The following is a 112545-nucleotide window of genomic DNA, read 5'->3' as shown; positions in this document are numbered from 1 at the left end:
GCACGACGACCGTCATGACCGTCTCGGTCTGGATGTAGGCGGCCCGGACGGTGTAGCACCCCGGCGGGATGTCTATCCGAAGGTGCTCCTCGGTGGCGAGGTCGTCGTGCCCGACCACGGAGTCGAAGAGGATCACCGGCCCGTCAATGTCCCAGGTGAGCTCCTCGTCCCATCGAGCCGAACCGACCGCCTCGGTGGCGACATCGAGGACCTCGGCCTCGGAACTCGCGGCGATCCAGCGGACGAAGAGGTCGGACGCGGGCAGGAACGTGGTGATGGCGGGCTGGTCACCGAGCACGAGCGCCTTCGCCGGCCCCACGTCGACGAGCCCGATGTAACCGTCCACGTCACAGGCCCTGCGGTAATCGCCCTCGTCATCGTGGTGCTTCATCAGCCATCCGCCGTTCCAGTGACGGCACGCCGATTCCGGAACGACGATGAGGGGCCCGCCGAGCGTCGACACCCATGGCAGATCCGCACCGCATGTCCTCCTGCGACTGTTCACCTGCTCACGGGACCCATGAAGCGAGCGAATTCGTCCGTGCTCATGGTTCGCATCGGCTTGACGACGGTGAATCCGGCTTCGATCGAATCCGGCCATTGCACATCCACCGGAAAGGAGGCTCCGGAGATCCGCTCCAGCATGGTGACGCACGCTTTCGGATGCTGGGCGAGGATGATCCGCCCCGGCCGCGGATTCCGTCCGCCGACAATCCCGTCGACCGTGACAGAGCCGAAGTCCAGGTCGTGCAGGTAGTCGTCGACCGCGCCGGGGTTCCAGCCGCAGCGGACAGAAGGGTCGGTCCGGTCGAATTCGCAAGGGTCGAACCCCGCGTCCAGCCGACCGTCGACCGCGTAGGCGAAGTAGGCCAGCGCGGCGGCCGCCTCGAACCAGGGGACCATGTCGCCGCCGGACTTGCTCCACGGGAGACACCCGAGCCCCCATGTCACGCACACGGCCAGGTGTCCACCGTTCGACAGAGCGCCCAGGACCTCCTGACGGGAGCATTCGTAGCCGAAGTAGGGATGGCTGATCAAAATGCCGTCACCCCAGCGGACGATGGTGGTGGTGCTCTGCGTCATGGCTTCCGGGGCCACCCGGTAGTCCACCGTCAACGGGACGGCGCCGATCAGCGACGCGACGACCTCGATGTCGCTATGCGTGGTGTACGTGATGCAGAGATCCTCTACATGGGAAAGGCTCGATGTCACGCGTCCTTCCCATCTCGTCGCACGTCGGGCTCGAGATCAGCTTCACTGGCGAACACGCCACCAAGGTACCGAGCCGACCGGAACGGTGGACCGGCGAGCGAGGCGTCCCGAACGCCGAGGTCGCCGTATCCCATGTCGATACGGCTAGCGGCGATGGGCTGGATTCCACTCACGAGGGTGTCGACGAACGGTCATGATCGGGCTGCCTCGGCCGGGTGAGGACTTCGCGGGCCGTTGCTCAGCCGTAGGTGGGGCCGAGGTCGCGGACCGTCTCGGCGAGTGCCCGGACCAGGTCGGATTCGGCCTCGGTCTGCCAGATCAGGGCGTAGGTCAGATGGGGCATGTCCGGCATCGGCAACCACCGCAGGTCTCCCATCGCCCAGTATCGGGTCACGTGAGCAGGGAAGCTGTGAACGATCTCCCCCGTGCTGACCAGGTTGATCAACTCGTCGGGGCTGGTGATGAGTTCGGCCCGTTCGATCGGCTGGCCGCGCGGGGTCTGGAAGGGCAGGTAGCTGTTCTCCCAGTAGTCCGGCATGCGGGGTGCGGCCGCGTGCCGGAAGCCGCCGAGCGCTTCCAGGCCCACGGAGGACCGCCCGGCCAGTTCGTGCTCGGCTGAGACGGCGAGCACGCGCGGGTCGATGAACAGGGTCGGGCCCACGGTGAGATCGGGTTCTTCCACGGGTAGCCAGGCGACCAGCACGTCCATCTCGCCGTTACGGAGCCCGGCGAACGTGTCGACGAAGGAGGCGCGGCGCACCTGCAGTTCCCACTGCGGGTGCCGGGCGCGGAAGGCCCGCCAGTAGGGATGCAGGTCGTGGACGTTGAAGGGCAACATGCCTACCCGCAGCCGCGCCATGATGCCACGGGAGGCCATCCGGGCGCGTTCGAGGCTTTCGTGCAGGCCCGCGTACACCGGGAGCAGGTCGTCGCGCAGTTGCCGGCCGACCGGGGTGAGGCTGACCTGGCGGCGGTTGGCGCGGTCGAACAGCGGGGTTCCGATGCGGCGTTCCTGCTGGCTGATCGCCTGGCTGACGCGCGCCTGGGACACGTGGAGCCGGGTGGCGGTCCGGCCGAAGTGCAGTTCCTCGGCCAGGGTCAGAAAGATCTCGATGTCCCTGAGTTCCATGGTGTCCCTAGTCGCGTTATAAGCGCCAAGTTATCGGATCGCCCGGAATCTCACGTTGATGCCGGTAGGCCGCCGCTCCACAGTTGAGGACGTCCACGACCACCGTTTCTCATACAGGAGCAGGACATGAAGGCACACGTCAGCTCGATCCTTCTTGGCGTCCGGGACATGGATCGGGCCAAGGAGTTCTACACCGAGGGGCTCGGCTGGAAGATCCAGAACGACTTCGGGATCTCGGTGTTCTTCGAATCCGACGGCGCCTCGCCCGTCGGCTTCTACGGCCGTGAGGGCCTGGCCGCCCAGGTGGGCGCCGACCAGCAGGGCTCCGGCTTCAGCGGACTGGTCCTGACCTACGTCGTCCGCAGCGAGACGCGGGTCGACGAGATCATGACGGAGGCCGAGAAGGCCGGCGCGACCATTCTCAAGCCGGCCGGCGCTCTGCCGTGGGGCGGGTACGGCGGCACCTTCGCCGACCCCGACGGCTACGTCTGGAGTCTCGGGTACAGCGCCCAGGGCGCCGACCAGCCCTACGCGGAGTAGCGGCGGAGGAAGATCACCGCGGCGGTGCCGAGAAGGATCAGCAGGATGGGCAGCGCCGTCTGCGCCCACGGCCACGCCGGGCCGTCCAGTCGCAGGCCGTCGGTCGGCAGTTCCATGGTCTCGGCGGCCCAGCGGGCGGTGGCCACGTCGGTCGTTCGGGCCAGGTCCCTTATGGCGTCGTCGTAGGCGAAGTTGCGTCCGGAGTGCACGTACACCGGCTCAGGGCCGTCGGGGATCCGGTCCACACGAACGCCCGTTCCGGGCACGAGCAGCCGGTCCAGGTCGGGGGCCGCGCCGGCGAGGTCGGCGCGCGGCAGGAACGTCAGGCCGTGCCGTGACCGGATGGGGCCGCCGTCCGCGCTCACGGCCAAGGTCCGGTCGGCGAGCGACTTGTCGTGCACTTCGAACACCGACGCCAGGTCGATCTCGCCGACCCCCGGCGTCAGCAGCACGCCGACGGCCGGCGGCGCCCACGTCCAAGCCGCGTTGACGATCGCGGCCGGGGCCGGCACGGGGATGCCGGTCACGACCGGCGGCGGGTCGCCGTAGTACCGATAGCCCACGGCCTTCGCCGCGTCCGCCGCCACCGCCGGACCGGCCAGGCGCTCGATCACGTGCAGGGTTCCGTCGATGCCGGACAACACGCCCGCGGTCGTGACGACGGTGCCGCTGTCGACGAACCGTTCGCCGTGCACCCAGTTCACCTGGGGATAGTCCGACTCGAACGAGCCGATCCGCATCCAGTGCGCGGTCGCGGGCCGGCCGTCGAGCAGACCCGCCGAGGCGAGCACACCGGCGCCGTTGCACACGCTGAGCAGCAGCGTGCCGCGGCTCGTCTGGTCACGCAGCCACGTCGTGACCGGACCGGTGCTGGGCCCGCCGACGTCCGGCATCGCCGGCACGACCGCGAGCGCCGGCGCGGCGCCGCCGGTGAGTTCGGCCAGATCCGCGAAGCTCAGGTCCGGAACCAGGTCGAGTCCACCGGTCAACGGCAGTGGACGTCGTCGCGGTGCGACGGTGTAGACGTTGAACCGCCCCGAGGCGACCAGGATCTCGTAGGGCGCGAGGGCGTCCGACACGACGGCCCCGTTGTCGCCGATCACCACGACCGCGGTCGGTTTGGCGGGGTCGAAAGCCGGGGCGGCGGCGGGGACGGGCCGGTCCGGCCCGTGTGCGTACTGGGCGTCGAAGGTGGCGACGGCGGAGACCGCCCCGCCCGCCACCGGAACGAGCAGGACCGCGATGACCGCGAGCGCGCGGCGCAGCAGGGTTGGCATCTCAGTGCCAGTAGTGGTCGCGGCGCCACACCATGGCGGCCAGCATGAGCGGGAACATGATCACGTGCCCGGCCATCATGAGCCCCATGGCCGACACGGCCCCGAGCCAGTACGGCACCAGTAAGACGAGGAACGGTAAGTACATCGCGGCCGCCATCTCACCGATCCGCGCCCACGAATGCCGGCGCAGCGCCATCACCACGGTCATCCCGATGGTCATGTTCGTCGCCATGACGAGCACGTCCACCTCGGGCAGTGCCAGCCAGGCGTCCGGCCACAGCGGTGCGAGTAGGAACATCCCGGCGAGCATGGCGACCACCATCTCGACGTAGTGCCAGGCGAAACGGCCCAGTTTGCGACTCGTCGTCCGCAGCATGGCGTCTCCTTCGATTCGGTATCGGCTGATACCGACAAGAGTCGCCGCCGGCCTTCGTCCTGCCATGTGCCGGAAGTCATGACCGAGGTCACGACGCGGCCGTGACCCTCAGAGCAGCCCGAGCGACCGTGCGCGCAAGGCGGCCTGGGTGCGGTCGCGGGCGTTCAGCTTGGCCAGCACGTTGGTGACGTGGTTCTTCACGGTCCCCTCGGCCAGATGCAGCGTCGAGGCGATCTCCCGGTTGCTGTGCCCGGTGGCGAGCAGACGCAGAACGTCGAGCTCGCGGCCGGACAACGGCACGACCAACGGCTGCGGCTCCGGTGCGCCGGCCGAGGGCAGCCGGGCGAACTGGGCGACCACCTTCGCGGCGACGGACGGCTGCAACACCGACTCCCCTCGCGCGGCGGCCAACACGGCCTCGATCAGCTGAGCCGAGGAGACGTCCTTGAGCAGATAGCCCAGAGCCCCGGCACGAAGCGCGGCGAACACGTTCTCGTCGTCGTCGAACGTCGTCAGCGCGATGACGCCGATGCCAGGGTGGTCGGTACGCAGGCGGCGGGTCGCCGCGACGCCGTCCAGGACCGGCATGCGCAGATCCATCAGCACGACGTCCGGGGCCAGCTCGGCGGCCCGCCGGATCGCCTCGTCACCGTTCCCCGCCTCGCCGACGACCTCGATCCCGTCGTGCGTGCTCAAAAGTGTCGAGAGTGCCTCGCGGAACAGCGCCTGATCGTCCACCAGAAGCACACGAACCGGGCTCACCCGGGCACCTCCATGCTCAACGTGTACCCCGCCCCCGGCGCCGATTCGACACTCAACCGCCCACCCAGCTGCTCGGCCCGCTCCCGCAGCCCCACCAGCCCGAACCCGGACGTAGCCGCCGAAGCGGACCCACCCCCGTCGTCCCGGACGGCCAGCCGAACGGCGGCGTCGACGTAGTCGAGCACCAACTCGGCCTGGGTGGCCCCCGCGTGCTTGCGCACGTTGGTCAGCCCCTCCTGCGCCGCCCGGAACAGCGCCTCCCGCGTCTCGTCGGACAACGGCCGCCGCTCACCGGATATCGCCACACTGGTCGCCACACCCGAAGCGGACGTCAGTTCGGCCAACACCTCCAAGGCATCGGGCAGCGGAGGGACTTCACGCGGTTCGCGCAGTGTACGCACCGAGCGCCGCACCTCGGCGAGCGCGGCCTCCGCCTGGTCCTGCGCCTTGGCGAGCACCTCGTCGGCCTTGGCGACGTCGATCGGCAACACCGCCCGCGCGGCCTTGACCTGCATCTGGACGACGGTGAGCGAGTGCCCGAGCCCGTCGTGGATGTCACGCGCGACCCGGTTGCGTTCCTGCACGGTCGCCAGCCGCTCGGCCTGCGCGGCGTAGTCACGCAACCGCTCGTGCGCCACGGCCAGTTCGGCCCGGGCCCGCTGCTCACGCTGCAGCAACTCCGTCACGATCGCGGCGAACACCGCGGCGACGAGTATTCCCAGCCCTTCCCGCAGCCCCTCACCCCACGACATGCCGAGGTGGACGAACGGCACCACCCCGACCACGACCGCCGTCGCCGCGACCGGCAACCGCAGCAGCACACACTGGCTGACCAGTACGAGAAGCAGCAGAGTCGCGCCGACCCCCGCGTTCAGCGAGAACACCACGAAGGCGATCGGCAACTGCACGGCGATATAACCGAACGACCAGGCCGGCCGACCGCGCGCCCGTACCCAGGAGAAACCGGCGGTGGCCAAGGCGGTGAAGACGGTGCCGAGCAGGAGCGCCGGCAGGGACTCCCCGGATGCGACGACCCCGATCAGCAGCGTGAGCAGCGCACCGAAGGTCAGCACGGCCAGGGCCCGGTTCATGCGCTCACTGTGGCTTGAGCGGTAAAGCACGGTCAATACACGTCTGGCCCGAGACCAGCTCCCCGAAGGAAACCAGTCATTCAGGCCGAAGCCGCAGCTCTACGCCTCCTTACAGGCGTGTGACCCATGAACCGCCGGAGCTGGGCTGCGCCGGGGGGGCTCTGACATCGTCTGTGGGCATTCACGCCCCAAGCTTGCCTCACGCCTCAGGCACGGCCATCTCGCCGAGAAGTGACCAGTCGTCCTGCGGAAGCGTCGCGTTGACGATCCGGGGGGTCTCGGCGAGATGGCGGGGCAACGTCTGCTGCGCCTTCCTGAAATGATCGGACTGGACGTGCGCACCTCCCGCATCGCCATCCCGAAACGCCTCGACGAGGACGTACTCCGTCGGGTCCTCGACACTGCGCGACCAGTCGAACCACAAGCAGCCAGGCTCACCGCGAGTGGCCTCGGTGAACTCGCGTGTGATCTCGGGCCACTGGTCGGCATACTCGGGCAGCACGCGGAATTTCGCCGTGATGAAGATCATGAATGTCTCGCAAGTCAGTGAGATGGCATGGTACGACCGGCATGACCGGCGCGTGATCCGTCGAGTCTAACCAGCCGGCCTCCGCCCGATGGAGACCGCGACCCCCACCCGCCGACGCCGTGGGGTGAGCACTACAGCTCGTGAAGGAACTCGTCGCCGAACACACATCTGGCCCGAGATCAGCTCCCCGCAGGGACCCGACCAAGGGCCAGTGGCTCAGGCCGAAGCCGTAGTTCTACGCCTCAGCAGAAGTGAGACCAGCAGAATACGAAACCCCAGTTCCCACCGGTGCGCGATGCTTGGGCACGGCGGCACCGGCTCCCGAAGCGGGTCAAGCGGCCGGGGCTCGCGGACTGATCCGCACCTCAAGGTCAGCGTTCAACGCCCTCGCCAACCGCTCGAGCACAGGAAGGGTCGGAACCGTGCCGCCAGCTTCGAAGCGTGCCACAGCGGATTGCGTCATATCCGCGGCGACGGCCAATTCCGCCTGACTCCACCCGTACCCTTCTCGCATCCGCCGTACGGCTTTCCCGAGCTCGAACGCCAGACGTGCCGCCTCATAAGCTTCACTCGCGCCAGGCTCAGCCAGCCGTCGCCGCCGGAGTTCCTCCCACGTCGTGTCCTCACTCATGCCGGCTCCTCATCCACATCCACCGTGTGCGCCTGATCGACACAGCGCAGCAATGCCCGCCGAGCTCGATCCACTTCTCGATCTTCCCGCATCCGCGTCTTGTGGAAGACCGTCAGCAGGACGATCCGTCTGTGCGGGGCGATCCAATAGCTCACCCGCATTGATAGATCATCCAAGTGGAACCGCAGCTCGCGAAGCTTGCCGTCGAGTTGCCGCGTGTACGGCTCTCCGAGCAGTGGGCCTTCAGCCGCCAGGAGGTCGATATAGAAGGCGGCTTTAGCGAATGAGGCCACCGGCAACTTTTCGAGCCACTCGCGAACCTCAGGCTCCAGCTCAACCGTACCCCAGGTCATAGCGATGATGCTATATGCGTGGCTTGCTGGCCGTCCGGAGGTTGAAGACATGTCTGCGCAGCGATCCTCGAACGAAAGAGACCCCCGAGCGGCCGTGCCGCCGGAGGTCTCACCCGAACCGCGAACTACTCCTCAGGCGAGGAGCTGGTCAGCCCCGTAGGGCACCAGTTGGACGGGGCACCTGCGTTGACACCCGTCCCGCCAATCCCGCAGTACCCGTTGACATTGCGGTGAAGGTACTGCTGGTGGTAGTCCTCCGCGTAATAGAACTCCGGCGCCGCCTTCACCTCCGTCGTGATCTCCCCGTACCCCGCCGCGGACAGCACCTCCTGGTAAGCCGCCAGCGAAGCCGCCGCCGACTTCTCCTGGGCCTCCGAGTGCGTGTAGATCGCCGACCGGTACTGCGTCCCGACGTCGTTCCCCTGGCGCATCCCCTGCGTGGGGTCGTGGGCCTCCCAGAACACCTTGAGGAGCTCCTCGTAAGAGACCTGGGAAGGGTCGAAGACGACCCGGACGGCCTCGGTGTGCCCGGTCAGCCCGGAACACACCTCCTCATAGGTCGGGTTGGGCGTGTAGCCGCCCTGGTAGCCGACCGCCGTCGACAGTACCCCGGGGGTCTGCCAGAACTTGCGCTCCGCGCCCCAGAAGCACCCGAGCCCGAAGTCGGCGACCTCCGCGCCCTCGGGCCAGGGCGGGGTGAGGGTACTCCCCAGGACAAGGTGCCGGTCGGTCACCGGCATGGTGACGGACCGTCCTGGGAGCGCGTTGTCCTTGCTCACCATGGATGCCTTGTTCGTACCGAAGATCCAGCCCATGTCTACCTCCTGACCACCTCAACCAAGGTGCGCCAAGCTTTGTTCCGTTAGAACCACTTAACCATCAACACAACATCACTTATTTGTAATAAACAAGGTAAGCAGCCAAACTAGGGTTCATGCCTGATTTGCGCCGAGGAGTCTGGTACGGCATCGCCGCTTACCTCCTCTGGGGCCTGTTCCCTCTGTACTGGCCCCTCCTCAAGCCCAGCGGTGCCGTCGAGATCCTCGCCCATCGCATGCTCTGGTCGCTCGCGGTCGTGATCGTCGTCCTGGCGGTACGGCGGCACTGGAAGTGGATCAGAGGGCTGACGCGCAGGCAGGTGCTGCTCCTCACGGCGGCGGGGGTGCTCGTCTCCACCAACTGGGGCGTCTACATCTACGCGGTCAACTCCGGGCACGTCGTCGAGAGCGCCCTCGGCTACTTCATCAACCCGCTGGTCAGCATCCTGTTCGGGGTGGTCATCCTCGGTGAGCGGCTGCGCCGGTGGCAGTGGGTGGCGGTGGGGCTGGGGATCACGGCCGTCGTCATCCTGACCGTGGGCTACGGGCAGCTGCCCTGGATCGCCCTCACGCTGGCCTTCAGTTTCGGTCTGTACGGCCTGGTCAAGAAGAAGGCCCAGGTCGGAGCCGCCGAGAGCCTCACGATCGAGACCCTGGTCATGCTGGTCCCGGCGGCGCTCTACCTGTTCAGCTTGGGCGGCGGCAACACCTTCGGCAACCACGGCGCCGGCCACGCGCTGCTGCTGATCAGCTCGGGCGTCGTCACGGCGGTGCCGCTGCTGTTCTTCGCCGCCTCGGTCATCAGCGTGCCGCTGACGATCGTGGGGCCGCTGCAGTACATCGCGCCGGTCGTGCAGTTCATCCTCGGGGTGCTGGTCATCAAGGAGACCATGCCGGCCGAGCGCTGGATCGGGTTCGGGGTGGTCTGGCTGGCCCTGGCCGTCTTCACGTGGGACAGCCTCCGGTACGGCCTGGTGAAGAAGCCCGTACCGGAGAAGGAACTGGCGCCCGTCGGTTAGGCCGAGCGCTCCACCACGAAGTCGCACAGCGACAACAGGGCCGCGCGGGCGGGGATGTCGGGGAGCTCGGAGAGCTGGTCCTTCGCCCGTGCCGACCAGCGCTCCAGCTCGGCGCGGGCCTTCTTCAGCGACTCGGAGGCGCGCAGCAGTTCCAGCGCCTCCTCGATGTCGTCCTCGGGCACCGGGCCCGCGACCAGGGAGCGCAGCCGGGGGTTCTCGTCGGAGCCGAGGGCGTAGAGGACCGGCAGGGTGCGGATGCCCTCGCGCAGGTCGGTCCCGGGCGTCTTGCCGGAGGTCTCCGAGGCGACGTCGATGATGTCGTCGCCGAGCTGGAAGGCGACCCCGATAGCCTCGCAGGCCGCCGTCAGCCGCAGCACGACGTCCTGGGGCGCGCCGGCCAGCATCGCGCCCAGACGGGCCGAGGTGGAGATCAGGGAGCCGGTCTTGTCGGCCAGGACGTCGATGTAGTGCTCGATCGGGTCGACGCCCTCAGCCGGGCCGACGGTCTCGCGGATCTGGCCGCGGACGAGACGGGCGAAGGTCTTGGCCTGGATGCGCACCGGCTCGGGGCCCAGGTCGGCCATGATGTCGGCGGCCCGCGCGAACACGTAGTCGCCCGTCAGGATCGCCATCGTGTTGTTCCAGCGGGCGTTCACCGACGGCTTGCCGCGGCGCTCGGACGCCTCGTCCATGACGTCGTCGTGGTAGAGCGTGGCCACATGGGTCAGTTCCATGACGACGGCGCCCGGGATGACCCCGGGCGCCGTGTGGTCGCCGAACTGGGCGGCGAGGAGGACGAGCATCGCGCGGAAGCGCTTGCCGCCCGCCTCTATGAGGTGTTTGGACACGTCGGTGACGAACGTGTCCTCGCTTTCCACCGCCGAACGGAGCTGCTTCTCCACGGCCGCGAGGCCGTTGGAGAGGTCCTCGGCCAGCCGCTCGTCGGCGACGGGCAGGTCAACAACGGGCGGCGCGGCCATAGAAAAGCTCCCTTATTGCACGAACAATGACTTCGCAGCCTTTTCCGCCAGATCGAGGACAGGCTGCGGGAAAACCCCCAGGGCTACCGTAGCGAATGCCGAGAAGCCGACCACAGCCGACGTGGCCCACGACGGGGTGACGACGGTGGGGCCGTCGGCCGAGGGGTCGCTGAAGAACATCAGCACGATCACCCGGACGTAGAAGAACGCCGCCGCCGCCGAGGCCACGACCGCGAGCACGACCAGGCCGGTCAGCCAGCCCTCGCCGAGGGCGACGGCCGACCTGAAGACGGCGTACTTGCCGAAGAAGCCGCTGGTGAGCGGGATTCCGGCGAAGGCCAGCAGGAAGAAGGCGAACAGGCCCGCCAGCTTCGGCGACCGCTTGCCCAGGCCCGCCCAGCGCGACAGGTGCCACGCCTCGCCGCCCGGGTCGCGCACGAGCGTCACCACGGCGAACGCGCCCACCGTGGTGATGCCGTAGGTGACCAGGTAGAACAGCAGGCCCGACAGCGCCAGCGCGTTCTGGCCCTTGTCGCCGACGGCCATGACGCCGACGAGCAGGAAGCCCGCGTGGGCGATCGAGGAGTAGGCCAGCATGCGCTTGATGTCGGTCTGGGTGATCGCCAGGATCGAGCCGACCACCATCGTCAGGGCGGCGACGCCCCACATGATGGGCTGCCAGTTCCAGCTGTCGTTGCCCAGCGCGACCCAGAAGACCCGCAGCACGGCGCCGAAGGCGGCCACCAGGGTTCCGGAGGCCATCAGCGCGGTGATCGGGGTCGGGGCGCCCTGGTAGACGTCGGGCTTCCACGCCTGGAAGGGCGCGGCGCCGATCTTGAAGAGCAGGCCGACGCCCAGCATGGCCGTGCCGACGAGCAGCAGGGTCTCGGTGCCGCCGGCGGTGGCCAGGGCGCGGGAGATGCCGTACAGGTCGACGGTGCCGGCGAAGCCGTACAGCAGCGCGGTGCCGTACAGGAAGAAGGCCGAGGAGAACGCGCCGAGCAGGAAGTACTTGACCGACGCCTCCTGCGACAGCAGGCGGCGGCGGCGCGCCAGCCCGCACAGCAGGTAGAGCGGCAGCGACATGACCTCAAGCGCGACGAACATGATGAGCAGGTCGTTCGAGGCCGGGAAGAGCAGCATGCCGCCGATGGCGAACAGGGCCAGCGGGTAGACCTCGGTGTGCGCGGCGCCCTCGGAGATCGCCTTCTCCTCCTCGGCAGAGCCGGGGACGGCCGCCGCCGAAGGGACGAACTGCTCCTCGTCGTTGATCAGCAGGATGCTGACGAACGACAGCACCAGGATGGTGCCCCAGATGAACAGGGTCGGGCCGTCGACCGCGACCGAGCCCATCGCCGCCGGGGTCGTCGGAACGCCGCGGACGGTCTGCAGGATGACCAGCGCGAACGCGCCGACCAGCGACAGCAGCGTCAGCGGGACGTGGATCGCCCGCCGCAGGTAGCGAGGCGCGAACGCCTCGACGAGCACCCCGATGATGGCCGCGCCGAAGATGATCAGCAGCGGGGCCAGTGCGAAGTACTCGATGGTGGGAGCCGTGATCACTGGCCCTCCTTAACAGCGACGACCGGAGCCGGGTCGGTGACCTTCACGTTGACGAGCGACTCCTTGACGGCCGGGTTGATCACGTCGAGAAGCGGCTTGGGGAAGAAGCCCAAGACGACGATCAGGGCGATCAGCGGCGCGACGACCCAGCGTTCGCGTCCGTTGAGGTCCTTCATCTCGGCGACCGACTCGGCGGTGGGGCCGTTCATGGTGCGCTGGTACATCCACAGGATGTAGATGGCGGCGAGGATGACGCCGGTCGTGCCGATGATGGCCGGGACGGCGTAGCGCTCGTAGGTGCCCAGGAGCACCATGAACTCGCTGACGAACGTGCTCAGGCCGGGCAGCGACAGACCCGACAGGCCCGCGATCAGGAACGCGCCCGCCAGCAGCGGGGCGACCTTCTGCACGCCGCCGTAGTCGGCGATGAACTGCGAGCCGCGGCGGTAGATCAGGAAGCCCGCGACCAGGAACAGCACACCGGTCGAGAACCCGTGGTTGACCATGTAGAGCGTCGCGCCCGAGGCAGCCGTGGTGGTCATCGCGAACACGCCCATCGTGATGAACCCGAAGTGCGAGATCGAGGTGTACGCGATGAGCCGCTTGATGTCGGTCTGACCGATGGCCACGATGGCGCCGTAGACGATGCCGATCACCGACAGCGCGATGACGACCGGGGTCGCCCACTTGGCCGCGTCGGGGAACAGCTCCAGGCAGAACCGCAGCATGCCGTAGGTGCCGACCTTGTCGAGCACGCCCACGAGCAGCACCGCGGCGCCGGCCGGGGCCTGCGCGGCGGCGTCGGGCAGCCAGGTGTGCACCGGCCAGAGCGGGGCCTTGATCGCGAAGGCGATGAAGAAGCCCAGGAAGAGCCACTTCTGCGTTGTTGGGTCGGTGACCGCGCCGATGAGGTCGGGGAACAGGAAGCTGTTCTTGTCGGCCACGTTGTAGAGCGCGATCACGGCCACCAGCATCAGCAGGCCGCCGAACAGCGAGTAGAGCAGGAACTTGACCGCCGCGTAGGACCGCTGCGCGCCGCCGTACGACCCGATCATGAAGTACATCGGGATCAGCATGGCCTCGAAGAACACGTAGAACAGGAAGACGTCGGTCGCCGCGAAGACGCCGATCATCATCGCTTCGAGCACCAGGAGCAGCGCGAAGTAGGTCCGGACCGAGCGCTTGCCCTGCTCGGCGTCGTGCCAGGAGGCCAGCACGACGATCGGCACGAGGACGGCCGACAGCAGGATCAGCACCAGCGCCACGCCGTCGACGGCCACCGCGTAGTGGACGCCGAAGGAGGGGATCCAGTCATACGTCTCGGCGTACTGGAACCGGTCGCCGTTGGGGCTGAAGCCGACCGTCATCACGACGGCCAGCACCAGCACGAGCAGTGAGACGCCGAGCGTCGCCTGCTTTGCGAGCTTGTCGTTCTTGAGGAACGACACGCCGAGCGCGCCCAGGACGGACACGCCCATCAGGATCGAAAGCCACGGGATGGCGGTCATCACAGGGTCCCAACCACGAACCAGGCGCCGGCCAGCACGGCGGCACCGACGAATATCGACAGGGCGTACGACCGGACGTAACCGGTCTGGATCTTCCGCAGCCTGCCGGAGGATCCGCCGACACCGGCGGCCAGCCCGTTGACCACGCCGTCGATGCCCCGGTTGTCGAAGAAGACCGCCAGGCGGGTGAGCCACTGGCCGGGGCGCATGAACAGCGCCTCGTTGAGGGCGTCGCCGTAGAGGTCACGACGGGCGAAGACGGTGAGGAACGAGCCGCGCGGCTGTACGACGGGCACCTCGCTGCGGCCGTACTTGGCGATCGCGATCCCGGCGCCGACGGCGACCAGGGCCAGGGTCGTCAGACCGGGCACGCTGAACGGGTGGAAGCCGGGCAGCTCCGCGGGCAGGCCGACGGCCGGGCCCAGGAAGACCATCAGGCGGTTGCTGAGGATCAGGTAGGCGCCCAGGCCGACCGAGAAGACCGACAGGATGATCAGCGGCCAGGTCATCACGGCCGGCGACTCGTGCGGGTGGGCCTTCTCGTCCCAGCGCTTCGGGCCGAAGAAGGTCATCACGACCATGCGGGTCATGTAGAAGCCGGTGATGCCGGCGCCCACCACCGCGAGCCAGCCGAGGATCGCGTTGTGGTGCATGACCGACTCGATGATGCCGTCCTTGGTGAAGTAACCGGACAGCAGCGGGAAGCCGATGATCGCCAGGTAGCCGATGAAGAAGGTCGCGAAGGTGATCGGCAGCAGCTTGCGCAGGCCGCCGTAGCGCCGCATGTCGACCTCGTCGTTCATGGCGTGCATGACCGAACCTGCGCCGAGGAACAGGTCGGCCTTGAAGAAGCCGTGGGTGATGAGGTGGGCGATGGCGAAGGCGTAACCGGCCGGGCCGATGCCCGCGGCGAGCATCATGTAGCCGATCTGCGACATCGTCGAGCCGGCCAGGCCCTTCTTGATGTCGTCCTTGGCCGTACCGATGATCGCACCGGCCAGCAGCGTCGCCACACCGACGATCGTCACGACCAGACCGGCCGTGCTGCCCTCGGGGAAGAACGCGGCGCCCGAGCGGACCACCAGGTAGACGCCCGCGGTGACCATCGTCGCGGCGTGGATGAGGGCCGAGACCGGGGTCGGGCCCTCCATCGCGTCGAGAAGCCACGACTGCAGCGGCAGCTGGGCCGACTTGCCGCACGCGCCGAGCAGGAGCAGCAGGCCGATCGCGGTCTGCACCCCCTGGCTGGCCTGGGCGGCGTTCGGGAAGACCTCCGCGTACGACAGCGTGCCGAACTGGGCGAAGATCAGGAACATCGCGATCAGCAGGCCGAAGTCGCCGACCCGGTTGACCACGAACGCCTTCTTGGCGGCCACCGCCGCCGACGGCTTGTACTGCCAGAACCCGATCAGCAGGTAGGACGCGAGACCCACGCCCTCCCAGCCGATGAACAGGGCGACGTAGTTGTCGGCCAGCACCAGCAGCAGCATCGCCGCGACGAACAGGTTCAGGTAGGCGAAGAACCGCCGCCTGTCCGGGTCGTGCGACATGTAGCCGATCGAGTAGACGTGGATCAGCGATCCGACGAACGTGATCAGCAGGCAGAACGAGATCGACAGCGGGTCGATCAGCAGCCCGATGTTCGCGACGCCCGGGATGAACTCGTAGAGGTTCACCGACTGGCGGCGCTGCGCCGGGTCGAGCCCGATCAGCTGGAAGAACACGAGGGCCGCCACCACGAAGGCGCCGACCGACATGAGCACGCCAAGGAGGTGGCCCCACTTGTTCGTGGCGCGGCCACCGATAAGGAGAATCGCGGCACCGGCGAGGGGCAGCACGATCATCAGCCAGGCCAGGCTGATCGCACCCCCGCCGGCGTGCGACAGGATCTCTGCGGGTTCCACGGCCACCTCTTAGTACTTCAGCAGGCTGGCGTCGTCGACCGACGCGGACCTGCGGGTTCGGAAGATCGTCACGATGATGGCCAGGCCGATGACGACCTCGGCGGCGGCCACGATCATCACGAAGAAGGCGATGACCTGGCCGTCGACATTGCCGTTCTGGCGGGCGAAGGTGACGAACGCCAGGTTGCACGCGTTGAGCATGAGCTCCACGCACATGAACACGACGATGGCGTTGCGCCGCACCAGGACGCCGATCCCGCCGATCGCGAACAGCAGCGCGCTGAGCACGAGGTAGTGGGTGGTCACTTGTCCTCACCTTCCAGGATCTCGGCCACCTGCGGGTCGATGGTGCCTTCTTCGGCCTCGTACCTGGCGATGTAGCGGTTGACCGACAGCTTGGAGATCTTGCCGTCGGGCAGCAGCGCGGGCATGTCGATCGCGTTGGCGCGGGCGTAGGTGCCGGGGCCGGGCAGCGGCGAGGGGTCGATGCCCTCCTCGCCGTACTTGACGAAGCGCTCGCGGGACAGTTCCCGCTGGGTGGCGCGCTGCTCCAGGCGCTCGCGGTGGGCCAGCACCATCGCGCCCAGCGCCGCGGTGATCAGCAGCGCCGAGGTGACCTCGAAGGCGAACACGTAGCGCGTGAAGATCAGCTCGGCCAGCGACGGCACGTTGCCCGCCGCGTTGACCGCGCCGAGGCCGACGGCCGGGGTGAACGCCACGTTGCCGATGCCCAGCGCCACCAGGGCGGCGAAGGCGAGCCCGGCGACGATCGCCCAGAACCGCTGGCCCTTGATCGTCTCGACCAGCGAGTCGGACGAGTCGACGCCGACCAGCATCAGCACGAACAGGAACAGCATCATCACGGCGCCGGTGTAGACGATGATCTGCACCGCCGCCAGGAACGGGGCGTCCTGGACCGCGTAGAGGACCGCCAGCGAGAGCATCACCACGCCGAGCATCAGGGCGCAGTAGACGGCCTTGCGGCTGAAGACGAGCCCGAGCGCCGCGCTCACCGAGACGACGGCGAGCACCCAGAACGTGATGGTCTCACCCATTGTCGCGTCCCAGTCGGTAGTAGTCGTCTTCGGTCTCGCCGAGGCGCATCGCGTGGGGCGGCTGCTCCATGCCCGCGGTGAGCGGGGCGAGCAGCATCTCCTTGGTGTAGATGAGCGCCTCGCGGCTGGAGTCGGCCAGTTCGTACTCGTTGGTCATCGTGAGCGCCCGCGTGGGGCACGCCTCGATGCACAACCCGCACAGGATGCAGCGCGCGTAGTTGATCTGGTACGTCCGGCCGTAGCGCTCACCGGGCGAGAAGCGCTCCTCGTCGGTGTTGTCGGCGCCCTCCACGAAGATGGCGTCGGCGGGACAGGCCCACGCGCACAGTTCGCAGCCGACGCACTTCTCGAGACCGTCGGGCCACCGGTTGAGCTGGTGCCGCCCGTGGAAACGCGGCGCCGTGGGCCGCTTCTCCTCCGGGTAGTTCACCGTCACCGGCTTCTTGAACATGTGGTGGAAGGTGACGCCGAACCCCTTGACGGGGTTCAGCCAGTCGAACTTAGGCACTGGGGACCTCCTTGCGATTCGCCCCGTGGTAGTGCGGCAGATCCAGCGGCGGGACCGGGAATCCACCGGCGGTGGGCTCCTCGCGGAGCTGCTCGAACTCCTCCTCGACCTGCTCGGCGCGGGCCTCGCGGCGGCGCTGCTGCACGGTGTCGAATCGGAAGAAGACCGCGAGGGCGCCGACCACCACGATGGCCATCAGGATGAAGACCGGGGTGCTCTGTTCGACACGCAGCGCGCGGAAGGTGGCGACCAGCAGGATCCACGCCAGGTTCAGCGGGATCAGGACCTTCCAGCCGAAGGCCATGAGCTGGTCGTAGCGCACACGCGGCAGCGAGGCGCGGACCCAGACGAAGAAGCAGAAGATCAGCACGATCTTGCCGAAGAACCACAGCAGCGGCAGCCAGCCGACGTTCGCGCCGTCCCAGATGGAGATGGGCCAGGGGGCCCGCCAGCCGCCGAGGAACAGCGTGACCATCACACCGGAGACCACGAACACGTTGACGTATTCGGCCAGCTGGAACATGGCGAACTTCAGCGAGGAGCTGTATTCGGTGTGGTAGCCGGCGACCAGCTCGCCCTCGCCCTCGGGGAGGTCGAAGGGCACCCGGTTGACCTCGCCGAACATCGTCATCGCGTAGATGAGGAACGACGGGATCAGCAGGATGGCGTACCAGCTGGGCAGCGGGACGTCGAGGCCGAAGAGCGTCGCGGTGCCGCCGTCGGCCTGCTTGGCGACGATCTCGGAGGTCGAGAGCGTGCCGGCGTACAGGAAGACCGCCACGAACGACAGGCCCATCGCGATCTCGTAGGAGACCACCTGGGCCGACGAGCGCAGCCCGCCGAGGATCGCGTAGGGCGACTTGGACGCCCATCCGGCCAGCACGATGCCGTAGACGCCGATCGAGGACATCGCGAGGATGAACAGGACCGCGACCGGCATGTCAGTGAGCTGGAGCGGGGTCTTGTGGCCGAACATCGACACGACCGGGCCCATCGGGATGACCGAGTAGGCCAGGATCGCCGGCACCGAGATGATCACCGGCGCCAGGAAGAAGATCAGCTTGTCGACCTTGCGGGGCATCAGGTCTTCCTTGAGCCCCATCTTCAGACCGTCGGCGACGGTCTGAAGGAGGCCGAACTTGCCCGCCCGGTTGGGGCCGTAGCGGTGCTGCATGCGCGAGATGAGCTTGCGCTCCAGCCACACGCCGAACAGCACGCCCAGCAGCAGGAAGACGAAGATGACCAGGCCCTTGATGATGCTGATCCACACGGGATCGTGGCCGAAGTCGGCCAGGCCCGGGCCCGGGCTGCCCGGGGCCGCCGGGCTGGCCAGCACGCTGGCCGTTGTCAGGAGGCTCATGAGGCACTTCCGATCGTGACGACGTCGCCCGCCTCGGCCCGCACGTCGCGGGTGACCGAGACTCCGCCGGAGTTGGCCGGCACCCAGACGACCCGGTCGGGCAGGTCGGCGATCCGCAGCGGCAGGATGACGCCGTTGACGGTGACCTTGTCGACCGCGCCGATCTCGGCGGCGGTGGCCGGAGACAGCAGCGCGACCGCGTCGCGGGCGGTGCCCGCCAGGAACGGCTCGCCGTCCTGCAGCTTGCCGTCGTCGAGCAGCAGGTGCCAGCTCGCCAGGACGGCCTCACCGGCGCCGGGCTCGGCGACGGTGCCGCCGGTGACGCTCGGCGCGACCGGGCGGCCGCCCTTGTAGGCGCCCAGGGCGCCGAGCTCGCGGCGGACCGCGGCGACGTCGGGCAGACCCAGGTGGACGTCCATCGCGTCGGCGATGGCGGCGACGGCGCGCAGGTCGCTCATCAGACCGGGCTGCGGCACGGACGCCTCGAAGGAGCGGCCGCGGCCCTCCCAGTCGACGAACGTGCCGGCCTTCTCGGCGACCGCCGCGACCGGCAGCACCACGTCGGCGCGGTCGGTGACGGCGCTGGCCCGGATCTCCAGGCTGACGATGAACGGCGTGTTCTCCAGGGCCCGCAGGGCGAGCTCGGGGTCGGGCAGGTCGCTCGGGTCGACGCCCGCGATGACCAGCGCGTCGAGCCGCTCGTCGAGGGCGGCCCGCAGGATCTCGCTCGTGTCGAGGCCGACCTGGGCCGGCAGCGAGGCGACGTTCCAGAGGCGGGCGACCTCGGCGCGGGCGGCCTCGTCGTCGACCGGGCGGCCGATCGGGAGCAGGTTGGGCAGCGCGCCCGCCTCGACGGCGCCGCGCTCACCGGCCCGGCGCGGCACCCAGGCCAGCCGGGCGCCGGTCGAACCGGCCAACCGGACCAGGGCCGACAGCGCGCCCTTGGCCGAGGCCAGCCGCTCGCCGGCCATGATGATCGTGCCCGCGGGAAGCTTGACGCCGTCGGAGATGAGCTCCCCGATCGACTCGGCCTCGGCGCCGGGGACGGTCCGGATCAGGGTGCCGCCCATCTTGGCCAGGCCCGGCGTGGCGAACGGCGCCAGCGAGTAGACCTTGAGCCCCTTCTTCTGGGCCGCCTTGCGCAGCCGCAGGAAGACGATGGGCGACTCCTCCTCGGGCTCGAACCCGGCCAGCAGCACGGCCGGCGCGTTCTCGAGGTCGGCGTAGGAGATCTCGATGCCCTTGCCCGCCACCGAGTGGGCCAGGAACTGGGCCTCCTCGGCGGAGTGGGGGCGGGCCCGCATGTCGATGTCGTTGGTGCCGAGGGCGACCCGCGCGAACTTGCTGTAGGCGTAGGCGTCCTCGACGGTCAGCCGGCCGCCGGTGAGGACGCCGGCCTTGCGGCCCGCGAGCCCGGCGGCGACGGCCGCGAAGGCTTCGGGCCAGGACGCCGGGACCAGCACGCCCTCTTCGTTGCGGACCAGCGGGGAGCGCAGCCGGTCGGGCTGGGTGGCGTAGGAGAACGCCCACCGGCCCTTGTCGCAGTTCCACTCCTCGTTGACCTGCGGGTCGTCGCCGGCGAGGCGGCGGGTGACCTTGCCGCGCCGGTGGTCGGTGCGCAGGGAGCAGCCGGAGGCGCAGTGCTCGCACGCGCTCGGCTGGGAGACCAGGTCGAACGGGCGCGACCGGAAGCGGTAGGCCGAACCGGTCAGCGCGCCCACCGGGCAGATCTGCACGGTGTTGCCGGAGAAGTAGGACTGGAACGGCTCGCCGTCGGCGACGCCCACCTGCTCCTTGGCCCCGCGCTCGAAGAACTCGATGAACGGATCGCCCGCGATCTGGTCGGAGAAGCGCAGGCAGCGCGCGCACTGCACGCAGCGCTCACGGTCGAGCAGCACCTCGGTCGAGAGCGCGATCGGCTTCTCGAAGGTGCGCTTCTGCTCGACGAACCGCGACTCGCCCTGGCCGTTGGACATCGCCTGGTTCTGCAGGGGGCACTCGCCGCCCTTGTCGCAGACCGGGCAGTCGAGCGGGTGGTTGAGCAGCAGCATCTCCATCACGCCGCGCTGCGCCTTCTCGGCGACCGGCGAGGTGAGCTGGCTCTGCACGACCATGCCCTGGGCGACCTCGATCGCGCACGAGGGCTGCGGCTTGGGGAAGCCGCGGCCGTTGCCCGCGTCGGGGATGTCGACGAGACACTGGCGGCAGTTGGCCGCCGGGTCGAGCAGGGGGTGGTCGCAGAAGCGGGGGATCTGGATCCCCAGCAGCTCGGCCGCCCGGATGATCATCGTGCCCTTCGGCACGCTGACCTGGAAGCCGTCGATGGTCAGCGTGACCATCTCGACGACCGCCCGCTCCTCGGGCTGGGTTGCTTGGATGGTCACTTGCTCCCCCACACGGTTGCGAGTGCGGGATCGAACGGGCAGCCGCCGATCTCGAAGTGCTTGAGGTATTCGTCGCGGAAGTGCTGCACCGAGGAGTAGATCGGGCTCGTCGCGCCGTCGCCCAGGGCGCAGAACGACCGGCCCAGGATGTTGTCGGCGATGTCGGTGATCGTGGTCAGGTCGTCTTCGGTGCCCTGACCCTTCTCCAGCCGCTTCAGCACCTGCTTGAGCCAGAAGGTGCCCTCACGGCAGGGCGTGCACTTGCCGCACGACTCGTGGGCGTAGAACTCGGTCCAGCGCAACGTCGCCCGGACCACGCAGGTGGTCTCGTCGAAGATCTGCAGCGCCCGGGTGCCGAGCATGGAGCCCTTGGCGCCGACCGACTCGAAGTCGAGCGGCACGTCGAGGTGCTCGTCGGTGAAGATCGGCGTCGAGGAGCCGCCCGGCGTCCAGAACTTCAGCCGGTGGCCCTCGCGGATGCCGCCCGCCATGTCGAGCAGTTCCCGCAGGGTGATGCCCAGCGGGGCTTCGTACTGGCCCGGACGGGTGACGTGGCCGCTGAGCGAGAAGATGCCGAAGCCCTTGGACTTCTCGGTGCCCATGCCGGCGAACCACTCGGCGCCGTTGGCCACGATCGAGGGGACCGAGGCGATCGACTCGACGTTGTTCACGACCGTCGGCGCGGCGTAGAGGCCCGCGACGGCCGGGAACGGCGGCTTGAGCCGGGGCTGGCCCCGGAAGCCCTCCAGCGAGTCGAGCAGCGCCGTCTCCTCACCGCAGATGTACGCCCCGGCGCCGCTGTGCACGACGATCTCCAGGTCGTAGCCGCTGCCGAAGATGCCGCGCCCGATGTAGCCCTTCTCGTACGCCTCGCGCACCGCCGCCTGCACCCGCCGGATGACGTGGACGACCTCGCCGCGGATGTAGATGAAGGCGTAGTTGGCCCGGATGGCGAAGGCCGTGATGATGACGCCCTCGATGAGCGAGTGCGGGTTGGCCATCATCAGCGGGATGTCCTTGCAGGTCCCCGGCTCCGACTCGTCGGCGTTGACGACGAGGTAGTGGGGCTTGCCGTCACCCTGCGGGATGAAGCCCCACTTCATGCCGGTCGGGAAGCCCGCGCCGCCGCGGCCGCGCAGACCGGAGTCCTTGACCGCCTGGATGATCGCGTCGGGGTCCATCGCCAGCGCGCTGCGGGCGGCGGAGTAGTCGCCGTAGCCCTCCAGCGTGAAGGAGTTGGGCAGGTCCCAGTTCTTGGTGAGGACCGGAGTCAGCGTGGTCACTTGGGAGCCTCCCAGCCGTTGGCCTTGGCGATGCGCAGGCCCTCAAGGGAGGGACCGGCGGCCGAGGGACCCTCGCCGGCGAGCTCGTCGGGCAGGCCCGAGAGCACCCGCGAGGTCTCCTTGAAGGTGCAGAGCCGGCCGGGGCCGCGGGTCGGGACCACGGGCTTGCCGGCCCGCAGGTCGTCGACGAGCTGCTTGGCCGACTCGGGCGTCTGGTTGTCGAAGAACTCCCAGTTCACCATCATCACCGGCGCGAAGTCGCAGGCCGCGTTGCACTCGATGCGCTCCAGCGACACCTTGCCGTCGGAGGTGGCCTCCTCGTGCCCGATGCCGGCGTGCTCGCTGAGCTCCTCCCAGATCTGGTCGCCGCCCATCACCGCGCACAGGGTGTTGATGCAGACGCCGACGTGGTACTCACCGGCGGGCTTGCGCTTGTACATCGTGTAGAACGTCGAGACGCCGACGACCTCGGCCTTCGACAGGCCCAGCATCTCGGCGCAGAACTCCTGACCGGCGTCGGAGACGTAGCCGTCCTCCGCCTGGACCAGGTGGAGCAGCGGGAGCAGCGCCGACCGGGTCTTGGGGTACTTGCCGATGATCTCCTTGGCGTCCAGTTCGAGACGCTCGCGGACCTCTGGGGAGTAGGTCATCGGTCCACACCTCCCATGACGGGGTCGAGCGAGGCCACCGCCGAGATGACGTCGGCGATGTAACCGCCTTCGCACATGGCCGGCACGGCCTGCAGGTTCGTGAAGGACGGGTCGCGGAAGTGGACCCGGAAGGGCCGGGTGCCGCCGTCGCTCACCACGTGGGCGCCCAGCTCGCCGCGGGGCGACTCGACCGGCACGTACGCCTGGCCGGCCGGCACCCGGAAGCCCTCGGTCACCAGCTTGAAGTGGTGGATCAGGGCCTCCATCGAGCTGCTCATGATGTGCGCGATGTGGGCGGGCGAGTTGCCGAGGCCGTCGGGGCCGAGCGCGAGCTGCGCCGGCCAGCCGATCTTCTTGTCCTCGATCATGACGGGCTGGTTCTTCAGCGGCCCGGTGAGCCGGTCGAGCGCCTGCTCGATCAGCTTCAGCGACTCCTCCATCTCCGAGACCCGGACCTGGTAACGCCCGTAGACGTCGCAGGTCTGCTCGGTGGCGATCTCGAAGTCGTAGGTCTCGTAGCCGCAGTAGGGCTGCGACTTGCGCAGGTCCCACGGCAGGCCGGCGGCCTTCAACACCGGGCCGGTGATGCCCAGCGCCATGCAGCCGGTCAGGTCGAGGTAGGCGATGTCCTTGGTACGCCGGGTGTAGACCGGGTTGGCGTCCAGGATCTTGCGCATGTCCTTGATCCGCTCGGGCATGACCTTGAGCAGTTCGCCGATCTTGTCGACGGCGCCCGCCGGCAGGTCGACGCTGACGCCGCCCGGCCGGATGTAGGCCATGTTCATCCGGAGACCGGTGATGTACTCCATGATGTCGAGCACCATCTCGCGCTCGCGCAGGCCGTAGAGGAACGGGGTGGTGGCCCCGAGCTCCATGCCGTAGGTGCAGATCGCCATCAGGTGGGAGGAGATGCGGGTGAGCTCCATCGTGAGCACCCGGATCGCCTGCGCCCGGTCGGGGATGCGGTCCTCGATGCCGAGGAGGCGCTCCACGCCCAGGCAGTAGGTCACCTCGTTGAAGATCGGCGACAGGTAGTCCATGCGCGTCACGAACGTGACGCCCTGCGTCCAGGTGCGGTATTCGAGGTTCTTCTCGATGCCGGTGTGCAGGTAGCCGATGACGGTCCGGGCCTCGGTCACCGTCTCACCGTCGAGGGTGAGCACGAGCCGGAGCACGCCGTGGGTCGACGGGTGCTGCGGGCCCATGTTGATGACCAGCCGCTCCTCGGACGACTCGGCCACCGCTTCGGTGAGCTTGTCCCAGTCCTGGCCCGCGACGTCGTAGACCTTGCCTTCGGTCGCTTCCTGAGTCATGCGTACGACCTCCTCTGGTCCGGCGCGGGGATCTCGGCGCCGCGGTATTCGACCGGGATGCCGCCCAGCGGGTAGTCCTTCCGCTGCGGGTGGCCCTCCCAGTCGTCGGGCATCTCGATCCGGGTCAGGCCCGGGTGCCCGTCGAAGACGATGCCGAAGAAGTCGTAGGTCTCCCGCTCGTGCCAGTTGTGCGTCGGGTAGACCGAGACCGTCGACGGGATGTGCCGGTCGGAGTCGGGCGTCGCGCACTCCACCCGCACGCGGCGGTTGTGGGTGATCGAGCACAGGTGGTAGACCGCGCGCAGCTCCGACCCGGCCTCGTGGGGGTAGTGCACCCCCGAGACGCCCAGGGACAGCTCGAACCGCAGGGCGGGGTCGTCGCGCAGCTTCTTCATGACCTCGACGAGGTGCTCGCGCGCCACGTGAAGCGTGAGTTCGCCCCGGTCGACGACGACCCGCTCGACGCCCTCGTGGTCGAGGCCGTCGACGATCTCGTCGAAGTAGCTCCCGTAGGGGCGCGGGCTGGAGACCGGCGCCGGCCGGCGGACCACGAGGCCGCCGTAGCCGGAGGTGTCGCCGGTGCCGGAGGTTCCGAACATGCCGGTCCGGGCGATCGGCTGCTCCGGGACCTCAGGAAGGTTGTCGCTCATTTCTGCCCTCCCTGGTCGATGAGCGGCAGGGTGCGCAGCGCCTGGAGCTCGAGCTCCTCGACCTGCTTCTCCCTGTGGGCGCCGAACTTCATGTTCTGGATCTTGTCGTGCAGCTTGACGATCGCGTCGATGAGCATCTCGGGCCGCGGCGGGCAGCCGGGCAGGTAGATGTCGACGGGCACGACGTGGTCGACGCCCTGGACCACCGCGTAGTTGTTGAACATGCCGCCGGACGAGGCGCACACGCCCATGGAGATGACCCACTTGGGCTCGGCCATCTGGTCGTAGATCTGGCGCAGCACCGGCGCCATCTTCTGCGACAGGCGACCGGCCACGATCATCAGGTCGGCCTGGCGGGGCGACGCGGACGCGCGCTCCATGCCGAAGCGGGCCAGGTCGTGCTTGGGGCCACCGGTGGACATGAGCTCGATCGCGCAGCACGCGAGACCGAAGGTGGCCGGCCAGACGGAGTTCTTGCGCGCCCAGCCGGCGACCTGCTCGACGGTGGTCAGCGCGAAGCCGCTGGGCAGTTTCTCTTCAAGGCCCATTAGTCCCAGTCCAATCCGCGACGCCGCCACACGTAGGCGTACGCCACGAGCACGGTGACGATGAACAGCACCATCTCGACCAGACCGAAGACCCCGAGCTTGTCGAAGGCCACGGCCCACGGGTAGAGGAAGATGATCTCGATGTCGAAGACGATGAAGAGCATCGCTGTGATCATGTACTTCAGCGGGAACCGGCCGCCGCCGATCGGCTGCGGAGTGGGGTCGATACCGCACTCGTACGCGTCGAGCTTGGCGCGGTTCCACCTCTTCGGCCCGGTGAACGGGGCGATGCTCACGGAGAAGACGGCGAATCCCGCCCCGAGGACCGCGAGCACCAGGATGGGGGCGTAGAGCTCCATCGCTTAAGGCGTCCTCTCGGTGAATGTGGTCATGATTCTTCGATCCAGTGGTGTCATGCCGACGGCGCGACCTTCGACAGGGCGTTGATGATCCGGTCTGACGCGTCGCCACCGTGGTCGGTCAGGTTGCCCAGGAGTTTCAGGCCGAACCTCATCAACCGGGGGTGGGGCAGCGCGTGCCGCGTCAGCATATTCATCACGCCCGGTTTGCCGATCGCCTCGACGAAGGCCCGGCCCAGGGTGAAATAGCCGCCGTACGCGTCTTTGAGTATCCGCGGATAGGCCCGCAGGACCCGCTCGCGCGCGGCGGGGGTCGGCTGGGCGAGCGCGGTCACCACGGCGTCGGCCGCGATGCGGCCGGTCTCCATCGCGTACGCGATGCCCTCGCCGTTGAAAGGGTTGATCATCCCACCGGCGTCGCCGACGAGAACCAGGCCCCGGGTGTAGTGGGGCTGCCGGTTGAAGGCCATCGGCAGCGCGGCACCCCGGATCGGGCCGACCATGTTCTCTTCGACGAAGCCCCACTCGGCCGGCATGTTCTTGGTCCAGCGCCGGAGCAGGTCGCGGTAGTCGATCTTCTTGAACGCCTCACTGGTGTTGAGCAGCCCGAGGCCCACGTTGGAGGTGCCGTCGCCGACGCCGAAGACCCAGCCGTAGCCGGGCAGCAGGCGTTCGCCGTCCCACAACTCCAGCCAGGTCTCGAGGTAGTCGTCGGTGTGGCGCGGGCTCGTGTAATAGGTGCGGACCGCGACCCCTATCGGGCGGTCTTCGCGCTTGTGCAGGCCCATGGCCAGGGAGATGCGGGTGGAGTTGCCGTCGGCCGCGATCACCAGGCGGGAGCGGTAGACGTCGCCCGAGGCGGTCTTCACGCCGACGACGTGGCCGCTGCGCTCGTCGATCACCGGGGCGGTCACGTTCACGCCCTGGAGCAGGGTGACGCCCTTGGACACGGCGTTGTCGGCCAGGATGACGTCGAAGTCCTTGCGCGTGCGCACGAGCCCGAAGTCGGGGAAGCTCGACAGCTCCGGCCAGTCGAGCTCGAACGACAGGCCGCCGCCGACGACGCGCAGGCCCTTGTTCCTGATCCAGCCGGGCGCGTCGACGTTGATCCCCATCGCGAGCAGTTCCTTGACCGCGCGGGGGGTCAGGCCGTCGCCGCAGACCTTCTCCCTGGGGAAGGTCGTCTTCTCCAGCAACAGGACCGACAGCCCGGACTGCGCCAGATAAAACGCGGTCGTCGATCCGGCGGGGCCGGCGCCGACGACGATCACGTCGGCATCGGTCTCGCTCCGCCGGGCCGCAAGGGCTGGCTCGCTCACGAGGGGACCTGTCCTGTCCTTTTGAGTTTCTTGGGGCCGCAGACCGTGTAGGCTGAGCCTTTCGTGCCTTTGTGAACTACTTCACAAACTTGTCGCGCCGCAGTCTAGTCCCTCTCCCGACACCTTCGTCAGGGGGTAGACACCTACCGGCGGGTAAACATGCACAGTCGTGACGAAAACATCGTTCTACCTGGCGCGCCGGTGCAAATTTCATGACTTTTCCGGTCGGACACCCCGGTGCAGCGCCACGATCCCCATGCTCAGGTCACGCCACGCCACCCGCTTCCACCCCGCGCTCTGGACGACCGCCGCGAGGCTCTTCTGGTCGTGCCAGTCGCGGATGGACTCGGCGAGGTATTCGTAGGAGTCGGGGTTGGAGCTGACCGTGCGGGCCACCACCGGCAGCAGGCGCATCAGATACTGCGTGTAGATCGTGTCGAACGCCTTCGGCTTCGGCCGGGAGAACTCGCACACCACGAGCCGCCCGCCGGGACGGGTCACCCGCAGCATCTCCTCCAGCGCCTGCCGGGTGTCGGCGACGTTGCGCAGCCCGAACGAGATCGTGACCGCGTCGAAGACCCCGTCGGCGAACGGCAGCCGCAGCGCGTCGCCTGCGACGAACGTCACACCCGCGACCCCGCCGGTCAGCCCCGACGAACCCCGCCGCCGCACGCCGGTCTGCAGCATGCCGATCGAGAAGTCGCAGGCGATGGCACGCGCCCCAAGCTGGGTGAACGCGTCGGTAGAGGTGCCGGTGCCGGCCGCCAGGTCGAGCACCAGCTCACCGGGCCCGGCGTCGATCGCGGACGCGGTCGCCCGCCGCCACAGCCGGTCTTGGCCGAGCGACAGCACGTCGTTGACCAGGTCGTAGCGCGCGGCCGTGCGGTCGAACATGGCCGCGACCTCATGGGGCTGTTTGTCCAGCGAAGCGCGCGTCATGGTGCCCAGCCTAGGACGACCTCACACACCGTCACGCCATGCCCGGTCGAATGTGCGCAACGTAGTGCGTTGATTACTCTGCGTCTGCTAGGACTTGGCCATGCGTGCCAGATTCATGATCACAGTAAGCGCTCTCGCGCTCGTGGCCACCCCGGCCTGGGCGGGCATCCGTCATCCCTCGGTCGTGTCGCCGAATCCGGTGAACCACACCCCCCATGTCTTAGACGGGATCGTCAACGCGTTCGCGCTGGTGGGGAACACCGTGGTGGTCGGCGGCGAGTTCTCCTCGGTGAAGTCGGGCACGTCCACCCTGCGCCGCACCAACCTCTTCGCCTTCGACCTGACGACCGGCCGCATCTCCCCCTTCGCCCCCTTCCTCGACGGCGCCGTCAACACGCTCGCGGCCGGCGCCGACGGCACGGTCTACGCCGGCGGCTCCTTCTCCCGGGGCCTCGCCGCGTTCTCCGTCCCGTCCGGGGTCCCGATCGCGTCGTTCGGTGGCGCCGCCTACGGCGGCGAGATCACCTCTCTTGTACGCCGGGGCGCCCACCTCTACGTCGGCGGCGACTTCTCCCACATCGGCCGTGCCCAGCGCACCGCCCTGGCCCGCCTCGACGCCGCGACCGGAGCCGTCGACCCGTCGTTCACCGTCGCCGTCGGCGGCGGCCGGTCAGAAGGCGACCCGAAGGTCCACGCGATGGCGGCGACGAAAGACCGGCTGATTCTCGACGGCTCGTTCACCACCCTCGGCGGCCAGCCACGCGACCAACTCGGCCAGATCGATCTGAAGACCGGCAAGGTCGCCCGCTGGCGCACCAATGCCTACGCCCCCCATTGCCGCGACGGATTTCCCTCCTATGTACGCGGCCTCGATGTCTCCCCCGACGGCTCCTATTTCGTGGTCGTCACCACCGGAGGCGCGGCCCCGAAGACGGGGAAACTCTGCGACACCGCGGCGCGCTTCGAGACGTACGCGAAAGGCGCGAACGTGAAGCCGACATGGGTGAACCACACGGGTGGCGATTCGCTCTACAGCGTCGCCGTCACCGGCGCGGCCGTTTACGTGGGGGGCCACCAACGGTGGATGGACAACCCGCTGGGAAACGACTCCGCGGGCCCGGGAGCGGTCGCGCGAGAGGGCATCGCGGCGCTCCATCCACGTACTGGAATGGCGCTCGGGTTCAATCCCGGCCGAGAGAGAGGAATCGGGGTGAAGGCCTTTCTCCCGGTAAAGAAGGGGCTTTTGGTGGGAAGCGACACCACGAAGCTCGGGCACGAGTACCATGCCCGAGTCGGAATGTTCCCGATGCCCTGACTAGCCCTCGGGCTGGCGCCTCTTGTCGCTGATCTTCTCGCTGACCGCGTCCCGCTGCTTCGACAGCAGAACGTAACTGGCGAGCCCGCTCAGCAACACGGCCACTGCGAGCAACACGTAGGTCCGCAGACCCAGCAGATAGAGGACGCCCAGGGCGACGGCGAACAGGCCCAGGCGGGACAGGGTGTAGATGATTACCGGATGCACGCCGTAGAGGTTACGTCACTGTCCCGTATGGCGGACTCTCTTCGCATCCGGCACGAGCGCTGCTAGTGTGCCCATCACGGCGCTTTCGTAAAGAAACACCCATGAGCGCCCCAAAGAGGCTCTATCATATAACAATCGGGCACTGAGCCGGTAACATCCCGTGATCTTCTCTGAAAACCACGGATAAATCAGGCTTCGCTCGGCACACTGGTTACCTGTCCGCCCGCTGCATGACGCGGGATGCGAGGGGGAGAGATTGTGGAGAGTAGCAGCGAGCGACTGCTGACCCCTGGAGAGGTTGCCGCCCTCTTCCGGGTCGACCCGAAGACCGTGACTCGCTGGGCCGCGGCGGGGCGAATCAGCAGCATCCGTACCCCCGGAGGGCACCGGCGTTTCCGCGAGTCGGAAGTGCACGCCCTTCTCCGTGGAGAAGACGTCCTGACGGCCGACAAGCCGAACGGGTAGAGCTTCACGGGAAGAAGCAGAGAGGCGCGGCCAGAACCTGGGAGCCGCGCCTTTTTCTTTTCCCGGGGCACCTACGGCGCCGAGAGAAGAAACGGCGGGGGACGCGCCTACGGCGCGGCAGGTTCTGGCTCGCAGTGTCTTTGCCGCGCCTTCGGCGCGGGGTCCTCGCGCTTATATCCGGCGTCTTCCCTCGTCGCTCCGGGTCGCTTCGCTCCCCTGCGCTCCTCAGTCCAGACGCCGGCGCGCTGCGGCAATTCATGAATCTGGCCTGGATATTTGGCCCGCCTGGCCTGAATAATTTAAGATTTGACCATTTGTGGCATGTGAAATTGCACTGGCGCCTGGGGCTTATTTTTCTTGTTCGGCCTTGAAGGCTAGGAATTCTTGTTCTAGAGCGTCGTTCTCTTCTTGCCATCTTCTGCGGCGGTCGGCTTCTTCTTCTTCGGTGATGGACTCCTCCAGCCACTGGTCGTAGTCCGGCTCGCCGGGCGCTATCTCGACATACGCGTTGCCGATCAGGCGGCCGTCGTCGCTGGTCAACGACTGCGGGACCCGCAGCGTGCCGTCAGCGAGCCGGATCACGAACATCAGGAGACCTACCTAGATTCCGTAGCGCCTGTTGAAGAAGAGCATGACGTTGAGGGCCGTGCGGGTGTCGCCGCCCAGCATGTCTATCAGGGCGGGACGCTGCCTCGACGCGATGGCGGCGAAGGCGTCGGCGAAGAACTCCTTGCGGCCGAGTTCTCCGGACTGCTTGTGGAAGGCCGAGGCCAGATGGGGGATGCACTCGTCGTAGAGGGCGGCGAACTCGGGTGAGTCCGAGACCCACTCTCCCGGACGGGAGTCCACGTCGTCCAGCGCATGACCGACTTCGTGCATCATCACATCGGGCGTCGGGCTGGGGCGGTCGCCGACGACGATCTTCCGGTCGCCGTACGCGCCGGCGCAGATGTCCCAGGTCGCGCGGCCGCTGGGGAGCGGGGCGCCCCGCAGGTAGCCCATGTCGTCCAGGTCCGGGACGCCGCCGGGGCCGACGTAGATGCCGTCGAGGCCGACCGCCAGCATCTCCTTCAGGCGGTCGGGCAACCGGGCCAGGCTGTCGACGGCGCGGATGACGTCGGGGGGCGGCGGGCCGTCCATGGCGTCCCACTGCCGGTAGAGGATCGTCTCCAGGGCGCCGCAGTTGCGGCGGCCGTCGCGGTAGTCGGGGCTGTCGGGGTGGTGCGGTTCGGCGCGGGCGGGCTGGTCGTCCAGCTCGAAGTCGCGCCAGGTGTACTGCGGACGGTCGACGACCGGGGCGGTCACCGGGGTCTCGACGGCCCTGGGGGCGTCCGCCCATCTGTCGGTGACCACTGTTTCGATGCGTTCCTGCGTCGCCTCCGCCCCACGACGGGAGACGTAGCTGGCCCCTGCGTGGCTCCGCTGCCACCACCGATTCCCTCGCCGGTGGCGGCCCCTGTCGCCCTGCTGCGCCATCGCACCTCTCTTTTAGTCGGGAAGGTGCTGTACCGATGCAGCGTACGATGCCCGTCTAGCCCGAGTCATCCCGCTTCGTCGGTCGCTATGCAAGACGCAACACGATCAGGCCACGGGATGGCATACCGTGTTGGAATGGCGAACGTGGTTGTCGGCCTGGCGTTGCTGGCCTTCTGGCTCTACTGCCTCTTCGACGTCATCACCACTCCCCCGGAGATCGTGCGGACCCTCCCCAAGGCCGCGTGGGTTCTGGTCGTGATGATTCCGGCGATGGGCGGAGTGTTGTGGCTGCTCGCCGGGCGGCCGGTGCCCGAACCGATCACCCCCGGACAGAACCTGCTCCCCTCGCCGCCTCCCGAGGCGCCGAGGGGTCCTGACGACGACCCCGACTTCCTGCGCAGCCTTGAGCGCAAGCTGCGCGACGAAGACTAGAGACACGGCCGGCCTTCGGCCGACCGCGTCTCGCTATTTCACGTCCGCGTACGAGTGCAGGCCGCCGATGAAGATGTTCACGCCGACGAGGTTGAACATCAGGCAGGCGAACGCGATCAGCGACACGATCATCGCGGCCTTGCCCTTCCAGCCGGCGGTCGCGCGGGCGTGCAGGTAGGCGGCGTAGGCCACCCAGGTGATGAACGCCCAGACCTCCTTCGGGTCCCAGCCCCAGTAGCGGCCCCACGCCTTGTCGGCCCAGAGCGCGCCCGAGATGACGGCGAACGTCCAGACCGGGAACGCGATGACGATGACCCGGTGGGCGAGGCGTTCGAGGTCGGCGCGCGACGGCAGCCGCGACGGGCCCTCCTTGCGCACCAGGAACAGCCCCGCGGCGGCGGCGCCGACGATGAACAGGCCGCTGGCCGCGACGGCGGCGGTGACGTGGATGGCCACCCAGTACGAGTCGAGCGCGGGCACGACCGGGCCGGCCTGCGTGTAGAGCACACGGACCGCGAAGCCGAGGCCGATCGCCGCGACCACGCCGACGAACGCGCCGAGGAAGCGCACCGGGTAGCGCAGCTGGAGCAGCAGGAACACCGTCACGGCCGCGAGCAGCATGGCGACGACGAACTCGTACATGTTGCCCCACGGCCAGCGGCCGACCGCGAGGCCGCGCGTGAGCGTGGCCGACACGTTGGCGACCCAGCCGAGCCACATGGCGGCGGTGCCGATGAGACCCGCCTTGGGGGCCCATGACGCCGGCTCCGGCGTGGGCTCGGGGTCGGGCAGGTCGTCGGACGGCCCGCCGACGGTCGCCAGGCGGCGTTCCTTCACCGTCTCGGTGACCCGGCCGAAGGCCAGCTCCAGGGCGTAGCCGATCATCGCGGCCAGGTAGAGCAGAATGGCGGCCAGCACGAGCTGGTCGCTCAACGTGGCCAAACGATCAGGAGACATCCTTCACCTCTGCGCGAGCGTGGTGTTCCAGGGCTTTCGTCAGCTCGGCGAACTCCTCGCCGAAGTCTCCGCCCTCGGTGCGGGTCAATCCTCCCACCGTGACCCCTCCGTCCCTTACGCGCACCCAGACGCGGCGGCGGTGGATGAGCAGGGACAGCAGCAGGCCGAGGATGGCGGCGCCGGAGGCGAGCAGGGCCGGGAACCGGCCGGGGTCGTAGGTGGTCTGGAGGGTGATCCACTCCTTCACACCGGTGAACTCGATCTTCCCCGCCCCGTCGGGCAGGTCGACGGCGTCGCCGACGGCCATCGGCTTGGGCGAGGCGGTCATCTGGCCGAGCGGCTTGAGGTTCTGGTGGCCGCTCAGGTCGTACACCGACTGAGGGGTTCCCGCGTCGAGACCCAGGTCGCCCTTGAACGGCCAGATCTGCACGGTCGGGTTGACCGCGGCCGGGAACACCGACAACCACTCGGTGCCGCTCGGCGCCGTGGAGGGCAGGAACCGGCCGAGGAACGCCAGCTGGTCGGGGGCCGCGTCGGGCACCTTGATGACGCATTCCGACTCGTAGTTCGAGGTGTCGTTCACCAGGCACGGCACCGCGCCCTCGAAGGCGACCTTGCCGTCGCCGCCGGTGATCCGGAACGTGGGGGCGTAGCCGTGCCCGATCAGGTACGTCAGCGCGCCGTCGGCCTCCAGCGGCTCGTTGACCCGGAGGGTGAACTCGCGCTCCGGCGAGCTCGGCGAATCCTGCACGGCGAGCTTGGCGAAGTAGTCGAGCGGCTGGCCCTGCTTCTCGTGGCCGGGCCCGACGTAGCTCGCCTGGAAGTCCTTGAGCGTGAACGAGAACGGCTGCAGGTCCTCGGGCGACACCTGCGACCCGGGCAGATAACGGTCGTAGGCGGCCACCGTGTTCGCGAACCCGTCGCCCTCGACGACGAGCACGTTGCCCCGGTAGCCGAACAGCCCGCCCACCCCGACGGCGACCAGCAGCACCAGCAGCGCGACGTGGAAGAGCAGGTTGCCGGTCTCGCGCAGGTGCCCCTTCTCGGCCGACACCCAGCCGTCGCCGGTGACCACCCGCCAGCGCTTCGACCGCAGGTAGGCCTCGGCCGAGGCGAGGTCGCCCTCGATGTCGGCATGGTGCGGCAGCCGCGACAGGTTGCGCGGCGCGGGCGGCGGCGTGCGCCGCATCTCCTTCAGGTGCACCATCGTGCGCGGCAGCACGCAGCCGATCAGCGACAGGAACAGCAGCAGGTAGATCGCCGCGAACCAGGGCGAGGTGAAGACGTCGAACAGGGAGAACCGGTCGAGCCACTCGGCCTTCGTCGGATCGTTCTGGAAGTAGCGGGCGACCGCCCCCGGATCGACCCCGCGCTGCGGGTAGAGCGACCCGGGCACGGAGGCCAGAGCCAGCAGGAACAGCAGGATGAGGGCGGTGCGCATCGAGGTGAGCACCCGCCAGCCCCAGCGCAGCCAGCCGACCACGCCCAGCCCCGCGGGGCCGCCGTTCCCGGTCGTCTTCTCTTCGTCGGTCAGTGTCATATCACCGGCTCGAATCCGCCGATCCACACCTGGAGACCGGCGATGAGCTCGCCCCACAGACCGGTGACCAGCAGCAACCCGACGGCGACCAGCATGGCTCCTCCGATCCGCGTGATGAGCTGGGTGTGTCGGCGCACCGCGCGGAACGTGTGGAGCGCCTTGCGGTAGGCGAGCCCGGCCGCCACGAACGGCAGCCCGAGCCCGAGTGCGTAGCCGAACGCGAGCAGCGCGCCCCTGGCGGCGCTGCCCTGGTCGACCGAGAGGGTCAGCACGACGGCGAGTGTGGGGCCGATGCACGGCGTCCAGCCGAGTCCGAACACGATACCCAGCAGCGGCGCCCCGGCGAGCCCGGCCGCCGGCACCTTGTGGATGCGGAAGTCGCGCTGGAGGCCGGGGATGATGCCGATGAACGCCAGCCCCAGCACGATCGTGACCACGCCCAGCACCCGCGTGATCACCTCGGCGTTGCCGAGCATCGCCGCCCCGAGCCCGCCGAACAACGCGCCGCCCAGCACGAACACGAGCGCGAACCCGAGCACGAACAACACCGAGCCGAGCACCAGCCGCCCCCGCTTGGGGTCGGCGCTCATGCCGGTCACGTACGACAGATAGCCCGGCACCAGCGGCAGCACGCAGGGCGACAGGAACGACACCAGCCCCGCGAGCAGCGCGATCGGCAGCGCGACCAGCAGCGACCCCGAGGCGACGGTGTCAGCGAGATTCACTGGAGACCTTGGTCACGGCGTCGAGCAGGGCCTGGTACTTGACCGCGCCCAGGGCGCGGGCCGCGATCCGGCCCTCACGGTCGATGATGAGCGTGGAGGGGATGGCTGCGGGCGGCACCGTGCCGGAGAACCCGAGCAGCACCTTGCCGCTCTGGTCGTGGATGCTCGGGTAGCCCGGCGTGAGCTGGGCGTCGTAGGCGGTGGCGGCGGCCTTCTGGTCCTTGAAGTTGATGCCGAGGAAGTCGACGCCGTCGGCCTTGGTGCGGGCGGCGACGTCCTTGAGCGTCGGCCCTTCGGCCCGGCACGGCGCGCACCACGAGGCCCAGAAGTTGATCACCGTGACCTTGCCCTTGGCCATCGCCGTCTGGGCGCCTTCGAGGGTCTGCCCCGCGACGACGGGAGCCGGCTTGCGGTCGCCGGCCGCGAACACCTGGACCTTGCCGTCACCGGCGACGAACCGGGTGTCGTCGGACTCCGGCTGCCCCGAACCCCCGACGTTCCCGGCGCATCCGGTCAGAACCAGCGCCGTGCACACGGCGACGAGAGCACGCGAGAAGGGGGACATGGAGGAGATCTCCTTGAACTACAACCGGTAGAGCAACCATAGTATCGGCCACCCCGGCCGGTGCCCCGAACGGGAGCCGGGACCGGCGTCCCGACAGCTCGCGCTAGAATGATCGGGACGGATCACGCCTCCTTGCACAGCGGGGAGGCTTTTTTCATGTCTACTTCCACGGCAGAACTGGGCGACCTGACCGTCAACCGCATCGGATTCGGGGCGATGCGCCTGACCGGAAACGTCGCCTTCGGAGCCGGCGTCCCGGCCGACCGCGACCGGTCGATCACGGTGTTGCGGCGGGCGGTCGAGCTCGGGGTCGATCACATCGACACCGCCGCCTTCTATTTCTCACCCCGGCTGTCGGCCAACGAGCTGATCAACCGGGCGCTGTCCCCCTACCCCGACGACCTCGTGATCGCCACGAAGGTGTGGCCGGCGCGGGATCCGTCGGGCGCGTGGTGGTGGGCCACCCCCGAGCAACTGCGCGGTCAGGTCGAGGAGAACCTGCGCCAGCTCGGGCGCGATCATCTCGACGTGGTGAACCTGCGGATCCCGCCGAGCCGCCGCGGCGGTTCGATCGCCGAGCACTTCGGCGCGCTGGCCGGGCTCCGGGACGCCGGGCTCATCCGTCACCTCGGAGTGTCCAACGCGACGGCGGAGCAGCTGGCCGAGGCTCGGGCCATCGCGCCGGTGGTGTGCGTACAGAACCCCTTCGGGATCGGCGCGACGGCGGGAGAGCGAGAGCTGCTGCACCGGTGCGGCGAGCTGGGGATCGCCTTCGTGCCGTTCTTCGCCATCGCGGGGGCCGGGCGGGAGGCGGGAGCGACCTCCGAGGAGCACCCGGAGGTGCTCGCCGTCGCCCGCGCGCACGGGGCGAGCGCCGCACAGGTCAGGCTGGCCTGGACGTTGCAGCAGGGCGACCACGTGCTCGCCATCCCGGGCACCGGGAATCCGCGGCACCTCGAGGAGAACGTCGCCGCCGGAGGGTTGCGGCTGTCCGGCGACGAGATGGCCCGGCTGAACCTGGGGATCAGCCCTTGAGCAGCGCCGCGGCGGGCTCGCTGTAGCCGACGCTGATGAGACGGTCGCCGTCGAAGGTGAAGGAGGTCAGGCTGCACAGGCTGGCCTGGCGGCGGCGCGGGTCGTGCCAGAGGCGTTTGCTCTCGGCGGCCAGCCGCATGATCCAGATCGGCAGCTGGTGGGAGACCAGCAGCGCCTCGTGGCCCCGGGACTCGGCGCGGGCGTCGTCGATCACCGACTTCATGCGGGCCACCACGTCGCGGTAGGCCTCGCCCCACGAGGGGCGGCGCGGGTCGCGGAAGTGCCAGAAGTTGCGGGGGTCGCGGAAGAAGGCGCGGTTGTCACCGGCCACCGGTTTGCCCTCGAAGACGTTCATGGCCTCGGTCAGCCGCTCGTCGAGGACCACGGGGAGTTTCAGCGCCTCGGCGGAGGGGGCGGCGGTCTCCTGGGCCCGCTCCATCGGCGAGCTCCACAGAGTCACGATGTCGCGGTTGGCGATCGACTTGGCCACCATGTCGGCCATCGCCCGGCCGTTGTCCGACAGGTGGAAGCCGGGCAGCCTGCCGTAGAGGACCCCGGTCGGGTTGTAGACCTCACCATGGCGCAACAGGTGAACGACGGTCGTCTCAGTCATGGTGGCGCCAGCCTACTCGGACCACATGACGAGACGGCGTCAGGCGAGCCGAAGGGTGGTTTCCAAATGGGAGCAGACCGTGCGCAGCGCGTCGACGGCGGCCCGGATGGCCGGGCGGCGGGCCGCGTCGGTCCGCCACAGGGCGTAGATGCGCCGGGTCGGCCGGGGCAGGATCGGGATCGCCCTGACCCCCTCGGGCAGCACGCCGCGCCCGAGCCGGGGGATCAGCGCGTGGCCGTGGCCGCCCGCGACCAGCGCGAGCTGGGTCGGATATTCGTCGGCCATGCAGACGATGTCGGGCTCCTTGCCCGCCGACCGCACCAGGAACAGCAGGAAGTCGTGGCAGACCGTGCTCGGCGCCGAGGTGATCCAGCGGTCGTCGGGCAGCTCCGACAGGGAGATCTCACGCCGGTCGGCCAGCGGGTGGTCGGCCGGCACGGCGATGTCGGCGACGTCGTCGAGCAGGGCGGCCCGTGACAGGCCCTCGGGGATGGCCATCGGGCGGTTCAGCCAGTCCTGCACCACCGCCAGGTCGATCTCGCCCCGGGTGACCTCGCGTATCTGCCGTTCGGGCTCGCGCTCCCAGAACAGCATGCCGAGGTCGGGGTGCTGTTCGTTGAGCAGCTTCAGCGCGGCCGGGAAGATGCCGCGCGCGGCCGTCGGGAAGGCCGCGATCGACAACCGCCCGACCACCGCCCCGCGCAGCGCCTCGAAGTCGGCCTCGGCCGTCTCGACCAGGGCGAGGATCTTCTCGGCGTGCTCGGCGAGCAGCCCGGCGGCGTCGGTGAGCTTCACGCCGCGGCCGTTGCGCTCGACGAGCACCGCGCCGGTCTCCTTCTCCAGCTTGGCGAGCTGCTGGGAGATGGCCGAGGGGGTGACCATGAGCGCCTCGGCCGCCGCGCCGACCGAACCGTAGGTGGCGACCGCGTGGAGGGCCTTCAGACGGTGCAAGTCCAACATGTAGTCAGTCTAAAGGGTCGACCCAAGAAAATCTCGCTTGTCCTCAACTATTAAGCGTTGCATGATGAAGACATGCGAATCATCAACAACCTCTTCACGAAGCAGTCCGCCACCGCCCGCGTCTCCTACCTGGAGACCCTGGCCTCCAACGCCCGCCAGTCGCGCGCCAAGAACCGCGCCCGGGTCGCCTAACCGGCAGCCTGGGCCGCGGCCTTGGCCGCGATCGGAAGAGCATCGACGACCTTCGACAGAGCTCCGTCGTCATGGGCCGACGACAGGAACCAGGCCTCGAAGGCCGACGGGGGAAGATAGACGCCCTGGTCGAGCATCGCGTGGAAGAACGCGGTGAACACGGCCGTGTTCTGGGTCTTCGCCGACGCGAAGTCGGTCACCGGCCCCTCGGTGAAGAAGATCGAGAACAGGTTGCCGGCCCGCTGGAGCCGGTGCGCGACGCCTTCGGCCGCGAGAGCGCCGGACACGGCGTCGCCGAGGGTCAGGGCGGCCGCATCGATCCGCGCGTAGACGCCGGCGTCACAGTTGCGCAGCGTCGCCAGACCGGCCGCGCAGGCCAGGGGGTTACCCGACAGGGTGCCCGCCTGGTAGACGGGGCCCTCCGGGGCCAGCCGGGCCATCACGTCGGCCCGTCCGCCGAACGCGGCGGCGGGCAGCCCGCCGCCCATGACCTTGCCGAAGGTCATCAGGTCGGCGTCCACCGGGTCGAGGCCGTACCACCCCTCGGCCGAGACCCGGAAGCCGGTCAGCACCTCGTCGACGATGAGCAGCGCGCCGTTGGCCGCGCAGAGCTCCTTCAGCCGCCGGTTGAACCCCTCGGCGGGCGGCACCACGCCCATGTTGGCCGGGCACGCCTCGGTGATCACCGCGGCGATCTCGTGGAGCGTGAACGCCTCCTCGACCGCCGCCAGGTCGTTGTAGGGCAGCACCAGCGTGTCGGCCGCCGCCGCGCCCGTCACCCCCGGGGTGTCGGGCAGGCCGAACGTCACCACGCCCGACCCGGCCGAGGCCAGCAGCGCGTCGACGTGGCCGTGGTAGCAGCCGGCGAACTTGACGATCTTCGAGCGGCCGGTGAAGCCGCGCGCCAGCCGTACCGCGCTCATGGTGGCCTCGGTGCCCGAGCTGACCAGGCGGATCTTCTCGACCGGCGCGACCCGGGAGACGATCTCCTCGGCCAGCAGCACCTCGCCCTCGGTCGCCGTGCCGAACGAGAACCCGCGGGACATCGCCTCGGTGACCGCCTCGACCACCGCCGGGTGGCGGTGACCCAGGATCATCGGCCCCCACGAGCAGACCAGGTCGACGTAGGTGTTCCCGTCGACGTCGGTGATGCGGGGCCCCTGCCCGGACGCCATGAAGCGGGGCGTGCCCCCCACCGAGTTGAACGCCCGGACCGGCGAGTTGACCCCACCCGGCACGATCTCCTTGGCCCGCGCGAACAGGGCCGCTGATTCATCGGTACGACTCACGGCCACCGAGCCTAGTCGGCGAGCACGTCCAGCACGCGCAGCGGATCGGGCAGCGGACGCCCGTCAGGCGGCCGGAGCCACCGCACGGTCCCCCCGCCGACCAGCGACGACGGCGGCGCCATGACGTAGGAGTCACGGCAGTGCCAGCGCAGCCCCGGGTTCGACTCGATCGTCTCGGGCGCGTGGTCGATCGACGAGGTCCACCACTCGTCCTCGTCTTCGGGGTTGCCGCGCGTGGCCACGAAAAACAGAACCCGGTCGCCGCTCGCGGCAACCGGGCCTGGGGACTCCAGTGTGGTCAGGGCGGACATCCCGAGCTCCGCCGGGACGTCGAACACGTCGAATACGCGTCCGGTGGGCAGGATGACGTTCGCCTCCGGCTCCTGCTCCCACCACCGGGTGAGCTGGGCCGTGTCGGTGGTGGCCTGCATGCGCCAGGCGGGCGAGAGCGGATGGGCGCCCGGATCGGGACAGCCCACACGGTCACATGAGCACGCCCGCTGCCCCTCGCGCAGCGGATGAGCTCCCAGACAGCTCGCCCAGCCCAGCCGGGCGTAGTCGACCACCGCTTCGAGCCGGTGCGGTATTCGGTGCGCGCGGCGTTTCGAACGGCGAGCGAGCGGGACCCCGACCATCAGATGCTGTTCCTCCCCCACAGAGAAAAAACGGGCTGTTGCCCCCGATAATGCCCGGACCGACCGGATCTTCGCAGGGCGACCCCGGGAAAACGGCCGTTCAGCCCAGCCTGCGAGCCACCTCCGTGGCCCAGTAGGTCAGGATCATGTCGGCTCCCGCGCGGCGGATCGCGATCAGCGACTCCATGATCACGCGGTCGCGGTCGATCCAGCCGTTGGCGGCGGCGGCCTCGACCATGGCGTACTCCCCGGAGACCTGGTAGGCGGCCACCGGGACGTCGACCAGCTCTCTGACCTGGTGGATGACGTCGAGGTAGGCCAGGGCGGGCTTGACCATGACGGCGTCGGCGCCCTCGGCCAGGTCGAGCCTGACCTCGCGCAGCGCCTCGCCGATCGGGCCCGCCGGGTCTTGCTGGTAGGCGCTGCGGTCGCCGAACTGGGGGGCGCACTCGGCGGCGTCGCGGAAGGGGCCATAGAACGCGGACGCGTACTTGACCGAGTAGCCCAGGATCGGGATCTCGGCGTGGCCGTCGGCGTCGAGGGCCGCGCGGATCGCGCCGACCTGGCCGTCCATCATGCCGCTGGGCGCGATCACCTGGGCGCCGGCGCGGGCCTGGGCGACCGCCGCGGCGGCGTAGCGCTCCAGGGTCAGGTCGTTGTCGACCTCGCCCGACTCGGTCAGGATGCCGCAGTGGCCGTGGTCGGTGTACTCGTCGAGGCAGGTGTCGGCCATGACCACCAGGTCGTCGCCGAACTCGGCCCTGAGGTCTGTCAGAGCCTTCTGGACGATGCCCTCTGGGTCGTCGGCGCCGGAGCCCCGGCCGTCCTTGACGGCCGGGATGCCGAACAGGATGACGCCGCCCACACCCGCCTCGGCGGCCTCGTGGGCGGCCTTGCGGAGGCTCTCGCGCGTGTGCTGGACGACCCCGGGCATCGACCCGACCGGAGCCGGTTCGGCGATGCCCTCCTTGACGAACATCGGCAGGATCAGCTCGGCCGGGTGGAGCCGGGTCCCGGCCACCATCCGGCGCAGCGGAACGGTCCGGCGCAGCCGTCGTGGGCGGGCGACCGGGAACTCGGCACTCATGCGAAAACCACCTTCTGAGGTCACTTGGGACGTCGCCGGGCACCCCTTCGGGTCTGCGAGGGGCGGCGTGGGATCTCGCCGGCGGAGACGGCCGCCTGGCGCTGCTTGGCACCATACTCCGCCAGTGCGGCGGCCAGCGCGGAGGCCGACGGTTTGTCGGCCATGACGTCGACCCGCAGGTTGAACTCCTCGGCCGTCTTGGCGGTCTGCGGCCCGATGACCGCGATCACCGTGACGTTGTGCGGCTTGCCGGCGATGCCGACGAGGTTGCGTACCGTCGAGGACGAGGTGAACAGGACGGCGTCGAAGCCGCCGCTCTTGATCGCGTTGCGGATCTCCTCGGGCGGCGGCGCGGCCCGGACGGTCCGGTAGGCCGTCACGTCGTCGCACTCCCAGCCGAGCTCGGTCAGGCCCGCCACCAGGGTGTCGGTGGCGATGTCGGCCCTCGGGAGCAGCACCCGGTTGATCGGGTCGAGCATCGAGTCGTAGGGCGGCCACTCCTCCAGCAGCCCCTCGGACGACTGCTCGCCCGTCGGCAGCAGGTCGGGCTTGACCCCGAACTCGACCAGGGACTGGGCGGTCGCCTCGCCGACGGCGGCCACCTTCAGCCCGGCGAACGCGCGGGCGTCGAGGCCGTATTCGTCGAACTTCTCGCGCACCGCCTTGACCGCGTTGGCGCTGGTGAAGGCCACCCACTCGTAGCGGCCGGTGACCAGGCCCTTGATGGCGCGGTCCATCTGCTGGGGTGTGCGCGGCGGCTCGACGGAGATCGTCGGTACCTCTTCCGGCACCGCGCCGTAGCTGCGCAGCTGCTCCGAAAGGCCCGCGGCCTGCTCTTTGGTACGCGGCACGAGAACGCGCCAGCCGAAGAGCGGCTTGGTCTCGAACCACGAGTGCTTCTCACGCTGGCCGACGGCGTCGCCGACCACGATGAGGGCCGGTTCGGTCATGCCCGCGTGCTTCAGGTCGGGCCCGAGACGGCCCAGCGAGGAGACCACGGTGTACTGCTCGGTGGTGGTGCCGTCGCTGGTCACCGCGACCGGGGTGTAGTCGGGCAGGCCCGCGGCGATCAGCGCCTTGCCGATCGCGGGCGCCTCGGCGACCCCGTTGTAGATCACCAGCGTGCCCTCGACCGAGGCGTGCTTGGACCAGTCGTCGATCTGGCTCGCGTCGACGATCCGGAACTCCGGCCCGGACGACGCCGGCGGGATGCCCGCGTAGGTCAGCACCGCCGTCGCCGGCGGCACGCCGGGCACGATCTCGAAGTCGACCTCGTCCTGCGAACAGGCCGCGACCTCGTCGGACACCGACGAGAAGAACGACGGGTCACCCGGGCACACCCGGACGACCAGCTTCCCGGCCTTGGCCGCGCCGACCGCCCCGGCGAGCGCGTCGGGGTCGGCCGCGACGTCGCGCACGTCGACGCCGGCCCGGCAGTGCCGCAGCAGCGGGCCGTACGATTCGCGGTCGAGGACCACGACGTCGGCCTTGGACAACAGATCGGCGCCCCGGAGCGTCAGCAGGTTCTCGTCACCGGGACCAGCTCCTACGAAGGCGACGAAGCCGCCGATGCCATGCTCATGATGCTCTGATGTGGTCAATGGGCCTGCTCTCCCATCAATTGCCCGGCCCCCTCCGCGATCATGGTGGCCGCGAGCTCCCGCCCGAGTTCCATGGCCGAGGAGATGGGTCCGGTGGTGGACTTCCGCACCGCCGCGGCGCCGTCGATGGACACCACGGTGGCGGTCAGGGTGAGCACATGGCCGTCATCGACGGCGAAGGCGCCGACGGGGGCCGAACAGCCCGCCTCCAGCGCCGCGAGGACCGCACGCTCGGCGATGACGGCGTCGCGGGTGCGCGCGTCGTCGAGCGTGCTCAGAAGCTCGATCAGGTCGGGCCGGTCGGCCCGGCACTCCACCGCGAGCGCGCCCTGGCCGGGGGCCGGCAGCATCTCGTCGGTGTCGAAGAGGCAGGCGATCTCGTCGTCGCGCCGGAGCCGGGCGAGGCCGGCGGCGGCCAGCACGACGCCGTCGAGCTCGCCGGAGGTCACCTTGCCGATCCGGGTGTCGGCGTTGCCGCGGATCGGGACGTAGTCGAGGTCGGGACGCAGCAGCCGCAGCTGCGCGATGCGCCGGGGCGAGCCGGTGCCGACGCGGGAGCCGGGCGCCAGATCGGCCAGCTTGCGGGAGCCGACGAGCGCGTCGCGCGGGTCGTCGCGCAGCGGGATCGCGGCCAGGACCAGCCGGGGGTCGGGGGTGGTCGGCAGGTCCTTCAGCGAGTGGACCGCGAAGTCGATCTCGTCGGCGGCCAGCTTCTCGCGCAGCTCGCTGACGAACACGCCGGTACCGCCGAGCTGGGAGAGCTGTGCCTTGGAGACGTCGCCGAAGGTGGTGATCCCGACGAGGTCGACGCCGCGGCCGGTGAGCTCGGTCAGCCGGTCCGCCACCTGCTGCGACTGCGTGGTCGCCATCAGGCTCTTGCGGGTGCCCAGCCTCAGGTTCACTGCTCGATCTCCATCCGGGAAACGGCGTCGGGCGCCTTCGGGTCCAGGTTGAACAGCTCGCGCAGCGCCTCCGCATAATGATCGCCTGCCGGAGACGCGGCGAGCTGTTTGACACGCACAGTCGGCTCGTGGAGCAGTTTGTCTACCACCCGGCGGACCGCCTGTGCCACTTCGTCTCGCTGACGCTCGTCGAGGTCGGGCATGCGGGAGTGGAGCCGGCCGAGTTCCGACTCGACCACCTGGGCCGCGCGACTGCGCAGCGCCACCACAGTAGGCGTCACCTTGGCCGCGCGGGCGGAGTTGAGATAAGCGGTGACCTCGTCGGCCACGATCCGGCGTACGGCCGCGATGTCGGCGGCCCGGCCGCCGTCGGACCCGGCGCCCGACTGCTGCATGTCCTCTAGGTCGACCAGGGTGACCAGGGGCAGCGCCCTGACGGCGGTGTCGACGTCGTGGGGCAGCGCGAGGTCGAGCAGGAACAGCGGGACCTCGCGGGGCGGGATCATCTCAGGGGTGATCACGCGGGTGCCCGCGCCGACGCAGGAGACGACCAGGTCGGCGGTGGCGAGCTCGGCGGCGACCTGCGACAGCGGCACGGCCCGGCCGCCGACGGTCTCGGCCAGCCGCTCGGCCCGTTCGAAGGTCCGGTTGGCGATGACGATCTCGGTGACGCCCGCCCGCGCGAGGGTCGCCGCGGTCAGCGCGCTCATCGAGCCCGCCCCGACGACCAGCGCCCGGCGGCCCTCGATGGGCCCGATCACGGTCTCGGCCAGCGTGACGCCCACGCCGATCAGCGAGGCGCCCGCGCGGTCGATGCCGGTCTCGCTGTGGGAGCGCTTGCCGACCCGCAGGGCGTGCTGGACCAGCTCGTTGAGGATCGAGCCGACGGCGTCTTCTTGCTGGGCCAGGCGCAGCGCGGCCCGGATCTGGCCGAGGATCTGGCCCTCGCCGACCACCATCGAGTCGAGCCCGGAGGCCACCGACATGAGGTGGTGGACGGCCTGGTCTTCGTAGTGGACGTACAGATGCGGAGCCAGGTCGGCCCCCGCGTGGCGGTCGAGCAGCGTGGTGATCGCCGACAACCCGCCGTGGAACCGGTCGACCTCGGCGTAGACCTCGACCCGGTTGCACGTGGAGACCACCATGGCCTCGGCGACGTGGGCGTCCTGCCGCACGTCGTGGAGGAGTTTCACCAGGGCGTCGCCGGAGATCGTCACCTGTTCGAGCACCGAGACCGGTGCGCTCCGGTGGCTCAGCCCCACGATCAGCAGACTCATGAGACCTCCCCCGCCCATTCCTCGCCCATGATCTCGTCGACCACAGCGGGCCCCCCATTCACCTTGCGCTGCTCGTGGAACGCGAGGATCTGCAGTTCGATGGACAGATCGACCTTGCGGACGTCGACGCCCGCAGGAACCGTGAGCACGACGGGGGCGAAGTTCAAGATACTCGTCACTCCGGACGCGATGACCCGGTCGCAGACCGCCTGCGCGGCGGTCGCCGGAGTCGCGATGACCACGATCGACACCCCCCGCTTGGCGATCACCGATTCCAGTTCGTCGCTGTGCTCCACGACGAGCCCGGCGATGTGGTCGCCCACGACCTCCGGGTCGGCGTCGAGCAGCCCGGCCACCCGGAACCCCCGGGAGACGAACCCGCCGTAGTTGGCGAGGGCCCGGCCCAGGTTTCCGACTCCGACGATCGCGACCGCCCAGTCCTGGGTCAGGCCGAGTTCGCGGGAGATCTGGTAGATGAGGTACTGAACGTCATAGCCGACGCCCCGTGTTCCATAAGATCCCAGATGCGACAGATCTTTGCGGAGTTTGGCGGAATTGACCCCCGCCGCCACCGCAAGATCCTCGGAACTGACTGTGGCTACGGCCCGCTCGGCCAAACCGTTCAACGCGCGCAGGTAGAGCGGCAGCCGGGCGACGGTCGCGTCGGGGATGCCGCGTTCACGCGGTTGTTGCGGGGTTCGGCGGATCACAGGCCGGCACTCCTGAGGGGGAATCGGTTTCGGGGCCGCTTTCCAGGTTAGTGCCTTTGTGAAGTGATGCACAAAGTCGAGCGACCCCCTTGTCGTGCTCCCTTCCAGGGTGTCAGGAGCGGCCGCCGGTCCCGAATCCGCCCCATACGGTAGGCATATGGCTCACCGCATCACCCTGCTCGGCAAACCCGGCTGCCACCTGTGCGACGACGCCCGCGCCGTCATCGAGCGCGTGGCCGCCGAAACCGGCGTCGAATGGGACGAACGCGACATCACTCAGGACCCCGCCGACCTGGCGAAATACTGGGAGATGATTCCCGTCACACTCGTCGACGGCGTGCAGCACGACTACTGGCGGGTCGACGAGAACCGGCTGCGCCAGGCCCTCAGATCTTGAACGTCGTGGGCAACGGCACGACCTTCGCGGCGTTGACCGTGAGTTCGATCACATTCGTGGCCAGCACCAGCGGCTGACGCTCGGTGGAGAACCGCTCCATGTGGGCCTGCCGCTGGTGGTCGTGGAAGGCCGTCTGGTCGCGGTAGAGCTCGTAGACCAGCCGCTGGAGCGGGGCCGACTTCACGCCGTGGCAGACGAACAGGAGCGTGTCGGGCTCGTTGCGGAGCACCTGCTCGACGGTGTCCTCGGCGAGCTTGTCGAAGGCTTCGCCGGCGCCGTCCATCAGGGTGAAGACGGTCAGCATGCCGTAGATCGTGGGTGAGGGCCGGACCGATCCGGTCGCCGTCACCGGGACCTGCGCCGCGGCCATCGACTGGGCGGCCTGCACCTGGCCCGGGTAGAGCACCCCGGTGTTCGGCATCTGGAACTCGGTCGAGGCCGTCGGGGGCGGCACCGGCATGCCGTATTCGGGGGCCTGGGGGTTGTAGGCGTCGGCGGCCATGAAGGTGCCGGTCGCCGGGGCGCCGTAGTCGGGGGGCAGCGGCGGCTGGGGCGGCTGCTGCTGCGGCGGCGGGGGCTGCATGCGGGAGGCGTAGTCGAAGCCGCCGCCCTGCGGTTCCCCGGCGCGGTATTCGGCGACCAGGTCGCCGAGGCCCGAGCGGGGGGCCGGCGGGACCGCCGGTTGCGGACCGGTGGTGGGCATCGGCGGGCCGCCCATGGGGGCGCTCATCGGGCTGCTCATCGGGCCGCCCATCGCGCCCGTCATGGGGTTGGCGGCCGGCTGCTGCTGCAGGCCGGCCACGCGGCGGCCGAGGCTCTGCTCCTGCCAGACCGGCTGCTGGGGCTGCACCGGCATCGGACCGCTCGGCGGGCCCTGCTGCGGCGCCGCCGCCGGTTCGTCTTCGTCGTCGTAGGGGGCGAGGGGGCGGTTGACGGCGTACCAGAGGCCGCCGGGGATCGCGGCCAGCAGCGCCGCCACGAAGATGCCCTGCACCAGGAAGAGCTGGGAGCCGATCGCGGCCATGCCGATGGGGGCCAGCACGACGGTGGCGTTCATGTTGTCGGCGTCGTAGTCGTCGCCCGACCGCATCCGGATCAGCGCGACGATCAGCGCGACGAAGAGGATCACCAGGTCGAGCACGTGGACGCCGCGCAGCAACCACTCGGGCGGGATGTCCCACTTGTCGCTGGCGATCGGCAGCGTCTTGTTGAAGCCGCTCTGCACCGGGTCGAGGGTCATGATGACCGCGCCGACGAAGCTCAGGCCGCCGGCCAGGAGCCAGCCGCCGAGCCGGGCGGAACGTGACTCCGCGAGCAGCTGGATCAGTCCACCGGCCAGCCACAACGGCGCCAGCAGCGCGCCGCCGATCTGGAACACGCGGAAGGTCAGGGGGCCGAACCCGAGAAGGGTGCCGACGGCGATCGCGCCGAGCCCGAGGCACACCGCGACCGTGGTGATCGCCCACGCCACGAGCCAGCCGGAGGACTCCTCACGGATCCGCCCGACCAGGACGCCTGTGGTGACCGCGGCGAGGATCGCCCCCGCGAACGCGATGACTGCGACAACGAGTTCCATGACGGACCAACTCTATGGCCTGTCCCTGTCCACACGCCCAGCCAGCGGGACCCGTCGGAAGCGTCCGTTACGGAAGGGATTACAGAGACGGTCGTCATTGTGTAATTTGTGGGAGATTTCTAGAGTGGCGAGCACGCCGACTTCCCCTCTCCCATGGGATATCCGGATGCTGAACAGTTGGTCGTTAGCCGGGCTGGCCCCTTCGGTCACCTCTGGAGCGTTGCAGTCAGCGCCCGAGGCGGTCTCGCCCGAGTTCGACGAGATGCGCACGCTGGTGCTGCGCGCCAAGACGGGCGACACCGAGGCCTTCGGGCAGCTCTACGACCGGTACGTCGACCTCGTCTACCGGTACGTCTTCTTCCGCGTGGGCTCCCACCCCCTCGCCGAAGACCTGACGAGCGACACGTTCCTGCGCGCGCTGCGCAACATCTCCGACTTCACCTGGCAGGGCCGCGACTTCGGCGCCTGGCTCGTGACCATCGCCCGCAACCTGATCACCGACCACTACAAGTCGGGCCGCAGCCGCCTTGAGGTGTCCACGGCCGAGGTCCTCGACACCCCGCTCGACGGCCCCCACATCCCCGAGAACGCCGCGATCACCAACATGGTGAACGAGCACGTCATGCGCGCCGTCCAGCAGCTCGGCCCCGAGCAGCAGGAGTGCGTGATCATGCGTTTCCTGTACGGCATGTCGCTCGCCGAGACCGCCGCCGCGATGGGCAAGAAGAGCGGCGCGATCAAGGCCCTCCAGTTCCGGGCCATCAAGGCGCTGGCCAGGTCGCTGCCGAAAGATCTCAGTTGAGAAACGCCCCGTAACCACTCCGACGCGTCGTCGTTGGTCCATTCGCAGGGGTGGGTGGATCTTCGAGCGGGAGCTCTGGCGATGGGGTGGTGGCGTCTTCCGCGTATGCGGCGTGCCGCGCGCGTCGCCGCCCGGCTCGAGGAGCTCGGCCGCCGTGAGGCCGCAGGTCACGAGGGCGCCGGTCCCCGGGCCGAGTTCCGCGAGGGGCTGCGGGCCGAGTTGCTGCGTACACATCAGGAAGAACGCGCCGCGCCGCGGCGCCCCGGGCCGGCCCACGCCCGGCCGCGCATCCGGCGCATCCCCCTGCTGGTGCGGCTGCGCCCCTGGCTGGCGCTCGGCGCCATGGTCACGGCGACCATGTCGGTGGCGGCCGTCACCTATTCCTCCGGTCCCGGCGAGGTGCTCTACCCGCTGAAGCGGGCGGCCGAGTCGACGCTGCTGACCCTCACCCGGGGCGAGGCCGAGCGCGCCGACCGGCAGATGACGGTGGCCCGCTCGCGCGCCGCCGAGGCGGCCGAGCTGCTGAAGGCCGCCACGCCCGACCGCGCCGAACTGATCGAGCAGACCCTTGAGGACATGGACAGCACCACGCGGCTCGCGCTGGAGAAGGTGAAACAGCCGACCAAGCCGCCCGCGAAGGTGCGCCGGTTCGCCCGGGAGCAGAAGAAGGTCGTCGAGAAGATGGTGCCGAAGCTCGACGCCGAGAACCGCGAGATCGCGACCGAGTACCTGAGCCTCATCGACGGGTACGCGGGCCCCGCCGGCAACTAGCGCTGTTCACGCGCGGGCAACCGGCCGACGGGAGCTCAACGGTTAAGCTCGGAGGTTATGAAGCGGCTACTGAGACGGCGCGAAGCGGCGGAACTCGCGGGCGAGGTGGCCGCCGCCGCCGCGTTGCCGGCCCCGAGCGCCGAGCCCGATCCGACGGCCGCCGCGTTCTTCGACGTCGACAACACCATGGTCCGCGGGGCCTCGATCTACCACTTCGCCCGAGGGCTGGCCGCCCGGGGCCTGTTCACCACCGGCGACCTGGTCAAGTTCGCCGTCGGGCAGGCGATGTTCCGGGTCCGCGGCAACGAGAACCCCGACCACGTCGCCAAGGCCAAGGAGATGGCGCTGGCGTTCGTCGCCGGGCTGAAGGTCGACGAGGTCGTGCTGCTCGGCGAGGAGATCTACGACGAGGTGATGGCCGACCGCATCTGGTCGGGCACCCGCGCGCTGGCCCAGGCCCACCTCGACGCGGGTCAGCGGGTGTGGCTGGTCACCGCGACGCCGGTGGAGCTCGCCCACGTGATCGCCCGCCGTCTCGGCCTGACCGGCGCGCTCGGCACCGTCTCCGAGACCGAAGACGGCGCCTACACCGGCCACCTGGTGGGCGATTTACTGCACGGCCCAGCCAAGGCCGAAGCCGTCAGGGCGCTGGCCCGGCGTGAGGGGCTCGACCTGACCCGCTGCTCGGCCTACAGCGACTCGGCCAACGACCTGCCCATGTTGTCGCTGGTCGGCCACCCCTACGCGATCAACCCCGACACCGAGCTGCGCGAGCACGCCCGGCAGCGGGGCTGGCAGGTGCGCGACTTCCGCACCACCCGCAAGGCGACCATGATCGGGTTGCCCATCGCGGCGACGGCCGGCGCGGTCGCGGGCGGCGTGGCGGCGGGGCTGGCCCTGCGCCGCCACTACAAGAAGCGTTAGAGGAAGAACGCCGGTCCGCGGCGCAGCCGCAGCGCGTTGAGCGAGCGCTGGATCGTCTCGCGGACCTGGTCGGTGAGCTCGAAGACCACCATCGGGTCGTCGGCCTCGGCGGGGTCGACCTCGTCCGACCTGATCGGCTCGCCGAACTCGATGAGCCACTTCGACGGCAGCGGCACCAGTCCGAGCGGGCCGAACCACGGGAACAGCGGCGTGATCGGCAGGTAGGGCAGGCCGAGCAGCCGGGCCAGCGGCCGCAGGTCGCCGATCTTCGGGTAGATCTCCTCGGCCCCGACGATCGAGCACGGCACGATCGGCACCCCGGCCCTGATCGCGGAGGCGACGAACCCGCCCCGGCCGAACCGCTGGAGCCTGTAGCGCTGCGACCACGGTTTGCCGATGCCCTTGAAGCCCTCGGGGAAGACCCCGACGAGCTCGCCCTTGCGCAACAGCCGGTCGGCGTCTTCCTTGCAGGCCAGGGTGTGGCCGGTCTTGCGCGACAGGTGGCCGAGCAGCGGCAGCCGGTGGACGAGGTCGGCGCCGAGCAGCCGGACCGCCCGCCCGGCCTCGTCGTGGAGGGCGACCTGCAACATGAGGGCGTCGACCGGGAGGGTGCCCGAGTGGTTGGCGACCACGAGCGCGCCGTCGGGCGGCAGGTTGTGCAGGCCGATGGTCTCGACGCGGAACCAGTGGCGGTAGAGCGGGCGCAGCAGTTCGAGGAGCACCTTGTCGTTGAGCTCGGCGTCGTAGCCGAACTCGTCGACCTCGTAGCGGCCCGAGATGCGGCGGGCGGCGAAGGTCAGGAGTTCCTCGGCGTTCACCGTGCGCTCCGGGTCTGCAGGAAGTCGTCGAAGGCTGAGGCGGTGGTGAACTTGGGCACCCAGCCGAACTCGTCGGCGAGCCTGGCCGAGTCGACCACCCGGCCGTGGCTCATCAGGGCCAGCTGGTCGGGGGTGAAGTCCATCCGCCCGACCGCGCGGGCGCCTTCGCCCAGGAACCGGAACGCCGGGGCGGGCACCGGCACGAAGAAGCGCCCGGCCCGCCGCAGGCACTGCGAGAGCAGCAGCACGCCGTCGCCCGCGACGTTGAAGACGCCGGGATGATCGTCGAGCGCGGCCCGCCGGAGCACCTCGACCCCGTCGTCTTCATGGACGAACTGGAGCCGGGGGTCGAAACCGAGCACGGTCGGCAGCAGCGGCGCCCGGAAGTAGCGCGTCAACGGGGAGTCGACCTTGGGCCCGATGAAGTTGGCGAACCGCAGGGTCGTCGTCACCACGTCGGGCCGCCGCCGGGCATAGCCGCGGACGTAGCCCTCGACCTCGGAGGCGTCCTTGCCGTAACCGGTGTGGGGAACCTCCACCGGCTCGCTGTCTTCGGTGAAGACGGCGGGATCGGTGGGCGAGGAGCCGTAGACGGCCGTGGTGGAACGTACGACGACCCGGCGCACGGTCTCGGAGCGCTGGCAGGCCGCGAGCAACTGCATCGTGCCGATGACGTTGTGCTCTTTCATCGCCGGACGACTGCCGGCCGGCCCGCTCATCAGGCTCATGTGGACGACCGTGTCGATGTCGGCCGCCGCGATGACCTGGGCGATGTCGGGGCTGCGCAGGTCGACGCGGACGAACTCGACGCGGCCCAGGGGATTGAGTTGGGCGCCGCCATCACGCGTAAGCGACGTCGGCGGCACCGTGTCGACTCCGATGACCCGGCTGATGGCCGGGTCGGCTGCGAGGACGCTCGCCAGCCGAGCGCCGATGTGCCGGGATATCCCGGTGACCAGGACAGTCCGGGTCACGGGACTCATAGACTCTTCCTCGCAGGGACCGCGCTGGGCTACTTCTTGTTACGCCGCTGGATGCGGGTCTTCTTGAGCAGCTTGCGGTGCTTCTTCTTGGCCATGCGCTTGCGGCGCTTCTTGATCACAGAGCCCACGGGACCCCCAGGTGAAGATAGACGTCGTACCGGTGCGCGAGCGCACACCGGCACAACAGCCTACCGGCGATCCATGGTTGATCGTTCCCCTGGGGGGAACCCGTGTTGCCCTTGGTATCGCTAGTCGCTACAGGTCACTTCATCCAGCCTCGATGAAAGCGTCCCTCAGATAGTCGTGCACCGCCTGTTCGGGCACTCTGAAGGACCGGCCTACCCTGATGGCCGGCAACTCGCCCGAGTGCACGAGCCGGTACACCGTCATCTTGGACACCCGCATGACGGTGGCCACTTCTGCCACCGTCAGGAACTTCACCTCGCTGAGAGGTCTTTCGCCTGCACCCATCGGACGCCTCTTCCGCACGTGTTTCCGGGTTATCCCCACTGGTGCCATTGCTCACGCACGTGTACTGCTGTCAGCGTAAGTCGGGACTTCACAGAGGCAAACCCCCCATTTCATCAGCCATCGGGGGATCTTGCCCGAGAAACACCGAAAAACGCTGGCCAGCAGCCGGACCGTGCCCCTCGCCTTGATCTTGGAACGGACCAACTTCTCTCACATTAGAGTCGCCCAGGATCACCAAAAAGTTGGCAACCGGTCGACACACCAGTGCAAAAGCGGGCGTGAAACCCCCTAAAAGGGACACCCCTAAAGGCCGGCCGCCACACGTCGGAGCAGGTAGTCGGTCAACGGTCCGTAATAACGGGGCAGCACGTTGTCATCCAGGGGCACGGTGACCGCGATCTTCCCCTCGGCTTCTCCCACGAAAAGGGCCGGATCGTTGCAGTCGGCGAACCCGACCGTCTCGACGCCGGCCTCTCCGGCCGCGCCCGCCCAGCCGTGGTCGGCGACGACGAAATCCGGTCTCTGCTCCTCGAGCATCTTCCGCATCGGAGCGGAGTCGTGCGTGTGCACAAGGGCACCGCCGTCGTCGAGGAGGGCGACGTCGTCGATGTAGCGGATCGAGCGCCGGCGGCCGAACGAACCGGGAAGGTACGCCCACCCTTCCGCCGGAGTAAGCAGAGTCGCCCCCTGAGTCACGACGAAACGAGCGATAGCCATGTGAACGACCATCAGCCCCGTCGGGTGGCCGGTAGCGATGATCATCGTGGGGTTCGGCCGCCGCAGCGCCACCGCGATCCGGTCGCCCATCGCGTCGAGCGCCGCGACCGTGCGCTCGGGGTCGATCGTGTCCTGCCCCGACCGGTGGCCCGGATCGGCCACCACACCCGCCGACTTGGCCATCAGATCGAGGACGTCGCGGTAGGTCCAGGCGCCCTCGAAGGTCAGCCCGAACATGTAGTGGGGATCGCGCACCGCGAGCGACCGGTAGTGGTCGAGGTTGTTCTCACGGCTCGTGGCGACGTCACCCGCGATACGGGTGCGGACGAGGTGATCGATGAGCTCTGCTCGCGTCATGGCAGGGGATCCAGACCGTGGTAGGGGAAGACGGCGTTCCGGGTGGCCATAATCGCGCGGTCGATCGGATCGGCCGGGTCGTAACCCTCGGAGATGGGCCGATATTCGGGCGTGCGCCCGTCGGTCATGGTGAGCGGCGGCAACTCGCCGGTCCGCGCCCTGACGAACTCGCGCCACGCGTCGGGGGTGGCGGTCTCAGGCTCGATCGGCGCCCCCGCGGCCTCGGCGATCAGGTGGGTCCACGCCCGGGGCACCACCTGGACCAGCTCATATCCCCCGCCGCCGGTGGCGAGCCACCGCCCACCGGCCGTCTCGTGGGCCAGCTTGTGCAGTTCCCGGTACGCCGTCCGCTGGCCGTCGAGCGACAACATCAGATGGGCCAGCGGATCGAGGGCGTGGGAGTCACAGCCGTGCTGGGTGACCAGGAAGTCGGGCGCGAACTCACGCAGCAGCGGCGGCACCACGGCGTGGAAGGCCCGCAACCACCCCGAGTCGCCACAACCGGCCGGCAGCGCCACGTTCACCGCCGTCCCCTCGGCCCCCGTCTCCTCGGCGAAGCCGGTGCCCGGGAAGAGCGTGCGGGGTGACTCGTGGAGGCTGATCGTCAGCACCCGGGGATCGTCGAAGAACATCGCCTGCACGCCGTCGCCGTGGTGGACGTCGACGTCGACGTAGGCGACCTTCTCGACCCCTTGGGCGAGCAACCAGGCGATGGCGACGGCCGGGTCGTTGTAGACGCAGAAGCCGCTGGCCGTGGCGGGCATAGCGTGATGAAGCCCTCCGGCGACGTTGAGGGCGTGCATCGCCCCGCCGGAGTGGACCTGCTTGACCGCTTCGAGCGTCGCCCCCGCGATCAGCGCGGACGCCTCGTGAACCCCGGCGAAAGCGGGATTGTCACTGGTGCCCAGCCCCGCCCGCACGTCGGGCCGCCCGTCGAGCGAGACCCGCTTGACCGCCTCGATGTAGTCGCGCTTGTGCACGCTGGCGAGGTCGTCGTCGGTGGCGGGCGTACAGGGCACGACCTCGACCGCGCCGAAGACGCCGAGCTCCCGCGCCAGCGCCATGGTCAACTCGACCCGCACCGGCGCGAGGGGATGATGGGGACCGAAGTCGTACGACGTCAGGGCGTCGTCCCAGACGACCCGCACGGGTCCGCAGGCGCCACGCGCGAAGTCGCTCATAGCCAGCAAATTACCTTGGTTCACGGGGGGACGACCCCCCGACCCCCCGATGCGAAGGGGCGTTCGCCCCCTCGCGCTCCCCCCGGCCGCTCCGCGTCCCGGCGTCGCTCCGCTCCGGGGTCGCTGCCGCTCCCGGGCGAAGGGCTCCGCCCCTCGCGCTCCTTGGAAGGGCCTCGCTCCGCGAGGAGCGAACTCGCTCCGCTCGCCCATTCCTCAAAACCAGATCATTCCGCCCGGAGCGCCACCACCGGATCGAGGCGGCCGGCGCGGCGGGCCGGGGCGACGCCGAAGAAGACGCCCACGACGGCCGACACCCCGAAGGCCAGCAGGATCGACCAGAGGGTGATCGACGCCGGCACGGGCGAGAGGGTCTCGATCAGCAGGGAGCCGCCGACGCCCAGGGCGATGCCGATCGTGCCGCCGATCGTGGTGAGCAGGACCGCCTCGATGAGGAACTGGCCCAAAACATCGCGCTGGCGGGCGCCCAGGGCCTTGCGCAGGCCGATCTCCTTGGTGCGTTCGCGGACGCTGACCAGCATGATGTTCGACACCCCGACCCCGCCGACCAGCAGCGAGATGCCGGCGATGGCGGCCAGCACGCCGGTCAGCATGCCGAGGACCGTGCCGATCGTGCCGAGGAGCTGGGTCTGGGTGACGGCGGAGAACTTCTCGTCGGGGTAGCGGGCGGTGAGGGCGTCGACCACCCGCTGGCCGAGGCTGTCGATCACGTCGGGGCCCGAGGCGCCGATGGCGATGCCGTTGACCCTCTCGACGCCGAGCAGCCGCTGGGCCGTGGTGACCGGGATGTGGGTCTCCCGGTCGCGGGCGACTCCGAAGGTGGCGCCGACCTTCTCGTACACGCCGACGACCCGGAAGCGCACCCCGGCGATCATGGCCTGTCTGCCCACCGGGTCGAGGTCGCCGAAGAGTTGTTCGGAGACCTCGGAGCCGAGGACCGCGACGCGGCGGCGGGTGTCGATGTCGGTCTCGGTGAGGTAGCGGCCCCTCTTCAGGGGGCGTTCGAAGACGTTGCGGATGTTCTCGTCGGTGCCGACGACGGTGACGAACGCCTCGTTGCGGCCGACGCGGATGTTCTCGCCCGACTGGACCGACACGGTGACCCGGCTCGGGTCGCCGACCACTCTGCGCACGTAGTTGACGTCGCCCAGGTCGAGGCGGCTCTGGGTGGGGGCGGCCTGGAAGTTCAGCTGGCCGGGCACGACCAGGATGATGTTGGAGCCGAGACCGGAGATCTCGTCTTCGATGGCGTCCTTGGCGCCGGTGCCGATGGCGACCAGGATCACCACGGCCGACACTCCGATGATCACACCGAGCATGGTCAGGGCGCTGCGCAGGCGGTTGACCCGCAGCGCTTCGAGGGCCATCCGGAAGGCCTCGGCGGTCCTCACGCGACGTCCCGTTCGATCAGGCCGTCTCTGACGTGGATCTGCCTGCGGGCCCGGTTCGCGACCTCGGGTTCGTGGGTGACCAGCACGATCGCCACGCCCTGGTCGGTGTTGAGGCGTTCGAGCAGGCCCATCACTTCTTCGCCGTTGCGGGTGTCGAGGTTGCCGGTCGGCTCGTCGGCCAGCACCACCTGGGGGTCGCCGACGAGCGCGCGGGCGATGGCGACCCGCTGCTGCTCGCCGCCGGACATCTGCGAGGGCCGGTGGTCGAGCCGGTGGGCCAGGCCGACCGCCTCCAGCGCCCGGCGTGCCCTCGCCCGCCGTTCGGTCTTCGCGACGCCCCGGTAGACGAGCGGCAGGGCGACGTTGTCGAGGGCGCTGGTGCGGGCCAGCAGGTGGAACGACTGGAAGACGAAGCCGATCATCTGGTTGCGCAGCTCGGCGAGCCTCGTGTCGTCGAGGGTGGAGACGTCGACGCCGCCCACCTTCAGCACCCCCGAGGTCGGCCGGTCGAGGCAGCCGAGCAGGTGCATCAGGGTCGACTTCCCCGACCCCGACGGGCCGAGGATCGCGGCGAACTCGCCGTCGCCGATGGTCAGGTCGACGCCGCGCAGCGCGTCCACGGTCACGCCTTCGAGTTGGTACGACCTGGTCAACCCTGCGGCCTCGAACGCGGTCACGGGATCTCCTGCCCCTGACGCACGCCGTCGGCGCCTCGCGTGATGACCCGGTCGCCGACCTGGACGCCGTTCACGACCTCGACGAAGGCGTCGCCCTCCGCGCCGAGGGTGACGGTCCGGCGTTCGGCCTTCCCGCCGACGACGGCCCAGACGACGGTGTCGCGCCCGCTGGTCACCACGGCCGCCGCCGGGACCGCGACGGCCTCGGGCGACTCCTTGACGATCATGCGGACGACGGCGCTCATGCCGGGTTTGGGGTCGGGCGCCTCGGAGCCGTCGTCGAACCGGCCTTCGGCGAGCGAGAGGCGTACCGGATAACTGACGCCGCCCGTCGCGCCCTCCTGGGGCGTGACCCCGACGCCGGTGACCTCGGCCGTGTAGACCGCGCCGGGCACGGCGTCGAACTCGACCTCGGCCCGGGTGCCGTCCTTCACCAGCAGCACGTCGGTCTCGTCGACGTCGGCCCGCAGGTTCAGCTCGGAGACGTCGGTGACGGTCAGCAGCGCCTCCCCCTGACCCACCGGGACGCCTTCGGCGATCGTGCCGGCCGAACTGCCGCCCGAGGAGGCCGGGACGCCGCCGCCGGAGACCAGCTGCGACAGGTCGGGCAGCGCGGGGGCGGCCGATCCGCCACCGCCGCCGAGGGTGACGACCCCGCCGAAGGGCGCCTTGATCGTGAGGCCCTCGACGGTGTCTTCCGCGGCTTTCACGGCGGCGCGGGTCTGGCTGCGCGAGGCCGCCTGGAGGGAGCTCATCGAGGAGGAGAGCCCGCTCATGCCCGCGCCCAGTTGCCCGGTGAACGAGCCGAGCATGCGGTTGAGGCCGCCGACGATGCCGTTCAGCGCCTTCTGCTGCGACCGGTGCTGCTGCTCGGCCAGGTCGATGGCGGCGAGCAGGTGCTTGCGGATGGCCTTGTCCTCGACCTTGCGGGCGGCCTGGCGGGCCTTCGCGAAGGATTTCCGTACGTGGGCGTCGACCCCCGAGGGGAGTTTCAGCGACGGCACACTCGGCGCGCCCCCGAAGGAGACCGGCTTGGCCGCCTGCCGGTCGGCCTTCTTCGCCTCCTTGAGGCGGTCGCGGGCCTGCGGCGCGCTGATGCGGGCGAGGATCTCGCCCTTCTTCACGGTGTCGCCGTCGGAGACGTAGAGCTTGGCGACCGTCCCGGCCGCGGGAGAGGTGAGGCTCGCGGTGGCCCGTGCCCCCACGGTCGCCGGGGCCTCCACCACCTCACTGACGGGCGCCCGCGAGACAGCCGCGGTCTGCACGACGGGCGCTTCCTCCGCCGTACAGGCGGCGGATAAGAGGACGAGCGCCAACAGGGGGATACCACGCCGGATCACCACAAGCGACCATGCTAGATCCGCCCCACCGCGCGTAGGTTGCGGACCGGTCGAATCGAGAGCAGGACGCCGATCCCGGCCAGGCCGGCGAAGAATCCGACGAGGACGACCGTCTGCGCGCCGACCGCCTCGCCGACGATCGGGCCGAGCGACTGGCCGATGGGGATGCTCAAGACCGACCCGGCCACCTCGTAGGCGGTGACGCGGTTGAGCACCTCGCCCGGGACCTGCGTCTGCACGCTGGTCGCCCACATCACCGACCAGAAGGCCCAGGCGGCGCCGGCCAGGGTGTAGCCGGTCACGATGACCGGGATCGGGGCGGCCAGGGCCACCACCAGGGGCATGGCCATGAAGGCGATCATCGCCAGCGCGCCCGAGAACAGCGGGCGGGCCGGGCGGTAGCGCATGGCCACCAGGCCGCCGACGATGCTGCCGAGGCCCTCTCCCGTGATGGCCAGGACGTAGGCCGCGTCGCCGTGGGCCTCCGAGATGATCTGCGCGCCGACCGGCCACATCGGGCCGAACAGGACGATCCCGTAGACCGCCCAGACGAGGATGACCGACCACATCCACGTACGGGACCGGAACTCGGCCCAGCCCTCCCGCAGGTCGCTGATCAGCGAGGTCGCCTCGGTCTTGGTCAGCCGCACCCGCATCGCCAGCAGGCACAGGGCGCTGACCAGGAACGTTCCGGCGTTGATGGCGTACACGACCCCAGGTCCGCCGAGCAGGACGATCGCGCCGGCGATGCCGGGGCCGATGAGCCGGGCGACCGCGTCGGCCACCCGCAGGGTCGCGTTGGCGCGCTGGGGGTCGGCGGCGATCTGCGGGATCATGCTGTTCACGCCGGGCTGGAAGAGCGCCGCCCCGAGGCCGCTGAGGAACGACATCGTGATCAGCAGCCAGAGCGGGGGCTGGCCGGTGAAGAAGGTGACCGCGATGGTCAGCTGGGTGGCGACGCGGAGGACGTCCGCGAAGATCATCATGCGCCGGGCGGTGAACCAGTCGGCCAGCACCCCGCCGAACAGCACGAGCCCGCCGAAGGCCGCCATCCAGGCCGCGAGCACGATTCCGACCCCGACCGGGCCGTAGATTCCGAGGACGCCGAGCGTCACCGCCACCGGCAACATCGCGTCGCCCATGAGGGCGACGGCCCGGCCGACGAAGTAGAGCGAGAAGTCACGAGACCAGAGGCGAGCCGGGGAGAGTACAACCACTCGCCGTAGCCTATAAGGAAAGCTTCCTAACTAATAATCCCTTTTCGCCTGGTCACCAGGGGTTACTTGTTGGTGCCGCCCAGCTCACGGCTGCGGTCGCGGGCCGCCTCGATCGCGTCGAGGAACGCCGCCCGCACCCGGTGGCGCTCCAGCTCGGCGATGGCGGCGATGGTGGTGCCGCCCGGCGAGGTGACGGCCTCGCGCAGGATCACCGGGTGCTCCCCCGAGTCGCGCAGCATGATCGCCGCGCCCACGATCGACTGCTTGACCATGTCGAGGGCCGCCGCGCGCGGCATGCCGAGCAGGATGCCCGCGTCGACCATGGCCTCGACCAGGTAGAAGAAGTAGGCCGGGCCCGAACCGCTGAGCGCGGTCGCGCCGTCTTGCTGCGACTCGGGGATGCGCAGCACCTTGCCGACCGGCTGGAGCAAATCTTCGGTCAGCTTGAGGTGCTCCTCCTTGGCGTGGGCCCCGGCGGAGATCACGCTCATCGCCTCGTCGACCAGCACCGGCGTGTTCGACATGACCCGGACGACCGGGATCGGGCCGCCCAGCCGGGCCTGCACGAAGTCGGTGGTGATGCCCGCCGCGACCGAGATGACCAGCCGGTCGGACGGCACCACGGGGGCGATCTCACGGAGCAGGGTGCCCATGTCCTGCGGCTTCACCGCCAGGATCAGGGCGTCGGCCTGCTCGGCCGCCTCGACGTTGGTGACGACCTTGACGCCGTAGGTCTCCGTCAGCTGCTCGGCCCGGTCGGGCCGGCGGGTGGTGACCATGATCTGGTCAGCCGCCCGCCCAGCCCGGACCAGGCCGGAGAGCAGAGCCTCACCCATCTTGCCGGTGCCCAGGATCGCGATCATGCGGGGCAGTTTACGGGGTGCGCCTCTTCAGCGTCGCGGCCCCCAGAACCAGGGCCAGCACCACGGATCCGGCCACCACCGCGATGTCGCGCCAGAAGTCGGAGCCGAGGTCGCCGCTGATGACGGCCAGCTTCATGGCCTCCAGGGCGTAGGACATCGGCAGCACGTTGGAGATCCACTCCAGCACGGTCGCCATCTGGTCGCGCGGCACGATGATCCCGCCGAGGAGCAGCTGCGGGATCATCACCAGCGGCATGAACTGGACGGCCTGGAACTCCGAGCGGGCGAACGCGCTGCAGAACAGGCCGAGCGCGGTGCCAAGGAGCGAGTTGAGCAGGGCGACCAGGACCAGCGCCCAGAGCTCTCCCCGCAGGTCGAGCCCGAGCCAGGTCAGCGAGACCGTCAGCGCCAGGGCCACCTGGAGGACGGCGGCGGCGCCGAAGGCCAGGCCGTACCCGAGGAGGAGGTCGAGCTGGCGCAGCGGGGAGGCCATCAGCCGCTCCAGCGTGCCGGAGGTGCGCTCGCGGAGGGTGGCGATGGAGGTGACCAGGAACATCACCAGGAAGGGGAAGATCGACAGCAGCGCGGGGGCCCACTGGGCGAAGACCGGCTCGTTGTCGATCACGTAGTAGAGCAGGATCATGATCAGGCTCGGCACCAGCACCATGAGGGCGATCGTGCGGGGGTCGTTGCGGAGCTGGGCCAGGATCCGGCGCGCCGTGGCGATCGTGATCATGCCGGCTGCCTCTCTTCGATGAGGCGCAGGAAGGCCTGCTCCAGGTCGGCGGTGTCGGTGCGGGCGCGCAGGCCCTCGGGGCTGTCGTCGGCGAGGATGTCGCCCTCGCGCAGCATGATCAGGCGCTGGCAGCGGGCGGCCTCGTCCATGACGTGGCTGGAGACCAGGATCGTCACGCCCCGGTCGGCCAGGCCCTGGAACAGCTCCCAGAGCTCCTTGCGCAGGACCGGGTCGAGCCCGACCGTCGGCTCGTCGAGCACGAGCAGCTGGGGCGCGCCGAGCAGCGAGACCGCCAGGCTGGCCCGGCTGAGCTGACCGCCCGACAGGGTGCCGCCGAGCTGGTTGGCGTGCCCTTCCAGGCCCACCTCTTCGAGGACCCGCGCGGGGTCGGTCTTCGGCGCGCCGAGCACGGCGGCGAAGTAGCGGAGGTTCTCCATGACCGACAGATCGCGGTAGATCGCCGGGTTCTGGGTGGAGTAGCCGATGAGCCGGCGCAGCTCGGCCGACCCCGCCGGACGCCCCAGCACGGTCACCTCGCCCCCGGCGACGACCTGCACGCCCACGATCGATCGGATCAGCGTGGTCTTGCCGCAGCCACTCGGGCCCAGCAGCCCGGTGATCTGGCCCTTCGGCACCTCGAAAGACAACCCGTGGAGCACCTCGCGGGCCCCTCGGACGACCCGCAGCCCGGTGACGGCTATCGCGGGTTCAGCAGAACTCATCATGTGATGAAATTAAACCGCCGCCCATACCGGAGTCAACGGGTTATGAACCCCTTCCGAGTGACGCCCGTCATACGGGCATGAGAAGGATCCGGCTCGTCACCGTGGCCATGCTCACCGCCGTGATCATGACCTCGGCCTGCGGAAAGGGAGACACCGTGGACAGCGGTTCGCCGATCGGCCCCGACCAGCCCGCCACCCCGCCGGCCTCGGCCTCGCCGGGCCCGGGGCCGGAGCTGGTGCAGCCCAAGGGCGGCACGGTGGACCCGCGGAAGGTGCCCTGGACCCGCGCCACCCCCGCCGGAGACGGCGTGATGATCTCGTGGAGCTCGGGGGTCGAGCCCTGCTACACCCTCGACCGCGTGGACGTGAAGGAGTCCGACACCGAGGTGACGGTGACCCTGTGGGAGGGCACCACCGACCCCGAGGCGGCCTGCATCCTGATCGCGGTCGAGAAGGAGACGTTCGTGAAGCTGGCCAAGCCCTTGGCCGGCCGGGAAGTCGTGGATGGTGCCAAGTGAGGCTCTTAGTCGTCGCCGCGGCCGTCGCCGCGCTGCTCGTCCCCGCCGCCGCCCCCGCGCAGGCCGCTCCCGGGCCGAAGGTGGTGAAGGTCCAGAAGGGCGCCCTCTCACCGAAGAAGGTGAAGTGGCTGACCGCCAAACCCCACATGCGCGGGGTGCGCGTCGTGTGGTGGTCGGGCGTCGAACCGTGCACCGTGCTGACCAAGGTCACGGTGAAGGAGACGAAGAAGACGGTCCGGATCACCCTGTACGAGGGCTCGGTCAAGGACGCCGGCATGTGCGTGGCCATGGCGATCAAGAAGGCCACGTACGTGAAGCTCAAGAAGCCGGTAGGGAAGAGGGTGATCCTCGACGGGGCCAGGTAACCCCTAAGGGTCGAATCAGGGATATCCCGGGAACATTCCTCTCGCGCCGAGAGTTGAGCGCACTAGACTCAAGACCGTTGACAGGACAGCGTTTGACAAGGGCTGTCGTACTCACCGAAACTTGAGTCACCACGACTCAACTTTGACTACAAGGACGTACTCATGGCACGTGCGGTAGGTATCGACCTGGGGACGACCAACTCCGTCGTCTCGATCCTCGAAGGCGGTGAGCCCACCGTCATCGCCAACGCGCAGGGCTCCCGCACCACCCCCTCGGTGGTGGCCTTCGCGAAGAACGGAGAGGTCCTCGTCGGCGAGGTCGCCAAGCGTCAGGCCGTGACCAACGTCGACCGGACCATCCGCTCTGTCAAGCGTGAGATGGGCACGAACTGGACCGTCGAGATCGACGGCAAGAAGTTCACGCCCCAGCAGATCAGCGCCTTCGTCCTGCAGAAGCTGAAGCAGGACGCCGAGGCCTACCTCGGTGAGAAGATCACCGACGCGGTCATCACCGTCCCGGCCTACTTCAACGACGCGCAGCGCCAGGCCACCAAGGAGGCCGGCCAGATCGCGGGCCTCAACGTGCTCCGCATCATCAACGAGCCGACCTCCGCGGCGCTGGCCTACGGCCTCGACAAGGACAAGGACCAGACCATCCTGGTCTTCGACCTCGGCGGCGGCACCTTCGACGTGTCCCTGCTCGACGTCGGCCAGGAAGACGGCCACAGCTTCGTCGAGGTGAAGGCCACCTCCGGTGACAACCACCTCGGTGGCGACGACTGGGACCAGCGCGTCGTCGACGAGCTCGTCACCCGCTTCAAGAACGCCCACGGGGTCGATCTGTCCAAGGACAAGATGGCCCTCCAGCGTCTGCGCGAGGCGGCCGAGAAGGCCAAGATCGAGCTCTCGGCGCAGACCGAGACCACGATCAACCTCCCCTACATCACCGCCTCCGCCGAGGGCCCCCTCCACCTCGAGGAGAAGCTGACCCGGTCGGAGTTCCAGCGCATCACGTCCGACCTGCTCGACCGCTGCAAGGGCCCGTTCCACCAGGTCATCAAGGACGCCGGGATCAAGGTCTCCGACATCGCCCACGTGGTGCTCGTCGGCGGCTCGACCCGCATGCCCGCCGTGACCGAGCTGGTCAAGGAGCTCACCGGCGGCCAGGAGCCCAACAAGGGCGTCAACCCCGACGAGGTCGTGGCCATCGGCGCCGCGCTCCAGGCGGGTGTGCTCAAGGGTGAGGTCAAGGACGTCCTGCTGCTCGACGTGACCCCGCTGTCGCTGGGCATCGAGACCAAGGGCGGCATCTTCACCAAGATCATCGAGCGCAACACGACGATCCCGACCAAGCGCTCCGAGGTCTTCACCACGGCGGAAGACAACCAGCCGTCGGTGCAGATCCAGGTCTACCAGGGCGAGCGCGAGATCGCCGCGCGCAACAAGAAGCTGGCGACCTTCGAGCTCACCGGCATCGCGCCGGCGCCCCGCGGCATCCCGCAGATCGAGGTCACCTTCGACATCGACGCCAACGGCATCGTCAACGTCGGCGCGAAGGACCTGGGCACCGGGAAGGAGCAGTCGATGACCATCACCGGCGGTTCCTCCCTGGGCAAGGACGACATCGACCGCATGGTCCGCGAGGCCGAGTCCTACGCGGAAGAGGACAAGCAGCGTCGCGAGGAGGCCGAGGTCCGCAACAACGCCGACTCGCTGGCCTACCAGACCGACAAGTTCCTGCGCGAGAACGACGACAAGGTCCCGGCCGACATCAAGAACGAGGTCACCGAGGCGCTCGCCGAGCTCAAGAAGGAGCTCGAGGGCACCGACGTCGCGGCCATCCGCGCCTCCGCCGACAAGCTCGCCACCGTCAGCCAGAAGATGGGCTCGGCGATCTACGCCAACTCGCAGGCCCAGGCCGGCGAGGGCGCTCCGGGCGCCGAGCAGGACGACGCCGGCAAGTCCGACGACGACGTCGTCGAGGCCGAGATCGTCGACGACGAGCCGAAGCGGGAGGGCGGCGCCAAGTGACCCCGCGTGAGAACGGTTCCGAGCAGGAGCCGGTTATCCGCGACAACCGCAAGATCGACCCCGAGACGCTGGCGGCTCGCGAGAGCGCACCGGCCCCCGACGAGACCGCGGCCGACGCCTCCGCCCTGGGCGGGGCGGCCGCGGAGCTCCTGGCCGAGCGCACCGCCGATCTCCAGCGTCTCCAGGCGGAGTTCTCCAACTACCGCAAGCGGGTCGAGCGCGACCGGATCACGGTCCGGGAGCAGGCCGTCGCGGGTGTCATCAACGAACTGCTGCCGGTTCTCGACGACATCGGCCGGGCGCGTGACCACGGGGAGCTGACCGGTGGTTTCGCCAAGGTGAGCGAGTCGCTCGAAGCGGCCGTCGGCAAGCTCGGGCTGTCGACCTACGGCTCGAAGGGCGACCCGTTCGACCCGACGATCCACGAGGCCCTGATGCACAGTTACTCGACCGAGGTCACCGAGGCGACCTGCGTCGAGATCCTGCAGCCCGGCTACCGCCTGGGTGAGCGCGTGCTGCGCCCCGCCCGGGTCGCGGTGGCCGAGCCGGAGACCGGTGGCGACGTCCTCGACGACGAGCCCGCCGGCGCCTGATTCTCCAGGGAGCCCCCTCCCGCCCCGGAGCGGGAGGGGCACCCATCACATATGTGTATTTCACGCGGAGGAAGCGTTAGATGAGCACCAAGGACTACCTGGAGAAGGACTACTACGGCGTCCTCGGTGTGCCCAAGACCGCGACCCCCGAAGAGATCAAGAAGGCTTACCGCAAGCTGGCCCGGCAGTACCACCCCGACGCGAACAAGGGCAACAAGGAGACCGAGGAGAAGTTCAAGGAGGTCTCCGAGGCCTACGACATCCTGAGCGACGTCAAGCGCCGCAAGGAGTACGACGAGGCCAGGAGCCTGTTCGGCAGCGGCCTCGGCGGCTACACCCGGGGCGGCCGGCCCGGTCAGGGCCAGCAGGGCTTCGACTTCGGCGACCTGTTCGGCGGCACCGCCCAGGCGGGCGACCGCATCGGCGACATCTTCGGCGGCCTGTTCAACCGCGGCGGCGGCCCCAAGGCCAACACCGCCGGGCGGGCCCGCCGCGGCCAGGACATCGAGTCCGAGGTCACCCTGTCGTTCGCCGAGTCGATCGACGGCGCGACCGTCTCGTTGCGTCTCACCAGCTCCTCGGCCTGCCCGGCCTGTTCCGGCACGGGCGCCAAGGCCGGCACCACGCCCCGCGTCTGCCCGACCTGCGACGGCACCGGCGCGGCCAGCCGCAACCTGGGCAACTTCGCCTTCTCCGAGCCCTGCCGCGACTGCCGGGGCCGGGGCCTGCTGGTCGACGACCCGTGCCCGGTCTGCGAGGGCAGCGGCCGGGGCCGCTCCACCCGCACCATCCAGGCCCGCATCCCGGCGGGCGTCAGCGACGGCGGCCGGGTCAAGCTGAAGGGCAAGGGCGCCCCCGGCGAGAACGGCGGCCCCGCGGGTGACCTGTACGTGCTGGTGCACGTCCAGCCCCACCCCGTCTTCGGCCGGAGCGGCGAGAACCTCACGGTCACCGTGCCCGTGACGTTCCCCGAGGCCGCGCTGGGCGCCGAGATCAAGGTGCCCATCCTGCGCGGCATGCCGGTCACGCTCCGCATCCCCGAGGGCACCCCCAACGGCCGCACCTTCCGGGTGCGCGGCCGGGGCGCGCCCCGCAAAGACGGCACCAAGGGCGACCTGCTCGCGACCGTCCAGGTCGCGGTGCCCGAGCACCTCGACGAGAAGGCCCGGTCGGCACTGGAGCAGTTCCGCGACGCGACCGACGGCCACGACCTGCGCGAGGAACTGATCAAGCAGGCCAGAAGCGAGTAGCGCATGGACGCCAATTTCTTCGACCTGTCCGACGAGACGCCCGTCTATGTGATCTCGGTGGCGGCCCAGCTGAGCGGCCTCCACCCCCAGACTCTGCGCCAGTACGACCGCCTCGGCCTGGTCAGCCCCGGCCGCACCGCCGGCCGAGGCCGCCTCTACTCGACCCGCGACATCGTCCTCCTCCGTGAGGTCCAGCGCCTGTCGCAGGAAGAGGGCATAAACCTCGCGGGCATCAAACGCATCTTGGAGCTGGAGACCGAGAACCTCCGCCTGAGAGACGAACTGACCCGTGTGGCCACGGAACTGAAGCTGATCCGGGCCTTGGTCAGATACGAACTACCGCCGTCATAACTGAAGACATTTGTCGTATGGGGGACTTGCCCGGCCGCGCCGCTGTCTGGACTGAGGAGCGGAGCGACGAGGGAAGACAGTGGCTGAAGGCGGCCGGGCCGCCGAGCGAAGGCGAGGCCAATAGACATGGACTACAAACTCACGCAGAAGAGTCAGGAAGCGCTCGCGGGGGCGGTGCGCAGGGCGGCGGCCGAGGGGAATCCCGAGGTGGCGCCGGCTCATCTGCTGACCACGTTGCTGGCGCAGACCGGTGGCACGGCCGTGCCGCTGCTCGAAGCCGTCGGGGCCGACTGGAAGGGCCTGCGGACGCGGGCCGAGGAGATGCTGGCCTCACTGCCCAAGGCGCAGGGCGCCACCGTGAGCGCGCCGTCGACCTCCCGCCAGTTGCTGACCGTGCTGCACACCGCCGCCCAGCGGGCCGCGCAGCTCGAAGACGACTACGTCTCGACCGAGCACCTGCTGGTGGGCCTGGCGACCGACGGCGGGCCGGTCGCCGACCTGCTGAAGAGCCAGGGCGCGACCGCGCAGGCACTGCTCGACGCCTTTGAGAAGGTGCGCGGGCACACCCGTGTGACCAGCGAGAACCCCGAAGACACCTACCGGGCGCTGGAGAAGTACGGCGTCGACCTGACCGAGCGGGCCCGGCACGGCAAGCTCGACCCGGTCATCGGCCGTGACTCCGAGATCCGCCGCGTGGTGCAGGTGTTGTCGCGGCGGACCAAGAACAACCCGGTCCTCATCGGGGAGCCGGGCGTCGGCAAGACCGCCGTGGTCGAGGGGCTGGCCCAGCGGGTGGTCGCGGGCGACGTACCGGAGAGTCTTCGGAACAAGCGGCTCGTGGCGCTCGACCTGGGCGCGATGGTCGCGGGGGCCAAGTACCGGGGCGAGTTCGAGGAGCGGCTGAAGGCCGTGCTCAACGAGATCAAGGAGAGCGACGGCCAGGTCATCACGTTCATCGACGAGCTCCACACGATGGTCGGCGCGGGCGCGGCCGAGGGCGCGATGGACGCGGGCAACATGCTCAAGCCCATGCTGGCCCGGGGCGAGCTGCGCATGATCGGCGCGACCACGCTCGACGAATACCGCGAGCGCATCGAGAAGGACCCGGCGCTGGAGCGCCGTTTCCAGCAGGTGTACGTCGGCGAGCCCACCGTCGAGGACACGATCGCGATCCTGCGTGGCCTGAAGGGCCGTTACGAGGCCCACCACCAGGTCCAGATCGCCGACGGCGCGCTGGTGGCCGCCGCGACCCTGTCCGACCGCTACATCACCGCCCGGTTCCTGCCCGACAAGGCCATCGACCTGGTCGACGAGGCCGCCTCGCGGCTGCGCATGGAGATCGACTCCCGTCCGGTGCAGATCGACGAGCTCCAGCGCATCGTCGACCGGCTCAAGATGGAGGAGCTGGCCCTGGCCAAGGAGACCGACGAGGCGAGCGTGGCCCGCCTCGAACGCCTCCGCGAGGAGCTGGCCAACCGCCAGGAGGAGCTCAACGGCCTGGTCGGCCGCTGGGAGGCCGAGAAGGCCGGCCTCAACCGGGTCGGCGACCTGAAGATGCGCCTCGACGAGACCCGCAGCCAAGCCGAGAGGGCCCAGCGCGACGGCGACTTCGAGGAGGCCGCCCGCCTCATGTACGGCGAGGTGCCGCGCCTGGAGAAGGAGCTGGCCGACGCCATCCAGGCGTCCCAGCGCGAGCAGACCATGGTCAAGGAGGAGGTCGGCCCCGACGACATCGCCGAGGTCATCTCCGCCTGGACGGGCATCCCGTCGGGCCGCCTGATGGAGGGCGAGACCGCCAAGCTGCTCCGCATGGAAGACGAGCTCGGCCGCCGTCTCATCGGCCAGAAGGCCGCCGTCCAGGCCGTCAGCGACGCCGTGCGGCGGGCGCGGGCCGGCGTGGCCGACCCCGACCGGCCGACGGGCTCGTTCCTGTTCCTCGGCCCGACCGGCGTCGGCAAGACCGAGCTGGCCAAGGCGCTGGCCGACTTCCTGTTCGACGACGAGCGGGCGATGACCCGCATCGACATGAGCGAGTACAGCGAGAAGCACAGCGTGGCCCGCCTGGTCGGCGCCCCGCCCGGCTACGTCGGCTACGAGGAGGGCGGCCAGCTCACCGAGGCCGTGCGGCGCCGTCCCTACACGGTGGTGCTCCTGGACGAGGTCGAGAAGGCCCATCCCGAGGTCTTCGACATCCTGCTCCAGGTGCTCGACGACGGGCGGCTGACCGACGGGCAGGGGCGTACCGTCGACTTCCGGAACACGATCCTGATCCTGACGTCCAACATCGGTTCGCAGTTCCTGGTCGACCCGGCGCTCGAAGCCTCCGCGAAGCGCGACGCCGTCATGGCGGCGGTGCGGGGGTCGTTCAAGCCCGAGTTCCTCAACCGGCTCGACGACGTGATCCTGTTCGACGCGCTCGGCTCCGAGGAACTGGCGCAGATCGTCGACCTGCAGGTCGACCACCTGGCGCGGCGGTTGTCCGACCGGCGGCTGACGCTGACGGTCACCCCGGCGGCGCGCGAGTGGCTGACCCTGACCGGCTACGACCCGCTCTACGGCGCGCGGCCGCTGCGGCGGCTGGTCCAGTCGGCCATCGGCGACAAACTGGCCCGCGCGCTGCTGAGCGGGGAGATCCGCGACGGCGACGAGGTGATCGTCGACCTCGACGAGGCCGGCGACACGCTGAGCGTGCGGCCCGGCGCGTAATCAGTTCTCCACGACTGGGACAAGCGGCTCCCGGCTGCGAAAACCCCGCTGCTACGTTCGGCACTCACCGAACTACCGCGAGCAACAGGGGGACGTCGATGTCGACGACACCACGTAGCATCCGGGGGCGGCTCGTCGCCCTGGCGGTCGTCACCGCCGGGGTGAGCTGGTTGTCCGCCGCCGGCCAGCAGGCCCATGCAGACGACGGCCTGTGCGTGACCGGTTACCGCGCCGCCGCCAAGACGGGCGCGGTCGCCGCGTCGGTCGTGAAGGGCGCCGCCGACGTCGCGAGGTCGGCCGGCGCGGCCGGTCAGACGGTCCGCGACCTGACCCGCACGGGCGGCTCGACGGCGATGACCATGGCCCAGGCCGGCCGCCTGGCGGGGGTGCCGTGCGGCCGGGTGGCGCCGAAGGACGAGGTGGCCCGGACCGTCCAGCGCGCCGCCGCCCTGCTCGGCCTGTCGGGCCTGGCGCGGGCCGACGGGGTGCTCGGCATCGCGTCGGGGTCGGCGCTGCCGGGGGTGCCCAACGTGGTTCCCGACCTCTCGCTGCTGCCCGACCTGCCGGGCGTGCCGCCGGTGCCCCGGGTGACGAAGATGCTGCCGAAGGTCCCGAACGTCGGCGTGGTGCCGCGCGGGATCAGCGACTCGGTCGGCGGGGTCGTCGACGGCGTCCAGCCCCGTCCGGCCCCCGCGCCGCGGAAGAAGAGCGACGACCTGGGCCTCGGCGGCCTGTCCGGCATCACCAAGCTGACCGGGGGCCTCCTCGGCGGAGCTCTCCTCCACTAAGGCTTTTCGTAGTTCCCTTTTCGCCTCCGGCCAGCGCTCTCAGGAGCGGGCGGGCCGTCCACATATGGCCATCAATGGCCCATTTGCGAGATATATACCGCTCTCATTCGGCGGACAAGTCAAAGAACGGGCCGCGAGTGTTCTTCTCGCGGTCCGTTCGCCGTTGTCTGTGCGGGTCGTGGAGTCTCTCTGCGGCCCGTTCTTCGATTAGGAGGCCAGGGCGTCGAGGTCGTCTTCCGGGAGGCCCAGGTCGATGCGGATGCGGTAGCGCGTGCGCAGCAGGGACTCGCGTAGCGAGTTGCCCGGAGGGCAGGCCGTGACGCCCTCGGTGGCCCATTCGTGGGCGCCCGCGAGGTCTCCGTACGCCGCCAGGGTCTCGGCCACGTTGAGCACGGTCGCCGGGGTGCAGGGGGCGGCGCGCAGGGCCTCGATCACGTCGCGGGCCTCGTCGGGCCGGTCGAGTTCGAAGAGGGTGTCGGCGATGCCCGCGCGGGGGTCGACGTTGACGTCTCCCCCGTCGTCTTCGGCCGCCATCTGGTAGCGGTCGAGGGCCGCGTCGGGGTGACCCGCCTGACGCCACTCCTCGGCGGCCAGGGCCAGGATGTAGGCCCGGGATACTTCGCCCGATTCGTACCCTTGCGCGAGGTCGTCGAGGCGCTCCGCGAGGGCACCGTGGTCGTCGAGCAGCAGAGCCTGTTCGAGCAGACGATCAAGCTGCTCCCGCGTCACATGTGCCACAAGGATGAGGCTAGCGAGCGCGAAGGGTCTTTGCCCGGACAACGGCAGGTGTTCCTCCGGCAACGATTCGCGCCAGATCACCTACAGAGCGTGTGTCGTTCCAGCTCATGGGCATTATTGACGGGACCTGAGCTCCATCAGGAGGTGACGGGACTGCGATGGGCCTTTCCAAGCAGACGACCTTCACAGTGGCCTGCGCGCTCATGGCGGCTGCGATTCTGCCCGGTTTGGCGGGTTATGTCGCGGCGCGTTTCGAGGCCCACGAACAAGCCGTCAAAGAGGTGCTCCGGCTGAGGGCACAACTTCAGGACATCCGGTCGGCGCGGGGCGCCGACATGCGCACCCTCGAACTGCGCGACGCCCAGTTGCGGGCCGCGCGCATCAGCGACGAGAACGCGCGCCGGCAACCGTGCCGGCCGCAGCTCGACCGCATCACCCTCGCCGTGCCGCGCACGCCGGTGCTCGGCCCGGCCGCCGTCGAGGCGATCATCAAGAGCCGGATCGAACTCCAGGCGCCGCCCGGCTGGCCGCCGCGTTGAACTCGCGCAGCTGCCGCGACAGGTAGCTGCGCACCAGGGTCTTGGCCTCCGCGATGATCACGGGGTCGCCGTCGGGATCCCGCCGGAAGGCCAGTTTCAGCACGGCGTCGCCGCCCTCGACCGCCACGAGTATCGCGGTGTCGAGGCGTTCGCTGTCGGCCATGCCGAACTCCTTCAGCAGGAGCCCGCGCAGGCGGCCGGCGATGACGGTGTTGTTGTCGGTGCCCGCGTCGAGCAGGTTGAGGTCGACCGCGTCGCCGAACCGCAACGACTTGAAGCCGGGCACCGTACGGTGCATCGCGACGTACTCGTCGATGATCGCGTCGACCGCGTCCCACCAGCCGAGGTACTCCTCGCTGATGAAGCGGCGGCCCACCCGGGCCACGAAGAGCTCGACGTTCCGCCTGGTCAGCGCCTGGCTGATGGCCCGTTTGTCGGGGAAGAACTGGTAGACCGAGCCGATCGCCACGTCGGCGCGCTCGGCGATCCTGGTCGTCGACAGGCCGTCGTACCCGACCTCGTCCAGCAGCTCGGCGCAGGCGTCGAGCATGCGCTCGACCCGGCGCGCGCTGCGGCGCTGCGTCGGCTGACGGCGCAGCGAGGAGTTCCCGGAATCGTCGGAGTAGTCAAGGGGCTGGCTGGACACTCTCCCTATCTTGCCCGGGAATCTACAGACCGGGGAATCTGCCGTTACGGAACAGATCCACAAAAAGCTGATGGTCGTGCCGGGCGCGGGCGCCGTACTCGTGGGCGAAGTCGACGAGCAGCGTGGTGAACTCGTCGTCCCGGCCGCCGATCACGGCGACGATCGCCTCCTCGGTGGAGAAGTCGACCAGGTCGTGGCTCGACTCGTCGTCGGCGACCGAGTGCATGCGGGCGACCGCGCGGCCCAGGTCGGTGATCACCGAGGCGATCTCGACGGGCTCGTTGACGTCGCTCCAGTCGAGGTCGGCCGAGTAGGGCGAGACCTCGGCGACGAGCTGGCCGACGCCGTTGAGGTCGGCGTACCCGAGCCAGGAGTCGGCGTAGGCCTGGAGGGCGCGCTGCGACTCGGCGGTGCGGTGGCCCTGGTGCTTGAAGTAGCCATGCACCTTCTCGTCGGCGATGTAGCGGGCCACGGCCGGGACCTGCGCCTGCTTCATGTAGAGGATGACGTCGTTCTCCAGCGCCTGCGTGTGCCCTTCGAGCAGCAGGTTGTACGACGGCAGCCCCGCCGACCCGATCCCGATGCCGTGCCGCAGGACGACGTCCTTGACGTGGTGCTCAATCGGGTTGAGCGGCTGCGGCAGCGTGGCCAGGTAACTCTCGTAGGCGGCCAGCACGGCGTCGCGGGTGGCGTCGTCGACCGGGCGGCGGTTGTCGGCGACGGCGAAGCGGCGCTCGAAGTTCTCGATCGTGGTCTCCTCGTCGAGCAGCGCCACCCGCGTGTTCAGCCGCGCGGTCTGCAGCACCCGGTGCAGCACCCCGCTGGTGGTCTCCAGGGTGAGCGACCCGATCGCGTCGTCGCCACCGTGGGCGATGGCGGTGAGCTCGTGGAGATAGGAGTGGGCGAACTCGCGGACCAGCTCGCTGATCACGTCGTCGGACAGCGCCTTGGCGTAGCCGATGAGCGCCACGCTGGCCACGAACCGCTTCAGATCCCAGATGTAGGGTCCGACGTAGGCCTCGTCGAAGTCGTTGACGTTGAAGACCAGGCGGCCCGAGGAGTTCATGTAGGTGCCGAAGTTCTCGGCGTGCAGGTCGCCGTGGATCCAGACGCGGCAGGTCAGGTCGTCGAGGAACGCCTCGTCGGCGAGTTCGTCCGAGAGGTCGGCGTAGAACAGGCACGCGCTGCCCCGGTAGAAGGCGAACGGCGAGGCCGCCATCTTGCGGAACTTGGCGCGGAACGCCGCGGGCTCGCGGGCGATGGACTCACCGAACTCGGCCAGCAGGACGTCGAGGATGAACTGGGACCGCTGCGTCATGAGGCGACGTTAGTGCCGCAGGTGCTCACGACGCCATGACCAGCCCATTAACAAAATCAGGGCTTGGCCGAAAGTCCCGTGCACTCGCGCAGCGACCGCCAGTACGCGATCTCCTGCCGCCCCGCCGACCCGGTGACCGGGACCGGGACGCCGCCGTTGATGCGGGCCGGGGTCCAGGTGTCCTTCAGCACCTTGCGGCCGTTGATCGTGAGGGTCAGCACGCCGGTCCGGCCGGTGTCGGGGCCCCAGTTGTAGAAGACGAAGTTGCCCAGGCCGTAGCTGACGTAGGCGTTGTCGAGGTAGCCCGCGCCGAGCAGGATGTGGGCGTGCCCGCCGACCACGACGTCGGCGCCGGCCTTGACCAGCTTGGGGGCCAGCGAGAGCTGCGCCTCGTTGGGGCACTTCTGCAGCTCGGTGCCCCAGTGCAGGTGGACGATCACCGTGTCGTTGTTCTTGCGGGCGTTTCTGACCGCCTGGATCAGCCGCGCCTCCTCCTTGGCCGAGGCGAGGCCGCCCTGGGAGCCGGTGGCCGTCCAGGAGGAGATGAACTCGGCGTCGAGCACCTGGGTCGCGCCGATGATCGCGACCTTGTTGCCGTTCACGACGGTCCGCCAGGGCCGGTAGGCCTCGGTGGCGTTGCGCCCGACGCCCACGATGGGGAACTTCGCCTTCTTGATGGCCGCGAGGGAGTCGTCCAGGCCGCTCTGCATGTAGTCCATGCCGTGGTTGTTGGCCATCGAGGCGACGTCGACGCCGGCGGCCTTCAGCGCGGTCAGCGCGCTGGCCGGGGCGCGGAAGGTGTACTGCTTGCCGGGCGCCGGGGTGCCCGCCTCGGTGATGGCGGTCTCGAGGTTGACCATCGCGAGGTCGGCCTTCGACAGCACCTTGGCGATCGGCCCGAGGGCGGTCTTCGGGTTGGCGTTCAGCCGGGTGCGCAGGATGCCCTCGAAGTGGACGTCACCCCCGAAGGCGATGGTGAACGGCTTCCTGGTCGGCGACGGCTTGGGTGAGGGGCTCTCGCGGGTGGCCTGCTCAGGGGCCTTGACGCGCTCCACCCCGGGATCGTCGGCGGCGGCGGCGCATCCGGCACTCAGGGCAGCGGCGGCGATCATCGCAATTGCACGTCTCACGGTCCAGAGCATGCCATCTCATGAAGGTTCGCGCCTTAGGGAGACTTCTTATGGACAAACTGGGGAAGTTCAATTACTTGAACAGTTCAAGTTAAGCGACGTAGCGTGGGGAAAGTGGTGATAGGCCAGACGACTTCTGGAGGACACCCGATGACTGACAGGCCACGTACCACGACGGATTCCGGCACCCCGGCCCCGAGCGACGAGTTCTCGCTGTCGGTGGGCGCCGAAGGACCGCTCCTGCTGCAGGACCACTATCTGATCCAGAAGATGGCCCAGTTCAACCGGGAGCGGGTGCCCGAGCGCGTCGTCCACGCCAAGGGCGGCGGCGCCCACGGGTTCATGGAGATCACCGAGGACGTCAGCCAGTTCACCAAGGCCGGCCTGTTCCAGAAGGGCGCCCGGACCGACCTGTTCCTGCGCTTCTCGACGGTCGCCGGCGAACTCGGCAGCGCCGACACCCAGCGCGACCCGCGCGGCTTCGCCATCAAGTTCTACACCGACGAGGGCAACTACGACCTGGTCGGGAACAACACCCCCATCTTCTTCGTGCGGGACCCGCAGAAGTTCCAGGACTTCATCCACAGCCAGAAGCGCCGCGCCGACAACCACATGCGCGACCACAACATGCAGTGGGACTTCTGGACGTTGTCACCCGAGTCGGCCCACCAGGTGACCTTCCTGATGACCGACCGCGGCACCCCGGCGTCGTGGCGCCACATGCACGGCTTCGGCTCGCACACCTTCCTCTGGTACAACGCGGCGGGCGAGAAGTTCTGGGTCAAGTACCACCTGCGTACCGACCAGGGCATCAAGAACTTCACCGACGCCGAAGCGGCCGCGATGGTCGGCCAGGACGCCGACTTCCACATCAGGGACCTGTACGACGCCATCAAGCGCGGCGACCACCCGTCGTGGACGGTGAACGTGCAGATCATGCCGTTCGAGGAGGCGGCCGACTACCGCTTCAACCCGTTCGACCTGACGAAGGTGTGGCCGCACGGCGACTACCCGGAGATCACGATCGGCCGCTTCACCCTGAACCGCAACCCCGCGAACTACTTCGCGGAAGTGGAGCAGGCGGGCTTCGAGCCGTCGAACTTCGTGCCCGGCATCGGCCCCTCGCCCGACAAGATGCTGCAGGGACGGCTGTTCTCCTACCCCGACACCCACCGGTACCGGATCGGCCCCAACTACCAGCAGCTGCCGATCAACGCGCCGCGGGTGCCCGTCCACAGTTACAACAGGGACGGCGCGATGCGGTACGCCAACATGCCCGACCCGGTGTACGCGCCCAACAGCATGGGCGGCCCCGCGGCCTTCGAGGACCTGTACGCCGGGGACACCTACCACGTGACCGGGGAGATCATGCGCTCCGCCTACCGAGCGCACAGCGAAGACGACGACTTCGTGCAGCCCCGGGCGTTGTGGGAGAACGTGCTGAGCGACGACGACCGGACCAACCTGACGAGCAACATCGTCGGGCACGCGTCGGCGCCCGAGATGACGCCGGAGGTGCAGAAGCGGGTGGTCGAATACTGGACCAACGTCCACAAGGACCTGGGCCAGGGCGTGGCACGTGGCCTCGGCATCGGCTGACCCCTCACCATGGTTACGGCCCGCGTCCTCCCCACCGAGGATGCGGGCCGTTTCACGTCAGCGCCTAGTCGAACTCTCCAACCGCCAAACCTTGAAGGAAGGCGTTCCACTCGGCTTCGGTGAAGACCAGTACGGGCCCATCGGGGTCCCGGCTGTGGCGGACTGCGGTGTAGCTCCCCGACAACCGAGCAACTTCAACGCAGTTGCCTGCCGCGCTGAAGCTGCTCTTGTGCCAGACGGCATCGGACATGTCGACATTCGACACGGCCCACCCCTTTTCGTCTTGGTCACCCTAAGAATGACCAAAAGGGGCATTCATGCTCAATACCGCAAAGGTGACGGTGGGGTCCAGCTATGCAACACCAGGCACAGCGGCATCGGTCACCACATGGCTTTCGCCACTAAAGATCGAACTCGCCGTCCTTTACGCCTCCAATGAATGCCTGCCACTCGCTGGCCGTGAAAACGAGAGCGGGACCATGTTGATCCTTGCTGTCGCGGACTCCGATGCGATCGACGTCGAGCTGGGCAACCTCAACACAGTTGCCGCTGGCACTCCACGAGCTCTTCTTCCAGCCAGCGCCATTGATGTCCATCGCTGATCGATCCTGTCCGCGCGTGGGGCGCCTATGCCTGCCACTGCGCCATCGACTCCTGAATGAGCCGCACAGAAGCCTGTCGGTCGAGTGCCACTTCCATGAGTTCGTCGAAAGCATTCTCATACCCGAACACGTGTTCGGGATTGCTTCCGAAGCGTCCACCTTCTGGATCTTCGAGGTAGACGACGTCAGGGAGATCAGCGAATCTGAGATGCACGAATGATCCCCAAGGTGCTGGTGATGGTGTCCCTAACGGACTGATCCGAAGCTCCACGTTGGGCAGCTCGGTCAGTTCGATCACATACCGCAACTGCTCCAGCATGACCTCCGGATCGCCGATGTCCCGCCGGAGCACGGACTCGTCGAATACGACCTGGAGCTGTATCGGCTTGTCGCCGTACAGAAGTGTCTGCTGACGCCTCATCCGAACCTCAACACGGTCTCGGACGAATGCCGGAGGAATCTTCACCACCGGATGGATGGTTCTGCCGACCAGATAGCGAGCATATGCGGGCGTTTGCAACAGTCCCGGGAATATCATCGGTTCCCAGTTACGCATTTCTGTTGCTTCGGCCTCAAGACTTATATAGGCGGCATAACCCGGGGTGAGGGACTCGCCATATTTTTCCCACCAACCCTTTTGGGTTGCGTCGTGGCGTAGCTTGAGGACCTTCTGGAGGGTGACGGTGTCGTTCCCGTAATGATCGATTAGGACGGCGATGTCATCCTCGCTCGGAAGCGTCAGCGCAGTCTCTATACGACTGACCTTGGCGGCTGACCAGCCCAACTCCTCGGCCGTCTGGGTCCCCGTCTTGCCTGTGGCTTCACGGAGGCTTCTCAACACTTGACCGAGTCGCTGGCGACGTGGCGTGACAATTTTGTCTGCCATCCTCGTCCCCTCTGTCCTCGACGAGCTGGACTGGGGCTCCCATCGGGAGAGCCACCTTGCATCGTATGCAATTTGCATCGAGCGTTGCACGCATTCGACAGATTTTTTTTCGTGACGTCTTGCCGACAATTCTCATCTGATGGAACATCAGAGACAGAACGGTTCACAGAAGATCGCAACCGGACACACCACGCGTTGCGACCTTCCGGCAATGAAAAAAGGCCGGGCCGAAGGCTGCCACCGACGACCCGACCCGAGAGCTCCACTCGAAGCCACCGATAAGGAGTCTCCTATGCCCTTCCACCGTACCAACGCCATCTTGCTATGCAAGGCCCGACTCATACTGCTCCGTGATGGGGCCGATCGTCGGTTGTGCTCCGCGCAGGATCGTTGGGCCTATGAGCTGGAGTGGACCACCACTCGCAGGGGCTTCGGGAGTCGTGTCTACCGCGATCCCCGGTTCGACGTCGTCCGTGAGGTCGAGGAGGCCGGCCGGCTCGTGCTGGCCGGTTGACCCATTGAGCTGGGCCGTGCCCACCGGGCGCCGGGCACGGCTCAGTAGGAGGCCCGGACGGTCCGCGGGGGCGTCTGGGCTACGGCGGGGGCCGCAGAATTTTGTTCCGTTCTGGGGCTTCCGCCCCTCCTGCTGACGGGCGCACGATGAGATCCATGACGACCGTCCACCGAACCTGTCCTCTCTGTGAGGCCGTCTGCGGTCTCACGATCACCCTGGAAGGCGATCACGTCACCAAGGTCACCGGCGACCGGGACGATCCCTTCTCCAAGGGTTTCATCTGCCCCAAAGGGGCCTCGCTCGGGCGGCTCGACGAAGATCCCGACCGGCTTTCCGCACCATTGGTTCGCGAGGGTGACCAGTGGCGCGAGGTCAGCTGGGAGGAGGCCTTCGCGGCCGTCGCCAAGGGCCTGAAGGACATCTCGGGACCCGAGCGGGCCATCTATCTGGGCAATCCCAGCGCCCACAGCATGGCGGGGTCGCTCTACGGAGGGGCGCTGATCCGGGCGCTGGGCACCCGGAACGTCTTCTCGGCGAGCACCGCCGACCAGATGCCCAAGCACGTCGCCTCGGGGCTGATGTTCGGGCATCCGCTGACGATCGCGGTGCCCGATCTCGACCGCACCGACTTCCTGCTCATGCTGGGGGCCAATCCGCTGGAGTCGAACGGGTCGCTCTGCACCGCGCCCGACTTCCCCGGGCGGCTCAAGGCGCTGCGCAGGCGGGGCGGGACCCTCGTCGTGGTCGACCCCCGGCGGACGCGGACCGCCGAGCTGGCCGACGAGCACGTGTTCGTCCGGCCGGGGACCGACGCGTTCCTGCTGGCGGGGATCGTGCACACGCTCTTCGCCGAGGGCCCGGTCAAGGTCACGCTGCCGGTCGAGGGGCTCGCCGAGGTCGAGGCGGTCGTCAAGGACTTCCCGCCGCAGGTGGTGGAGGCCGCCTGCGGCGTCCCGGCCGAGGTGACGGTACGGCTCGCGCGCGCCCTCGCGGCCGCGCCCACCGCCGCCGTCTACGCCCGCATCGGGACCTGCACCGCCGAGTTCGGCACCGTGACGCAGTGGCTCGTGGACGTCCTCAACGTCCTCACCGGCAATCTCGACCGGCCGGGCGGGGCCATGTTCGCGACGCCCGCGACCGAGGGGGCGCGCCGGCGCAAGCCCTACCGGACCGGGCGGTGGACCAGCCGGGTGCGCGGGCTGAAGGAGACCAACGGCGAGCTGCCCGTCGCGACCCTGGCCGACGAGATCGAGACGCCGGGCGAGGGGCGGATCAGGGCCCTGGTGACCGTGGCCGGCAACCCGGCCTCCTCGGCGCCCAACGCGACGCGGCTGGCGGGAGCCCTCGCGAAGCTCGACTTCATGGTCAGCGTCGACGTCTACCTCAACGAGACCACCCGCCACGCGAACGTGATCCTGCCGCCGCCCCGGCTGCTGGCCACCGGCCACTACGACTTCGCGCTGCTCGGCTTCGCGGTGCGGAACTACGCCCGCTACTCCCCGCCGGTCCTCGCGTCGGACGGGCCGTCGGAGGCCGAGATCCTCATCCGGCTCATCGAGATCGCCTCCGGCTTCTCCGGCGTCGACGACCTGATCATCGCGCAGCTGATCGGCGACCACGACCCCGCGGAACTCGACGGGGACACCGGGACCGAGCGTCGTCTCGACGCCATGCTGCGGCTGGGGCCGTACGGGAAATGGAACGGCGGCGACCTCACGCTGCGCAAGCTGCGCGACGAGCACCCGCACGGGCTCGACCTGGGGCCCCTCACGCCGCGGCTGCCGGAGATCCTCACCACGGCCTCGGGGATGGTCGAGCTCGCGCCGCCGGAGATCGTCGAGGACGTGGCCCGGCTCAGGGAGCGGCTGGCCGTACAGAACCCGGAGTTCGTGCTCATCGGACGCCGCCACCTGCGCTCCAACAACTCCTGGTTGCACAACATCGAGCGGCTCGTCGGCGGCAGCAACCGCTGCACGCTGCAGATCCACCCCGACGACGTCGACCGGCTCGGGCTCGGCGAGCGCGCCCTGATCAGGTCGGCGGCGGGCGAGCTGACCGTCGTCCTCGAACCGACCGACAAGATCATGCCGGGGGTGGTGAGCCTGCCGCACGGCTGGGGGCACGACGGGGTGCCGCAACAAGTGGCTTCCGGGAACGCGGGCGTGAACGTCAACGTGCTGACCGATGAAAAGATCATTGATCCGCTGTCCGGGAATGCCGTGTTCAACGGTGTTCCGGTGATCCTGTGCCGCGTTTGATCACCACGGAATAGGGTGGCGCGGTGACCATCGCGCAGCACCGGGATCGCCTCGACGCTCAGCTCGCCTTCGTGGTGGAGATCGACAAGCTGAAGCGTGTCATCCGCCGGAACACCCTCATCGACGGATCGCGCCGCGAGAACGACGCCGAGCACTCGTGGCAGCTCGGCGTCTGGGCGCTGGTGATGGCCGAGCACGCCCCGGAAGGCACCGACATCGACCGCGTGGTGCGCATGCTGCTCGTCCACGACATCGTCGAGATCGACGCCGGTGACACGTTCATCTACGACCGGGTGGCGGTCGAGGCTCAGGAGGCGGCCGAGCGGGCCGCCGCCGACCGGATCTTCGGGCTGCTGCCGAGCGACCAGGCGGGCCCGCTCCGGGAGCTCTGGGACGAGTTCGAGGCCCGGCAGACCCCGGAGGCCCGCTACGCCAAGGCCCTCGACCGGCTCGCGCCGATCATGGCCAACCACCACAACGACGGCGGCACCTGGGCCCTCTACAAGGTCACCGCCTCGCAGGTGCTCGCCAACGTGTCGATCATCGAGGAGGGCTCCCCCACCCTGGGCGCCTACGCCCACGACCTGGTGGAGACCTCGGTGCTCCGAGGTCACCTCGCCCGATGATGTTCGTCTCCTGACAGGCCGGGTACGTCGTGTCAGGGGGTGACATCGATGGACAGATCAACCGAGAAGTCCGCGAAGCCACGCAAAATCGGCAATGGCGGCGGCGATCTCCTCGACCGGCTCGAACACGCCACGACGCTCGATCGGCCGATCAGAGGGCTCGCGAAGGCGGTCCGCGCCCGCATCGGGCCCGGCTGGGTGCGTGACGCGCTCCACGGCGTGCCGATCGGCCATCCGGTGCACCCGCCGCTGGCGACCGTGGCCGTGGGCTGTTTCGTGGCCACCGCCATCCTCGACGTGACCAAGGCCGACCCCATGGCCGCCCGGACCGTCTTGGCGGCGGGCCTGGCGACCGCGTTGCCGACCGCCGCGGCGGGGGTCACCGACTGGTCGACCCTGCACCGCGAGCAGCAGCGGGTCGGTTTCGTGCACGCCCTCGCCAACGCCGCCGCCGTCGGCCTCTACGCGGGCTCGCTGGCGTTCCGGATCGCCGGGCGCGAGAAGGCGGGGCGGTTCTTCGCGACGGCGGGCCTGATGGCCGCGAGCGCCGGCGCCTATTTGGGGGGCCACCTGGCCTACCGGCTCGCGGCGGGGGCCAACCACGCCGAGCAGGTCAGCCATCTGGTGCCGACCGGCTGGCACGACCTCGGCCCGATCAGCGACCTGCCCAACGGCCGGCCCGTCGCCCGCCGCCTGGGCTACATCGACCTGTTCGTGCTGCGGCTGGGCGAGGGCGTGACGGTGCTCGCCGACGGGTGCTCCCACCTGGCCGGGCCGCTGCACCAGGGCCGCGTGACGGTCGAGAACGGCGAGCCGTGCGTGGTGTGCCCGTGGCACGGCAGCGTGTTCCGGATCGCCGACGGCGCGGTGATCCACGGCCCGGCGACGGCGAAGCAGCCCTCGTTCGAGACGAGGGTGCGCCGCGACGGCGTGGTTCAGGTCAGGCCGGCTCGTTAGCGTCGATCGGGTGCTCCACCAGGGCGAGCACCCGGCTCTGCATGAACCGGGCGGTGCGGACCGGAGTTCCGTTCCTGGTCACTTCTGAGACCTCGACGACGCCCCGGCCGGTGGTCACCTCGACCCGGCGGCCGGCCTTCGTCGCGATGACCTCGTAGGTGCGGGGGGTTCCTCCGGCGTCGATGACGATTTCTACGCGATCGCCTTTCACATGGGGTTTCATACCCGTTTTCGATAATTTGTACGCATAAATCAGGCCAACAACTTCACGATCGCCACGATGCCCACCACCACGATCACCCCGCGCAGGATGGGCGACGGAATGCGCCGGCCGATGCGCGCGCCGATGAATCCGCCGATCGCCGAACCGACGGCTATCAGCGCGACGACGGTCCAGTCGACCTCGGCGATCAGGATGAACAGCACCGCCGCAGTGAAGTTGACCAGCAGTGACAGCAGGTTCTTGGCCGCGTTGAGGCGCTGGAGCTCCTCGTCGAGGAACACCCCCATCAGCCCGATGAGCACGACCCCCTGGGCCGCGCCGAAGTAGCCCCCGTACATGCCGGCCCCGAAGACCCCCAGCCAGAGCCACGGCCCGCCGTGTTCCGAACGGCGGCGATGGGAGATCCAGCCCGCCACCCGGGGCTGGATGACCACCAGCACGCAGGCGACGCCGATCAGGATCGGCACGATCACGTTGAACGCCTGGGCGGGCAGCCGGAGCAGCAGGAACCCGCCGACGAGCGAGCCGAGGACCGAAGCGGCGGCGAGCCTGGTCAGCCGGGCCCGCTGGCCCGTCAGCTCGGCCCGGTAGCCGAGCACCCCGGTGACCCCGCCGGGCACCAGCCCGATGTTGTTGGACACGTTCGCGACGATCGGCGGATAACCCACCGCGAGCAGCGTCGGGAACGTGATCAGCGAACCGGAGCCGACGACGGCGTTGATGCCGCCCGCCCCGATCCCGGCCGCGAACACCGCGACCGCCTCCCACGCCGTCAACACGGTGTCACAGACCCTCATCTCGTACCGGCTGACGGAATCCTAGGCGGCAGCGGTCCGAGCTCAGGACATGGGGGCGGAACTTACGGTCAGGTCAGAAGGGCTTCGCCGACGGGCCGATCGATGCCCGTCAGGTCGTCGCGGGGATGAGCCGACGGGCCGGAACACGCCCGTCGGTCATTTCGCGGGCAGGTCCTTGTCCGGCTTGCCCTGCGGCTGGAAGAGGCCGCCCAGCGATTCGAGCGCCTTGCCCATTTCGGACGGCACGATCCACAACTTGTTGGCGTCGCCCTTGGCGATCTGCGGCAGGGTCGTCAGGTATTGGTAGGCCAGCAGCTTCTCGTCGGGGTTGCCGTCGTGGATGGCCTTGAAGACCATGCCGATCGCGTCGGCCTCGCCCTTCGCCCGCATCGCGCGGGCCTCCGCGTCGGCCTGGGCCCGCAGCACCACGGCCTCGGCCTCGCCGCGGGCCTTCAGCACCGCCGCCTCGCGCTCGCCCTGGGCGGTGAGGATGGCCGACTGCTTGTTGCCCTCGGCGGTGAGGATCGCGGCGCGCTTGTCGCGGTCGGCGCGCATCTGCTTCTCCATCGAGTCCTGGATGGAGGCGGGCGGGTCGATGGCCTTCAGCTCGACCCGGTTGACCCGGATGCCCCAGCGGCCGGTCGCGTCGTCGAGCACCCCGCGCAGCTCGGTGTTGATCTCCTCGCGGGAGGTCAGCGTGCGTTCGAGGTCCATGCCGCCGACCACGTTGCGCAGGGTGGTCACGGTCAGCTGCTCGACCGCGACGATGAAGCTCGCGATCTCGTACGTCGCCGCCTTCGGGTCGGTCACCTGGAAGTAGATGACCGTGTCGATGGAGACGACCAGGTTGTCGGAGGTGATGACCGGCTGGGGAGGGAATGTCACGACCTGTTCGCGCAGGTCGACCTCGACTTTGATGCGGTCGATGAACGGCACGACGATGTTCAGTCCCGCGTTCAGCGTGCGGTGATATCGACCGAATCGTTCGACAATTCGCGCGGTCGCCTGCGGCACGATGCGAATCGTCCGGGCCAGCGCGAACGCGGCGAGGCCCACCACGAGGAAGGTGATGACGATCTGGGTCATGCGTCCACTCCAGTCTGTGACGACTGGAGTAAATGATATTTGGACGACGCTTTACAAGAGGAAAAAGAACGAAATATCAGAATGGCCGGGCGTACCAACGGCCCGCCGCGTTCCTCTCCAGCCCCAGGGGCACCCCGAACGTCTTCGACAGGTTGTCGCCGGTCATCACGTAGTCGATCGGGCCCTGCGCGACGATCGAACCGTGCCGGAGCATCAGCGCGTGGGTGAACCCGGCCGGGATCTCCTCGACGTGGTGGGTGACGAGCACCATCGTGGGCGCCTTCGGGTCTTGCGCCAGCTGGGAGAGCCGCCTGACCAGGTCTTCGCGGGCGCCGACGTCGAGCCCGGCGGCCGGCTCGTCGAGCAGCAGCAGCTCGGGGTCGGGCATCAGGGCGCGGGCGATCTGCACACGCTTGCGCTCGCCCTCTGAAAGGGTGCCGAACCGGCGGCGGATCAGGTGGGCGCAGCCCAGCTGGTCGATCAGCTCGACGGCGCGGGTCACGTCGTGGGAGTCGTACTCCTCGGTCCAGCGGCCGAGGATCGCGTAGGAGGCGGTCAGCACGAGGTCGATGACCTTCTCCTCCGGCGGCACCTTCTCGGCCAGCGCCGAGCTCGCCAGGCCGATGCGCGGACGCAGCTCGAACACGTCGGTCTGCCCGAGGCGCTCGCCCAGGATGTCGACGTGGCCGTCGGTGGGGAACAGCAGCGCGGCGGCGATCTGCAGCAGCGTGGTCTTGCCAGCGCCGTTGGGGCCGATCACCACCCAGCGTTCGTCTTCGGCCACCGCCCAGTCGATGTCGCGCACCAGGATCGCGCCGTCGCGCCGGATGGCGACGCCACGCATGTTGAGCACCTGACCGCCCACGACGATCCCCCTCACGTCCGAATCCGTCCGCGTAAAATCTATTGCCTTATCGTGGTTGGGGTGCGCACCGATTCACCGATCTCCGCGGCCCTGGTCTCCTGGGGCAACGCCTGGCTGACCGGCCATGCCGGTCTCGACGACGCCGTCGACGCGCTTGAGCGGTCGGCCGGTCCACAGATCGTGACCGATATCACCGGCGAGTCGCCGCTGCGCGTCTTCCTCGCGGAGCTGCGGGCGACGGGATTGTCGTCGTTCCGGCTGGCGCTGCCCATCCCCGGCGACCTTCTCGGCCTCACCGGGCCGCCGGTCTTCAACGGCGCCGCGCTCGAAGCGGGGCAGGCCGTCATCGCCGTGCTCGGCACCCGGCGGTTCGGGCTGGTGCCCTCCCCCGACCGGCGCGGCTCGTCTTATTCGGGCATCCGGTGGACCGTCCACGACGCCCACGCGGCCGACGCCGACGTGCCGCAGCTGGCCGACGCCGAACGCGCCCTGTCGGCCGCGATGCGGTCGGCGACCGACGCGCTGACCTCGGTCGACGGGCCCATGCAGGGCTTCCCCGCGCTCGACCACGTCGACGGCGCGCTGGCGCCCGGCTACCCCGGGCGGGCCCACCGCGTCGGCCACCTGGCGGCCCGCCTCTCGCTGGCCCTGCGGCTGGCCGAGGAGCGCGGGCTGACCTCCGGCCAGGTCACCGCGCGCCGGGAGGCGCTCAAGGCCCTCGACCACGCCGTGCGCCGCGCGCGGGTCGCCGCCCACCACGCGATCCTCGAACAACTCAGCGCCTAGTCGGTCAGCTTCCAGAACCTGACCCGCTTGTCCTCACCGGCCGAGACCACCATGGTCTTGCCGTCGACGTCGGCGAAGCCGACCGAGTAGACGTTCTTCCCGTCGTGGGCCTTCACCGGCTTGCCGACCTCCTCCGACTGCTCCAGATCCCACATGCGGAGCGTGCCGTCGGTGGAGCCGGAGACCGCCATCGGGTGGCCGCCGATCTCGCGGAAGGCCAGCGAGTAGACGTTGTCCTTGTGGCCGGTCATGCTGTCGCCGATCTGCTTGCCGGTCTTCAGGTCCCAGACGCGGATCTTCTTGTCCTGGCCGCCCGAGATGGCCACCGCCCTGCCGTCGACCTCGCCGGTGGCGACGGAGTAGACGGGCTTGCCGTGGCTCCTGAAGGTCTTGCCGAACTGCTTCCTGGACGAGGCGTCCCAGACCTTGAGACTCTTGTCTTCGCTGGCCGAGACGATGACGGTCTTGTCGCCGACCTTCCCGAAGGCGATCCAGTTGATGACGTCCTTGTGGGCCCTGATGCCGCTGCCGATGGGCTGGCGGGTCTTCAGGTCCCACAGGCGGATCCGGCCGTCGGCGCCGGCCGAGGCGGCCACCCACTTGCTGCCGACCTTGCCGATGGCGACCGTGTAGACGGAGTTGCCGTGTCCCCACAGGCCGCCGCCGACGGCCTTGCGCTTGTCCAGGTCCCAGACGCGGACCGAGCCGTCGCGGCTGCCGGTGACGGCCAGCGGGCGGCCGTTGACCTCGGCCGTCGCGACGGCGTAGACCCAGTCGCCGTGGGCGTAGAACGGCTTGCCGAGCGCCTTGTGCGACTCGGCGTTCCACATCCGGACCGACCGGTCGACGCTGGCCGTGACGACGACCGGCTTGTCCTTCTCGCCCCCGACGGCGACGGAGTAGATGGAGCTGCGGTGCCCGGCCAGGGAGCCGCCGTCCTGCTTGCCGAGTTCGGGGACCGGGGCCGCGGTCGGCGTCGGGCTGGGCGTGGGCGACGGCGGGGTCGTCGGCGACATCGAGGCGGCCACCGGTGACGGGACCGAACCCGCGGGGGTCGTGGTCGGCGTCAGGGTCGCCGGCGCCTCGGTGATGGCGTCCTGGGCGGCCGCGGGGATCTTTCCGGGGTCGTCCTCGTCGCCGCCGAAGATGTTCGGTACGAGGAAGAGCGCGGTCGCCGCCACCGCGAGCGCCCCGACGAGGATCCCGGTGACCAGGCCCGCCCTGCTCTTCGTCGGCGGCGCCTCACCGAGCCAGCCGCCGGTGGGGTCGGGCCGGGGGTGGAACGTCGTCGCGTCGGCGTCGACCTCGACGGGGGGCGGCGTCTCCTTCGCCTTCTTCGCCTTGCCCTTGGGCTTCGGCTCGACCGGCGGCGCGGGATGCCCACCGTTGGGCGCCTGGTACCCGGGCGGCGGGAAACTCTGGTGCGGCGGCGGGGGCTGATAACGCGGCGGGTACCCCTGCGCGGGACCCTGCTGAGGCGGGCCCGGCTGCGGCGGGCCCTGCGGGTAACCGCCGGGAGGCACCTGTCCGAGCCCTTGCGGGTAACCCGGCGGGGGAAAGCTCTGGCCGGGTCCCTGCGGGTAACCCGGGGGCGGGAAGCTCTGGCCGGGCCCTTGCGGGTAGCCCTGGGGCGGGAAGTTCTGGACCGGCGGCCGCAGGTGGGGCGCCTGGGGGTCGGGCGGCGCGAAGCCCGGGGTGACCGGCGGCGGGGGCGGGCCGGGGTCGGCGGGTGTGCGCACCGGGGGTGGTGGGGTGTCCTTCTTCTTGGAGGCGGCGTTGAGGCCGGCCAGGAGGGACTTGTCGAGGTCGTCGTCGACCTGGTGGTCGAGGAGGGCGAACAGCGCCTCGCTGGCGGTGGGGCGGTTGTCGGCCTGCTTGTCGAGGCTGGCCTCGACGATGGGGCGGAGCAGGTCGGGCAGCGTCGAGACGTCGGGGGTGTCGTTCATGACGCGGTAGAGCACGGCGGGCAGGCTGTCGTGGCCGAAGGCGGGCCGGCCGGTGGACGCGTAGAACATCGTCACGGCCCAGCTGAACATGTCGGACGGCGGGCCGACGCGCTTGGCCTCGATCTGCTCCGGCGACATGTACGCCGGCGTCCCCACGACCCCGCTCGACAGGGTCGACGACGAGTCGAGCGCCCGCGCGATGCCGAAGTCGATCACGCGCGGCCCGTCCTGGGCCAGCAGCACGTTCGACGGCTTGAAGTCGCGGTGCACGATCCCGGCCCGGTGGATGGCCGCCAGGGCGGTGATGGTGCCGACGGCCAGCCGGTGGAGGTTGCCGCCGGTGCGGGGGCCCTCCTGCTGGACGACCTTCTGCAACGAGATGCCGTCGACGAGCTCGGACACGATGTAGGGGCGGTCGCCGTCCATGTGGGCGCCGAGGACCTGGGCGGTGCAGAACTGCGCGACCCGGCGCGCGGCCGACACTTCACGGAGGAACGAATCGGCGTCGATCGCGTCCGTAACGCGCAACAGTTTTATCGCGACCGGGGTCCCGTCGGGTGCGGTCCCGGCGTACACGACCCCCTGCGCGCCTTCCCCAAGGCGCGCGGCGATGCGGTAAACCCCCAGCTCAGTTGGGTCGCCAGGCCGTAATGGCGAAGTCTGCGGCACGACGGTGCTCCCCCGTACAAACGATCAACTCTACGCGAAGTGTAGTAGTGCTTAACCGTTCCAAAGTGATAATGGTCTAGACATACGGGGAATGCCATGTCTTGTCCAACGGAGAATTCCATGCGCCGAACTTCCGGCATCGTCGCCGGACTCATGCTCTTAGCACCGCTCGCGGTGAGCGTGCCCGCGAGCGCCGCGCCCGCTCTGGCGAGCGCCGCCAAGGGCGTCACCGTGAAGAAGGACCCTTTCGCCAACTTCAAGGTGCACCACGTCGTCTATCCGAAGAAGGTGAAGGCCGGGGCCAAGATCACCTATTACTTCGAGATCACCAACGTCGGCCCGCACAGCGCCGACTACTACTACATCGGGGGCATCCTGCCGAAAGGCATCATCAGCACCCTGAAGTGGAACGGCCCGAAGAACACCACGTGCACGTGGGAGGGCAACGAGTTCTGGTGCTGGCCGCCGCCCATCCTCTACCCGGACCCGGAAGAGGACTGGCAGACCGACTCGACGTGGCTGACGATCCAGGTCACCCTCAACAAGAAGACGCGCGGCACCGCCACCGCCAAGCTCGGCGGCATGACCTTCGACGTGCCGACCGGAGCGGGCGACCTCGACGAGAAGCGCCTGCGCGAACTGGGCATCAAGGGCTGGATCTTCACCAAGACCGTGAAGACCCAGATCGTGGCCCCCTCGGTCAAGAAGAAGAAGTCCACGAAGCAGGTCTACGTGCCGCCGCCCCCGCCGCCGCCGAAGCCCGACCGCGCCCCCACGCGCAACCGCAAGAAGGGCACGTGATCGCCTTCTAGGCGAGTCCGTGACGCACGGCGTACAGGGCCGCTTGGGTTCGGTCCTGTACGCCCAGCTTCATCAGCACGTTGGACACATGCGTCTTGACGGTCTTCTCGGCGACGTCGAGCGCCCGCGCGATCTCGCGGTTCGACCGGCCGCCGGCGATCAGCGCCAGCACCTCGCGTTCGCGGTCGGTCAGCGCCACCGCCTCCGACGACGACGGCGTCAGCATCGCCTCGGCCGCCTCGGGGGCCAGCGCGACCTGGCCGCCGTGCACGGCCCTGATGGCCGACACCAGCGCCGCCGGGTCGACGTCCTTGTAGAGGAAGCCCGCCGCCCCGGCCCGCATCGCGGGCGCGACGTCGCCGCGTTCGGTCATCGAGGTCAGCACGATCACCCGGGCGGCGCCGTCGAGCTCGGCCAGCGCGCCCAGCCCGTCGAGGACGGGCATCTTCAGGTCGAGCAGCACGACGTCGGGCGACAACGCGCGGGCCAGCTTGACGGCCTCGGCGCCGTCGCCGGCCTCGGCCACGACCTCGATGTCGCCCTGGACCTCGAGGAACGTGCGCAGGCCCTGGCGCACGATCGGATGGTCGTCGGCGATCAGCACCCGGATCATGTCGGCACCACCATCCTCACCGTCGTCCCGGCCCCCGGCCGGGAGATCACGTCAAGCCTGCCACCGACTCCGGCCGCCCGGTCGCGCATCGACTCGAGCCCGAGGCCCCGGGTGGGCTCGCCGTCGAAGCCGCCGCCGTCGTCGACGACCTCCAGCACGAGGTCGGCGTGTTCGAGCCAGAGCCGCACCCGCAGCGTGGAGCAGCCCGAGTGGCGCAGCGCGTTGTGCTGGGCCTCCTGGGCGACGCGCAGGACCGCGACCTCGGTCTCGGCCCGCAGCTCGCCGTCGAAACGCCCCTCGAAGGTGACCGCCGGGGCGTGGAGGCGGTCGAGCAGGCCGACGTTCTTGCGCAGCGTCTCGACCAGGCCGTGGCTGTCGAGCTCGGCCGGCCGCAGCTCGACGATGACCTCTCTGAGCTCGGCCAGCGCCTCTCCGGCCATGCGCTGCACGGTGTCGAGCTCGCGCGCGGCCCGTTCGGGGTCGGTGGCCAGCAGCGCCCTGGCGGCCTGGGCGGTGAGCCGCAACGAGAAGAGCTTCTGGGTGACGGCGTCGTGGAGCTCGCGGGCCATGCGCTGGCGCTCCTCGATGACCGTCAGCTCGCGCCCGCGTTCGTAGAGGCGGGCGTTGGTCAGCGCGATGGCGGCGTGGGCGGCGAAGAGGGTCAGCACATCTTGGTCGTCGTGGGTGAACGGCCCGCACGCCTTGTTGGCCAGGAAGATGATGCCGAGCACCTGGTCGCCGTCCTGGATCGGCACGCCGAGGAAGTCCTTCAGCACCGGATGGGCCTTGGGCCAGCCGTCGAAGCGGGGATCGCGGCGCACGTCGCCGAGCCTGACCGGGGTGCCCTCGCGCAACATCGCGCCCAGCAGGCCGTGCTGGCGCGGGGTGGGGCCGATGGCCGCCCACTGCTCGGGGGTGATCCCGTCGGCGACGAACTCGGCGAACGACCCGTCGTCGTCGGGCACGCCGAGGGCGGCGTAGCGGGCGTCCAAGAGCTCCCGGGCCGAGCGCACGATGACCTGCAGCACCTCTCGCGGGGAGAGGTGCCGGGTGACCGCGAGGACGGCCGCGCTGACGGCGTTCAGCAGGGCGTCCTGACTATCCCGCATGATTGCCACCCTAAGTCCTAGCCCGGAAGGCCTAGGTCCGGCCGGTCCCGGGCCCGATGTGCTCGATCGCCGGAATTCCTAGCGTTGAGCCCATGAAGAACGCACTGATCACCGGGGCCTCCCGAGGGCTCGGGCTGGCGCTGGCCACCGAGCTCGCCAAGGACGGATGGCACCTGACCCTGACCGCCCGCGGCGCCGACGACCTCGCCGAGGCGGCCGGGCGTCTCGGCGCGACCGCGATCGCGGGGGACGTCGCCGATCCCGCGCACCGCGAGCGGCTGGCGGAAGCCGTACCGGACCTGGATCTGCTGGTGAACAACGCCAGTGGGCTGGGGGCGGTGCCCCTTCCGGCGCTGGGCGACTATCCCGTGCCCGTGCTGCGGCAACTGCTGGAGACCAATGTGGTGGCCCCGCTGGCGCTGACCCAGGCGGTGCTGCCCGCGCTGCGCCGCCGCAAGGGGGCCGTCGTCAACGTCTCCTCCGACGCCGCCGTCGAGCCCTACGAGGGGTGGGGCGGGTACGGCGCGACCAAGGCCGCGCTGGAGCAGCTCTCCAACGTGCTGGCCGTCGAGGAACGCGACGTGGCCGTCTGGTGGCTCGACCCGGGCGAGATGCGGACGCGGATGCTGGCCGACGCGATCGGGCCGCAGGAGGCGGGCGAGGCGCCGCTCCCCGACGAGGTCGCGCCGCTGATCGTCAGGCTGGTCGCCGAGCGCCCGGCCAGCGGCCGCCACACCAAGGGGAGCCTGGCATGAGCATCGACTTCGCCCTGCCGTCGGTCAACGAGGCCCACCGCCCGCCGGAGGCTCGCGACTCGGTCAAGCTCATGGTCTCCGACCGGCTGACCGGCGCGATCACCCACCACGCCTTCACCGACCTGCCCGAACTGCTCGACCCCGGCGACCTGGTCGTGGTCAACAACTCGCGCACCCTGCCGGCCGCCGTGAAGCTCGACCGGTTGTGGGTGCACTTCTCGACCGAGCTGCCCTGGGGTGAGTGGCTGGTCGAGCTGCGGTGCCCGGGAGGCACCACGTACCAGGGCGGGGCGCCGGGCGAGTGGCTGCCGCTTCCGGGCGGGGCCACGCTGCGGCTGGTCGAACGTTTCACCCCTCGGTTGTGGAAGGCCCGGCTCGACGCCGACGTCGTCGGCTACCTGGAGCGGCACGGCACGCCGATCCGCTACTCCTACGTCGACCGCGACTGGCCCATCGACGACTACCAGACCGTGTTCGGCCGGATCCCGGGCAGCGCCGAGATGCCCAGCGCCGGACGGCCGTTCACCACCCGGCTGGTCACCGACCTGGTCTCCCGGGGGATCACGATCGCGCCGGTCACCCTGCACACGGGGGTGGCCTCACCCGAGAAGGACGAGCCGCCCTACGCCGAACGGTTCGAGGTCCCGGCGTCCACCCGGCGGCTGGTGCGGATGACCAAGGAGAACGGCGGCCGGGTGATCGCGGTCGGCACGACGGTGGTGCGGGCGCTGGAGACCGGCCACGACGAGGGCTGGACGTCGCGGATCGTCTCGCCGGAGCATCCGCCCGAGGTCGTCGACGGGCTGCTGACCGGGCTGCACGAACCCCGGTCCACCCATCTCATGATGTTGTCGGCCGTCGGGGGCGCCGATCTCGTCATGAAGTCGTATGAGGCGGCGCTCGACCACGGTTATCTGTGGCACGAGTTCGGCGACGTCCATCTCATCCTTGGAACGCGCCGAATCGACATATAAAAGATCTTTCGCAGTTCAGCCGGGAAATGGTAGGAAATCCCTTCGAGTATCACGGGGGTTCCTTCTCTCTCCCCGTCTGTTCATTGGGAGACAAAACACATGCGCACTGTCACGCGCACGATCGCAGGGGTCGCCCTGCTGGCCGCGGCGGCGTTAGTCGCCCCGGCCGCCGCCTCGGCCACCACCGCCGACGACCCGTGGTCGCAGTTCAAGGTCACGAAGCTGTCGTACACGAAGAAGGCCAAGCCGGGTGGCTACGTCACCTACACCTTCGAGGTGACCAACAACGGCCCCCACGCGGCCGACTACTTCGACGTCGGCGGCCTCCTCCCGAAGGACGTCGACCTCAAGAAGAAGATCTCCTACGGCGCCGGCGACGGGCTGAAGTGCTTCCTCGACGGGCGCCACTTCCTGTGCCCCAACGACTTCATCCTCGACGTGGGCGACTCCACCTGGGTGAGTCTGCGGTTCCAGCTGAAGAAGACCGCCAAGGGCACCCAGACCGGCAAGGTCGGCGCCTGGGTGTACGACATCCCCGCCGGCGCGGAGAACCTCGACCGGGCCCGCCTGCGCGAGCAGAACCTCAAGGGCTGGGAGATGATGCGCACCGTCAAGACGGCGGTCGTCAAGCCCAAGAAGAAGTAGCGGCACCCCAAGGCACCCCCACAACCCGCCGTCGTGGCCGCGACGGCGGGTTCCCGCTTTCCTAGACGTCGTCCCAGCGGAACACCTTCATCGCGATCAGGCTGATGACCAGCCCGAACGCCAGCACGATGCCCAGTTCCGGCAGCGCCGACAACGGACTCTGCCCGCGCACCATCACGTCGAGCAGGCCCTGGTTGAGGTGCTTGAGGGGGAAGACGTTCGACAACGTCTGGAGCCAGCCGGGCGCGGCGTCGAGCGGGATGAACGAGCCCGACAGGAACGCCATCGGCAACACGATCAGGTTGGCGATGCCCGACGCGGCCTCCGCCGACTTGGCCAGCCCGCCCGCGACCAGGCCGATCGCCATGAACGTCAGGGTGCCCGCGATGATCAGCGGGATCGACATCCACCAGTAGGCCGACAGCTGGAGCCCGAAGTAGGGCAACGACGCGACGCCCAGGAAGATCGCGGTCTGGATGAGGGCGATGACGACGCTGACGCCGACGCGGGCCCCGACGACCGACCCGAGTGAGACGGGGGCCAACCGCAACCGCCGCAGGATGCGCTTCTCCCGCCAGGTGACCAGCGTCGCCGCCGCCCCGAACGCCGCGCCCATGGCGACCGCCCAGCTCAGCAGGCCGGGGGTGACGTACTGGATGGCCTTGAGCGAGTCGTCCTCGACCTGCTGGGCGCTCATCGTGAAGCGCTGCGGCACCCCAGCGGCGTTGGCCTGGGCGACGACCTGCCGGAGCACACCCTGGACGGTGCCCGACCGCACCTGGTCGGCGGCCGAGTAGAAGACCTGGAGCGCGTCGCCCTGCTGGCTGATCGCGGCGACGACGTCTCCCTCCTTGACCTTCTCGCGCGCGGCGGCCGGGTCGTCGCTCTTCTGGATCTCCAGGACGTCGCCCAGCCCCGCCGCGCTCTGTTCCAGCAGCGGCACCTGGCCGACCTGGATCACCGTCATCTTGGACGTGCCCATGTCGCTGAAGACGCCGCCGAACAGGACCAGGAACATCAGCGGGAACAGGATCGAGAAGAACAGCGCCGACCGGTCACGGAACCAGCCGAGCAACATCGCCCGCGACAGGGACGTGAAGGCGGTCACGCGCGGTACTCCCGTCCGGTGAGGTTGAGGAAGACGTCTTCGAGGGTGGCCCCGCGCACCTGGATGCCGGTGAGCAGGTTGCGCTCGGCCAGCGCGGTCAGCACCCGGGCCGGGTCGTCGGTGCCGATGGTGACCGAGACGCCGTCGTCGTCGACGGAGGCCCCCGGGCCGGCGAGTTCGGCGGCCGACTCGACGGTGAGCGTGCCGGTCTCCAGGCTGATGCGGGTGACCGCCTCCAGCCCTCTGACCAGGGTGGCCGGGGCGCCGAGTTCGAGGATGCGGCCGTCGTCCATGATGGCGACGCGGTCGCAGAGCGACTCGGCCTCGTCCATGTAATGGGTGGTCAGCACGACCGTGCGGCCGTCGTCGTTGATCTGCCGCAGCAGGTCCCACAGGTTGCGGCGGGCCTGCGGGTCGAGGGCGGCGCTGGGCTCGTCCAGGAAGACGATGTCGGGGTCGTGGACGAGGGCGCAGGCGATGGACAACCGCTGCCCCTGGCCGCCCGACAACCGTTCGGCGGGGGTGTCGGCCTTGTCCTCCAGCCCGACCTGGCCGAGCATCTCGTCGGCCTTCTTGTGGGCCACGCCGTAGAGGGACGCAAAGGTCCTGATCTGCTCGCGCGCGGTGAGCCGCTCGAAGAACGAGGTCGCCTGCAGCTGTACGCCGATCCGCGTCAGCAACTTCGCGTTGCGCGGCCACGGGCGCATGCCGAGGACCTCGACGGTGCCGGAGTCGGCCTCCCGGAGACCTTCGACGATCTCCAGCGTGGTGGTCTTCCCGGCCCCGTTCGGCCCGAGGATGCCGAAGAACTCGCCCTCCTCGACGGAGAACGAAACACCGTCTACGGCGCGCACCTGACCATAATGTTTTCGCAGATCATTGACGATGATCGTGGAGCCCATGGGGCGAAGACTACCTAGGGAACAAGCTAGGCGGGCGATTCGCCCCAACTGTTATCAACAGCCCCGTTCGCCGCTGTTATCACGATTTTGCACGATACGTAACCGCTGCCTCACGAATCGCATTTCCCGGCGGGTATTGCTGATCTTGGCGCCTCCGCGAGGCCGAACACGCGGGCGCCTCACTTCAGACCGACCAGGAGAAACTTCAGTGATTCACCGTTCCACGACCGGGTCATCGCACCCGCTGACCAAGGCGTCCTTCCTGACCGCCGCGGCGGCGACGCTGATGACGAGTGGTCTCCTCTCCACGGCGACGCCCGCGCAGGCGGCCGAAGCCCGCCAGGTCACGAGCCACCACGTGGTGGCCGCTCCGCAGGGGCCCAGCTGCAACCACTGGGACTGCGGCCGCTGGCCCAAGTACAAGCACAAGCCGTGCTACATCTGCAAGGGCCGTCCCGGCCCGCCCGGACCTCCCGGACCTCCCGGAATGCAGGGACCGCCCGGACCTCCCGGACAGTCCGGCACCTCGATCGACACCGCCTTCCAGGGGAACAACAAGTTCATCGGTTACGCCCCCGGCAACGGCACCACTCTGGTCCGGGACCCGCGCACCAACCCGTTCTGGAACAACCTCAGCAGCGTGCCCGGATACCCGGGCAACGTGACCGGGGTGTCCCTGGCCGTGATGGGCAACGACCTGCACGTCACGGTCGCCAGCGCCTCAGGCCAGATCCGGCAGACGTCGTGCACGGTCAACCCGACACCGGGCACCGGCATGAACCCGGCGTGGCCCGGCAACTGCACGGCCTTCGTGAACCACACTCCGCCGCTGCGACTGGCGAAGTTCGACCGCTGATCGTGAATCGGAGGGACAGGCGATCAGGCCCTTGGCCTGGTCGCTTGTCGGCGTCAGGAGTGCAGGCCGCCGTGGGTCGCCCCCAGGGCGGTCCGGACCTGGGCCTCGGCCACTCCGGCCAGGGAGCGCCGGGTCTGGCCGGTTCCGGCGACCGGCGGGAACATGGTGACCTCGACGGTCATGTGCTTGGTCGAGGCCACGCGGGCGATCGAGCCGATCAGGGAGTCGCCGCCGACGTAGCAGGGCCTGGCGGAGGTGGCGTCGTCCTCCAGGTAGCGGATCGTCGCCGGGCGGACGGCCGCGCCCGCGTCGATGGCGGCCTGGAACAGGGCCGGGCGGAAGCCGCCCATGCTCTGGCCGCACCAGGTGGTGCCCTCGGGGAAGGCGACGACGGTGTCGCCCGCGCGCAGGGCGCCGGTCACCTCGCCGACCGTACGGGGCAGCAGGCTGAGCCGTTCGCGGTCGATGAAGATCGCGCCGGAGCCGGCGACGAGCGTGTTGATGAGCGGCCAGTGGGCGATCTCGCTCTTGGCCAGCAGCCGCGAGGGCATGACGGCCGCCATCACGAGCGGGTCGAGCCACGAGATGTGGTTGGCCACCATGAGGGCCCCGGCCTCGTCGGAGACGGCCTTGACGGCCACGGCCGCGCCGCCGACGAACGCGAACCCCTGGGCGACCGTGACCTTGATGCCAAGGGCCCGCAGCAGCAGCCGCGACCACGCCATCGTCACCCGCGCCAGCGTCTCGGCCGACAACCGCCGGGCGAACACCGCGAAGACCAGCCCGGCGGTGAGCACGACGACGGCGCCGACCAGCCGCGCCCCCTGCCTGACCAGCCCGGCCGGCCGGCGCGCGGGCGCCACGCAGAGGTCCGGCTCGCAGGGCGCCAGCGGCAACCAGGGCGTGAGCGCCCGGACCGGCGCCGTGATGGTCATGCCGCCTCTCCCAGGAAGTGCCGCAGGTAGCGGGCGTCGACGTTGGCCAGCGAGAGCAGCACGAAGAAGTCGGCGGTGCCGAAGTCGGCGTCGTGGGCGGGCGCGCCGCAGATCCAGGAGCCGAGCCGCAGGTAGCCGCGCAGCAGCGGCGGGATCACGAACCGCTCCGGCGGGGTGCCGCCCGTCCACGGCCTGCGCGGGGTGACGCGGTACTCCTCGGGCCCGAGGTCGATGTTGGCGACCACGCCCGCGGCGGCCGCGCCGTTGTCGTCGAGGGGCACCGAGCAGCACCCGGCGAGCCAGGAGTGGCCGCCGCCGACCATGTAGTGGGCGATGCCGGCCCACATCAGGCCCATCACCGCGCCGCCCCGGTGGTCGGCGCGCACGCAGGTGCGGCCCACCTCCACCAGGCCGTCGCGGACGCCCGCCAGCCGGGCGGTGTCGAAGTAGCCGTCGGAGTACATCCGGTCGGTGCGCCCGGGGGGCAACATCCGGTAGGTGCCGACGACCTCGGTGCCCGCGCGCACGATGAGGTGGTCGCAGTAGGCGTCGAACCGGTCGGCGTCGAGCCCGGACACCGGGGAGTCGAGCCGCGCGCCCATCTCCCCGGCGAACACCTCGTAGCGCAGCCGCTGGGCCGCCTGGACGTCCGCCGCGCTGGTGGCGAGGCTGACGGAGTACCGTCCGCGGGCGTCCGTGAGGTGGAGTTCCCTTTCAGTCTTCATGAGGGAAATGACGACATGAGGAAGTGACGAAGATCTCTCACTTTTCGGGCGTGTCGGCGTCCGCATGGTGAACCTGGTGTACGGCCCCGGGATCAGGCCCAGTAGCGTTGAGACGACGGAACCGTCCTACGCCCAGAGATCCGGGATGAAACAGCGCACTCTTCTGATCACGCTCACCGGTCCTGACCGCCCTGGGGTCACCTCCCGACTCTTCTCCGTACTCTCCGGTTTTCCCGTGACCGTCGCCGACGTCGAGCAGGTGGTCATCCGCGGCCGCCTGACGCTGGGCGTGCTGGTGGCCTACGCGGGAGGCAAACCGAAGGGCACCGGTGAGACCATCGGCGGCCTGTGGACCGCAATCGAGCAGGTCGCAGCCGACCTGGACATGGACCTCGAACTCACCACCGGGACCGCCTCCAAGGAGGCCCGCAGGCGAGGGCGCCTGCACATCTCGGTGCTCGGCAACCCGCTCACCCCGGCCGCGATGGCCGGGATCACCGGCCGCATCGCGGCCAGCGGCGCCAACATCGACCGCATCGAACGCCTGTCGTCCTACCCCGTGACCTGCATCGAGATGGCCGTCTCGGGCGCCGACCCGAAGACGCTGCGGTCCGAGCTAGCCATTGAGGCCAGCCACCAGCAGGTCGACGTGGCGGTGCAGCGCACCGGCATCCTCCGCCGGGCCAAGCGCCTGGTGGTCATGGACGTCGACTCGACCCTCATCCAGGGCGAGGTCATCGAACTGCTGGCCCGCCACGCGGGCAACCTCGACGAGGTGGCCCGGGTGACCGAGGCGGCGATGCGCGGCGAACTCGACTTCGCCGAGTCGCTGATCCGCCGGGTCGCGCTGCTCGAAGGGCTGCCAGAAGAGGTCTTCGAGAAGGTCGCCAAGGAGGTCGTGCTCACCCCCGGCGCCCGCACCCTGGTCCGCACGCTGAAGCGGCTCGACTACAAGTTCGCGATCGTCAGCGGCGGGTTCACCCAGATCACCGACACGCTGGTGGCCGACCTGGGCATCGACTACTCGGCCGCCAACACCCTCGAAGTGGTCGACGGCCGGCTGACCGGGAAGGTCGTCGGCGAGATCGTCGACCGGCCCGGCAAGGCCCGCGCCCTGGAACGGTTCGCCAAGGAGGCCGGGATCGCGGTCACCCAGACGGTCGCGGTCGGCGACGGCGCCAACGACCTCGACATGCTGGAGGTCGCCGGGCTCGGCATCGCCTTCAACGCCAAGCCGGTGGTCCGGGCCAAGGCCGACACCGCGCTGAACGTGCCCTACCTCGACTCGATCCTCTACCTGCTCGGCATCTCCCGCGAAGAGGTCGAGGCGGCCGACGCCGAAGACGGCCTCACCGGTCCCCGGTAGCCAGGCTCACCACCCGCGCCGAGTCGTCGGCGAGGGCCTTGAGCGCGTGGTCGGCCGCGGCCGCGTGCAGCAGGGCCCTCCTGACCTCGGTGCGGGAGTCGGCCGGGTCGGCGTCGAGCTCGCCCAGCCGGGTGACGGCCAGCTTCCCGAGCCAGGTCCGCAGTTCCGAAAGCGTCTGGTCGACGTCGCCCTGCGGCTGATAGGGCAATCCTTCCTGTACGGCCACCGCCCCGCCCTCCAGCCGGTCGGCCACCGCGTGCAGCACGGCCGGAGCCGGGCCGACGTCGTTGCCCGGGTCCTCCCGCAACACCGAGGTCAGCGTGATGAGCCCGTCGCGGACCCTGGTCACCTCTTCGAGCAGCTCGGCGACGTGCCCGGTCTCGCCCGCGCCGGGTTCGTGCGCCATCGCGGCGATGCCCTGCCCGACCGCCTCGGCCATGTCGGCGGCCCGCCGGATGGCCAGTTCGGCCGCCCCTTCGGGCCGCCTGCCCCGGGTCGCCTCGGCCAGCGTCCGGGCCGCCAGGGCGTGCGCCCTGAGCAGGTCGGCCATCCGCCGGCGCAGTCGCACCCCCTCGCCGCGCGGCCACAACAACCGCACGCAGGCCAGCGCGATGGCCCCGCCGAGCACGTTCAGCCCGATCCGGAACCCGGCGATGTCCCAGGTCTGCATCTCCTGGATGTCGATCAGCAGCAGCACGCACATGGTCATGAACGTGGCCCAGTAGGCGTAGTGGACGGCGTACAGGCCGAACCCCAGGCCGGCGCTGACCACGATCAGGGCGGCGAGCACGCCGTACCCGGGGGCGATCAGCAGCACCACGGCGGCGACCAGCGCCCCGGCGATGCTGCCGCCGACGCGGGCGCCGGCCTTGTCGAGGGTCTCGCCGTAGGTGGGCTGGATGGTCAGCAGCACGCCCAGCGCCAGCCACTGCGCGTGCTCCGGGGTGAAGATCGCGATGATCACGCACGCCATCGCGGTGCCCAGCATGGCCCGCAGCAGATGGCGGAACCCGGGGTCGTCCCTGGTCAGGCGCATCGCCGGGGATCTAGGAACGATCATGATGGCGTCGGTGACCGGGCTCTCCACCGGCAGCTGCGGGATCGGGATGAGCACCGACTTCAGCTTCATCGCCGGCATCGTCACCTGGTCGAGGGCGGCCCTGATGCGCGTCGCGGCGTGGTCGATCTGGCGCAGCAGCACCAGCCGCAGCAGCTCCCGCTCGTCGTCGGGGCGTTCGCCGCGCAGATCGTCGATCAGGGCGGCGAAGTCGACCTCGGCGATCTCGACGTCGTCGCGGAACAGGGCCCGGGTGCGGGCGGCCAGTTCGGCGGTCAGCGGTTCGATCTCCGTGCGCAGGCCCGTCGCATCGGCGAGTTCGCGCAGCGTGATGGCCTCGTAGAAGACCCGGCGCAGGGCCGTGGTGACCCGCTCGGCGTCGCGCGAGCGGCGTTCCCAGCGGTGCCGGGCGCAGGCGGTGCGGGCGTCGTGGAGGGCGCTCGCGACCTCGTCGCGCAGGTCCTCCCGGCGCTCGCCGTCGAAGGTGGCCTCCAGCAGGTCGGCCAGCAACCCGGCGGCCTCGGCCAGGGTGGCCGCCAGCGGGCGGGTGCGCCGCCAGGCCCACGGCAGCGTCAGCAGGAAGGCCGCCAGCAGCCCCCCGACCACCTGGAGGACCAGATGGGGGATCGGGTCGACCGGCAGCGGGTTGGCGGCCGTGAGCAGCAGCGCCAGCGGCGCGGTGAAGCCGACCACCGGGAACCTGATGGCCAGGGCCGCCGCCAGCGTCGCCACCGGGATCAGCAGCCAGTCGTTCCCGACGAGTAAGACACCCAGGACCGACCCTGCGGCCAGCACGAGCACGCCGGCGAGCATGAACGACAGACGTACACCCGGCGGATCGGGATTGGCCCTGATGGTCACCAGGAAGGCGCCGAGCGCCACCACGCCGCCCACGTCGGGCTGCCCGGTGGCCAGCCCGATCAGGAGCGGGATGAGCAGGCCGGCCGCGCCGACGAGGCCGTAGCCGACGGCGAGGCCGCGGTCTCTAAGGCTGGTGGCCATCGACCAGGGTGCCGGTGCCCGGGTCGAGCTCCTCCCACGGCCCCGGCAGCTCGATCACGGCGAACGCCCCCGGCTTGAAGTTCTCGGTCTGCGGCCCCGACAACTGCACCACCAGGTCGTGGACCGAAGGGTTGTGCCCGACCAGCACCAGCGTGCCGACCTCGGGATCGGTGCGCCGCACGATCTCGATCAGTTCGTCGGTGTACGCCTCGTAGACGTCCCGTTCGAACTCGATGGGCACCCCGTCGAGGCCGAGGAGTTCGGCGGTCAGCCGGGTGCGCGCCGACGGCGACGCCACGATCAGGTCGGGTGTCAGCCGGGCGATCAGCTCACCGGCCTCACGGGAGTTGCGCTCGCCTCGGCTGGTCAGCACCCGGTCGAAGTCGAGCACCCCGGGCGTGTGCTCGGCCTTGGCGTGCCGCAACACGATCAGCGTCTTCACGCGGTCTACTCCCCTTTCAGGGCATCGCCCACATGGCGAGGGCCACGATGACGGCGAACATCAGAGCCATGCCGAGCAGAATCCCCGCCAGGCCGCGGCCACCCTTGTCGTTCATGGAAGTCGAGTCTATGGACGTGCGGCGGCCCCCCGGCACGTGGGTGCCGGGGGGCCGCCGTCGCCGGGGGTCTAGCTGACCACCGGCTCCAGCTTCTTCTCGTTGTCGCTGTTCGGACGGTCGATCGTCACCGAGCGCCGCTTCGACGCGATGATCGCGCCGATCACGACGACCACGGCCACGACCGTCACGCCGATCCGCAGGGCGACGTTGTCGTAGTAGGTCACGACGGCCGGCGCGATCAGCAGCGCGACCAGGTTCATGACCTTGATCAGCGGGTTGATGGCCGGACCGGCGGTGTCCTTGAACGGGTCGCCGACGGTGTCGCCGATGACCGTCGCGGAGTGGGCCTCGGAGCCCTTGCCGCCGTGGTGGCCGTCTTCGACGAGCTTCTTGGCGTTGTCCCAGGCGCCGCCCGAGTTCGACAGGAAGACCGCCATCAGGGTGCCGGCCGCGATGGCCCCGGCCAGGAAGGCGCCCAGCGGGGCGTATCCCAGCGCGAAACCGACCGCGATCGGGGTCATGACGGCCAGCAGACCCGGCGTCGCCAGCTCACGCAGCGAGTCCTTGGTGCAGATGTCGACCACGCGGGAGTAGTCGGGCAGTTCGGTGCCCGCCATGATCCCGGGCTTGCTGCGGAACTGGTCGCGTACCTCGAAGACCACCCGCATCGCCGCGCGCCCGACGGCCATGATCGCCAGACCGGAGAACAGGAACACCACGGCCGCGCCGATGATCAGACCGACGAGCACGTTCGGCGCGTCGACGCTCAGCGAGAAGTTCGCGAACCCGCCCAGCATGCTCTTGACCTCGGTCGAGGCCCCGGCCAGCGCCGTCTCCACGGCGGTGCGGAACGAGCCGAACAGCGCCGTCGCCGCCAGTACGGCGGTCGCGATCGCGATGCCCTTGGTGATCGCCTTGGTCGTGTTGCCCACGGCGTCGAGCGAGGTCAGCACCTGCGCGCCCTCGCCCTCGACGTCGCCGGACATCTCGGCGATGCCCTGCGCGTTGTCGGAGACCGGGCCGAAGGTGTCCATCGACACGATCACGCCGACCGTGGTCAGCAGACCGGTGCCGGCCAGCGCCACCGCGAACAGCGCGACGGTGACGTTGCCGAAGCCGAGCAGGAAGGCGCCGTAGACCGCGCCGCCGATCAGGAGCGCCGAGTAGACGGCCGACTCGAGGCCGACCGAGATGCCCGACAGGATGACGGTCGCGGGGCCGGTCAGCGAGCTCTCGCCGATCTCCTTCACCGGACGGCGGTTCGTCTCGGTGAAGTAGCCGGTGAGGATCTGGATCGCGCTGGCCAGCACCAGGCCGACGAGCACCGCGCCGATGGCGATCCAGCGCGGGTCGGCGTCGAGGTTCTGCACGCCGCCGTTCAGCTCGGCGAAGCTGCCCGGCAGGTAGAGGAACGCCGCCACCGCCACGAAGATCGCCGAGATGATCGCGCTGATGAAGAAGCCGCGGTTGATGGCGGCCATCGCGTTGCGGTCGCCCGCCCGGGGGGCGGTGATGAAGATGCCGATGATCGCCGTGATGACGCCGATCATCGGGACGATCAGCGGGAACACCAGGCCCTCGGTGCCGAACGCCGCCTTGCCCAGGATCAGCGAGGCGACCAGCATGACCGCGTACGACTCGAACAGGTCGGCCGCCATGCCGGCGCAGTCGCCGACGTTGTCGCCCACGTTGTCGGCGATGGTCGCCGGGTTGCGCGGGTCGTCTTCGGGGATGCCCTGCTCGACCTTGCCGACCAGGTCGGCGCCGACGTCGGCGGCCTTGGTGAAGATGCCGCCGCCGACTCGCATGAACATCGCGAGCAGCGCCGCGCCGAAACCGAAGCCTTCGAGGACGCTCGGGGCGTCTCCCTTGTACGCGAACACCACGATGGCCGCGCCCAGCAGGCCCAGCCCGACGGTGAACATGCCCGCCACACCACCGGTGCGGAAGGCGATGCGCATCGCCGTCTTCTCACCGGACTCACGGGCCGCCGCGGCGACGCGGACGTTGCCGCGCACCGCCAGCCACATGCCGATGAAACCGGTCAGCGCCGAGAACAGCGCGCCGATCACGAAGAAGACGCTGCGCCCGATACGCACCCCCGTCGTCTCCGCCGGCAGCAACAGGAGCACCAGCGGGATCAACACGACAAAGATGGCAAGCGTCTTGAACTGCCGGGTCAGATAGGCGGCAGCACCCTGCTGAACAGCTTTCGCGATGTTCTGCATGCGCTCGGTGCCCTGGCCCGCCGCGAGAACCTCGCGTACGAGCCCGCCCGCGACAGCGAGGGCGAGCAGGGCCACGGCCGCCACCACGACAACGAGAGTGAGGTGACCACCGCTCAGGGAAACCGCCGTACCGTCATCCACGGCTAGAAAATGTGCAGGAGCAGACAATCCGTCCTCCTCGGCCAGACGGGTAGGTCCTGCCCGGGAGTGGCTGCCCCAAAATGTTACGGCTGCCCCGTAGGAGGAGAGCTCCGGCGGCGCACTTCCGGGTCATTGGCAGTGCCGCTTCCGGTTGCGTTCCGCAATACCTTGGCCGGTGCCGGGTACTCTACGCAGCGCTCCGCCATATATGAACCCCCTGCGCCCCGCAAATTGGTGAACAGATCGGCTGCGGATTGGGCATCGCCGTATGTCACGGGGATTGCGCACAAGTAAAAAAGGGCTCCCGGATGACCGGGAGCCCTGACTTCGAAACGCGAGCCGTGACCGGCCTGAGCCGGTCACCGCTCACTCAGACCGCGGCCAACCCGTTGGGGGTCGGAGCGGCCGGCCAGCTCATTCTGATCTTCACGCCGTTGGGGCCGGGAGAGACCTCGACGTCGTCGGCCAGGCCCGCGATCACCGCGATCCCGAGGCCGGGCATCTCGGGCACTATCCCGAGCATCGCGTCGACCAGCCGGTATCCGTCAGAGGAATCGACGGCCTTGAGGTCGTCGCTGGGGGCGGCGTCGGTCACGGTGACCTCGAACCGCCCCGAGTCGTCTTTGAGCTCGATCCGGATCGGCTCCCCCGGACAGTGGAGACGATGTGCCTCCACGGCCCGGGAGCACGCCTCTCCGACGGCGAGCCGCACTTCGTCCAGCAGCGCCTCGGCCACCCCGGTGCGCCGGGCGATGGCCGTCGCGACCAACCGAGCGGTACGCACGTGGGCCGGTAGCGCGCTGAACGTCAGCTCGACGGTGGCCATGACTACTTGTCTCGGCCGTGGGCTTCCTTGGCCTCCTCCACAGAGGCGTAGATCCCGAAGACCTTGGTCAGTCCGGTGATCCGGAAGATCTTCAGAATCCGCTCCTGAGTGCAGACGAGTTCCAGGGAGCCATCGTGCGCCCGCACCCGCTTGAGCCCGCCGACCAGCACACCAAGGCCGGTCGAGTCGAGGAAGTCGACCTTCTCCATGTTCACGAGAAGGTGGAAGTTCCCCTTGTTCACCAAATCGATGAGCAGCTCACGCAATCTGGGCGCGGTGTAGACGTCGATCTCACCCTCAACCTCGACGATGGTGAGTCGGTCCTCGGTACGGTGGTCCAACTTCAGATCCACTGATCCTCCAGCGCCTTGCCTGCGTAGGTCCCGATGCGGATCGTGCATCCTAGGAAAGCACGACCCCGACGCGCGGCATTCAACCACGCCACGCCCCTGTGTCTATACGAAATCACGACTCCGGGCGACTCTCCCCCGAGATGCCAGGATGGAAACCCATGACTTCGCAGACGTCCCCTGCTCTTCCCCGAGAGCGTACGCCAAACCGGAACGGTCCTCTTCTCGACCGCCTGGTCACGGTCGCGGGCCGCCACGGGCGGGTCACTCATGTGGAGCATGTTCCGGCACGTCAGGCAGGTCAAGCCCAGTGGCCCACCTGGGTCCCCCCGCTGGTGAGGGAGGGTTTCGAGGGACTCGGGATACAGGGGTTGTGGAGCCACCAGTCAGAGGCCGCCGACCTGGCCCACCGTGGCCAAAACGTGATCATCGCCACAGGCACCGCGTCGGGGAAGTCGCTGGCCTATCTGGTCCCGGCGCTGACCGAGGCCCTGTCGGGCGGCACCGTGCTCTACCTGACCCCGACCAAGGCCCTGGCGGCCGACCAGCTCCGCTCGGTGGCCGCGCTGGGCGTCCAGGGCCTGCGGGCCGCGACCTTCGACGGCGACACGCCCCATGAGGAACGGGTCTGGGTCAGGCGCAACGCCAACTACGTCCTGACCAACCCCGACATGCTGCACCGCTCGATCCTGCCGAGGCATTCGGCCTGGACGTCGTTCTGGCGGCGCCTGCGACTGGTGATCGTCGACGAGTGCCACGGCTACCGCGGCGTCTTCGGCTCCCACGTGGCCCAGATCCTGCGCCGCCTGCGCCGGGTCTCCGCGAAGTACGGCGCCTCCCCGGTGTTCTTCCTGGCCTCGGCAACGGCGAGCGACCCGGCGACGACCGGGATGCGTCTGACGGGCCTCCAGATGGCCGAGGTGACCCTGGACGCCTCCCCCAGAGGCACGACGACGGTCGCCCTGTGGGAGCCGCCTCTGACCGATCTGCGCGGCGAAGGTGGAGCTCCAATTCGCCGGGCCGCCACCGCCGAGGCCGCCGACCTGCTGGCCGACCTCGTGGTCGACGGGGTCCGCACCCTCGCGTTCGTCCGCTCCCGCCGCGCGGCGGAGACGGTCGCCCTCACCGCGAGGTCCCATCTCGAAGACGCCGGCGTCCCCCTGACCGACAAGATCGCCGCCTACCGGGCGGGCTACCTGGCCGAAGACCGCCGCCTGCTGGAGAAGTCCCTGCGCTCGGGCGACCTCCTCGGCGTGGCCACCACCAACGCCCTGGAACTCGGCGTCGACGTGTCGGGCCTCGACGCGGTCCTGATCGCCGGCTGGCCCGGCACCAGGGCCAGCCTGTGGCAGCAGGCGGGCCGGGCAGGCCGAGACGGCCAAGACGCCCTGGCGGTCCTGATCGCCCGCGACGACCCCCTCGACACGTATGTCGTCCACCACCCAGAAGCCCTCTTCGGCCGCCCGGTCGAGGCGACGGTCCTCGACCCCGACAACCCCTACGTGCTGGCCCCCCACCTGTGCGCCGCCGCCGCCGAGGTCCCCCTGACCGAGGCGGACCTGGAGATCTTCGGCCCCGCCGCGGCCTCGGTCCTGGACGACCTGGTGGCCGACGGCCTGCTACGCCGCCGCCCCACGGGCTGGTTCTGGACCAGCCGCGACCTCGCCGCCGGCCTGGCCGACATCCGCGGCTCGGGCGGCTCACCGGTCCAGATCGTGGAGACCGACACCGGCAGGCTCCTCGGCACCTGCGACGAGGCGTCCTCCCACACCTCGGTGCACACCGGCGCGGTGCACATCCACCAGGGAGAGACCTTCGTCGTCGACGAACTAGACCTGGAGATGGGCGTCGCCCTGGTCACCTCAGGCACCCCCGACTACTCGACCTTCGCGCGCGACGTGACCGACATCGCCGTGCTCGAATCCCTCCGCTCCCACCCGCTGGGCCCCGGCGAACTGCACTTCGGTTCGGTCGAGGTGACCCGCCAGGTGGTCTCCTACCTGAAACGCCGAACCTCGACCGGCGAGATGCTCGGCGACGAGCCCCTGGACCTCCCACCCCGCAGCCTGCGCACCAAAGCGGTCTGGTGGACCTTGCCCGCAGAATCCCTGCCCGCCGAGATCGGCGACCTGGGCGGCGCGGCCCACGCGGCCGAACACGCGTCGATCGGCCTGCTCCCCCTGTTCGCAACGTGCGACCGCTGGGACATCGGCGGAGTCTCGACCGAGTTGCACCCCGACACCGGCCGCCTGACGGTCTTCGTGTACGACGGCCACGCGGGCGGCGCCGGCTTCGCCGAACGTGGCTTCGGCAACGCGGAAGCCTGGCTGACCGCGACCAGAGACGCGATAGCGTCGTGCGAGTGCGGGCACGGGTGCCCGAGCTGCATCCAGTCGCCGAAGTGCGGAAACGGCAACGAGCCGTTGAGCAAGCGCGGGGCACTGGAGTTGTTGGACGTCCTGCTGGGGCCTCCCTCTCAGCGCTCGGCGTCGAGGTAGACGGGCCCGGCCCGGGACGTGGCCGACGCCTCCCGTTCGTCGAACCCCGGAAACCGGAGCCGGACCCCTGCCGTGACCTTGGAGACCCCGTTTTCGACCTCGCACGAGACGACCCGGGCGTCGTTGGCGACGACGACCTCCGCCGCCCTCCCACAGGCTTGCTGGGGGGCCGCGAGGGCCAGCTGGGCGGCGGCCAGAGCGCCCAGGTCGGCGGCGGTGCGGGCGGCGTGCACGGCCACCCTCGCCATCCCGACCTGGACGAGCACGTAAGCCGCCCCCCACACCAGAACCATCACCGCGACGACCCAAACGGTCGCCGAACCGCGGTCACGTCTATCGCCTTGCGCTCTCACCATCGCCCCCTGCTCCTCGCCAACCGACCATCGCGTCGGGACAGCCATCTCTTCGCCGAGTTCGCGCCGCGGCAGCACGCTTTTCGTCCGCCGAACTTCGCCCTCACGGCATCGCACCCTCATCGCCGAACTCGGCCTCACGGCAGTTCATCTGCTCTCGGCCGCCGCACTCGCTGACGCAGCAGCACGCCCCTCTTGGCCGCCGCACTCGCTGACGCAGCAGCACGCCCCTCTTGGCCGCCGCACTCGCTGACGCAGCAGCACGCCCCTCTTGGCCGCCGCACTCGCTGACGCAGCAGCACGCCTCTCTTGGCCGCCGAACCCTCTGACGCCGCGGCACGCCATGGTCCGTCGCCAAATCTGGCGTCACGACAGCGCATCTGCCTCGGCCTCCGCCCACGCTGTCACAGCAGCACAACCCTCATCAGTCGCTGAAACCGTCGTCGCAACACCGCACCTGTTCGGCCGCCGAGCCCGTCGTTTTCGACAGCGCACCGTCGTCTGCCATCGGACTCGCGGTCACGGCAGCACACCGTCGTCGGTCACCGAACTCGTTGTCGCCGCAGCGCATCCATCTCGGCCACCACACGGCAGCACGCCCTTCTCGGTCGCCGAAGTCGCCGACGCGGACACCGCCACCTCGGGCAGCGCCATCGCCCAGGCAGGCCGAACCCGGACCCGCACCGTCACCTCCGTGAGCGCCGCCCCCACCGCCACCTCGACCGTGGCCCCCGCAGGCGCGACCGCGAGCGCTCCCTCACGCACGGCGGAGATCCCGTCTCCCCGGGCCGCCGCCCGTGCACCGGCCCGCGCGGCGTCGACGCACTCCAGCCGGGCTCCGACCACGCTCACCGCCCACAGGGCGACGCCGAGGACCACCACGAGCGCGGGCAGCGCTGCGGCCGTCTCGGCGGTGACCGAACCGCGCTCGCGCGGGCTCATCCGGCCAGCGCCAGCGCCTTCTGCACGAGCGAGCTGAGCATCTCCTGGACGTCGGGCGAGGTCACCACCTTGAACAGCAGCCCCGCGAACCCACAGGCCGCGATGGTGCCGACGGCGTATTCGGCGGTCGACATCCCCGCGTCGGCCCGCCTGCTGCCGCCCTGCTCGGCCAGCACCCGGGCCGCCCGTGCGGCCGCTTCCCGCAACCGCTCGGCTCCCCGCGCCCGCTTGGCCTTGGCGGTCGTGGCCCGCGTCCACGAGATGCCCTTGGACTTGACGTTCACGCGTCCTCCTGACACCGGTCCGGACCCTCCGTCCCGGCGCTGCCAGCCTGCCGATCCGGACGCTGTTTCCACCGGCTCCACCCTCGGTCTGTGGAAAACGAAAGACCCTGTGGAAAACTCAAAAGACCTGCGTGTACGGGGGAATCGAACCCAAAACCCACATGGAGACCGCGCGGTTATCCACACCTGTGGACAACTTCCGTCCACACCCTGTGCAGTACCGCGAGCCGGTGTGGAAAACCTCGCCCGAAGATCATGACAGGCCGCCCGAACGACGGTCGACGCGAACCCGCCACCGTCAAGGCGCGAGCACCTGAGCGGCCAGCCCCGCGACGACCGGAATGATGCCCAGAAAGCAGAACGCCGGCAGAAAGCACAACCCCAGCGGCGCCACCGCCTGCACCCCCACCCGCCGCGCCGCCGTCGAAGAGGCGGCCCGCCCGGCCTGCCGGGCGTCTTCCGCAACTCGGGTGAGCACATCGGCGACGGGCGCCCCCGACTCGACCGCCCGCGCGATGGCCCTGGCCAGCAGCGCGAGCGCGTCCTCGGCCGCGAGTCCCCGCCACACCTCGACGGGATCGGCGCCCAGCCGCATCTGCCCGCCCGCCCAGCGCAACCGCTCCCCCAACGGCCCGTCGACGACCCGGGCGACGATCTCGATCGCCCCCACGAGCGGCTGACCGGCCCGCAGGCACTCGGCCATGAGATCGGCGGCGAACGGCAGATCGGCCCGGACGAGCTCCTTGCGACGGCGCTCCTGAGGAGCCTCCTGCCGTCTGAGATGAACGACCACCAGCCCTGCCAGTAACACCCCCAACACGACCCCGGTGACCCCGCCGACCACGAGCACCACCAGCACGAGCACCGGCCCCGCGACCAGGACGATCCGGCCAGCCGGGTTCTCGGCGACCGGAGCCTGAACCTTGGGAGGCTCGACCACGGCCTTGAGCCGCTCGGCGGCAGTACGCCGAACCGGCCAGCACATGACGGCAAGCGCCACGCACAACCCGGAGAGAATCCCCACCATCGCGTCCTCCTCTCTTGGTCTCGACCGGGAGCGCCCAGATCAGACCCGCTTCGACCGGACCTCCCTCAGCGGACGCCCATCCGTGGACGCCCACCCGTAGACGCCCACCCGTAGACGCCCACCCGTAGACGCCCCTTCGCGGACGCCCCTTTCGCAGACGCCGCTTCGCGGACGCCCCTTTCGCAGACGCCGCTTCGCGGACCCGACAGCTCGACGCCGAGTCTTAGGGCGTTGGTCGTGGCCACGCCGAGCAGGTCGCCCGAGCGCCGCCCCTTCGCCCACGCCCTAGCGGACGCTCTCTTCTGCCTTCCGAACCATGCGATCCGTCCACCGCAGCCCCGCGACATTGAGCACCAACCCCACGACGAGGCACCCCATCCCCGGCAGGGTCGTGAAGAGGAACGGCAGCGGCTGCATCCCCAGCCCGGCCGCCATCAATAGCCCCAGCACGGGCAAGCCCGCGAGCAGCCGAGCCGTCGCCCGGGGCCCGGCGAGCTGCGCGGAGATCTCCTGCCGATGGTTCTCCATGTCCCGCAACGCCCCGCCCACACGCTCCACGAGAGGCGCGAGCCCGCCACCGACGCTGACCCCGACCTCCCAGCAGGACGCCAGCCTCCGCAGCCCCTCACCCCCGGCTGGAGGCGCCGCATCGATCAGCGCCGCCGCGACGTCCCCACCGTCGCGAGCCACCCGCGCAACCGGCCGAAGCGCTTTCACGACTTCCGGCGGCCCTTCGATGGCGCCGATGGCCCTGGAGAGGGCCTCACCGGGCGTCCGCCCGGCGGAAAGCTCGGCCACGACCGCCTGACACAACTCGACCGTGCCACCGCGCCAGGCCCGCGTCAGCCCCTTGCGTGACCGTCTGGCTTTCAGCAGGTCGGGCAGCGAGAACCCTCGGCCCGCCTCACGCGTCAACTGCGCCAGGCGCACGGCGGGAACCGAAGGCCCGAACCACACCCAAACCGCCAGACCGGCGCATAACCCAACAAGCGAAGTGATCATCCAACCTCCAGAAAGCTCTGCGCCTCACGACGGCAAGCACCAGCGGCTCCGCGCTTCCGCCCTGGGCGCTCGAAGGTGCTGCCACATCACCTGCAGCGGCCCTTCAACCGGCTCTACACGCGACCTAGCAGTCGCCGGTTGGCAATACCTCCTCGCACAAACCGGGGACTCTCACAGAACTCAGAGCCCAGTCGCATGGCTCCGGACGCGTCACACCCTCGGGCGTCGCCCAGCACCTTGGACTTTCTCGCACGACTCCGGACCTCGTCACATGCCCGCAGACCTCGTCGCACGCCCAGACCTCGTCGCACGCCCAGACCACTTCGCATGACGTCGGCCACGTCACGCAATCCGGCGCCAGACAACCCACCGCGCCGCGCAGACCGCCCTAACCCGTTACAAGGCAGCTCGGAAACGGCCGGTTGCCGCCACTCACGGAGAGATCCGGAGGTGGCGGGAGGTGCCGGCCAGGCGAAGCCGTAACGGAAAGGAATTCAATGCATCCGCTCCACCAGCACATCCCAGCTCACCGCCCGAAGCACCGTTCCCGCACATCCCAGCTCACCGCCCGAAGCACCGTTCCCGCACATCCCAGCTCACCGCCCGAAGCACCGTTCCCGCACATCCCAGCTCACCGCCCGAAGCACCGTTCCCGCAGGGCCCCGATCGCCGCCCCCTCCCGCACCCCACCC

The 112545-nt window shown here is 69.5% G+C and carries 116 protein-coding genes and 1 pseudogene (1 of these 117 running past the window's edge); 31 read left to right on the top strand and 86 right to left on the bottom strand.

Going from position 1 to position 112545, the window contains the following annotated elements; all coding sequences use genetic code 11:
• The 3 genes from AW274_RS41220 to AW274_RS11650 all read right to left on the bottom strand — a co-directional run.
• Window positions 1–601: the 5' portion of an Imm21 family immunity protein gene (locus AW274_RS41220; protein ID WP_083974030.1), read on the bottom strand. The gene continues 32 nt to the left of window position 1, outside the view; only the first 601 of its 633 coding nucleotides appear in the window; it begins with the start codon at window positions 599–601; its stop codon lies beyond the left edge, outside the window.
• Entirely contained in the window at window positions 502–1212 is a 711-nt protein-coding gene (locus AW274_RS41215; protein WP_062431027.1) for a hypothetical protein, read from the bottom strand. Before AW274_RS41215 ends, AW274_RS41220 begins: the two co-directional genes overlap by 100 nt.
• 238 nt (window positions 1213–1450) lie before the next feature.
• Complete coding sequence (locus tag AW274_RS11650; RefSeq protein WP_062431026.1) at window positions 1451–2341, bottom strand: LysR family transcriptional regulator; 891 nt, start codon at window positions 2339–2341, stop codon at window positions 1451–1453.
• Between the two features lie 126 nt (window positions 2342–2467).
• Here AW274_RS11650 and AW274_RS11645 point away from each other — a divergent pair, with 126 nt between their 5' ends.
• Window positions 2468–2881 carry a VOC family protein gene (locus tag AW274_RS11645; protein WP_062431025.1) on the top strand — a complete coding sequence of 138 codons (414 nt, stop codon included), beginning with the start codon at window positions 2468–2470 and terminating at the stop codon, window positions 2879–2881.
• Here the strand turns inward: AW274_RS11645 and AW274_RS11640 are convergent.
• The 8 genes from AW274_RS11640 to msrA all read right to left on the bottom strand — a co-directional run bounded on the left by AW274_RS11640 (window position 2869) and on the right by msrA (window position 8715).
• Window positions 2869–4158: a DJ-1/PfpI family protein gene (locus AW274_RS11640; RefSeq protein WP_063813236.1), complete on the bottom strand. Its 1290-nt coding sequence runs from the start codon at window positions 4156–4158 to the stop codon at window positions 2869–2871. The genes AW274_RS11645 and AW274_RS11640 overlap by 13 nt on opposite strands.
• 1 nt (window position 4159) lies before the next feature.
• Window positions 4160–4534, bottom strand: a complete 375-nt coding sequence (locus AW274_RS11635; protein WP_062431024.1) for a hypothetical protein — start codon at window positions 4532–4534, stop codon at window positions 4160–4162.
• 108 nt (window positions 4535–4642) lie between these two features.
• On the bottom strand, window positions 4643–5296 hold the full coding sequence (locus tag AW274_RS11630; RefSeq protein WP_062431023.1) for a response regulator: 654 nt from the start codon (window positions 5294–5296) through the stop codon (window positions 4643–4645).
• Window positions 5293–6387, bottom strand: coding sequence for a sensor histidine kinase (locus AW274_RS11625; RefSeq protein ID WP_062431022.1), 1095 nt, complete (start codon window positions 6385–6387; stop codon window positions 5293–5295). The genes AW274_RS11630 and AW274_RS11625 overlap by 4 nt, the downstream gene beginning before the upstream one ends.
• 199 nt (window positions 6388–6586) lie before the next feature.
• Window positions 6587–6916, bottom strand: a complete 330-nt coding sequence (locus AW274_RS11620; RefSeq protein WP_062431021.1) for a putative quinol monooxygenase — start codon at window positions 6914–6916, stop codon at window positions 6587–6589.
• A 331-nt stretch (window positions 6917–7247) separates the two neighbouring features.
• Entirely contained in the window at window positions 7248–7547 is a 300-nt protein-coding gene (locus tag AW274_RS39085; RefSeq protein WP_083974027.1) for a helix-turn-helix domain-containing protein, read from the bottom strand.
• Window positions 7544–7900 (bottom strand): type II toxin-antitoxin system RelE/ParE family toxin, encoded by a 357-nt coding sequence (locus tag AW274_RS11615; protein WP_062340586.1) that lies wholly within the window; start codon window positions 7898–7900, stop codon window positions 7544–7546. Before AW274_RS11615 ends, AW274_RS39085 begins: the two co-directional genes overlap by 4 nt.
• A gap of 125 nt (window positions 7901–8025) precedes the next feature.
• Complete coding sequence (gene msrA / locus AW274_RS11610; protein WP_062431020.1) at window positions 8026–8715, bottom strand: peptide-methionine (S)-S-oxide reductase MsrA; 690 nt, start codon at window positions 8713–8715, stop codon at window positions 8026–8028.
• Window positions 8716–8834: 119 nt separating this feature from the next.
• Between msrA and rarD the strand changes: the two genes are divergently transcribed.
• Window positions 8835–9737, top strand: coding sequence for an EamA family transporter RarD (gene rarD, locus AW274_RS11605; RefSeq protein ID WP_062431019.1), 903 nt, complete (start codon window positions 8835–8837; stop codon window positions 9735–9737).
• On the opposite strand, the gene AW274_RS11600 is transcribed toward rarD, so the two are convergent.
• From AW274_RS11600 to AW274_RS11520, 17 genes are all read right to left on the bottom strand, one after another.
• Window positions 9734–10717, bottom strand: coding sequence for a polyprenyl synthetase family protein (locus tag AW274_RS11600; RefSeq protein ID WP_062431018.1), 984 nt, complete (start codon window positions 10715–10717; stop codon window positions 9734–9736). The genes rarD and AW274_RS11600 overlap by 4 nt on opposite strands.
• A gap of 12 nt (window positions 10718–10729) precedes the next feature.
• Window positions 10730–12280: an NADH-quinone oxidoreductase subunit NuoN gene (gene nuoN / locus AW274_RS11595; RefSeq protein WP_062431017.1), complete on the bottom strand. Its 1551-nt coding sequence runs from the start codon at window positions 12278–12280 to the stop codon at window positions 10730–10732.
• Window positions 12277–13788, bottom strand: coding sequence for an NADH-quinone oxidoreductase subunit M (locus AW274_RS11590; protein WP_062431016.1), 1512 nt, complete (start codon window positions 13786–13788; stop codon window positions 12277–12279). Before AW274_RS11590 ends, nuoN begins: the two co-directional genes overlap by 4 nt.
• Window positions 13788–15692, bottom strand: coding sequence for an NADH-quinone oxidoreductase subunit L (gene nuoL, locus AW274_RS11585; RefSeq protein ID WP_439648759.1), 1905 nt, complete (start codon window positions 15690–15692; stop codon window positions 13788–13790). The genes AW274_RS11590 and nuoL overlap by 1 nt, the downstream gene beginning before the upstream one ends.
• A gap of 9 nt (window positions 15693–15701) precedes the next feature.
• The gene (nuoK, locus tag AW274_RS11580) at window positions 15702–15998 is read right to left on the bottom strand and encodes an NADH-quinone oxidoreductase subunit NuoK (RefSeq protein WP_030456120.1); all 297 of its coding nucleotides are present in this window, start codon (window positions 15996–15998) and stop codon (window positions 15702–15704) included.
• Window positions 15995–16747: an NADH-quinone oxidoreductase subunit J gene (locus AW274_RS11575; protein ID WP_062431014.1), complete on the bottom strand. Its 753-nt coding sequence runs from the start codon at window positions 16745–16747 to the stop codon at window positions 15995–15997. The genes nuoK and AW274_RS11575 overlap by 4 nt, the downstream gene beginning before the upstream one ends.
• Window positions 16740–17255: an NADH-quinone oxidoreductase subunit NuoI gene (nuoI, locus tag AW274_RS11570; RefSeq protein ID WP_083974024.1), complete on the bottom strand. Its 516-nt coding sequence runs from the start codon at window positions 17253–17255 to the stop codon at window positions 16740–16742. Before nuoI ends, AW274_RS11575 begins: the two co-directional genes overlap by 8 nt.
• Window positions 17248–18606 (bottom strand): NADH-quinone oxidoreductase subunit NuoH, encoded by a 1359-nt coding sequence (gene nuoH, locus AW274_RS11565; RefSeq protein WP_439648766.1) that lies wholly within the window; start codon window positions 18604–18606, stop codon window positions 17248–17250. The genes nuoI and nuoH overlap by 8 nt, the downstream gene beginning before the upstream one ends.
• Before the next feature lie 5 nt (window positions 18607–18611).
• A complete protein-coding gene (locus tag AW274_RS11560; protein ID WP_083974021.1) occupies window positions 18612–20999 on the bottom strand; it encodes an NADH-quinone oxidoreductase subunit G in 2388 nt (795 codons plus the stop codon).
• The gene (gene nuoF, locus AW274_RS11555; RefSeq protein WP_062340574.1) at window positions 20996–22282 is read right to left on the bottom strand and encodes an NADH-quinone oxidoreductase subunit NuoF; all 1287 of its coding nucleotides are present in this window, start codon (window positions 22280–22282) and stop codon (window positions 20996–20998) included. Before nuoF ends, AW274_RS11560 begins: the two co-directional genes overlap by 4 nt.
• The gene (nuoE, locus tag AW274_RS11550; protein ID WP_062431012.1) at window positions 22279–22932 is read right to left on the bottom strand and encodes an NADH-quinone oxidoreductase subunit NuoE; all 654 of its coding nucleotides are present in this window, start codon (window positions 22930–22932) and stop codon (window positions 22279–22281) included. Before nuoE ends, nuoF begins: the two co-directional genes overlap by 4 nt.
• Window positions 22929–24245, bottom strand: a complete 1317-nt coding sequence (locus AW274_RS11545; protein WP_062431011.1) for an NADH-quinone oxidoreductase subunit D — start codon at window positions 24243–24245, stop codon at window positions 22929–22931. The genes nuoE and AW274_RS11545 overlap by 4 nt, the downstream gene beginning before the upstream one ends.
• On the bottom strand, window positions 24242–24895 hold the full coding sequence (locus AW274_RS11540) for an NADH-quinone oxidoreductase subunit C (protein WP_062431010.1): 654 nt from the start codon (window positions 24893–24895) through the stop codon (window positions 24242–24244). Before AW274_RS11540 ends, AW274_RS11545 begins: the two co-directional genes overlap by 4 nt.
• Window positions 24892–25443 carry a NuoB/complex I 20 kDa subunit family protein gene (locus AW274_RS11535; RefSeq protein ID WP_062340570.1) on the bottom strand — a complete coding sequence of 184 codons (552 nt, stop codon included), beginning with the start codon at window positions 25441–25443 and terminating at the stop codon, window positions 24892–24894. Before AW274_RS11535 ends, AW274_RS11540 begins: the two co-directional genes overlap by 4 nt.
• A complete protein-coding gene (locus AW274_RS11530) occupies window positions 25443–25802 on the bottom strand; it encodes an NADH-quinone oxidoreductase subunit A (protein ID WP_030456130.1) in 360 nt (119 codons plus the stop codon). Before AW274_RS11530 ends, AW274_RS11535 begins: the two co-directional genes overlap by 1 nt.
• 53 nt (window positions 25803–25855) lie before the next feature.
• Complete coding sequence (locus AW274_RS11525) at window positions 25856–27121, bottom strand: geranylgeranyl reductase family protein (RefSeq protein WP_062431009.1); 1266 nt, start codon at window positions 27119–27121, stop codon at window positions 25856–25858.
• A 210-nt stretch (window positions 27122–27331) separates the two neighbouring features.
• Entirely contained in the window at window positions 27332–28060 is a 729-nt protein-coding gene (locus AW274_RS11520) for a demethylmenaquinone methyltransferase (protein WP_062431008.1), read from the bottom strand.
• Between the two features lie 100 nt (window positions 28061–28160).
• On the opposite strand from AW274_RS11520, the gene AW274_RS11515 reads away from it, so the two are divergent.
• A complete protein-coding gene (locus AW274_RS11515) occupies window positions 28161–29375 on the top strand; it encodes an NHL repeat-containing protein (RefSeq protein WP_063813234.1) in 1215 nt (404 codons plus the stop codon).
• On the opposite strand, the gene AW274_RS11510 is transcribed toward AW274_RS11515, so the two are convergent.
• Window positions 29376–29582, bottom strand: coding sequence for a DUF4229 domain-containing protein (locus AW274_RS11510; RefSeq protein WP_062431006.1), 207 nt, complete (start codon window positions 29580–29582; stop codon window positions 29376–29378).
• Between the two features lie 240 nt (window positions 29583–29822).
• Here AW274_RS11510 and AW274_RS39080 point away from each other — a divergent pair, with 240 nt between their 5' ends.
• Entirely contained in the window at window positions 29823–30047 is a 225-nt protein-coding gene (locus AW274_RS39080) for a BldC family transcriptional regulator (protein WP_030456135.1), read from the top strand.
• A 348-nt stretch (window positions 30048–30395) separates the two neighbouring features.
• Here the strand turns inward: AW274_RS39080 and AW274_RS11505 are convergent, their stop codons facing one another.
• Both AW274_RS11505 and AW274_RS11500 read right to left on the bottom strand, forming a co-directional pair.
• Window positions 30396–30635, bottom strand: coding sequence for a hypothetical protein (locus tag AW274_RS11505; protein WP_062340566.1), 240 nt, complete (start codon window positions 30633–30635; stop codon window positions 30396–30398).
• 12 nt (window positions 30636–30647) lie between these two features.
• Window positions 30648–31400 carry a hypothetical protein gene (locus AW274_RS11500; RefSeq protein ID WP_232320079.1) on the bottom strand — a complete coding sequence of 251 codons (753 nt, stop codon included), beginning with the start codon at window positions 31398–31400 and terminating at the stop codon, window positions 30648–30650.
• Between the two features lie 258 nt (window positions 31401–31658).
• On the opposite strand from AW274_RS11500, the gene AW274_RS11495 reads away from it, so the two are divergent.
• A complete protein-coding gene (locus AW274_RS11495; protein ID WP_034385986.1) occupies window positions 31659–31955 on the top strand; it encodes a PLDc N-terminal domain-containing protein in 297 nt (98 codons plus the stop codon).
• A 33-nt stretch (window positions 31956–31988) separates the two neighbouring features.
• On the opposite strand, the gene ccsA is transcribed toward AW274_RS11495, so the two are convergent.
• From ccsA to AW274_RS11475, 4 genes are read right to left on the bottom strand one after another with little or no spacing between them, the layout of a single operon-like run.
• Window positions 31989–32912, bottom strand: coding sequence for a cytochrome c biogenesis protein CcsA (ccsA, locus tag AW274_RS11490; protein ID WP_062431004.1), 924 nt, complete (start codon window positions 32910–32912; stop codon window positions 31989–31991).
• Window positions 32902–34452 (bottom strand): cytochrome c biogenesis protein ResB, encoded by a 1551-nt coding sequence (gene resB, locus AW274_RS11485; RefSeq protein WP_062431003.1) that lies wholly within the window; start codon window positions 34450–34452, stop codon window positions 32902–32904. Before resB ends, ccsA begins: the two co-directional genes overlap by 11 nt.
• A complete protein-coding gene (locus tag AW274_RS11480; protein ID WP_062431002.1) occupies window positions 34449–35177 on the bottom strand; it encodes a cytochrome c biogenesis CcdA family protein in 729 nt (242 codons plus the stop codon). Before AW274_RS11480 ends, resB begins: the two co-directional genes overlap by 4 nt.
• Window positions 35164–35742, bottom strand: a complete 579-nt coding sequence (locus AW274_RS11475; protein WP_062431001.1) for a TlpA family protein disulfide reductase — start codon at window positions 35740–35742, stop codon at window positions 35164–35166. The genes AW274_RS11480 and AW274_RS11475 overlap by 14 nt, the downstream gene beginning before the upstream one ends.
• 156 nt (window positions 35743–35898) lie before the next feature.
• Between AW274_RS11475 and AW274_RS11470 the strand changes: the two genes are divergently transcribed.
• A complete protein-coding gene (locus tag AW274_RS11470) occupies window positions 35899–36777 on the top strand; it encodes an aldo/keto reductase (protein WP_062431000.1) in 879 nt (292 codons plus the stop codon).
• On the opposite strand, the gene AW274_RS11465 is transcribed toward AW274_RS11470, so the two are convergent.
• From AW274_RS11465 to AW274_RS11425, 9 genes are all read right to left on the bottom strand, one after another.
• Complete coding sequence (locus AW274_RS11465; protein WP_062430999.1) at window positions 36767–37390, bottom strand: histidine phosphatase family protein; 624 nt, start codon at window positions 37388–37390, stop codon at window positions 36767–36769. The genes AW274_RS11470 and AW274_RS11465 overlap by 11 nt on opposite strands.
• 39 nt (window positions 37391–37429) lie before the next feature.
• Entirely contained in the window at window positions 37430–38350 is a 921-nt protein-coding gene (locus tag AW274_RS11460; protein WP_062430998.1) for a LysR family transcriptional regulator, read from the bottom strand.
• 188 nt (window positions 38351–38538) lie between these two features.
• The gene (hemL, locus tag AW274_RS11455) at window positions 38539–39831 is read right to left on the bottom strand and encodes a glutamate-1-semialdehyde 2,1-aminomutase (RefSeq protein WP_062431913.1); all 1293 of its coding nucleotides are present in this window, start codon (window positions 39829–39831) and stop codon (window positions 38539–38541) included.
• 11 nt (window positions 39832–39842) lie between these two features.
• On the bottom strand, window positions 39843–40466 hold the full coding sequence (locus tag AW274_RS11450) for a bifunctional DNA primase/polymerase (RefSeq protein ID WP_062340556.1): 624 nt from the start codon (window positions 40464–40466) through the stop codon (window positions 39843–39845).
• Between the two features lie 100 nt (window positions 40467–40566).
• Window positions 40567–41553 carry a porphobilinogen synthase gene (gene hemB / locus AW274_RS11445; RefSeq protein WP_062430997.1) on the bottom strand — a complete coding sequence of 329 codons (987 nt, stop codon included), beginning with the start codon at window positions 41551–41553 and terminating at the stop codon, window positions 40567–40569.
• A gap of 20 nt (window positions 41554–41573) precedes the next feature.
• A complete protein-coding gene (locus AW274_RS11440) occupies window positions 41574–43154 on the bottom strand; it encodes a bifunctional uroporphyrinogen-III C-methyltransferase/uroporphyrinogen-III synthase (RefSeq protein WP_062430996.1) in 1581 nt (526 codons plus the stop codon).
• Window positions 43151–44056: a hydroxymethylbilane synthase gene (hemC, locus tag AW274_RS11435; protein WP_269750556.1), complete on the bottom strand. Its 906-nt coding sequence runs from the start codon at window positions 44054–44056 to the stop codon at window positions 43151–43153. The genes AW274_RS11440 and hemC overlap by 4 nt, the downstream gene beginning before the upstream one ends.
• Window positions 44053–45333 carry a glutamyl-tRNA reductase gene (locus tag AW274_RS11430; protein WP_062430995.1) on the bottom strand — a complete coding sequence of 427 codons (1281 nt, stop codon included), beginning with the start codon at window positions 45331–45333 and terminating at the stop codon, window positions 44053–44055. Before AW274_RS11430 ends, hemC begins: the two co-directional genes overlap by 4 nt.
• Window positions 45330–46043 carry a redox-sensing transcriptional repressor Rex gene (locus AW274_RS11425; RefSeq protein WP_062430994.1) on the bottom strand — a complete coding sequence of 238 codons (714 nt, stop codon included), beginning with the start codon at window positions 46041–46043 and terminating at the stop codon, window positions 45330–45332. Before AW274_RS11425 ends, AW274_RS11430 begins: the two co-directional genes overlap by 4 nt.
• A gap of 157 nt (window positions 46044–46200) precedes the next feature.
• On the opposite strand from AW274_RS11425, the gene AW274_RS11420 reads away from it, so the two are divergent.
• A complete protein-coding gene (locus AW274_RS11420) occupies window positions 46201–46440 on the top strand; it encodes a glutaredoxin family protein (RefSeq protein ID WP_062430993.1) in 240 nt (79 codons plus the stop codon).
• Here the strand turns inward: AW274_RS11420 and AW274_RS11415 are convergent.
• The gene (locus AW274_RS11415) at window positions 46430–48016 is read right to left on the bottom strand and encodes a putative quinol monooxygenase (RefSeq protein WP_062430992.1); all 1587 of its coding nucleotides are present in this window, start codon (window positions 48014–48016) and stop codon (window positions 46430–46432) included. The genes AW274_RS11420 and AW274_RS11415 overlap by 11 nt on opposite strands.
• A 166-nt stretch (window positions 48017–48182) precedes the next feature.
• Here AW274_RS11415 and AW274_RS11410 point away from each other — a divergent pair, with 166 nt between their 5' ends.
• From AW274_RS11410 to AW274_RS11400, 3 genes are all read left to right on the top strand, one after another.
• Window positions 48183–48818 (top strand): sigma-70 family RNA polymerase sigma factor, encoded by a 636-nt coding sequence (locus AW274_RS11410; RefSeq protein WP_062430991.1) that lies wholly within the window; start codon window positions 48183–48185, stop codon window positions 48816–48818.
• Window positions 48819–48923: 105 nt separating this feature from the next.
• Entirely contained in the window at window positions 48924–49589 is a 666-nt protein-coding gene (locus AW274_RS11405; RefSeq protein ID WP_062430990.1) for a DUF5667 domain-containing protein, read from the top strand.
• A gap of 57 nt (window positions 49590–49646) precedes the next feature.
• On the top strand, window positions 49647–50513 hold the full coding sequence (locus tag AW274_RS11400; protein WP_062430989.1) for an HAD family hydrolase: 867 nt from the start codon (window positions 49647–49649) through the stop codon (window positions 50511–50513).
• Here AW274_RS11400 and AW274_RS11395 read toward each other — a convergent pair.
• The 13 genes from AW274_RS11395 to AW274_RS11340 form a co-directional block, all read right to left on the bottom strand.
• Window positions 50510–51331 carry a lysophospholipid acyltransferase family protein gene (locus tag AW274_RS11395; RefSeq protein WP_232320078.1) on the bottom strand — a complete coding sequence of 274 codons (822 nt, stop codon included), beginning with the start codon at window positions 51329–51331 and terminating at the stop codon, window positions 50510–50512. The genes AW274_RS11400 and AW274_RS11395 overlap by 4 nt on opposite strands.
• Entirely contained in the window at window positions 51328–52314 is a 987-nt protein-coding gene (locus AW274_RS11390; protein ID WP_439648758.1) for an NAD-dependent epimerase/dehydratase family protein, read from the bottom strand. The genes AW274_RS11395 and AW274_RS11390 overlap by 4 nt, the downstream gene beginning before the upstream one ends.
• A gap of 29 nt (window positions 52315–52343) precedes the next feature.
• The gene (locus tag AW274_RS39075; RefSeq protein WP_018654693.1) at window positions 52344–52442 is read right to left on the bottom strand and encodes a 30S ribosomal protein bS22; all 99 of its coding nucleotides are present in this window, start codon (window positions 52440–52442) and stop codon (window positions 52344–52346) included.
• Window positions 52443–52581: 139 nt separating this feature from the next.
• A complete protein-coding gene (locus tag AW274_RS11385) occupies window positions 52582–52785 on the bottom strand; it encodes a helix-turn-helix domain-containing protein (protein WP_030456159.1) in 204 nt (67 codons plus the stop codon).
• A 303-nt stretch (window positions 52786–53088) separates the two neighbouring features.
• Complete coding sequence (locus AW274_RS11380) at window positions 53089–53859, bottom strand: phosphatase (protein WP_062430987.1); 771 nt, start codon at window positions 53857–53859, stop codon at window positions 53089–53091.
• Entirely contained in the window at window positions 53856–55040 is a 1185-nt protein-coding gene (locus AW274_RS11375) for an acetoin utilization protein AcuC (protein WP_062430986.1), read from the bottom strand. The genes AW274_RS11380 and AW274_RS11375 overlap by 4 nt, the downstream gene beginning before the upstream one ends.
• Window positions 55041–55264: 224 nt before the next feature.
• Window positions 55265–56449, bottom strand: a complete 1185-nt coding sequence (locus tag AW274_RS11370) for an ABC transporter permease (protein ID WP_062430985.1) — start codon at window positions 56447–56449, stop codon at window positions 55265–55267.
• Entirely contained in the window at window positions 56446–57126 is a 681-nt protein-coding gene (locus AW274_RS11365) for an ABC transporter ATP-binding protein (protein WP_062430984.1), read from the bottom strand. Before AW274_RS11365 ends, AW274_RS11370 begins: the two co-directional genes overlap by 4 nt.
• Window positions 57123–58391: an efflux RND transporter periplasmic adaptor subunit gene (locus AW274_RS11360; protein ID WP_062430983.1), complete on the bottom strand. Its 1269-nt coding sequence runs from the start codon at window positions 58389–58391 to the stop codon at window positions 57123–57125. Before AW274_RS11360 ends, AW274_RS11365 begins: the two co-directional genes overlap by 4 nt.
• 89 nt (window positions 58392–58480) lie before the next feature.
• The gene (locus AW274_RS11355) at window positions 58481–59683 is read right to left on the bottom strand and encodes an MFS transporter (RefSeq protein WP_062430982.1); all 1203 of its coding nucleotides are present in this window, start codon (window positions 59681–59683) and stop codon (window positions 58481–58483) included.
• A 62-nt stretch (window positions 59684–59745) separates the two neighbouring features.
• Entirely contained in the window at window positions 59746–60546 is an 801-nt protein-coding gene (gene proC / locus AW274_RS11350) for a pyrroline-5-carboxylate reductase (RefSeq protein ID WP_198169134.1), read from the bottom strand.
• Window positions 60547–60556: 10 nt separating this feature from the next.
• Window positions 60557–61282, bottom strand: coding sequence for an ABC transporter permease (locus tag AW274_RS11345; protein WP_062430980.1), 726 nt, complete (start codon window positions 61280–61282; stop codon window positions 60557–60559).
• Window positions 61279–62007, bottom strand: coding sequence for an ABC transporter ATP-binding protein (locus AW274_RS11340; RefSeq protein ID WP_062430979.1), 729 nt, complete (start codon window positions 62005–62007; stop codon window positions 61279–61281). Before AW274_RS11340 ends, AW274_RS11345 begins: the two co-directional genes overlap by 4 nt.
• Before the next feature lie 77 nt (window positions 62008–62084).
• Here AW274_RS11340 and AW274_RS11335 point away from each other — a divergent pair, with 77 nt between their 5' ends.
• From AW274_RS11335 to AW274_RS11300, 8 genes and pseudogenes are all read left to right on the top strand, one after another.
• Window positions 62085–62525 carry a hypothetical protein gene (locus AW274_RS11335; RefSeq protein WP_232320077.1) on the top strand — a complete coding sequence of 147 codons (441 nt, stop codon included), beginning with the start codon at window positions 62085–62087 and terminating at the stop codon, window positions 62523–62525.
• Window positions 62522–62890: a hypothetical protein gene (locus tag AW274_RS11330; RefSeq protein WP_157520024.1), complete on the top strand. Its 369-nt coding sequence runs from the start codon at window positions 62522–62524 to the stop codon at window positions 62888–62890. Before AW274_RS11335 ends, AW274_RS11330 begins: the two co-directional genes overlap by 4 nt.
• Window positions 62891–63052: 162 nt before the next feature.
• The gene (dnaK, locus tag AW274_RS11325; protein WP_062430978.1) at window positions 63053–64921 is read left to right on the top strand and encodes a molecular chaperone DnaK; all 1869 of its coding nucleotides are present in this window, start codon (window positions 63053–63055) and stop codon (window positions 64919–64921) included.
• Entirely contained in the window at window positions 64918–65514 is a 597-nt protein-coding gene (gene grpE, locus AW274_RS11320; protein WP_062430977.1) for a nucleotide exchange factor GrpE, read from the top strand. Before dnaK ends, grpE begins: the two co-directional genes overlap by 4 nt.
• 80 nt (window positions 65515–65594) lie before the next feature.
• Window positions 65595–66764, top strand: coding sequence for a molecular chaperone DnaJ (gene dnaJ / locus AW274_RS11315; protein ID WP_062430976.1), 1170 nt, complete (start codon window positions 65595–65597; stop codon window positions 66762–66764).
• Window positions 66765–66767: 3 nt separating this feature from the next.
• Window positions 66768–67026, top strand: a pseudogene (locus tag AW274_RS11310) (heat shock protein transcriptional repressor HspR); the annotation flags it as partial.
• Between the two features lie 215 nt (window positions 67027–67241).
• Window positions 67242–69821, top strand: coding sequence for an ATP-dependent chaperone ClpB (gene clpB, locus AW274_RS11305; RefSeq protein ID WP_062430974.1), 2580 nt, complete (start codon window positions 67242–67244; stop codon window positions 69819–69821).
• Window positions 69822–69919: 98 nt separating this feature from the next.
• A complete protein-coding gene (locus AW274_RS11300) occupies window positions 69920–70609 on the top strand; it encodes a hypothetical protein (protein ID WP_062430973.1) in 690 nt (229 codons plus the stop codon).
• 207 nt (window positions 70610–70816) lie between these two features.
• Here AW274_RS11300 and AW274_RS11295 read toward each other — a convergent pair whose 3' ends face one another.
• Entirely contained in the window at window positions 70817–71347 is a 531-nt protein-coding gene (locus tag AW274_RS11295) for a tetratricopeptide repeat protein (protein ID WP_198169133.1), read from the bottom strand.
• A 203-nt stretch (window positions 71348–71550) separates the two neighbouring features.
• On the opposite strand from AW274_RS11295, the gene AW274_RS11290 reads away from it, so the two are divergent.
• Window positions 71551–71886 carry a hypothetical protein gene (locus AW274_RS11290; RefSeq protein WP_157520022.1) on the top strand — a complete coding sequence of 112 codons (336 nt, stop codon included), beginning with the start codon at window positions 71551–71553 and terminating at the stop codon, window positions 71884–71886.
• Here AW274_RS11290 and AW274_RS11285 read toward each other — a convergent pair.
• Genes AW274_RS11285 through AW274_RS11275 form a run of 3 tightly spaced genes read right to left on the bottom strand, consistent with a single transcriptional unit; the run spans window position 71837 to window position 74992 of the window.
• The gene (locus AW274_RS11285; RefSeq protein WP_232320076.1) at window positions 71837–72532 is read right to left on the bottom strand and encodes a TetR/AcrR family transcriptional regulator; all 696 of its coding nucleotides are present in this window, start codon (window positions 72530–72532) and stop codon (window positions 71837–71839) included. The genes AW274_RS11290 and AW274_RS11285 overlap by 50 nt on opposite strands.
• Before the next feature lie 22 nt (window positions 72533–72554).
• Complete coding sequence (locus AW274_RS11280) at window positions 72555–73850, bottom strand: DUF2252 domain-containing protein (RefSeq protein WP_062430969.1); 1296 nt, start codon at window positions 73848–73850, stop codon at window positions 72555–72557.
• A 56-nt stretch (window positions 73851–73906) separates the two neighbouring features.
• Window positions 73907–74992: a CapA family protein gene (locus tag AW274_RS11275; RefSeq protein ID WP_157520020.1), complete on the bottom strand. Its 1086-nt coding sequence runs from the start codon at window positions 74990–74992 to the stop codon at window positions 73907–73909.
• A 138-nt stretch (window positions 74993–75130) separates the two neighbouring features.
• On the opposite strand from AW274_RS11275, the gene AW274_RS11270 reads away from it, so the two are divergent.
• Window positions 75131–76579 (top strand): catalase, encoded by a 1449-nt coding sequence (locus AW274_RS11270; RefSeq protein ID WP_062430968.1) that lies wholly within the window; start codon window positions 75131–75133, stop codon window positions 76577–76579.
• A gap of 64 nt (window positions 76580–76643) precedes the next feature.
• On the opposite strand, the gene AW274_RS39070 is transcribed toward AW274_RS11270, so the two are convergent.
• The 3 genes from AW274_RS39070 to AW274_RS38600 form a co-directional block, all read right to left on the bottom strand.
• Window positions 76644–76844: a DUF397 domain-containing protein gene (locus tag AW274_RS39070; protein ID WP_232320075.1), complete on the bottom strand. Its 201-nt coding sequence runs from the start codon at window positions 76842–76844 to the stop codon at window positions 76644–76646.
• Window positions 76845–76980: 136 nt separating this feature from the next.
• Window positions 76981–77175 carry a DUF397 domain-containing protein gene (locus AW274_RS11265; protein WP_062430967.1) on the bottom strand — a complete coding sequence of 65 codons (195 nt, stop codon included), beginning with the start codon at window positions 77173–77175 and terminating at the stop codon, window positions 76981–76983.
• A 31-nt stretch (window positions 77176–77206) separates the two neighbouring features.
• On the bottom strand, window positions 77207–78067 hold the full coding sequence (locus AW274_RS38600; protein ID WP_063813232.1) for a helix-turn-helix domain-containing protein: 861 nt from the start codon (window positions 78065–78067) through the stop codon (window positions 77207–77209).
• A gap of 669 nt (window positions 78068–78736) precedes the next feature.
• On the opposite strand from AW274_RS38600, the gene AW274_RS11250 reads away from it, so the two are divergent.
• The 3 genes from AW274_RS11250 to AW274_RS11240 are packed head-to-tail and all read left to right on the top strand — an operon-like array spanning window position 78737 to window position 82422.
• Entirely contained in the window at window positions 78737–80839 is a 2103-nt protein-coding gene (locus tag AW274_RS11250; RefSeq protein ID WP_062430965.1) for a molybdopterin oxidoreductase family protein, read from the top strand.
• A gap of 23 nt (window positions 80840–80862) precedes the next feature.
• Window positions 80863–81465: an HD domain-containing protein gene (locus AW274_RS11245; protein ID WP_062430964.1), complete on the top strand. Its 603-nt coding sequence runs from the start codon at window positions 80863–80865 to the stop codon at window positions 81463–81465.
• Window positions 81466–81513: 48 nt separating this feature from the next.
• Entirely contained in the window at window positions 81514–82422 is a 909-nt protein-coding gene (locus AW274_RS11240; RefSeq protein WP_062430963.1) for a Rieske (2Fe-2S) protein, read from the top strand.
• Here the strand turns inward: AW274_RS11240 and AW274_RS11235 are convergent.
• From AW274_RS11235 to AW274_RS11220, 4 genes are all read right to left on the bottom strand, one after another.
• Entirely contained in the window at window positions 82406–82633 is a 228-nt protein-coding gene (locus AW274_RS11235; protein ID WP_030456190.1) for a DUF8836 family protein, read from the bottom strand. The genes AW274_RS11240 and AW274_RS11235 overlap by 17 nt on opposite strands.
• Window positions 82634–82674: 41 nt before the next feature.
• Window positions 82675–83421, bottom strand: a complete 747-nt coding sequence (locus AW274_RS11230; RefSeq protein ID WP_062431901.1) for a sulfite exporter TauE/SafE family protein — start codon at window positions 83419–83421, stop codon at window positions 82675–82677.
• A gap of 177 nt (window positions 83422–83598) precedes the next feature.
• The gene (locus AW274_RS11225; protein WP_062430962.1) at window positions 83599–84528 is read right to left on the bottom strand and encodes an SPFH domain-containing protein; all 930 of its coding nucleotides are present in this window, start codon (window positions 84526–84528) and stop codon (window positions 83599–83601) included.
• 76 nt (window positions 84529–84604) lie between these two features.
• Window positions 84605–85393 carry an ABC transporter ATP-binding protein gene (locus AW274_RS11220; RefSeq protein ID WP_062431900.1) on the bottom strand — a complete coding sequence of 263 codons (789 nt, stop codon included), beginning with the start codon at window positions 85391–85393 and terminating at the stop codon, window positions 84605–84607.
• Window positions 85394–85453: 60 nt separating this feature from the next.
• Between AW274_RS11220 and AW274_RS11215 the strand changes: the two genes are divergently transcribed.
• Window positions 85454–86179: an Rv1486c family protein gene (locus AW274_RS11215; RefSeq protein WP_198169132.1), complete on the top strand. Its 726-nt coding sequence runs from the start codon at window positions 85454–85456 to the stop codon at window positions 86177–86179.
• Here AW274_RS11215 and AW274_RS11210 read toward each other — a convergent pair.
• Complete coding sequence (locus AW274_RS11210) at window positions 86176–88794, bottom strand: WD40 repeat domain-containing serine/threonine protein kinase (protein WP_083974013.1); 2619 nt, start codon at window positions 88792–88794, stop codon at window positions 86176–86178. The two genes, AW274_RS11215 and AW274_RS11210, sit on opposite strands and share 4 nt — an antisense overlap.
• Before the next feature lie 120 nt (window positions 88795–88914).
• Here AW274_RS11210 and AW274_RS11205 point away from each other — a divergent pair, with 120 nt between their 5' ends.
• Window positions 88915–89595, top strand: coding sequence for a hypothetical protein (locus AW274_RS11205; protein ID WP_157520016.1), 681 nt, complete (start codon window positions 88915–88917; stop codon window positions 89593–89595).
• A 7-nt stretch (window positions 89596–89602) separates the two neighbouring features.
• On the opposite strand, the gene AW274_RS11200 is transcribed toward AW274_RS11205, so the two are convergent.
• Together AW274_RS11200 and AW274_RS11195 are read right to left on the bottom strand one after the other, a co-directional pair.
• Window positions 89603–90208, bottom strand: coding sequence for a response regulator (locus tag AW274_RS11200; protein WP_062430959.1), 606 nt, complete (start codon window positions 90206–90208; stop codon window positions 89603–89605).
• Window positions 90205–91317, bottom strand: a complete 1113-nt coding sequence (locus tag AW274_RS11195) for a GAF domain-containing sensor histidine kinase (RefSeq protein ID WP_062430958.1) — start codon at window positions 91315–91317, stop codon at window positions 90205–90207. Before AW274_RS11195 ends, AW274_RS11200 begins: the two co-directional genes overlap by 4 nt.
• A gap of 92 nt (window positions 91318–91409) precedes the next feature.
• On the opposite strand from AW274_RS11195, the gene AW274_RS11190 reads away from it, so the two are divergent.
• From AW274_RS11190 to AW274_RS11180, 3 genes are all read left to right on the top strand, one after another.
• Window positions 91410–92072 carry an SDR family NAD(P)-dependent oxidoreductase gene (locus AW274_RS11190; RefSeq protein ID WP_062430957.1) on the top strand — a complete coding sequence of 221 codons (663 nt, stop codon included), beginning with the start codon at window positions 91410–91412 and terminating at the stop codon, window positions 92070–92072.
• Window positions 92069–93046, top strand: coding sequence for an S-adenosylmethionine:tRNA ribosyltransferase-isomerase (locus AW274_RS11185; RefSeq protein ID WP_062430956.1), 978 nt, complete (start codon window positions 92069–92071; stop codon window positions 93044–93046). Before AW274_RS11190 ends, AW274_RS11185 begins: the two co-directional genes overlap by 4 nt.
• Before the next feature lie 99 nt (window positions 93047–93145).
• The gene (locus AW274_RS11180) at window positions 93146–93691 is read left to right on the top strand and encodes a DUF11 domain-containing protein (RefSeq protein WP_062430955.1); all 546 of its coding nucleotides are present in this window, start codon (window positions 93146–93148) and stop codon (window positions 93689–93691) included.
• A 61-nt stretch (window positions 93692–93752) separates the two neighbouring features.
• Here the strand turns inward: AW274_RS11180 and AW274_RS11175 are convergent, their stop codons facing one another.
• On the bottom strand, window positions 93753–94799 hold the full coding sequence (locus AW274_RS11175; RefSeq protein ID WP_157520014.1) for an ABC transporter permease: 1047 nt from the start codon (window positions 94797–94799) through the stop codon (window positions 93753–93755).
• Window positions 94796–95653 carry an ABC transporter ATP-binding protein gene (locus tag AW274_RS11170; protein ID WP_232320074.1) on the bottom strand — a complete coding sequence of 286 codons (858 nt, stop codon included), beginning with the start codon at window positions 95651–95653 and terminating at the stop codon, window positions 94796–94798. Before AW274_RS11170 ends, AW274_RS11175 begins: the two co-directional genes overlap by 4 nt.
• 256 nt (window positions 95654–95909) lie before the next feature.
• Between AW274_RS11170 and AW274_RS40185 the strand changes: the two genes are divergently transcribed.
• Window positions 95910–96557 carry a hypothetical protein gene (locus AW274_RS40185; RefSeq protein WP_157520012.1) on the top strand — a complete coding sequence of 216 codons (648 nt, stop codon included), beginning with the start codon at window positions 95910–95912 and terminating at the stop codon, window positions 96555–96557.
• Between the two features lie 53 nt (window positions 96558–96610).
• Here AW274_RS40185 and AW274_RS11155 read toward each other — a convergent pair whose 3' ends face one another.
• Window positions 96611–97492 carry a lysophospholipid acyltransferase family protein gene (locus AW274_RS11155; RefSeq protein WP_062430951.1) on the bottom strand — a complete coding sequence of 294 codons (882 nt, stop codon included), beginning with the start codon at window positions 97490–97492 and terminating at the stop codon, window positions 96611–96613.
• Window positions 97489–98217, bottom strand: coding sequence for a GNAT family N-acetyltransferase (locus AW274_RS11150; RefSeq protein WP_062430950.1), 729 nt, complete (start codon window positions 98215–98217; stop codon window positions 97489–97491). Before AW274_RS11150 ends, AW274_RS11155 begins: the two co-directional genes overlap by 4 nt.
• 145 nt (window positions 98218–98362) lie before the next feature.
• On the opposite strand from AW274_RS11150, the gene serB reads away from it, so the two are divergent.
• Complete coding sequence (gene serB / locus AW274_RS11145; RefSeq protein WP_062430949.1) at window positions 98363–99583, top strand: phosphoserine phosphatase SerB; 1221 nt, start codon at window positions 98363–98365, stop codon at window positions 99581–99583.
• On the opposite strand, the gene AW274_RS42615 is transcribed toward serB, so the two are convergent.
• The 5 genes from AW274_RS42615 to AW274_RS11120 all read right to left on the bottom strand — a co-directional run bounded on the left by AW274_RS42615 (window position 99567) and on the right by AW274_RS11120 (window position 105750).
• Window positions 99567–101642: an FUSC family protein gene (locus tag AW274_RS42615; protein ID WP_062430948.1), complete on the bottom strand. Its 2076-nt coding sequence runs from the start codon at window positions 101640–101642 to the stop codon at window positions 99567–99569. The genes serB and AW274_RS42615 overlap by 17 nt on opposite strands.
• Window positions 101626–102084: a SixA phosphatase family protein gene (locus AW274_RS11135; protein ID WP_063813230.1), complete on the bottom strand. Its 459-nt coding sequence runs from the start codon at window positions 102082–102084 to the stop codon at window positions 101626–101628. Before AW274_RS11135 ends, AW274_RS42615 begins: the two co-directional genes overlap by 17 nt.
• A 186-nt stretch (window positions 102085–102270) precedes the next feature.
• The gene (locus AW274_RS11130; RefSeq protein WP_062430947.1) at window positions 102271–104571 is read right to left on the bottom strand and encodes a sodium-translocating pyrophosphatase; all 2301 of its coding nucleotides are present in this window, start codon (window positions 104569–104571) and stop codon (window positions 102271–102273) included.
• Window positions 104572–104941: 370 nt separating this feature from the next.
• Window positions 104942–105397, bottom strand: coding sequence for an ATP-binding protein (locus tag AW274_RS11125; protein WP_062340505.1), 456 nt, complete (start codon window positions 105395–105397; stop codon window positions 104942–104944).
• A 2-nt stretch (window positions 105398–105399) separates the two neighbouring features.
• The gene (locus tag AW274_RS11120) at window positions 105400–105750 is read right to left on the bottom strand and encodes an STAS domain-containing protein (RefSeq protein ID WP_030456213.1); all 351 of its coding nucleotides are present in this window, start codon (window positions 105748–105750) and stop codon (window positions 105400–105402) included.
• A gap of 158 nt (window positions 105751–105908) precedes the next feature.
• Here AW274_RS11120 and AW274_RS11115 point away from each other — a divergent pair, with 158 nt between their 5' ends.
• A complete protein-coding gene (locus AW274_RS11115; RefSeq protein WP_439648757.1) occupies window positions 105909–108245 on the top strand; it encodes a DEAD/DEAH box helicase in 2337 nt (778 codons plus the stop codon).
• Here the strand turns inward: AW274_RS11115 and AW274_RS11110 are convergent.
• The 5 genes from AW274_RS11110 to AW274_RS11090 form a co-directional block, all read right to left on the bottom strand.
• Complete coding sequence (locus AW274_RS11110; protein WP_063813333.1) at window positions 108224–108601, bottom strand: Rv3654c family TadE-like protein; 378 nt, start codon at window positions 108599–108601, stop codon at window positions 108224–108226. The genes AW274_RS11115 and AW274_RS11110 overlap by 22 nt on opposite strands.
• 516 nt (window positions 108602–109117) lie before the next feature.
• A complete protein-coding gene (locus AW274_RS11105) occupies window positions 109118–109540 on the bottom strand; it encodes a TadE family type IV pilus minor pilin (RefSeq protein WP_063813227.1) in 423 nt (140 codons plus the stop codon).
• Complete coding sequence (locus AW274_RS42935; RefSeq protein ID WP_083974008.1) at window positions 109537–109824, bottom strand: DUF4244 domain-containing protein; 288 nt, start codon at window positions 109822–109824, stop codon at window positions 109537–109539. The genes AW274_RS11105 and AW274_RS42935 overlap by 4 nt, the downstream gene beginning before the upstream one ends.
• A gap of 298 nt (window positions 109825–110122) precedes the next feature.
• Entirely contained in the window at window positions 110123–110851 is a 729-nt protein-coding gene (locus AW274_RS11095) for a type II secretion system F family protein (RefSeq protein WP_232320073.1), read from the bottom strand.
• 285 nt (window positions 110852–111136) lie between these two features.
• A complete protein-coding gene (locus AW274_RS11090) occupies window positions 111137–111853 on the bottom strand; it encodes a type II secretion system F family protein (protein WP_157520010.1) in 717 nt (238 codons plus the stop codon).
• Window positions 111854–112545 lie beyond the last annotated feature (692 nt).

Origin of the sequence: Herbidospora daliensis, from assembly GCF_001570585.1 — a bacterium.
Taxonomy (GTDB): domain Bacteria; phylum Actinomycetota; class Actinomycetes; order Streptosporangiales; family Streptosporangiaceae; genus Herbidospora; species Herbidospora daliensis.
The sequence above is the reverse complement of the archived record's forward strand: the minus strand, read 5'-3'. Positions and strand labels throughout refer to the sequence as shown.

What these genes read in the sequence shown, in the direction of transcription:
- AW274_RS11650 (WP_062431026.1), bottom strand. Translation starts at nt 2,341, where the DNA reads ATGGAACTCAGGGACATCGAGATCTTTCTGACCCTGGCCGAGGAACTG.
- AW274_RS11645 (WP_062431025.1), top strand. Translation starts at nt 2,468, where the DNA reads ATGAAGGCACACGTCAGCTCGATCCTTCTTGGCGTCCGGGACATGGAT.
- AW274_RS11640 (WP_063813236.1), bottom strand. Translation starts at nt 4,158, where the DNA reads ATGCCAACCCTGCTGCGCCGCGCGCTCGCGGTCATCGCGGTCCTGCTC.
- AW274_RS11635 (WP_062431024.1), bottom strand. Translation starts at nt 4,534, where the DNA reads ATGCTGCGGACGACGAGTCGCAAACTGGGCCGTTTCGCCTGGCACTAC.
- AW274_RS11625 (WP_062431022.1), bottom strand. Translation starts at nt 6,387, where the DNA reads ATGAACCGGGCCCTGGCCGTGCTGACCTTCGGTGCGCTGCTCACGCTG.
- AW274_RS11620 (WP_062431021.1), bottom strand. Translation starts at nt 6,916, where the DNA reads ATGATCTTCATCACGGCGAAATTCCGCGTGCTGCCCGAGTATGCCGAC.
- AW274_RS39085 (WP_083974027.1), bottom strand. Translation starts at nt 7,547, where the DNA reads ATGAGTGAGGACACGACGTGGGAGGAACTCCGGCGGCGACGGCTGGCT.
- AW274_RS11615 (WP_062340586.1), bottom strand. Translation starts at nt 7,900, where the DNA reads ATGACCTGGGGTACGGTTGAGCTGGAGCCTGAGGTTCGCGAGTGGCTC.
- msrA (WP_062431020.1), bottom strand. Translation starts at nt 8,715, where the DNA reads ATGGGCTGGATCTTCGGTACGAACAAGGCATCCATGGTGAGCAAGGAC.
- rarD (WP_062431019.1), top strand. Translation starts at nt 8,835, where the DNA reads ATGCCTGATTTGCGCCGAGGAGTCTGGTACGGCATCGCCGCTTACCTC.
- AW274_RS11600 (WP_062431018.1), bottom strand. Translation starts at nt 10,717, where the DNA reads ATGGCCGCGCCGCCCGTTGTTGACCTGCCCGTCGCCGACGAGCGGCTG.
- AW274_RS11590 (WP_062431016.1), bottom strand. Translation starts at nt 13,788, where the DNA reads ATGACCGCCATCCCGTGGCTTTCGATCCTGATGGGCGTGTCCGTCCTG.
- AW274_RS11575 (WP_062431014.1), bottom strand. Translation starts at nt 16,747, where the DNA reads ATGGGTGAGACCATCACGTTCTGGGTGCTCGCCGTCGTCTCGGTGAGC.
- nuoE (WP_062431012.1), bottom strand. Translation starts at nt 22,932, where the DNA reads ATGACCTACTCCCCAGAGGTCCGCGAGCGTCTCGAACTGGACGCCAAG.
- AW274_RS11545 (WP_062431011.1), bottom strand. Translation starts at nt 24,245, where the DNA reads ATGACTCAGGAAGCGACCGAAGGCAAGGTCTACGACGTCGCGGGCCAG.
- AW274_RS11540 (WP_062431010.1), bottom strand. Translation starts at nt 24,895, where the DNA reads ATGAGCGACAACCTTCCTGAGGTCCCGGAGCAGCCGATCGCCCGGACC.
- AW274_RS11535 (WP_062340570.1), bottom strand. Translation starts at nt 25,443, where the DNA reads ATGGGCCTTGAAGAGAAACTGCCCAGCGGCTTCGCGCTGACCACCGTC.
- AW274_RS11530 (WP_030456130.1), bottom strand. Translation starts at nt 25,802, where the DNA reads ATGGAGCTCTACGCCCCCATCCTGGTGCTCGCGGTCCTCGGGGCGGGA.
- AW274_RS11520 (WP_062431008.1), bottom strand. Translation starts at nt 28,060, where the DNA reads ATGACGCGCGCTTCGCTGGACAAACAGCCCCATGAGGTCGCGGCCATG.
- AW274_RS11515 (WP_063813234.1), top strand. Translation starts at nt 28,161, where the DNA reads ATGCGTGCCAGATTCATGATCACAGTAAGCGCTCTCGCGCTCGTGGCC.
- AW274_RS39080 (WP_030456135.1), top strand. Translation starts at nt 29,823, where the DNA reads ATGCGAGGGGGAGAGATTGTGGAGAGTAGCAGCGAGCGACTGCTGACC.
- AW274_RS11505 (WP_062340566.1), bottom strand. Translation starts at nt 30,635, where the DNA reads ATGTTCGTGATCCGGCTCGCTGACGGCACGCTGCGGGTCCCGCAGTCG.
- AW274_RS11495 (WP_034385986.1), top strand. Translation starts at nt 31,659, where the DNA reads ATGGCGAACGTGGTTGTCGGCCTGGCGTTGCTGGCCTTCTGGCTCTAC.
- ccsA (WP_062431004.1), bottom strand. Translation starts at nt 32,912, where the DNA reads ATGTCTCCTGATCGTTTGGCCACGTTGAGCGACCAGCTCGTGCTGGCC.
- resB (WP_062431003.1), bottom strand. Translation starts at nt 34,452, where the DNA reads ATGACACTGACCGACGAAGAGAAGACGACCGGGAACGGCGGCCCCGCG.
- AW274_RS11475 (WP_062431001.1), bottom strand. Translation starts at nt 35,742, where the DNA reads ATGTCCCCCTTCTCGCGTGCTCTCGTCGCCGTGTGCACGGCGCTGGTT.
- AW274_RS11470 (WP_062431000.1), top strand. Translation starts at nt 35,899, where the DNA reads ATGTCTACTTCCACGGCAGAACTGGGCGACCTGACCGTCAACCGCATC.
- AW274_RS11465 (WP_062430999.1), bottom strand. Translation starts at nt 37,390, where the DNA reads ATGACTGAGACGACCGTCGTTCACCTGTTGCGCCATGGTGAGGTCTAC.
- AW274_RS11460 (WP_062430998.1), bottom strand. Translation starts at nt 38,350, where the DNA reads ATGTTGGACTTGCACCGTCTGAAGGCCCTCCACGCGGTCGCCACCTAC.
- AW274_RS11450 (WP_062340556.1), bottom strand. Translation starts at nt 40,466, where the DNA reads ATGGTCGGGGTCCCGCTCGCTCGCCGTTCGAAACGCCGCGCGCACCGA.
- hemB (WP_062430997.1), bottom strand. Translation starts at nt 41,553, where the DNA reads ATGAGTGCCGAGTTCCCGGTCGCCCGCCCACGACGGCTGCGCCGGACC.
- AW274_RS11430 (WP_062430995.1), bottom strand. Translation starts at nt 45,333, where the DNA reads ATGAGTCTGCTGATCGTGGGGCTGAGCCACCGGAGCGCACCGGTCTCG.
- AW274_RS11420 (WP_062430993.1), top strand. Translation starts at nt 46,201, where the DNA reads ATGGCTCACCGCATCACCCTGCTCGGCAAACCCGGCTGCCACCTGTGC.
- AW274_RS11415 (WP_062430992.1), bottom strand. Translation starts at nt 48,016, where the DNA reads ATGGAACTCGTTGTCGCAGTCATCGCGTTCGCGGGGGCGATCCTCGCC.
- AW274_RS11410 (WP_062430991.1), top strand. Translation starts at nt 48,183, where the DNA reads ATGCTGAACAGTTGGTCGTTAGCCGGGCTGGCCCCTTCGGTCACCTCT.
- AW274_RS11405 (WP_062430990.1), top strand. Translation starts at nt 48,924, where the DNA reads ATGCGGCGTGCCGCGCGCGTCGCCGCCCGGCTCGAGGAGCTCGGCCGC.
- AW274_RS11400 (WP_062430989.1), top strand. Translation starts at nt 49,647, where the DNA reads ATGAAGCGGCTACTGAGACGGCGCGAAGCGGCGGAACTCGCGGGCGAG.
- AW274_RS11390 (WP_439648758.1), bottom strand. Translation starts at nt 52,314, where the DNA reads ATGAGTCCCGTGACCCGGACTGTCCTGGTCACCGGGATATCCCGGCAC.
- AW274_RS11385 (WP_030456159.1), bottom strand. Translation starts at nt 52,785, where the DNA reads ATGGGTGCAGGCGAAAGACCTCTCAGCGAGGTGAAGTTCCTGACGGTG.
- AW274_RS11380 (WP_062430987.1), bottom strand. Translation starts at nt 53,859, where the DNA reads ATGACGCGAGCAGAGCTCATCGATCACCTCGTCCGCACCCGTATCGCG.
- AW274_RS11375 (WP_062430986.1), bottom strand. Translation starts at nt 55,040, where the DNA reads ATGAGCGACTTCGCGCGTGGCGCCTGCGGACCCGTGCGGGTCGTCTGG.
- proC (WP_198169134.1), bottom strand. Translation starts at nt 60,546, where the DNA reads ATGATCGCGATCCTGGGCACCGGCAAGATGGGTGAGGCTCTGCTCTCC.
- AW274_RS11345 (WP_062430980.1), bottom strand. Translation starts at nt 61,282, where the DNA reads ATGATCACGATCGCCACGGCGCGCCGGATCCTGGCCCAGCTCCGCAAC.
- AW274_RS11340 (WP_062430979.1), bottom strand. Translation starts at nt 62,007, where the DNA reads ATGATGAGTTCTGCTGAACCCGCGATAGCCGTCACCGGGCTGCGGGTC.
- AW274_RS11335 (WP_232320077.1), top strand. Translation starts at nt 62,085, where the DNA reads ATGAGAAGGATCCGGCTCGTCACCGTGGCCATGCTCACCGCCGTGATC.
- dnaK (WP_062430978.1), top strand. Translation starts at nt 63,053, where the DNA reads ATGGCACGTGCGGTAGGTATCGACCTGGGGACGACCAACTCCGTCGTC.
- dnaJ (WP_062430976.1), top strand. Translation starts at nt 65,595, where the DNA reads ATGAGCACCAAGGACTACCTGGAGAAGGACTACTACGGCGTCCTCGGT.
- clpB (WP_062430974.1), top strand. Translation starts at nt 67,242, where the DNA reads ATGGACTACAAACTCACGCAGAAGAGTCAGGAAGCGCTCGCGGGGGCG.
- AW274_RS11300 (WP_062430973.1), top strand. Translation starts at nt 69,920, where the DNA reads ATGTCGACGACACCACGTAGCATCCGGGGGCGGCTCGTCGCCCTGGCG.
- AW274_RS11290 (WP_157520022.1), top strand. Translation starts at nt 71,551, where the DNA reads ATGGCGGCTGCGATTCTGCCCGGTTTGGCGGGTTATGTCGCGGCGCGT.
- AW274_RS11280 (WP_062430969.1), bottom strand. Translation starts at nt 73,850, where the DNA reads ATGACGCAGCGGTCCCAGTTCATCCTCGACGTCCTGCTGGCCGAGTTC.
- AW274_RS11275 (WP_157520020.1), bottom strand. Translation starts at nt 74,992, where the DNA reads ATGCTCTGGACCGTGAGACGTGCAATTGCGATGATCGCCGCCGCTGCC.
- AW274_RS11270 (WP_062430968.1), top strand. Translation starts at nt 75,131, where the DNA reads ATGACTGACAGGCCACGTACCACGACGGATTCCGGCACCCCGGCCCCG.
- AW274_RS11265 (WP_062430967.1), bottom strand. Translation starts at nt 77,175, where the DNA reads ATGGACATCAATGGCGCTGGCTGGAAGAAGAGCTCGTGGAGTGCCAGC.
- AW274_RS38600 (WP_063813232.1), bottom strand. Translation starts at nt 78,067, where the DNA reads ATGGCAGACAAAATTGTCACGCCACGTCGCCAGCGACTCGGTCAAGTG.
- AW274_RS11250 (WP_062430965.1), top strand. Translation starts at nt 78,737, where the DNA reads ATGACGACCGTCCACCGAACCTGTCCTCTCTGTGAGGCCGTCTGCGGT.
- AW274_RS11240 (WP_062430963.1), top strand. Translation starts at nt 81,514, where the DNA reads ATGGACAGATCAACCGAGAAGTCCGCGAAGCCACGCAAAATCGGCAAT.
- AW274_RS11225 (WP_062430962.1), bottom strand. Translation starts at nt 84,528, where the DNA reads ATGACCCAGATCGTCATCACCTTCCTCGTGGTGGGCCTCGCCGCGTTC.
- AW274_RS11205 (WP_157520016.1), top strand. Translation starts at nt 88,915, where the DNA reads ATGCGCCGAACTTCCGGCATCGTCGCCGGACTCATGCTCTTAGCACCG.
- AW274_RS11200 (WP_062430959.1), bottom strand. Translation starts at nt 90,208, where the DNA reads ATGATCCGGGTGCTGATCGCCGACGACCATCCGATCGTGCGCCAGGGC.
- AW274_RS11195 (WP_062430958.1), bottom strand. Translation starts at nt 91,317, where the DNA reads ATGCGGGATAGTCAGGACGCCCTGCTGAACGCCGTCAGCGCGGCCGTC.
- AW274_RS11190 (WP_062430957.1), top strand. Translation starts at nt 91,410, where the DNA reads ATGAAGAACGCACTGATCACCGGGGCCTCCCGAGGGCTCGGGCTGGCG.
- AW274_RS11185 (WP_062430956.1), top strand. Translation starts at nt 92,069, where the DNA reads ATGAGCATCGACTTCGCCCTGCCGTCGGTCAACGAGGCCCACCGCCCG.
- AW274_RS11180 (WP_062430955.1), top strand. Translation starts at nt 93,146, where the DNA reads ATGCGCACTGTCACGCGCACGATCGCAGGGGTCGCCCTGCTGGCCGCG.
- AW274_RS11155 (WP_062430951.1), bottom strand. Translation starts at nt 97,492, where the DNA reads ATGACCATCACGGCGCCGGTCCGGGCGCTCACGCCCTGGTTGCCGCTG.
- AW274_RS11150 (WP_062430950.1), bottom strand. Translation starts at nt 98,217, where the DNA reads ATGAAGACTGAAAGGGAACTCCACCTCACGGACGCCCGCGGACGGTAC.
- serB (WP_062430949.1), top strand. Translation starts at nt 98,363, where the DNA reads ATGAAACAGCGCACTCTTCTGATCACGCTCACCGGTCCTGACCGCCCT.
- AW274_RS42615 (WP_062430948.1), bottom strand. Translation starts at nt 101,642, where the DNA reads ATGGCCACCAGCCTTAGAGACCGCGGCCTCGCCGTCGGCTACGGCCTC.
- AW274_RS11125 (WP_062340505.1), bottom strand. Translation starts at nt 105,397, where the DNA reads ATGGCCACCGTCGAGCTGACGTTCAGCGCGCTACCGGCCCACGTGCGT.
- AW274_RS11115 (WP_439648757.1), top strand. Translation starts at nt 105,909, where the DNA reads ATGACTTCGCAGACGTCCCCTGCTCTTCCCCGAGAGCGTACGCCAAAC.
- AW274_RS11110 (WP_063813333.1), bottom strand. Translation starts at nt 108,601, where the DNA reads ATGGTGAGAGCGCAAGGCGATAGACGTGACCGCGGTTCGGCGACCGTT.
- AW274_RS11105 (WP_063813227.1), bottom strand. Translation starts at nt 109,540, where the DNA reads ATGAGCCCGCGCGAGCGCGGTTCGGTCACCGCCGAGACGGCCGCAGCG.
- AW274_RS11095 (WP_232320073.1), bottom strand. Translation starts at nt 110,851, where the DNA reads ATGGTGGGGATTCTCTCCGGGTTGTGCGTGGCGCTTGCCGTCATGTGC.
- AW274_RS11090 (WP_157520010.1), bottom strand. Translation starts at nt 111,853, where the DNA reads ATGATCACTTCGCTTGTTGGGTTATGCGCCGGTCTGGCGGTTTGGGTG.